This is a genomic window from Pseudoalteromonas sp. SR44-8, from assembly GCF_014163635.1.
In the GTDB taxonomy this organism is placed as follows: domain Bacteria; phylum Pseudomonadota; class Gammaproteobacteria; order Enterobacterales; family Alteromonadaceae; genus Pseudoalteromonas; species Pseudoalteromonas rhizosphaerae.
Genome location: NZ_JACJDS010000015.1, coordinates 1 through 113,147, shown reverse-complemented (window position 1 = coordinate 113,147; position 113,147 = coordinate 1). Strand labels below are relative to the sequence as shown.

86 protein-coding genes and 1 pseudogene are annotated in these 113,147 nt (G+C 40.9%); 44 read left to right on the top strand and 43 right to left on the bottom strand.

From position 1 onward, the window contains the following. Window positions 1–48: 48 nt before the first annotated feature. The gene (locus H5183_RS09620; RefSeq protein ID WP_182731563.1) at window positions 49–1,275 is read right to left on the bottom strand and encodes a type II secretion system F family protein; all 1,227 of its coding nucleotides are present in this window, start codon (window positions 1,273–1,275) and stop codon (window positions 49–51) included. 152 nt (window positions 1,276–1,427) lie between these two features. Here H5183_RS09620 and H5183_RS09615 point away from each other — a divergent pair, with 152 nt between their 5' ends. After that, window positions 1,428–2,036, top strand: coding sequence for a fimbrial assembly protein (locus H5183_RS09615; protein WP_182731562.1), 609 nt, complete (start codon window positions 1,428–1,430; stop codon window positions 2,034–2,036). Here H5183_RS09615 and H5183_RS09610 read toward each other — a convergent pair. From H5183_RS09610 to nadC, 3 genes are all read right to left on the bottom strand, one after another. Beyond that, entirely contained in the window at window positions 2,017–2,484 is a 468-nt protein-coding gene (locus tag H5183_RS09610; protein WP_259397165.1) for a prepilin-type N-terminal cleavage/methylation domain-containing protein, read from the bottom strand. The genes H5183_RS09615 and H5183_RS09610 overlap by 20 nt on opposite strands. Beyond that, window positions 2,471–2,917, bottom strand: a complete 447-nt coding sequence (locus H5183_RS09605) for a prepilin-type N-terminal cleavage/methylation domain-containing protein (RefSeq protein ID WP_182731561.1) — start codon at window positions 2,915–2,917, stop codon at window positions 2,471–2,473. Before H5183_RS09605 ends, H5183_RS09610 begins: the two co-directional genes overlap by 14 nt. Window positions 2,918–3,452: 535 nt before the next feature. Continuing rightward, window positions 3,453–4,298 (bottom strand): carboxylating nicotinate-nucleotide diphosphorylase, encoded by an 846-nt coding sequence (gene nadC / locus H5183_RS09600; protein WP_182731560.1) that lies wholly within the window; start codon window positions 4,296–4,298, stop codon window positions 3,453–3,455. Window positions 4,299–5,730: 1,432 nt separating this feature from the next. Between nadC and ampD the strand changes: the two genes are divergently transcribed. The 6 genes from ampD (at window position 5,731) to lpdA (ending at window position 14,546) form a co-directional block, all read left to right on the top strand. Further along, on the top strand, window positions 5,731–6,276 hold the full coding sequence (gene ampD / locus H5183_RS09595) for a 1,6-anhydro-N-acetylmuramyl-L-alanine amidase AmpD (protein ID WP_145235210.1): 546 nt from the start codon (window positions 5,731–5,733) through the stop codon (window positions 6,274–6,276). A 27-nt stretch (window positions 6,277–6,303) separates the two neighbouring features. Further along, the gene (gene ampE, locus H5183_RS09590) at window positions 6,304–7,155 is read left to right on the top strand and encodes a beta-lactamase regulator AmpE (RefSeq protein ID WP_182731559.1); all 852 of its coding nucleotides are present in this window, start codon (window positions 6,304–6,306) and stop codon (window positions 7,153–7,155) included. A gap of 319 nt (window positions 7,156–7,474) precedes the next feature. Then, complete coding sequence (gene pdhR, locus H5183_RS09585) at window positions 7,475–8,224, top strand: pyruvate dehydrogenase complex transcriptional repressor PdhR (RefSeq protein WP_145235214.1); 750 nt, start codon at window positions 7,475–7,477, stop codon at window positions 8,222–8,224. Window positions 8,225–8,338: 114 nt separating this feature from the next. Further along, window positions 8,339–11,005 (top strand): pyruvate dehydrogenase (acetyl-transferring), homodimeric type, encoded by a 2,667-nt coding sequence (gene aceE, locus H5183_RS09580; protein ID WP_182731558.1) that lies wholly within the window; start codon window positions 8,339–8,341, stop codon window positions 11,003–11,005. 10 nt (window positions 11,006–11,015) lie between these two features. Then, a complete protein-coding gene (gene aceF, locus H5183_RS09575; RefSeq protein ID WP_149981339.1) occupies window positions 11,016–12,923 on the top strand; it encodes a pyruvate dehydrogenase complex dihydrolipoyllysine-residue acetyltransferase in 1,908 nt (635 codons plus the stop codon). Window positions 12,924–13,118: 195 nt separating this feature from the next. Beyond that, a complete protein-coding gene (lpdA, locus tag H5183_RS09570) occupies window positions 13,119–14,546 on the top strand; it encodes a dihydrolipoyl dehydrogenase (RefSeq protein ID WP_182731557.1) in 1,428 nt (475 codons plus the stop codon). A gap of 115 nt (window positions 14,547–14,661) precedes the next feature. Here lpdA and H5183_RS09565 read toward each other — a convergent pair whose 3' ends face one another. Genes H5183_RS09565 through gpmM form a run of 4 tightly spaced genes read right to left on the bottom strand, consistent with a single transcriptional unit; the run spans window position 14,662 to window position 19,466 of the window. Beyond that, window positions 14,662–15,426, bottom strand: a complete 765-nt coding sequence (locus H5183_RS09565; RefSeq protein WP_182731556.1) for a divergent polysaccharide deacetylase family protein — start codon at window positions 15,424–15,426, stop codon at window positions 14,662–14,664. 42 nt (window positions 15,427–15,468) lie between these two features. Then, complete coding sequence (locus H5183_RS09560) at window positions 15,469–16,728, bottom strand: S41 family peptidase (RefSeq protein WP_182731555.1); 1,260 nt, start codon at window positions 16,726–16,728, stop codon at window positions 15,469–15,471. A 35-nt stretch (window positions 16,729–16,763) separates the two neighbouring features. Continuing rightward, a complete protein-coding gene (locus H5183_RS09555) occupies window positions 16,764–17,918 on the bottom strand; it encodes a murein hydrolase activator EnvC (RefSeq protein WP_182731554.1) in 1,155 nt (384 codons plus the stop codon). Window positions 17,919–17,921: 3 nt separating this feature from the next. Further along, window positions 17,922–19,466 (bottom strand): 2,3-bisphosphoglycerate-independent phosphoglycerate mutase, encoded by a 1,545-nt coding sequence (gpmM, locus tag H5183_RS09550; protein ID WP_182731553.1) that lies wholly within the window; start codon window positions 19,464–19,466, stop codon window positions 17,922–17,924. Between the two features lie 200 nt (window positions 19,467–19,666). Here gpmM and H5183_RS09545 point away from each other — a divergent pair, with 200 nt between their 5' ends. Genes H5183_RS09545 through gpsA form a run of 4 tightly spaced genes read left to right on the top strand, consistent with a single transcriptional unit; the run spans window position 19,667 to window position 21,925 of the window. Then, window positions 19,667–20,098, top strand: a complete 432-nt coding sequence (locus H5183_RS09545; protein WP_145235231.1) for a rhodanese-like domain-containing protein — start codon at window positions 19,667–19,669, stop codon at window positions 20,096–20,098. 31 nt (window positions 20,099–20,129) lie between these two features. Further along, a complete protein-coding gene (grxC, locus tag H5183_RS09540; RefSeq protein WP_145235234.1) occupies window positions 20,130–20,387 on the top strand; it encodes a glutaredoxin 3 in 258 nt (85 codons plus the stop codon). A gap of 38 nt (window positions 20,388–20,425) precedes the next feature. After that, complete coding sequence (gene secB / locus H5183_RS09535; protein WP_145235236.1) at window positions 20,426–20,914, top strand: protein-export chaperone SecB; 489 nt, start codon at window positions 20,426–20,428, stop codon at window positions 20,912–20,914. 3 nt (window positions 20,915–20,917) lie between these two features. Beyond that, window positions 20,918–21,925, top strand: a complete 1,008-nt coding sequence (gpsA, locus tag H5183_RS09530; protein WP_182731552.1) for an NAD(P)H-dependent glycerol-3-phosphate dehydrogenase — start codon at window positions 20,918–20,920, stop codon at window positions 21,923–21,925. Between the two features lie 73 nt (window positions 21,926–21,998). On the opposite strand, the gene H5183_RS09525 is transcribed toward gpsA, so the two are convergent. Together H5183_RS09525 and trmL are read right to left on the bottom strand one after the other, a co-directional pair. Then, complete coding sequence (locus tag H5183_RS09525; protein ID WP_182731551.1) at window positions 21,999–25,844, bottom strand: EAL domain-containing protein; 3,846 nt, start codon at window positions 25,842–25,844, stop codon at window positions 21,999–22,001. 162 nt (window positions 25,845–26,006) lie between these two features. After that, on the bottom strand, window positions 26,007–26,471 hold the full coding sequence (gene trmL / locus H5183_RS09520) for a tRNA (uridine(34)/cytosine(34)/5-carboxymethylaminomethyluridine(34)-2'-O)-methyltransferase TrmL (RefSeq protein ID WP_145235242.1): 465 nt from the start codon (window positions 26,469–26,471) through the stop codon (window positions 26,007–26,009). A gap of 108 nt (window positions 26,472–26,579) precedes the next feature. Between trmL and H5183_RS09515 the strand changes: the two genes are divergently transcribed. After that, a complete protein-coding gene (locus H5183_RS09515; RefSeq protein WP_145235244.1) occupies window positions 26,580–27,491 on the top strand; it encodes a cation diffusion facilitator family transporter in 912 nt (303 codons plus the stop codon). On the opposite strand, the gene H5183_RS09510 is transcribed toward H5183_RS09515, so the two are convergent. Genes H5183_RS09510 through H5183_RS09500 form a run of 3 tightly spaced genes read right to left on the bottom strand, consistent with a single transcriptional unit; the run spans window position 27,467 to window position 30,505 of the window. Then, window positions 27,467–28,411, bottom strand: a complete 945-nt coding sequence (locus H5183_RS09510; RefSeq protein WP_182731566.1) for an alpha/beta fold hydrolase — start codon at window positions 28,409–28,411, stop codon at window positions 27,467–27,469. The genes H5183_RS09515 and H5183_RS09510 overlap by 25 nt on opposite strands. Window positions 28,412–28,422: 11 nt before the next feature. Further along, a complete protein-coding gene (locus H5183_RS09505; protein ID WP_182731550.1) occupies window positions 28,423–29,838 on the bottom strand; it encodes an ATP-binding protein in 1,416 nt (471 codons plus the stop codon). Further along, on the bottom strand, window positions 29,816–30,505 hold the full coding sequence (locus tag H5183_RS09500; RefSeq protein WP_145235248.1) for a response regulator transcription factor: 690 nt from the start codon (window positions 30,503–30,505) through the stop codon (window positions 29,816–29,818). Before H5183_RS09500 ends, H5183_RS09505 begins: the two co-directional genes overlap by 23 nt. Before the next feature lie 172 nt (window positions 30,506–30,677). Between H5183_RS09500 and H5183_RS09495 the strand changes: the two genes are divergently transcribed. Next, window positions 30,678–31,202 carry a Spy/CpxP family protein refolding chaperone gene (locus tag H5183_RS09495; protein WP_182731549.1) on the top strand — a complete coding sequence of 175 codons (525 nt, stop codon included), beginning with the start codon at window positions 30,678–30,680 and terminating at the stop codon, window positions 31,200–31,202. Window positions 31,203–31,878: 676 nt separating this feature from the next. Here the strand turns inward: H5183_RS09495 and H5183_RS09490 are convergent. Both H5183_RS09490 and H5183_RS09485 read right to left on the bottom strand, forming a co-directional pair. After that, the gene (locus tag H5183_RS09490; protein WP_182731548.1) at window positions 31,879–33,066 is read right to left on the bottom strand and encodes a VWA domain-containing protein; all 1,188 of its coding nucleotides are present in this window, start codon (window positions 33,064–33,066) and stop codon (window positions 31,879–31,881) included. Between the two features lies 1 nt (window position 33,067). Further along, window positions 33,068–33,916, bottom strand: coding sequence for a MoxR family ATPase (locus tag H5183_RS09485; protein ID WP_182731547.1), 849 nt, complete (start codon window positions 33,914–33,916; stop codon window positions 33,068–33,070). Window positions 33,917–34,106: 190 nt separating this feature from the next. Here H5183_RS09485 and H5183_RS09480 point away from each other — a divergent pair, with 190 nt between their 5' ends. Next, window positions 34,107–35,801, top strand: coding sequence for a serine hydrolase domain-containing protein (locus H5183_RS09480; RefSeq protein WP_182731546.1), 1,695 nt, complete (start codon window positions 34,107–34,109; stop codon window positions 35,799–35,801). A 47-nt stretch (window positions 35,802–35,848) separates the two neighbouring features. Here the strand turns inward: H5183_RS09480 and H5183_RS09475 are convergent, their stop codons facing one another. The 8 genes from H5183_RS09475 to H5183_RS09440 all read right to left on the bottom strand — a co-directional run bounded on the left by H5183_RS09475 (window position 35,849) and on the right by H5183_RS09440 (window position 49,402). Further along, window positions 35,849–37,999 carry a hypothetical protein gene (locus H5183_RS09475; RefSeq protein ID WP_182731545.1) on the bottom strand — a complete coding sequence of 717 codons (2,151 nt, stop codon included), beginning with the start codon at window positions 37,997–37,999 and terminating at the stop codon, window positions 35,849–35,851. Between the two features lie 162 nt (window positions 38,000–38,161). Beyond that, complete coding sequence (locus tag H5183_RS09470; protein ID WP_182731544.1) at window positions 38,162–39,391, bottom strand: MFS transporter; 1,230 nt, start codon at window positions 39,389–39,391, stop codon at window positions 38,162–38,164. A gap of 53 nt (window positions 39,392–39,444) precedes the next feature. After that, a complete protein-coding gene (locus H5183_RS09465; protein ID WP_182731543.1) occupies window positions 39,445–41,082 on the bottom strand; it encodes a sulfotransferase in 1,638 nt (545 codons plus the stop codon). Window positions 41,083–41,193: 111 nt separating this feature from the next. Beyond that, the gene (locus tag H5183_RS09460) at window positions 41,194–43,689 is read right to left on the bottom strand and encodes a TonB-dependent receptor (protein ID WP_182731542.1); all 2,496 of its coding nucleotides are present in this window, start codon (window positions 43,687–43,689) and stop codon (window positions 41,194–41,196) included. A gap of 111 nt (window positions 43,690–43,800) precedes the next feature. After that, window positions 43,801–44,655, bottom strand: coding sequence for a carbon-nitrogen hydrolase family protein (locus H5183_RS09455; RefSeq protein ID WP_182731541.1), 855 nt, complete (start codon window positions 44,653–44,655; stop codon window positions 43,801–43,803). Between the two features lie 103 nt (window positions 44,656–44,758). Beyond that, window positions 44,759–46,597, bottom strand: coding sequence for a PLP-dependent aminotransferase family protein (locus H5183_RS09450; protein WP_182731540.1), 1,839 nt, complete (start codon window positions 46,595–46,597; stop codon window positions 44,759–44,761). A gap of 33 nt (window positions 46,598–46,630) precedes the next feature. Further along, complete coding sequence (gene gabT / locus H5183_RS09445; RefSeq protein ID WP_182731539.1) at window positions 46,631–47,914, bottom strand: 4-aminobutyrate--2-oxoglutarate transaminase; 1,284 nt, start codon at window positions 47,912–47,914, stop codon at window positions 46,631–46,633. A gap of 36 nt (window positions 47,915–47,950) precedes the next feature. After that, window positions 47,951–49,402, bottom strand: coding sequence for an NAD-dependent succinate-semialdehyde dehydrogenase (locus H5183_RS09440; RefSeq protein ID WP_182731538.1), 1,452 nt, complete (start codon window positions 49,400–49,402; stop codon window positions 47,951–47,953). A 122-nt stretch (window positions 49,403–49,524) separates the two neighbouring features. On the opposite strand from H5183_RS09440, the gene H5183_RS09435 reads away from it, so the two are divergent. After that, window positions 49,525–50,442, top strand: a complete 918-nt coding sequence (locus H5183_RS09435) for a LysR family transcriptional regulator (protein WP_182731537.1) — start codon at window positions 49,525–49,527, stop codon at window positions 50,440–50,442. Window positions 50,443–50,468: 26 nt separating this feature from the next. Here H5183_RS09435 and H5183_RS09430 read toward each other — a convergent pair whose 3' ends face one another. Then, window positions 50,469–50,702 carry a DUF1653 domain-containing protein gene (locus tag H5183_RS09430; protein WP_182731536.1) on the bottom strand — a complete coding sequence of 78 codons (234 nt, stop codon included), beginning with the start codon at window positions 50,700–50,702 and terminating at the stop codon, window positions 50,469–50,471. A 60-nt stretch (window positions 50,703–50,762) separates the two neighbouring features. On the opposite strand from H5183_RS09430, the gene H5183_RS09425 reads away from it, so the two are divergent. The 11 genes from H5183_RS09425 to rpoS all read left to right on the top strand — a co-directional run bounded on the left by H5183_RS09425 (window position 50,763) and on the right by rpoS (window position 58,414). Beyond that, on the top strand, window positions 50,763–51,245 hold the full coding sequence (locus tag H5183_RS09425) for a DUF2947 domain-containing protein (RefSeq protein ID WP_182731535.1): 483 nt from the start codon (window positions 50,763–50,765) through the stop codon (window positions 51,243–51,245). A 90-nt stretch (window positions 51,246–51,335) separates the two neighbouring features. Next, window positions 51,336–51,965, top strand: a complete 630-nt coding sequence (locus H5183_RS09420; protein WP_182731534.1) for a hypothetical protein — start codon at window positions 51,336–51,338, stop codon at window positions 51,963–51,965. A gap of 61 nt (window positions 51,966–52,026) precedes the next feature. Continuing rightward, complete coding sequence (gene ftsB / locus H5183_RS09415) at window positions 52,027–52,317, top strand: cell division protein FtsB (RefSeq protein ID WP_145235264.1); 291 nt, start codon at window positions 52,027–52,029, stop codon at window positions 52,315–52,317. Beyond that, window positions 52,307–53,008 carry a 2-C-methyl-D-erythritol 4-phosphate cytidylyltransferase gene (ispD, locus tag H5183_RS09410; RefSeq protein WP_182731533.1) on the top strand — a complete coding sequence of 234 codons (702 nt, stop codon included), beginning with the start codon at window positions 52,307–52,309 and terminating at the stop codon, window positions 53,006–53,008. The genes ftsB and ispD overlap by 11 nt, the downstream gene beginning before the upstream one ends. Then, window positions 53,005–53,487: a 2-C-methyl-D-erythritol 2,4-cyclodiphosphate synthase gene (gene ispF, locus H5183_RS09405; RefSeq protein WP_182731532.1), complete on the top strand. Its 483-nt coding sequence runs from the start codon at window positions 53,005–53,007 to the stop codon at window positions 53,485–53,487. The genes ispD and ispF overlap by 4 nt, the downstream gene beginning before the upstream one ends. Next, a complete protein-coding gene (gene truD / locus H5183_RS09400) occupies window positions 53,484–54,533 on the top strand; it encodes a tRNA pseudouridine(13) synthase TruD (protein ID WP_182731531.1) in 1,050 nt (349 codons plus the stop codon). The genes ispF and truD overlap by 4 nt, the downstream gene beginning before the upstream one ends. Continuing rightward, window positions 54,514–55,278 carry a 5'/3'-nucleotidase SurE gene (gene surE, locus H5183_RS09395; RefSeq protein WP_145235272.1) on the top strand — a complete coding sequence of 255 codons (765 nt, stop codon included), beginning with the start codon at window positions 54,514–54,516 and terminating at the stop codon, window positions 55,276–55,278. The genes truD and surE overlap by 20 nt, the downstream gene beginning before the upstream one ends. After that, on the top strand, window positions 55,268–55,906 hold the full coding sequence (locus H5183_RS09390; RefSeq protein ID WP_145235274.1) for a protein-L-isoaspartate(D-aspartate) O-methyltransferase: 639 nt from the start codon (window positions 55,268–55,270) through the stop codon (window positions 55,904–55,906). The genes surE and H5183_RS09390 overlap by 11 nt, the downstream gene beginning before the upstream one ends. Window positions 55,907–55,915: 9 nt before the next feature. After that, a complete protein-coding gene (locus tag H5183_RS09385) occupies window positions 55,916–56,494 on the top strand; it encodes a YqaA family protein (protein ID WP_145235276.1) in 579 nt (192 codons plus the stop codon). A 40-nt stretch (window positions 56,495–56,534) separates the two neighbouring features. Further along, a complete protein-coding gene (locus H5183_RS09380) occupies window positions 56,535–57,359 on the top strand; it encodes a peptidoglycan DD-metalloendopeptidase family protein (protein WP_182731530.1) in 825 nt (274 codons plus the stop codon). A gap of 59 nt (window positions 57,360–57,418) precedes the next feature. Continuing rightward, entirely contained in the window at window positions 57,419–58,414 is a 996-nt protein-coding gene (gene rpoS / locus H5183_RS09375) for an RNA polymerase sigma factor RpoS (protein WP_145235280.1), read from the top strand. Window positions 58,415–58,514: 100 nt separating this feature from the next. On the opposite strand, the gene mutS is transcribed toward rpoS, so the two are convergent. Then, on the bottom strand, window positions 58,515–61,085 hold the full coding sequence (gene mutS / locus H5183_RS09370) for a DNA mismatch repair protein MutS (protein ID WP_182731529.1): 2,571 nt from the start codon (window positions 61,083–61,085) through the stop codon (window positions 58,515–58,517). Between the two features lie 21 nt (window positions 61,086–61,106). Here mutS and H5183_RS09365 point away from each other — a divergent pair, with 21 nt between their 5' ends. Continuing rightward, window positions 61,107–61,595, top strand: a complete 489-nt coding sequence (locus H5183_RS09365; RefSeq protein WP_145235284.1) for a CinA family protein — start codon at window positions 61,107–61,109, stop codon at window positions 61,593–61,595. A gap of 68 nt (window positions 61,596–61,663) precedes the next feature. After that, window positions 61,664–62,710, top strand: a complete 1,047-nt coding sequence (recA, locus tag H5183_RS09360; RefSeq protein WP_149982137.1) for a recombinase RecA — start codon at window positions 61,664–61,666, stop codon at window positions 62,708–62,710. A 97-nt stretch (window positions 62,711–62,807) separates the two neighbouring features. Here the strand turns inward: recA and H5183_RS09355 are convergent, their stop codons facing one another. Together H5183_RS09355 and H5183_RS09350 are read right to left on the bottom strand one after the other, a co-directional pair. Beyond that, a complete protein-coding gene (locus H5183_RS09355; RefSeq protein WP_145235289.1) occupies window positions 62,808–64,928 on the bottom strand; it encodes a TonB-dependent siderophore receptor in 2,121 nt (706 codons plus the stop codon). 157 nt (window positions 64,929–65,085) lie between these two features. Then, entirely contained in the window at window positions 65,086–66,249 is a 1,164-nt protein-coding gene (locus H5183_RS09350; protein WP_182731528.1) for a DcaP family trimeric outer membrane transporter, read from the bottom strand. A gap of 307 nt (window positions 66,250–66,556) precedes the next feature. Between H5183_RS09350 and acs the strand changes: the two genes are divergently transcribed. Continuing rightward, window positions 66,557–68,497 carry an acetate--CoA ligase gene (gene acs / locus H5183_RS09345; protein WP_182731527.1) on the top strand — a complete coding sequence of 647 codons (1,941 nt, stop codon included), beginning with the start codon at window positions 66,557–66,559 and terminating at the stop codon, window positions 68,495–68,497. Window positions 68,498–68,594: 97 nt separating this feature from the next. Next, window positions 68,595–69,248, top strand: a complete 654-nt coding sequence (locus H5183_RS09340) for a response regulator transcription factor (protein WP_145235295.1) — start codon at window positions 68,595–68,597, stop codon at window positions 69,246–69,248. A 75-nt stretch (window positions 69,249–69,323) separates the two neighbouring features. Here H5183_RS09340 and purU read toward each other — a convergent pair whose 3' ends face one another. Continuing rightward, window positions 69,324–70,154, bottom strand: a complete 831-nt coding sequence (purU, locus tag H5183_RS09335; protein ID WP_145235297.1) for a formyltetrahydrofolate deformylase — start codon at window positions 70,152–70,154, stop codon at window positions 69,324–69,326. Between the two features lie 229 nt (window positions 70,155–70,383). Here purU and H5183_RS09330 point away from each other — a divergent pair, with 229 nt between their 5' ends. From H5183_RS09330 to H5183_RS21625, 3 genes are all read left to right on the top strand, one after another. Further along, complete coding sequence (locus H5183_RS09330; RefSeq protein WP_182731526.1) at window positions 70,384–73,281, top strand: PKD domain-containing protein; 2,898 nt, start codon at window positions 70,384–70,386, stop codon at window positions 73,279–73,281. Between the two features lie 207 nt (window positions 73,282–73,488). After that, entirely contained in the window at window positions 73,489–73,758 is a 270-nt protein-coding gene (locus H5183_RS09325; protein ID WP_182731525.1) for a hypothetical protein, read from the top strand. Window positions 73,759–73,906: 148 nt separating this feature from the next. Continuing rightward, window positions 73,907–75,259, top strand: coding sequence for a PQQ-binding-like beta-propeller repeat protein (locus H5183_RS21625; protein ID WP_220496305.1), 1,353 nt, complete (start codon window positions 73,907–73,909; stop codon window positions 75,257–75,259). 50 nt (window positions 75,260–75,309) lie between these two features. Here the strand turns inward: H5183_RS21625 and H5183_RS09315 are convergent, their stop codons facing one another. The 4 genes from H5183_RS09315 to H5183_RS09300 form a co-directional block, all read right to left on the bottom strand. Further along, window positions 75,310–77,688 (bottom strand): serine/threonine-protein kinase, encoded by a 2,379-nt coding sequence (locus tag H5183_RS09315; protein ID WP_182731524.1) that lies wholly within the window; start codon window positions 77,686–77,688, stop codon window positions 75,310–75,312. A 20-nt stretch (window positions 77,689–77,708) separates the two neighbouring features. Then, the gene (locus H5183_RS09310; RefSeq protein ID WP_182731523.1) at window positions 77,709–78,275 is read right to left on the bottom strand and encodes a sigma-70 family RNA polymerase sigma factor; all 567 of its coding nucleotides are present in this window, start codon (window positions 78,273–78,275) and stop codon (window positions 77,709–77,711) included. A 68-nt stretch (window positions 78,276–78,343) separates the two neighbouring features. Next, window positions 78,344–79,369: an AraC family transcriptional regulator gene (locus H5183_RS21950; RefSeq protein ID WP_182731522.1), complete on the bottom strand. Its 1,026-nt coding sequence runs from the start codon at window positions 79,367–79,369 to the stop codon at window positions 78,344–78,346. Beyond that, a complete protein-coding gene (locus H5183_RS09300) occupies window positions 79,366–80,286 on the bottom strand; it encodes a GGDEF domain-containing protein (RefSeq protein ID WP_182731521.1) in 921 nt (306 codons plus the stop codon). The genes H5183_RS21950 and H5183_RS09300 overlap by 4 nt, the downstream gene beginning before the upstream one ends. A gap of 335 nt (window positions 80,287–80,621) precedes the next feature. Between H5183_RS09300 and H5183_RS09295 the strand changes: the two genes are divergently transcribed. The 4 genes from H5183_RS09295 (at window position 80,622) to H5183_RS09280 (ending at window position 89,090) form a co-directional block, all read left to right on the top strand. Beyond that, complete coding sequence (locus H5183_RS09295) at window positions 80,622–83,393, top strand: TonB-dependent receptor (protein ID WP_182731520.1); 2,772 nt, start codon at window positions 80,622–80,624, stop codon at window positions 83,391–83,393. Between the two features lie 48 nt (window positions 83,394–83,441). Then, complete coding sequence (locus H5183_RS09290) at window positions 83,442–84,764, top strand: metallophosphoesterase (protein WP_182731565.1); 1,323 nt, start codon at window positions 83,442–83,444, stop codon at window positions 84,762–84,764. Between the two features lie 203 nt (window positions 84,765–84,967). After that, window positions 84,968–86,332, top strand: coding sequence for a hypothetical protein (locus H5183_RS09285; protein ID WP_182731519.1), 1,365 nt, complete (start codon window positions 84,968–84,970; stop codon window positions 86,330–86,332). 106 nt (window positions 86,333–86,438) lie between these two features. Then, a complete protein-coding gene (locus H5183_RS09280) occupies window positions 86,439–89,090 on the top strand; it encodes a DUF2339 domain-containing protein (protein ID WP_182731518.1) in 2,652 nt (883 codons plus the stop codon). 97 nt (window positions 89,091–89,187) lie between these two features. Here the strand turns inward: H5183_RS09280 and H5183_RS09275 are convergent, their stop codons facing one another. Beyond that, entirely contained in the window at window positions 89,188–92,628 is a 3,441-nt protein-coding gene (locus H5183_RS09275) for a PAS-domain containing protein (RefSeq protein WP_182731517.1), read from the bottom strand. 389 nt (window positions 92,629–93,017) lie between these two features. Here H5183_RS09275 and H5183_RS09270 point away from each other — a divergent pair, with 389 nt between their 5' ends. From H5183_RS09270 to H5183_RS09250, 5 genes are all read left to right on the top strand, one after another. Beyond that, entirely contained in the window at window positions 93,018–93,281 is a 264-nt protein-coding gene (locus H5183_RS09270) for a DUF4212 domain-containing protein (protein ID WP_004586074.1), read from the top strand. Window positions 93,282–93,291: 10 nt separating this feature from the next. Beyond that, complete coding sequence (locus tag H5183_RS09265; protein WP_145235323.1) at window positions 93,292–95,016, top strand: sodium:solute symporter family protein; 1,725 nt, start codon at window positions 93,292–93,294, stop codon at window positions 95,014–95,016. A gap of 119 nt (window positions 95,017–95,135) precedes the next feature. Next, window positions 95,136–96,974, top strand: a complete 1,839-nt coding sequence (locus H5183_RS09260; RefSeq protein WP_182731516.1) for a DUF294 nucleotidyltransferase-like domain-containing protein — start codon at window positions 95,136–95,138, stop codon at window positions 96,972–96,974. Window positions 96,975–97,009: 35 nt separating this feature from the next. Beyond that, on the top strand, window positions 97,010–97,633 hold the full coding sequence (locus H5183_RS09255; protein ID WP_145235327.1) for a 3'-5' exonuclease: 624 nt from the start codon (window positions 97,010–97,012) through the stop codon (window positions 97,631–97,633). Between the two features lie 202 nt (window positions 97,634–97,835). After that, window positions 97,836–98,096, top strand: a complete 261-nt coding sequence (locus H5183_RS09250; RefSeq protein ID WP_145235329.1) for a hypothetical protein — start codon at window positions 97,836–97,838, stop codon at window positions 98,094–98,096. Window positions 98,097–98,144: 48 nt separating this feature from the next. Here H5183_RS09250 and H5183_RS09245 read toward each other — a convergent pair whose 3' ends face one another. The 9 genes from H5183_RS09245 to H5183_RS09205 all read right to left on the bottom strand — a co-directional run bounded on the left by H5183_RS09245 (window position 98,145) and on the right by H5183_RS09205 (window position 108,184). After that, window positions 98,145–98,636 (bottom strand): PaaI family thioesterase, encoded by a 492-nt coding sequence (locus H5183_RS09245; protein ID WP_182731515.1) that lies wholly within the window; start codon window positions 98,634–98,636, stop codon window positions 98,145–98,147. A 23-nt stretch (window positions 98,637–98,659) separates the two neighbouring features. After that, complete coding sequence (locus H5183_RS09240; protein ID WP_182731514.1) at window positions 98,660–99,907, bottom strand: phenylacetate--CoA ligase family protein; 1,248 nt, start codon at window positions 99,905–99,907, stop codon at window positions 98,660–98,662. Window positions 99,908–99,952: 45 nt separating this feature from the next. Further along, on the bottom strand, window positions 99,953–100,774 hold the full coding sequence (locus tag H5183_RS09235; protein WP_182731513.1) for an ABC transporter ATP-binding protein: 822 nt from the start codon (window positions 100,772–100,774) through the stop codon (window positions 99,953–99,955). Window positions 100,775–100,856: 82 nt separating this feature from the next. Beyond that, window positions 100,857–102,107, bottom strand: a complete 1,251-nt coding sequence (locus H5183_RS09230; RefSeq protein WP_145235338.1) for an ABC transporter substrate-binding protein — start codon at window positions 102,105–102,107, stop codon at window positions 100,857–100,859. Window positions 102,108–102,203: 96 nt separating this feature from the next. After that, window positions 102,204–103,277 carry a branched-chain amino acid ABC transporter permease gene (locus H5183_RS09225; protein WP_149982122.1) on the bottom strand — a complete coding sequence of 358 codons (1,074 nt, stop codon included), beginning with the start codon at window positions 103,275–103,277 and terminating at the stop codon, window positions 102,204–102,206. A gap of 68 nt (window positions 103,278–103,345) precedes the next feature. Further along, window positions 103,346–104,239, bottom strand: coding sequence for a branched-chain amino acid ABC transporter permease (locus H5183_RS09220; protein WP_145235342.1), 894 nt, complete (start codon window positions 104,237–104,239; stop codon window positions 103,346–103,348). Then, a complete protein-coding gene (locus H5183_RS09215; protein ID WP_182731512.1) occupies window positions 104,236–106,197 on the bottom strand; it encodes a long-chain fatty acid--CoA ligase in 1,962 nt (653 codons plus the stop codon). The genes H5183_RS09220 and H5183_RS09215 overlap by 4 nt, the downstream gene beginning before the upstream one ends. Next, window positions 106,197–107,003, bottom strand: a complete 807-nt coding sequence (locus H5183_RS09210) for an ABC transporter ATP-binding protein (protein WP_182717177.1) — start codon at window positions 107,001–107,003, stop codon at window positions 106,197–106,199. The genes H5183_RS09215 and H5183_RS09210 overlap by 1 nt, the downstream gene beginning before the upstream one ends. A gap of 140 nt (window positions 107,004–107,143) precedes the next feature. Then, a complete protein-coding gene (locus tag H5183_RS09205) occupies window positions 107,144–108,184 on the bottom strand; it encodes a DcaP family trimeric outer membrane transporter (protein WP_182731511.1) in 1,041 nt (346 codons plus the stop codon). Window positions 108,185–108,365: 181 nt separating this feature from the next. Between H5183_RS09205 and H5183_RS09200 the strand changes: the two genes are divergently transcribed. Continuing rightward, window positions 108,366–111,905, top strand: a complete 3,540-nt coding sequence (locus tag H5183_RS09200) for a PAS-domain containing protein (protein ID WP_182731510.1) — start codon at window positions 108,366–108,368, stop codon at window positions 111,903–111,905. On the opposite strand, the gene H5183_RS09195 is transcribed toward H5183_RS09200, so the two are convergent. Further along, window positions 111,902–112,564, bottom strand: a complete 663-nt coding sequence (locus H5183_RS09195) for a response regulator transcription factor (RefSeq protein WP_145235355.1) — start codon at window positions 112,562–112,564, stop codon at window positions 111,902–111,904. The genes H5183_RS09200 and H5183_RS09195 overlap by 4 nt on opposite strands. A gap of 342 nt (window positions 112,565–112,906) precedes the next feature. Here H5183_RS09195 and H5183_RS09190 point away from each other — a divergent pair. Then, window positions 112,907–113,147 (top strand): annotated as a pseudogene (locus H5183_RS09190) (transposase family protein); the annotation flags it as partial.

Below are 113,147 nucleotides of genomic sequence, written 5' to 3'. Positions count from 1 at the left end.
CCGCTTACCGCTTACCGCTTACAGCTTACAGCTTACAACTTACAGCTTTTATATAACTGCACCAAGTTGGAAAATAGGTAAGTACATGGCAATAATTAAACCGCCAACCAGTACGCCGAGTACCGCCATAATAAGCGGCTCTAATAAGCTCGATAGGCCATCTACTGCATCATCAACTTCTTGCTCATAAATAGTGGCGACTTTTGCCAGCATACCATCTAAAGAGCCTGACTCTTCACCTATGGCGACCATTTGTATCACCATATCGGGGAATATTTTTGAGTTGCGCATCGCCCAGTTCATTTGATTACCCGAGCTTACTTCAGCTTTAATGTCTAAAATAGCATAACGATAAACCGCATTACCTGAAGCGCCAGCAGCTGAGTCCAGCGCATCAACTAGCGGTACACCTGCCGCAAAGGTGGTCGAAAGTGTACGAGCATAACGTGCCACTGCAGCTTTGTTTAAAATCATACCAATTACCGGCATTTTTAAAATAGCGCGATCGGTGGCATCGCGTAGTTTTTTACTTTTTAGTAGCGCTTCCTTATAAGCGTAACCAAAGCCAAAGAGCGCAATCAATATAATCCACCAGTATTCTTGCATAAACTCAGAGATGGCAATGACCATTAAAGTAAATGCAGGGAGTTCTGCACCAAAGCCGGCAAAAATATCTTGAAATTGTGGTACGACAAAAATAAGCAGGATTGAGGTAACAATTAAGGCCACCACCAATACCGCTATAGGGTAGAACATTGCTTTTTTAATTTTTGATTTCAGCGCTTCGGACTTTTCTTTATAAAGTGCAACGCGATCAAATATTTTATCTAAAGAGCCAGATTGTTCACCAGAGGCGACTAAATCACAATATAAATCATCAAAATAACGAGGGTGTTTACGCAGTGCATTAGATAAAGTACCACCGGCTTTGACTTCATCGCCAATAGTTTCCATCAGTTTGCCAACACTTTTATTAGTGGCACCAGTGCCAATCATTTCTATTGATTGAATAAGGGGAACACCTGCCATTAACATAGTGGCAATTTGCCGCGTCACTAAAGCAATATCTTTTGCTGTAATTTTCTGCATACGTGCGCCAAATAGAGGTTTGGCTTTACGTTTAACTTTTGAGGGGGTGATGCCTTGTTTACGTAATTGGGCTTTGACTAAAGCTATACTCATCCCATTCATTTCACCTTCTAAACGTTTCCCTCGGGCGCTTACACCAACCCATTCGAAGGTATCTTGTCCTTTTTTATCTGTTTCTTTAGCCATTACTTTATTCCGAATTACGTTTAGGAAATAAAAAATTATTATACTCTATAGTAGCCAGCTTTAACTGCTTAAACAATTGATTAGATAAACTTAAGCTGATTAAATAGGCTTAATTCAATTTGTTTATCTTTTAGTTGGAGTGTAATGCGTTAATGAGTGTTATTTACTTAAGAAAACTAAAATGGTCTGGTTTGCATTTTTTACTCGGACTACTTGTATTATCGATTGCTGGTTTTTATATTTATTCTCAGTGGTTTTATGCAGGTAGACATTATTTAACAGACTTAGTTGGACTTGCTGGAATCATTCTATCAATTGATTTAATTCTCGGGCCGGTACTTTGTTTTTGGTTATTATCGCCAGTAAAAACAAGGAAAGAAAATATCACCAACCTGATACTTATCGTATTTTTGCAAGTAATTTCTTTAGGTTATGGTGTAAAGCAAATTGACAGTCAGCGCTTAGCTTATATTGTGAAATGGCAGGCATCATATTTTGCAATTTCAAAAGGCGATGCGAGAGGTGGGTATACGTTCGAGGGTTTTTACTCGTTTAATGAACCAGCTGTTGGCACTAAAAACCGTCCGTTGTACGACAAGTTAATTGGCCAATCGATTCCACCAATCGAAATGAATGAGTTTTTTGAATCAACAGATTTTGCAACTGAGTGTAAAACAATATGTGGGGTAATCACCAAGAATGGCATTGTTAATATTACAAAAAGCAATGGTGTACTTACCTTTAACAAGTCCCTTCGCTAATACATGTACTTGCAGAAGATAACTCCCACTGGAGTTGATTTGCATTTATATTCGCAACCATGATGTAAGTATCACCAGCATTTGATATTGAAGCTTCACTGCTTGCAGTGGAGGTTATTTTATAGTTCCCTGCTGTGTTTAATATCTCAATATTAGCAATGAACTTTGGTGCAAGATAATTTGATTTATTGGTACCTATTTTACTGAATGAGTCACAATTATTGAGTGTTTCTCTAGCATAAAAACAAACTTCAATAGCGCGTTGCAGGGCGTTAGTTGCAAGTACTACTTCCGTAAATTTAGCGCGTTTGTAGTGGTTGTTATAGGCAGGAAGAGCTAATGACACCAAAATCCCCACAATGGCGATGGTAATCATTAGCTCGATCAATGAGAAGCCGAGTGCTTTTCTCATTAACTTTAGCTGTGCTTCGTTATTAGCAAAGCCCATCAGCGATGCATGAGCCAGTTTGTGCCCAAGTTAATGTGCCTAAAGATACAGCTCCACTAACAGCTGGTGTTGGTGTTAAAATATAAGTTGAATCATCTACTGTTGATTCACCCGTTGCAGTCACAACTGCTGTAGTTGCTGTAATTCCAACACTTTTCACTTGTTTTCCTGCAGCTGCGCCATCTACATCTAAACCAATTTTCCCAGCAGTATCACAGTTAGCTAAACTACCTTCACCACGAGTCTGATAACATACATCTACGAGTCCTTTAGCTGAAGATGCAGCAAGTACAACTTCAGAAAAACGTGCTTTTTTAGTGTAAGTTTGGTACTGCGGTAATGCAATAGCTGCAAGAATACCGATGATTGCGATAACAATCATTAATTCAATTAGGGTAAAACCCTTTTGACTTTGTTGTGTCATTTTTTCCATGTTCCTCTCCTAAAGGATAGTGTTTTTGTAAGCTAAATAAATTATGTTAGTAAAGTGTGTAATCACGTTAGCTATTGTAACTGCTTTATCTTACGGTTTTTTTAAAATCGTTAAATTACTAATACCTAACCCAGTGCCTAGCTAAATAATGCTGGATAGGTTTTAGCAACTATTAAAATTACTCTGTTAGATCTACTTTAGCACTAAAACAGCTGATTGAAAGCGGCTTTAACTGCATTTCATCGAATTTTAAAAACTTTCTTCACCCACTACTTGGTATTAATGTTGTTTATTTAACTCACAGCTTTCATCAAAGTAGCCGTGCGGTGTAAAACAATACCTGAAAGTAGTTCTTTAGAATTGGTTGAAAGTTAATTCATTCATCCTAGAGGCTTACATTAGCACTATTTCGTATTATATAAAGCACTAAAATTAACATTTTGTTACAGTGTAAGCCTTTCGGCGTATTTAATGCTTTTTTAATCAGTTTGTCAACGCATTAGGGAAACATAATATTTGTTATTTAGTTTGATTATTACTCAAAGCGCATTGATAAATCGATTGACTGTAAATTTTTTGTAAGTGCCCCGCTGGATATAAAATCGACCCCAGCCTGTGAGTAGGTGCGCAGTGTTTCTAAGGTCATATTACCCGAGACTTCTAATTTAGCGCGCTTATCGGTCAGTACCACCGCTTGTTGAATTTGCGCAACGCTAAAGTTATCCAGCATTATAATATCAGCACCGGCTGTAATGGCTTGATCTAGCTCAATAAGTGATTCTACTTCTACTTCTACTGGTTTAGTTGGGTGATTAAGTTTTGCTTGCGCTACGGCTTTATCAATGCCACCGCAGGCGGCAATGTGGTTTTCTTTAATTAAAAACGCATCAAATAAGCCAATGCGATGATTTGCGCCACCGCCACATTTGACCGCGTACTTTTGTAATGCACGTAGGCCCGGAATTGTTTTACGGGTATCGAGTAGTTGGGTGTTAGTGCCACTGAGTTCTTTTACATAATGCGCTGTGGTGGTTGCTGTACCTGACAAGGTTTGTACAAAATTAAGTGCGGTACGTTCGGCTGTTAAAATAGCGCGGGCAGAACCTATTGCTGTAAATAAGGTATCGTTAGCTTTAACTGTATCACCATCATTTACCAATACATTAACGGCTACACTCGGATCAACTTGTTTGAATACTTCTAAGATAATGTCTTTACCGCAAAACACGCAATCTTCACGGGTGATCACTTTGGCATTAGCATGCTGCGCCGCTGGAATTAATTGCGCGGTGATGTCGCCTTGTTCGGCTGTTTGGTAATTTAAATCTTCATCAAGGGCAAGTTTAACCAATTGGCTTAAAAGGCTGTGTGGGATAGACATTATAAAAGCTCATTATAATTAGGAAATTGCACAAATTTTACATGGTTTGAAAGTGAAAGAGAAGGCTGAAGCTATAAGTTTGATTAGGTTCTAGAGAGTGAGGTTCTAGGTTTTAGGAAGTGACTAGGTGCTAGGGTGTATTCGAAGCTCGTCGCTCGAAGCCCGTGGCATTTGTTCTTCTCATTCACTTCTCTTTGTGCAAAAGTCTTTTAGTGATTTATTCACCACAGAGATCATCGAGCTCACAGAGGAAAACCAATAGGTAATAGTGATTAACTTTACTTTTGTCTTCTCGGTGTGGCAAAGCGCCTCGGTGGTGAAATAGTGTATCTGTGTAAATGTAAAAACAGTCGCGAGGTAAACTCGCTGCTACCAATGCGTAGGTGCGGGTTTACCCCGCGTATATTCACAAACAGGTTATGAGACGCCGTGCATTAGATAAGTAATTTAAAAATAGGTTCTAGGTTTTAGGAAGTGACTAGATACTAGGGCATATTCGAAGCTCCCCGCTCGAAGCCCGTGGCATTTGTTCTTCTCATTCACTTCTCTTTGTGCAAAAGTCTTTTAGTGATTTATTCACCACAGAGAGCACCGAGCTCACAGAAGAAAAACCAATAGGTAATAGTGATTAACTTTACTTTTGTCTTCTCGGTGTAGCAAAGCGCCTCGGTGGGCTCGGTGGTTAAATAGTGTGTCTGTGTAAATGTAAAAACAGTCGCGAGGTAAACTCGTTGCTACCAATACGTAGGCGCGGGTTTACCCCGCGTATATTCACAAACAGGTTATGAGACGCCGCGCATTAGAGAAGTAATTTAAAAATAGGGACTAGGTTTTAGGAAGTGACTAGATGCTAGGGGGTATTCGAAGCTCGTCGCTCGAAGCCCGTGGCATTTGTTCTTCTCATTCACTTCTCTTTGTGCAAAAGTCTTTTAGTGATTTATTCACCACAGAGAGCACCGAGCTCACAGAGGAAAAACCAATAGGTAATAGTGATTAACTTTACTTTTGTCTTCTCGGTGTAGCAAAGCGCCTCGGTGGGCTCGGTGGTTAAATAGTGTGTCTGTGTAAATGTAAAAATAGTCGCGAGGTAAACTCGCTGCTACCAATGCGTAGGTGCGGGTTTACCCCGCGCAATTAAAATTTATTCACAAAGAGGATAAGAGGCGCTGCGCTTTAGAGGAAAATAGGAAAATAGGAACTAGGGAAGTGACTAGCTGCTAGGTGAACTTACAGCCCGCAGCTCGTTACCCGTAGCCCGTGGCTTTCTCTTCTCGGTGGTGAAATTGGTTTGTCTATGGAAATGTAAAAACAGTTGCGAGGTAAACTCGTTGCTACCGGCGCAAAACAATGAAAGTGCTTTGCTGTTATTCTACTTGGAAATCTATTAGCATCTGACTATACATTTATTTACAGGCCATTATGAATATAAACTATGAAAATAAACTCTTTTGGTGTCGTTAGTACCGCTATCCAGCGACCAAGTACGCATTTTGATGAGCGCCCACTAGGTGAGGAAATATCTTTATTAGTGATTCATAATATTTCCTTGCCAGCAGGGCAGTTTGCCACGCCGTTTGTGGATGATTTGTTTATGGGATGTATTGATTGCCAAGCACACCCTAGCTTTGCTGATTTAAAGGGGTTGAGAGTTTCAGCACATTGTTTTATCAAACGCAGCGGTGAAATAGTTCAGTATGTGCCTTTTAGTAAACGTGCTTGGCATGCTGGCCAGTCTGAGTTTTTAGGACGTAGTCAGTGTAATGATTTTAGTATTGGTATTGAGCTTGAAGGTACAGATACAACGGCGTATACCCAAAATCAATATAATGCATTACAATCCTTAACTAAGACATTGATATATAAATACCCAGCTATCACACGCTCGCGTGTTGTTGGCCATTGTCACATTGCACCAGGGCGAAAAACAGACCCTGGAGACAGTTTTGATTGGAATCATTATTTTGCTGCTATATTTTAACTAGCGCCCATTTGGAAAGAGAAAAGTATGATCTTAATTTCTATAATAATAGCTCTGATATTAGAGCGTTTAGGTGCCCGATCTGATTATTGGCAAATAAGCTATTACGCGCAAGGCTATTTAACACGTTCAAAAAAACAGCTTGGCGAGCAAGGTCTATTCAATTCGCCTGCAGGATTTATTATTTGGCTGTGTTTGCCGGTATTACTTGTGGCGGTTATTTTTACCTTATCTGATTTTGTATTATGGCAGTTAGCCATAAATGTGGCTGTGCTGCTGGTTTGCTTTGGCTGTGCTAAACAACGTGCTTTATATAAGTCCTATTTAAATGCGCTAACCCGTGATGATCAGCAAGCGGCAACCTTATATGCACTGCAAATGGGGCAAAAGAAAACGGAAGAGCAAAAAGGCGGCGAAACTTTTGGACAAACGTTGGCTTGGGTAAACTTTCGTTTTTATTGTGCAGTTATTTTTTGGTTTGTAATATTAGGCGTACCTGGCGCGACCTTGTATGCATTAGTACGTACTTTTGCTGATTTAGTGCAGGACGACCATAAAGTTGTGTATGCCAAACGTTTTAAACTTATTCATTCATTATTATTTTGGCTTGATTGGTTACCAGCCAGAATCGCCAGCTTTGGTTATCTAGTAATAGGTAACTTTAATAAAGGCACCAGTTGCTGGCTGCATTATGCACTCGATTTTACAGTGAGTAACCGTAAAGTGGTTACTAATACCGCGCTTGCCGCAGAGCAAATAGAACAGCAACATTTTGGTTGCGCGTATGAAGCAACTTGTATGATGAAGCTTGTAAAACGAAATGTGTTATTTTACTTGGTGTTGATTGCCTTGCTAACGTTGTTTGGCGGGTTAGCGTAAATAAACAGGTGCTAGGTTTTAGGGAAGTTATTGTTAAAACCTAAAACCTAAAGCTTCATCTCCCAATCATCTGGTCAGACCATTGTGTTTTTTTATAAAATTCCTTCCTAAACACAGGCTTTATCTCATACTGTTTGATCTTTGTGCAAAATACGTTAGGGTGTTTTTTAAGGTGCGTCGCAGCGAAATTGACAGCAAACTTGCTTTTTGATAACGTATGGCTCAAATTTGGTATGACCAATTTACCTTTTGGTCTAGTCTCTGGGCACAAACTTGGATTTTTCAGGTTACATTTCCACTACAATGCGGACGTTGATTAATGTCTTTAAAGATTAAAGCAGCAAAACTATCGGATGTTATTTTACAGCAACTTGAGAACATGATTCTTGAGGGCTCATTAGCACCGGGTGAGAAACTGCCGCCAGAGCGTGAATTAGCCAAACAATTTGAAGTGTCTCGCCCTTCATTACGTGAAGCCATTCAAAAGCTAGAGGCAAAAGGCTTAGTAACGCGACGTCAAGGTGGCGGGACGTTTGTAAAAAATCAGCTAGAAGAAGGGCTCACTGATCCGTTATTTGACTTGATCAGTAAACATCCTGAATCACAGTTTGATTTACTAGAGTTTCGTCATGCTCTCGAAGGGATTGCAGCTTATTATGCTGCGCTTCGTGGTACTAGCACTGACTTTGCTAAAGTTAAGCAAAGCTTTGAATGCATTGCATTGGCTCATGATGATTTACTACAAAAAGCCAAAGCAATTAACGCGTTTCACTTTAGTGTTGCAGAAGCCTCGCATAATGTGGTGTTACTGCATTTAGTGCGCGGTATGCGGGCATTGCTTGAGCAAAATGTTTTACAAAATTTAACGGTATTGTTAGAGAAGCCGCATATTAGTTCGCGCTTAGCTGAGCACCGCCGTTTATTGATGGATGCAGTGATTGAAGGGAATCCAGAGCAGGCGCGACTTGCCAGTAATGCTCACTTAGCTTTCATTGAAGAAGCGTTATTGGAAGCAGGTAAAGAGCATTCACGAATTGAGCGTAGTTTAAGACGCACAAAGCAAAATTAAGTAACAAAAAACTAAGTTAAAGATAAATAATTTAAGCAAGTGCTGTATATGGCAACACGATTACCACAGTGCTAATTAAGAACATTCGTATTTTAAACATAAGGAAACCTCCATATGTCTGAAGTCAATAAAATTGACGTAGACGCGCTAGAAACACAAGAGTGGTTACAAGCTCTTGAATCAGTTGTGCGTGAAGAAGGTGTTGAACGTGCTCAGTTTTTACTTGAGCAAGTATTAGAGCAAGCCCGTTTAGACGGTGTTGATATGCCAACAGGTATCAACACAAACTACGTTAATACGATCCCGGTAGATCAAGAACCTGCTTACCCAGGGGACGTAAACCTTGAGCGCCGTATTCGTTCTATTATTCGTTGGAACGCAATCATGATTGTATTGCGTGCTTCGAAAAAAGACCTCGACCTAGGCGGCCATATGGCGTCTTACCAGTCATCAGCGGCGTTTTATGAAGTATGTTTTAACCATTTCTTCAAAGCCCCAAATGATGTAGACGGCGGTGACTTAGTTTATTATCAAGGTCATATTTCTCCGGGTATTTATGCACGTGCATTTGTTGAAGGTCGTTTATCTGCTGCGCAGCTTGATAACTTCCGTCAAGAAGTTGATGGCGAAGGTTTACCATCTTACCCACACCCTAAATTAATGCCTGAATTCTGGCAGTTCCCTACGGTATCTATGGGTCTTGGTCCTATCGCATCTATTTACCAAGCGCGCTTCTTAAAGTACCTAGATGGTCGTGGTTTAAAAGACACTAAAAACCAACGTGTATACGCGTTTTTAGGCGATGGCGAAATGGATGAGCCAGAATCGCGTGGCGCTATTTCTTTTGCTGCCCGTGAAAAACTAGACAACCTTTGTTACTTAATTAACTGTAACTTACAGCGCCTAGATGGCCCAGTAATGGGTAATGGTAAAATCATTCAAGAGCTTGAAGGTCTATTCAAAGGCGCTGGCTGGAATGTGATCAAGCTAGTGTGGGGCAGCGGCTGGGATATCCTACTAGCTAAAGACACCACAGGTAAGTTATTGCAATTGATGAACGAAACAGTCGATGGCGATTACCAAACTTATAAAGCTAAAAATGGCGCGTACGTACGTGAGCATTTCTTTGGTCGTTATCCTGAAACAGCAGCACTTGTTGCTGATATGACAGATGACGAAATCTTCGCGCTTAAGCGTGGTGGTCATGAGCCATCAAAATTATTCGCTGCATTCAAAAAAGCAGAAGAGACCAAAGGTCGCCCAACAGTTATCCTAGCTAAAACTGTAAAAGGTTACGGCATGGGTGAAGCGGCTGAAGGTAAGAATATTGCTCACCAAGTGAAAAAAATGGACATGTCACACGTTGCCCATTTACGTTCACGTTTAGGTCTTGATGATTTAGTATCTGAAGAGCAACTTGCAGAACTTCCTTATTTAACACTTGAAGAAGGTTCGGCTGAGCACAAGTACTTACATGCTCGCCGTGATGCACTTAAAGGTTATACGCCAAAACGTATTCCTAACTTTACTGAAAAGTTAGTACTGCCAGAAGTAGAAGCGTTCAAGCCACTACTTGAAGAGCAAAAGCGTGATATCTCTACCACTATGGGCTTTGTTCGTGCACTTAATATCTTATTGAAAGATAAAGGTATTGGTAAAAACATCGTACCAATTATTGCCGATGAAGCGCGTACCTTTGGTATGGAAGGTTTATTCCGTCAAATCGGTATTTATAACCCGCATGGCCAAAACTATACGCCGCAAGACCGTGATATCGTTTCTTACTACAAAGAAGCAACATCTGGTCAAGTATTGCAAGAAGGTATCAACGAGTTAGGCGCAATGTCATCGTGGGTTGCTGCGGCAACATCATACAGCACTAACGATTTACCAATGATCCCATTCTATATCTACTATTCAATGTTCGGTTTCCAACGTGTTGGCGACATGGCATGGATGGCGGGTGACCAACAAGCACGTGGTTTCTTATTAGGTGCTACTGCTGGTCGTACAACATTAAACGGTGAAGGCCTACAGCACGAAGATGGTCACAGCCATATTCTTGCTAACACAGTACCTAACTGTATTTCTTACGATCCAACATACGCTTACGAAGTAGCGGTTATTGTTCAAGATGGTATTCGTCGTATGTACGGTGAAGATCAAGAAAATATTTACTACTACCTAACGCTTATGAACGAAAACTATGCACAACCTGCTATGCCAGAAGGTGCTGAAGAAGGTATTCGTAAAGGTATCTACAAGCTAGAAAGCTACGCAGGCAAAAAAGCCAACGTACAGCTATTAAGCTCAGGTACTATCATGACTGAAGTGCGTAAAGCAGCCGCGATTTTAAGTGATGATTACGGTATTGCATCTGATGTGTATTCAGTAACGTCGTTTAACGAATTAACTCGTGAAGGGCAAGATGTTGAGCGTTTTAATATGCTTAACCCTGAAAGCGAACAGAAGACTGCCTACATCACCAGTGTATTAAATGACTCAGTGACTGTTGCCGCAACGGATTACATGAAAAACTACGCAGAACAAGCGCGTTCATTCATTCCAAGCAGCAACTACAAAGTATTAGGTACCGATGGTTACGGTCGTTCTGATAGCCGTGAAAACCTTCGTCGTCACTTTGAAGTTAACGCCAGCTACGTAGTAGTTGCGACGTTATCTGAACTTGCTAAACGTGGTGAAGTTGAGAAGTCAGTTGTGGTTGAAGCACTTAAAAAGTTCAACATCGACACTAACAAACTTAATCCACTGTACGCATAAGAGGTTTGCAATGAGTATTGAAATTAAAGTACCAGATATCGGTGGCGATGAAGTCGAAGTAACCGAAATTCTAGTGAGCGTTGGTGACAAAGTTGACGTTGACCAATCATTACTAACTGTCGAGGGTGATAAAGCCTCAATGGAAGTACCTGCGGCACAAGCCGGTACTGTAAAAGAAATCAAAGTAAACGTGGGCGACACGGTTACTACGGGTTCTTTAGTATTCTTGTTTGAAGGTGAAGAGCAAGCATCTAGCGAAGCGCCTGCAGAACCAGCAAAATCTGAAGCTGCAGCACCTGCTGCGTCTTCAGGTTCAACAACTAAAGAAGTCACCGTACCAGATATCGGCGATGATGAAGTTGAAGTAACGGAAATCATGGTTGCTGTTGGCGACACCGTTGAAGAAGAACAATCTATCTTAAACGTTGAAGGCGACAAAGCGGCAATGGAAGTACCAGCGCCGTTTGCAGGTACAGTTAAAGAAATTAAAGTTGCCGCTGGCGATAAAGTAAAAACAGGCTCTTTAGTGTTTGTTTTTGAAGTGGCTGGTAGTGAGCCTGCAGCTGCGAAAGCAGAAACAGCGCCAGCTCAAGAGTCTGCGCCGGCACAAAGTTCAGCGCCAAGCAGTAAAGAAGTAAACGTGCCTGATATCGGCGGTGATGAGGTTGAAGTCACTGAAGTGATGGTTGCAGTAGGCGATAAGGTTACTGAAGATCAGTCAATCTTAAACGTTGAAGGCGACAAAGCGGCAATGGAAGTACCAGCACCGTTTGCCGGTACTGTTAAAGAGATTAAAGTTGCTGCGGGCGATAAAGTATCGACCGGTTCACTTATCTTTGTATTTGAAGTGCAAGGCAGTGCACCTGCAGCTACCGCTGAAAAAGCGGCTTCTGAATCTGCACCAGCAGCGAAAGCAGAATCAGCTCCAGCTGCACAAGCAGCGCCTGCAAAAGCGAGCAATGAAAGTTTTGAAAACAATAGTGCGTATGCTCATGCATCGCCAGTTGTTCGCCGCTTAGCCCGTGAGTTTGGTATTAACCTTGCGAACGTAAAAGGCTCAGGTCGTAAAAATCGCGTTGTGAAAGAAGACGTGCAAGACTATGTGAAGAACTTAGTTAAGCAAGTTGAATCAGGCCAATTAGCGACAGCTTCTGGCAATACTGGTGGTAGTGAACTTGGTTTGATTCCATGGCCAAAAGTTGATTTTGCTAAATTTGGTGAAATCGAAGAGAAAAAACTATCTCGTATTCAAAAGCTATCGGGTAAAAACTTACACCGTAACTGGGTGCAAATCCCGCATGTTACGCAGTTTGATGAAGCTGATATCACAACTCTTGAAGAGTTCCGTAAAGAGCAAAATGCCCTTAGCGAGAAGAAAAAGCTAGGTGTTAAAATCACCCCGCTGGTATTTGTAATGAAAGCAGCAGCGAAAGCACTTGCTGAGTTCCCTACATTTAACTCATCACTATCTAACGACGGTGAAAGCTTAATTCTTAAGAAGTACATCAATATAGGTGTTGCTGTTGATACGCCAAACGGTTTGGTTGTGCCAGTATTTAAAGATGTTGATAAGAAAGGCATCATTGAATTATCGCGTGAATTAATGGAAGTATCTGTTAAAGCGCGTGACGGCAAACTTACCTCGTCTGATATGCAAGGTGGTTGTTTTACAATTTCAAGCCTTGGTGGTATTGGCGGTACAGCCTTTACGCCAATCGTAAATGCCCCAGAAGTTGCTATTTTAGGTGTCTCTAAGTCTGAAATTAAACCTAAGTGGAATGGCAAAGAGTTTGAACCAAAACTAATGGTTCCACTTTCTATGTCTTACGACCATAGGGTGATTGACGGTGCACTAGCGGCACGCTTTACTGTAACTTTAGCAAGTTACATGAGCGATATTCGCCAATTAGTAATGTAAGCAATTGCTGCATGTAGCGAAATAAATAGAATCAAATCCCAGCCAGTTGTTTTTTGCTGGGATTTTTACCATTTGCAATGATACAATCTTTATATATCTTGCATAAATTTTTGATCTGCTCTCCCTTTCTGCCTTGCAGAAACATGGCAGTTAAACTTTAGGGCAGTGTCCCGTTCAAACAATTAAGGTAAAAGCATGAGCAACGAATTAAAAACTCAAGTTGTTGTACTAGGCGGTGGTCCTGGTGGTTATTCTGCGGCTTTCCGTGCTGCTGACTTGGGCTTAGAAGTAACAGTAGTAGAATCTCGCGACACATTAGGCGGTGTATGTCTTAATGTTGGTTGTATTCCTTCTAAAGCACTTTTACACGTAGCTAAAGTAATTGATGATGCAGCAGAAATGTCATCTCATGGTGTAACTTTTGGCGCACCACAAATTGATTTAGATAAAATTCGTTCGTGGAAAGAGTCAGTTGTTAGCCAACTTACTGGTGGCCTAGACGGTATGGCTAAAATGCGTAAAGTTAAAGTGGTTTACGGTTACGGTAAATTCACAGGTAGCAACACGCTTGATGTTGAAGGCGCTGACGGTAAAACAACAATTACTTTTGATAACGCTATCATTGCTGCTGGTTCTAAACCTGTAAACTTACCTTTCATTCCTGAAGATGACCGCGTAATTGATTCAACCGGTGCACTAGAGCTTAAAGACATCCCTGAAAAGCTATTAGTATTAGGTGGTGGTATTATTGGTCTTGAAATGGGTACTGTGTATCGCGCACTAGGTTCTGCAATCGACGTGGTTGAATTTGCTGACCAACTAGTACCAGCTGCTGATAAAGACATCATCAAGATTTACCAAAAATACGTAAGTGATAAATTTAACGTTATGCTATCAACTAAAGTTGTTGGCGTAGAAGCGAAAGATGACGGCTTATACGTTACATTTGAAGGTAAAAACGCACCAGATGAACCAGTACGTTATGACAAAGTATTAGTTGCTGTTGGTCGTACACCAAACGGTAACTTATTAGATGCTGACAAAGCGGGTGTTAATGTTGATGAGCGTGGCTTCATTAATGTTGATAAGCAACTTAAAACTAACGTTGACCACATCTTCGCGATTGGTGACTTAGTTGGCCAACCTATGCTTGCGCACAAAGCGGTTCATGAAGGTCACGTTGCTGCTGAAGTTATCTCTGGTCAAAAACATTACTTTGATCCGAAATGTATTCCTTCAATTGCCTATACTGACCCAGAAATCGCTTGGGTTGGCGTAACTGAGAAAGAAGCAAAAGAGCAAGGCTTAAGCATCGAAACAGCTGTATTCCCATGGGCTGCATCAGGTCGTGCAATTGCATCTTCTCGTACTGAAGGTTCTACTAAACTGATCTTTGATAAAGAAAGTGGCCGTATTATCGGTGGTGCTATGATTGGTATTAACGCAGGTGAAATGCTGGGCGAAATCGGTCTAGGTATCGAAATGGGCGCTGACGGTGAAGATTTAGCATTAACTATTCATGCTCACCCAACATTGAACGAATCAATCGGCCTTGCAGCTGAAATATTTGAAGGTTCAATCACTGATTTACCAAACAAAAAAGCAGTTAAAAAGAAGAAGTAAGTTCTTTTAGTTAATTGTTTAAAAACCCAAGCCTCGGCTTGGGTTTTTTGTTTTTAATGGTCATAAGTTGATTAATATGACCCTTTAAAATTTACGGCTTATTGCTAAGTCCTGTTTACCTCGCTCCCACCCCTTTATGCTCAGCTTGCGCAAGTTGTATATATTTACGCTCGACTAGTTGTGATAGCGGCACGAGTTCAAAACCTTGTTGTTCAAGTTCGGGTAGCATGCGCTGTAAGAATTCAATGGTTTCAGGGTAAGGGTGGGCAATCGCGATGGCGAAGTTATAACGTTCGGCTTTATACTTTAGTTCGTTGAGGCGAAATTGTAACTGTTTCTCATTGGGAATATTATCTAAAAACACATGGCGGCCGACATTTTCAACGCCATATAAGTTGGCAACATTTTGCGCTTGGCTTAAGCCTGTAGTGCGGCTATCTAAAAAGTACAGGTTGCGCTTTTTCAGCACTTCCATAGTCCATTTCATGGGCAGGCTTTCTTGAGTAAGTGCTGAGCCCATATGATTATTTACACCTTTGACCTGCGGTAAGGTTGCAAGCGCATTGCCGAGGGTGATTTGTAATTGTTCTTTACTCATATTGCTGGTGAGTGCGCCGGGGCCAAGTGCTTTGCTGCTGTCGAGTGCTTGCATGGGAATATGCAGCAGTAATTCTTTATTCGACTTACTGGCTAGGCGCGCAAAAACTTGCGAATACGGGGTATGAGGCAAAATCGAGAACGATATTTTACCTGGTAAATTTAGGATTTCGAGGTCGCGTTGATGATTGCCAATATCATCAATCACAATCGCTATTTGCTTATTTGCGGCAAGCGTAGGCAAGCTAAAAAAAAGCCAGAACAACCAAGTTAATTTTTTCACGTTTATAATTTTTATTATCTTTTTTATAGTGAGCTAAAAGCTTTATTTCATAGTTAATAGCTGCTGTGCTTTTAATAACAGTGGATCAGCTGAGTCTTTGCGTGACCATGGCCGATCGTCATTTCCTTGTTCGTTTTTTATTATAACTACTTTATCAATTTGCGAAAGGGTTGATTGATTAATCGCCACATCGGGGGTGACTCCAATCCCCTCAATAGATTGACCCGATGGGGTAAAGTATTTTGCAGTGGTTAATTTTAGTGCTGTATTACCATTGCCTAATGGGATCAAAGATTGCACCGATCCTTTGCCAAATGATTGGCTGCCAATTAGTGTGGCACGGTGATTGTCTTTAAGTGCAGCGGCTAAAATCTCTGCTGCTGAGGCCGAGTTTTCATTAATAAGTACGACGATTGGCGCACCATTTAAAATATCACCTTTTTTGGCGCGAAAGTGCTGGTTTGCATCATAAAAGCGACCTTTGGTGGTGACTATGGTGCCACTTTGTAAAAATAGATCCGATACCGCTACAGCACTTTGTAATGTGCCGCCTGGATTGTCGCGTAAATCGAGCACTAAGCCTGTAAGTGGATTACCGTAATGGCTTTGCAGTGCTGTTATTTGCCGCGCAACATCATGCAAGGTGTGATTGGTAAAGCTATTTATTGCCAAATAACCAATACCAAACTCTGATAATGAACTGGTGACACTCTCTAAGTTAATTTCTGATCTAGTCAGGGTAAAATAAATAGCTTGTGGTGAATTACTTCGTTCAACCGTTAAGGTAACCGTTGCTGTGTCACTAGCTTTAATCATTTGCGCAACTTGATTGATGTCTTTATGTGCGACTGTTTGCTGATTAACGGCAAGTAGCACATCATTTATTTGTACTCCGGCAATGGCTGCGGGAGAGTCTTTAATTGTGTTTACAATAATAATTTTTTGTTGTTGCTGTTTTATTTCAATCCCAAGGCCTGTGTAGCGGCCATTAGTGCTGCTAAATAGCGCTTCTAACTCGTGTTCATTAAGGTACTTAGAGTAAGGGTCTAGCTGTGCGAGCAGGGCTTCAAATTGTTGACTGCTTTCAAAGCTTTGTTGCAAAGCTAAGTCTTCAACATAATAGGCATGGATATTAAAGAGGATTTCGTTTTTTTGTTGGCTTTTTAAATCGCCCACCGAGGTCACTGCAAAGCTATTAAAACTCAGGCACAAAAAAACGCTAACGAGTAATAAATAGCTTATTAGGATGCGATTAAAAGCAGAGTATTGTAACTGCTGTATTTGTAATTGTGTATTTAGCATCAGCTGCTCCCAGTGGGGTGCAGCTGTTTAATCAATTAAATGCGTCTGCACCATGTTACAGGATTTACTGCGCGTCCTTTGTGGCGTATTTCAAAGTATAGACCAGAATTTGCTTGTCCGCCGCTTTGACCAACTAAAGCGATAATATCGCCTTGGCGTACTATATCACCTACGTCTTTTAGTAAGGTTTGAGTATGGCCGTATAAACTCATAAAGCCTTCACCGTGGTCAATAACAATAACCCAGCCGTAGCCTTTTAACCAATCAGCAAACACGACTTGACCGTTGTGGACGCTATGCACATTATTGCCTTCATTAGCGCCAATTAATACGCCTTTCCAGTCAATACCACCGTGCTTATGTTGGCCGAAGCTGTGCTCAATTTTACCTTTTGTTGGCCAGTTTAATTTACCTTTACTGGCTGATAGGCCCAGTAACTCAACCTTTTTAGTTTTTTCTTTTTCAAGTTCTTGCAAGGTAGCTACTAGGGTTTTTTCATTATCTTTTAAGTAATCAATTGAGTTTTTGGTTGAGCTAAGCTTGGTTTTTAATTCACTGATGTTGGCTTTTCGTTGTTGTTGCGCTGCAATGAGTGCTTGATGACGATTGGCTTGCTCTTTATGGAGCACAACTAAGTGTTGTTTGGTTTTTTCAAGTTCAGTTTGTACATCCGCTATTTCAATCAGGAGTGCTTTTAGCTCATCAATTTGCTCAATGCGCGCTTTGTTGAGGTAATTATAATAACTTAATGTGCGTTCAACCTGTGCGGTATTTTCTTGATTCAATAGCATTTTAGAGTAGTCATGTCCGCCAGACATATAGGCACTTTTAATTTGTGCGGCGAGTGCATGTTGCTGCTCTAGGCGTTTTTCCTCAAGTGCTTCAGCTTGCTGCTGTTGCTGTTGTTGTTGTTTTTCAGTATCGCGAATTGATTGCTCGGCAATATTTAGTGCCTTAGCGTTTTTTGCGATCTCGAGTTCGTGCTGTTGCAGGTTCTTTTGCGATTTTTCGATGTCTTTACGCTGGGCGGCAAGTTCAGCTTGGCTTTGCTTTAACGCCGTTTGGATTTCGCTGAGATCTTTTTTAGTACGATCTTCATTAGCGACGGCAGGGGCCGTCACTAATAAAGTGAGTATTAACGCAGTAACAACGAGCGTACTAAAAATTAATGGGTTAATACTTTTATTCATGGTTTATTTCAATGTCATGATTGGTGTGCCAGTCATCTCGCTTGGTTGTTCCATGCCCATTAAGTGCAACATGGTTGGCGCAACATCACTGAGCGCTTTGCCTTCGCTTGGTGTTGCATCACGACCAACATAAATGAAATGAACAGGTTCACTGGTGTGTGCGGTATGCGCTTGGCCAGTTTTAAGGTTAGCCATTTGTTCAGCATTACCGTGATCAGCTGTAATTAATGCTTCACCACCAAATTCTTCAAGGGCAGCAACAACACGACCAATACAATGATCGACTGCTTCACAGGCTTTTACTGCGGCTTCAAATACACCTGAGTGACCGACCATATCGCCATTTGGATAGTTACAAATAATTGCATCGTATTTACCGCTTTTAATCGCTTCGACGAGTTTATCGGTGAGCATTTCTGAATTCATTTCAGGTTGTAAATCGTAGGTCGCAACTTGTGGTGATGGGATCAGCTCGCGGGTTTCACCTTCAAATTCATCTTCACGTCCGCCACTGAAGAAAAACGTCACATGTGCATATTTTTCAGTTTCAGAAATACGTAGCTGTGTTTTATGGTGTTTTTCAAACCATTCACCCAATACATTAGTCAAAGGGACTGTGGCAAAGGCTGCTGGTGCGTCGATGTCTGCTGCGTATTCGGTCAACATAACAAAGCCGCTTAGTGCGGGGGCTTTTTTCTTGGCGAAACCGTCAAAGTCTTTATCAACAAATGCGCGGGTCATTTCACGAGCACGGTCGGCTCTAAAGTTTAAGAAAATAACCGTATCACCGTCATTAATTTGTACTGCGTCTTGGCCTTGTGCTGCTATGGTAGTTGCAGCAACAAACTCATCGTTTTCATCACGTTCGTAAGCCGCAGCTAATGCATCAACACCATTTTCGTAGCTATGTTGTGCGATCCCACTGACCATTAGATCATAAGCTTGCTCTACTCGGTTCCAGCGATTATCGCGGTCCATTGCATAGTAGCGGCCAATGATTGATGCTAAGCGACCACAATTTAATTTGCTAAATAGCGCTTCAATACGTTCAATTGACGTTTTTGCGCTACGTGGTGGAGTGTCTCGGCCATCTAAAAATGCATGAAAGTACACTTCTTTAGCGCCGCGCGCTGCAGCTAATTCAATTGCAGCTACAATATGATCTTCATGACTATGCACACCACCTGGGCTTAATAAGCCCATTAAATGCACTGCTTTAGCAGCATTCACTGCTTTATCAATGTTTTCAACTAGTGTTGGGTTATGCGCAAACTCACCGTCATTTATTGCTTTAGTGATGCGGGTGAAATCTTGATAAACCACACGGCCAGCACCTAAGTTGACATGGCCTACTTCTGAGTTGCCCATTTGCCCATCAGGAAGACCAACATCTAAACCAGAGGCTGAAATTAGGGTGTGCGGGCGAGTTGCCCAAAGTTCGTCTAAAACAGGGGTGTTTGCCGCTAAAATTGCGTTGCTTTGGGTATCTTCACGGTATCCCCAACCATCTAAAATCATGAGTACGAGAGGTTTTTTATGTTGTGTCATTTTTGTTCCTGAAAATTAGCTCCTGCTTAGCCTTAGCATACCGTGTTTTGTGGTTATGATCAGCAATCAAAAGGGCATATTAAAATATTTCACTCTCTGGTAATTTCTAATCAAGCACGTATACTTGCGTGGCTAGGGCATTACCCTTACGTTTAACCCCAGTGCTAAAGGCGCGGGACAATTTTCATAGTGGAAGACGCATGGATCAATATATTGAATTTGTCGGTAATCATCCGATATTAAGTTTAGCTTGGGTTGCTTTAGTAGCACTCATCGTGGGCGGCTGGTTTAAAAGTAAGTTTTCAGCAATTCGTCAAATAAATCCGCAACAATTAACATTATTAATTAACCGTGAAGACGGTGTCGTTGTAGATATACGCGCACAAAAAGAATTTAATAATGGCCGTATTGCAGGCGCTGAGCACCTTAGCTCTGAAAAAGCGAAACAATCTGACTTCTCAAGCCTTGAAAAGTCTAAGAGTAAACCCATTATATTGGTATGTACCACAGGCATGACAGCCTCAGGTATCGCAACTGCTATGCATAAAGCTGGTTTTGAATCAGTTTATGTTTTATCTGGTGGTATGGGTGCATGGCAAAGTGCTGGTCTACCAACGACAACAGGTCGCTAATTAAGTTAGTTAGGCCGATAGAGGAATTGTTATGAGTAATGTTGTTCTTTACACCAAAGCGTATTGCCCTTTTTGTCAGCGTGCTTTAGCGTTGCTAACAAATAAAGGTGTGCAATTTACAAATATCGACATTGGTGTACAGCCTGAATTACGTGATGAAATGATTGCCAAAGCAGGTGGCGCGAGCACAGTACCGCAAATTTTTATTAATGATGAGCATATCGGCGGTTGTGACGACATGATGGCGATTGAAGCCCAAGGCAAACTTGACGCTAAGTTAAACGCTTAAGCATTTATTATAAAAACGATTAAAAGTTAGGAATTATCATGAACGAAGAAAACCAGAACGTAGCAGCACAAGAAGAAACTGGCGCACAATTTACGATCCAACGTATTTACACAAAAGACGTGTCTTTTGAAACGCCTAATTCACCTGCTATTTTCCAAAAAGAATGGACACCAGAAGTTAAGCTTGACCTTGATACACGTTCTAATAAATTAGACGAAGGCGTGTTTGAAGTAGTATTAGCACTGACTGTTACTGCTTCTATCGGTGAAGAAACGGCTTTTTTATGTGAAATTCAACAAGCGGGTATTTTCACTATCGCTGAAGTTGAAGAAGTACAACTTGCACACATGCTTGGCGCATTCTGCCCGAACGTATTGTTCCCGTACGCACGTGAAGCGGTATCTAACTTAGTTAACCGTGGTACATTCCCACAGCTTAACCTTGCACCTGTGAACTTTGATGCGTTATTCGCTCAATACATGCAGCAACGTGCAGCGCAAGCTGAACAGGCAACTGCAGACGCATAACTTATGAGTACAGCCAATTCAGCTGTTACTGTATTAGGGGCGGGGTCTTATGGCACCGCCCTTGCTATTTGTTTAGCCCGAAACGGTCACCAAGTGACACTTTGGGGTCGCAATAGCGATGACGTTGCCACGCTTGCAGCTGAGCGGAAAAATCAACGTTACCTGCCCGATGTCACTTTTCCTGACACTTTACACCTTGAAGCCGACTTACACACCGCAGTAACTGCAAGCCAAGTGATTTTGGTTGTTGTACCAAGTCATGCATTTGGCGATACGCTACAGCAAATTAAGCCTTCATTACTTGAAGGGGCACAAGTTGCATGGGCAACCAAAGGGCTTGAACCAGATACAGGCCGACTTTTGCAAGAAGTTGCCCAGCAAGAATTAGGTGATGATGTGCCACTGGCAGTCGTATCAGGCCCTACATTTGCTAAAGAAATGGCGATGGGTTTACCTACTGCTATTTCAGTGTCGTCAACATCAACAGCCTTTGCAAAACAGTTAGCTGAACTATTGCATTGTGGTCGCTCATTTAGGGTCTATAACAATAATGATTTTATTGGTATTCAGCTCGGTGGCGCGGTTAAAAATGTGATTGCGATTGGCGCTGGTATGTCTGACGGCTTTGGTTTTGGTGCTAATGCGCGGACAGCATTGATCACCCGTGGTTTAGCTGAGTTATGCCGATTAGGCTGCGCGCTTGGTGCTAAGTCAGAAACCTTTATGGGCATGGCTGGGCTGGGAGATTTGATTCTAACGTGCACCGATAATCAGTCTCGTAACCGTCGTTTTGGTTTAGCACTGGGTAAAGGTGAAAGGGTAGAGCAGGCGATAGCATCAATTGGTCAAGTGGTCGAAGGTTATCGCAACACCAAAGAAGTTTATTTACTTGCACAACGTACTGGTATTGAAATGCCGATCACTGAGCAAATCTATCAGGTACTTTATGAAAATAAAGACGTGAAAGAAGCCGCGATGGCTTTATTAGGTCGCGAGCAAAAATCAGAGTAACAGTGCCTTGTAGCTGCCAGCGTTTATGGGATTGTATAAACGCTGGCAGTTAATCTAATAACTAACATGGTACTTAGTCATTCATCAAATTAGATTGTTTTCTCAGGTTGTTTTTTTCGAGATAAGCAGCTACTTTTTCAGCACAAAGCGGGCGACTATAATAATAGCCTTGCATCGTATTACAGCCCATAACATGCAACATATAAGCCTGCTCTTTAGTTTCAACCCCTTCGGCAACAACATCGATATGTAAGTATTTAGCGAGGCGAATAATTGTCGCGGTAATATTACGATCCTGCTCACTATCGACAATATCTTTTATGAAAGAGCGATCAATTTTTAAAGTATCAATTGGAAAACGTTTTAGATAGCCCAATGATGAATGACCAGTACCAAAGTCATCTAGCGCAATGGTAAATCCTAGTGCTTTTAAGCGATTCATTTGCTGTTGGGCAAATTCAGGGTTGTCCATCATGGCACTTTCAGTTATTTCTAACTCAACACAGCGCGCAGGTACGTCGTAGTTTGTTAAACACTCAGTGAGGGTTTCGACTAAACTACTTTGCTGAAAGTGCAGAGCAGAAACATTAATAGCTACTTTGCCAAAACTCACCCCTTCATTACGCCATAACTCTAGTTGCTTAAATAGCTGCTTCATTAGCAATAAAGTGAGAGGAATAATTGCGCCATTTTGTTCTGCAAGAGGGATAAATTCAACAGGACTAATTATACTGCCATCAACTTGTGGCCAACGGACTAAAGCTTCAAAACCATGTACTTGATCTTTATCTGCGTTATATTTTACTTGGTAAAATAATTGAAAATCCTGATGTTCGATAGCCCGAAAAAGTGCACTTTCTTTACTAAGCTCATTAGTATCAATCGTGTGTTTAGATTTATCAAAAAATTGATAATTATTGTGACCCATCTTTTTGGCGTGATTAAGCGCACTGTTGGCGCTGCGCATCAGCGCTTCGCTGTTATAACCATTTTCTGGGTACCCAGCGATGCCACAACAGGCAGAAATAAAGCTCTCTATACCATCAAGCATAAACGGTGTTTGGAATTGTTTAAGAATATTATCGGCCAGTTTTTTGGCGAAAAAGACGGTCTTACCTGAATATAAATATGGCGGTACAAGTACAGCAAATTCATCTCCCCCTAAGCGGGCCAAGGTATAACCAGAATCAAGGTTTCGAGTGAGTCTGCCCGCAACTTCTTTTAATAGTTCATCACCGATTGCGTGACCAAGGGATTCGTTAATTTTATTAAAATTGTCTAAATCTATAAAAATAATCAGTAAATTAGGGAAGTTGTTATTACAGCTGGCAATTGCCTTATTTACAGATTCAATAAAAATAGTGCGATTGGATAGCCCAGTGACAGAATCTCGAGTGGTTAATTTAAGCATCGCACGTTCATTATTCTTACGTGCAGTTACATCTGAAAATAACCCAATATAATGCGCGCTACTAGTACGTAGGTTAGGGGTTTTTACTTTCGTTATCGATAAATCTAAGGCATAGGGTTGCCCGTCTTTACGCACATTCCAAATTTCACCAGACCAATAACCATCAACCTCTAGATCATTATAAATGAGGCTTTCTAATTTTTTATCGCGGCCGTTTACAGTAAAGGCTTTTGGTTTTTTACCCACTACATCAGCAAGAGTAAAGCCACAAATAGTTGTAAATGCTTGGTTTATGTTCGTTATTTGAAACTGTTCATTGGCGATCCAAATGGCATCTTTTGATTGCGTAATTAACGCGTTGACCAAATTATGTTTAGCACCACTTTTTAATCTATAAACAATTAACAGCAGTAAAATAGCGAAAATAGCCGCTAAAATGAGATAATTGATCCAGTGAGGGAAAGTAAAAGCAGTTTGTTTAATCATTAACACTAGCGGTTCGCTGTTTACTTGATTAAGGTTTTTAACTTCAAGATAAATATTCTTTTCACTACTTGCCAGTGACAGCATAGTTTGAGTCGGCGGCAGTGCTAGCCAATCGCCATTGGGATCAAGCCGGTAATTTAGCCGCATAGGTAAGAGGCTATTACTGCTAAACCAAACAGAAATCCCTTTTAGCGGTTGGCTGGTATTTACTGCGTTGGTTGCTAAGTGGTAATAGTCTTGGCTTTTATCTTTGTAGTGCAAAGTCAAATGACTGACTAAAAAAGAGCTGCTTTGAGGTGGTGCTTGTTTTGAATGTACTTCTAATAAAGTATTACCTGTTGGTGCAAACAACATTATTTTATCACGATAGCTAACGCTAAAGAGTGAACTCGGAAGTTGCTTATAACTTATAGAATCATCAATATAAGCGGCAATACTATGAGTGGCATTTTCAACCCATAGGTTAGTGCTGGGTTTGTAGAGTTTTATCGCTTGAGAATCAACTATCCACAAAGCATTTTGTGGTGCTTCGTAAATGGCTGTGGTGTTGAACGTACTTACTTTATCAAAATTTATCTCAAGTGTTATTTGCTGAGAATTTTCAGGTGGTTGCCATTGACTCAGCCATAAGCCGTTACTTGTTGCAAGCCAAAGCCTTGAAGAGTTGCGTTGATAATAAATAGCGTTGATCTGCCCGAGGGCTTCAGTTTCAAGCACAAGGGCGGTGAGCTGTTGTTTAGCAATATAAAATAATTGCTCACCATTACTTGCTAGATATTGCTCGTCATTAAGGGATGTTAAAGCATTAATGTTATTAATTGGTAGTGTTTGGTTTTGTTGCTGCGTCGCAAAATCATATTTTATTAATTGCTTTTTGGTTGCTACCCAAAGTGTTGTTGGGGCGGTTGAATACAGGGCAGTAACTTGATCCTTTATTAATAAATCAAAAGTGAGGTTGCGGGCACTGTATAAATATAAACCAGTGTCGGTTGCAACAGCCCATTTATCTTCGCGCAGATAAGCGATGGTAATAATTTTTTTATGTTGTGTAAAATTATCTAACTGTTCCAACATGTCAAAGTATTGCTGCATACGCGGAGCAGGATTATCGGTGATAGGGGTTGTGATAATTTGCATTGCAGGGAGCTTTAGCCAGCTTTTAGTGGCAGTTTGCAGCCACAGTTGTTGGTTGTTTTGTTTAATTGATAAAAAGCGTGCAGGAGCACTATAAAATAAAGGATTAGTGTTTTTGGTCGTTAAATCATGTTTATAAGCGCGATTTTTATGCAAATAATAAAGCTGATCATCAAAGTAATTTAGTTGTTGAACATGCGCATGCTGGAGTTTTATTTCTTGCATAGAGTGCGTGTTGTTAAACAGGTAATGTTGGTCGTTATTGGTATTGATAAGGATCGCTGCTGAGGTTTGACTTGGACTCAACTGCGCGATAGGTGCGGGGACGATAAGCTGAGCTGTAATTGCATTACTTGCTAAATCAAAGTGACTAACTAAATTACTACCTGAATGTAGCCATAGGCTGTTGTTAAATCCCAATGCGAGTTCGACGATCTGCTCTGAAAAGGCGAATGGAGAATAGATTTTTTCGTCTTTTATAGTGTGGATCTGACCTTGGTACAGAAAGTAAAAGCCGAGCTCGGTGGTTAATATCGGCTGTTTTAGCGGTGTTGCTGTTAGTTGAATTAACTGGTTGTTAATTAAGTTTATTAAACTCAGCCCTTGCTCAGTGTTAATTAATAACCAGGATTTATAAGTAGCTACTTGTAAAATGGCTTGATTCGCAAATGATGAAAAAGGTGGTGCTTGGCCACTAAAAAGATGCACCGAGTCGTAATTAAACAGCCCTTTATTGGTAGCGAGCCAAAACGCATTACTCGGGTCTTGAGTAAAGTCATTAATGGCGGGTAGCGAAAGTTCATTCGCATTTAATTCAGCTACACTCGCGTTTGCATTTACAATAGATAACATGCTAATAAAACAGCATATTTGAAGGAAAAAACGCATTACAATCCATTGAATCAGTTTAAAAAGAACTTATTTAGAATAGTGTAGGAATAGAAATAATGCGAATCCACTCGAAGCAAATTTATTGCTATATGTAGTGCTAAATTATAATGGTGATTATAAAACAAGGCGCCTAACGATATAGGCGCATTTTAATATAATTTACTGCGCGTTAGGAAAGCCTAACTGACGCCATGATTCATAAACAAAAACAGCCACTGCGTTAGATAAGTTCATGCTTCTACTGTTAGCTTGCATAGGAATACGCACACGTTGTTCATTAGGTAGTGATTGAATTAAATCATCTGGTAAGCCACGGGTTTCTGGGCCAAAGACTAAACAATCACCTGCTTCATAACTCGCTTGATGGTGAAATTGACTGCCTTTAGTGGTACATGCATATACTTTTTTAGGTTGGCATTTTTCTAAGTAAGCTGCAAATGACGGATGGCGTTGCACATGGCTAAATTCATGGTAATCAAGGCCAGCTCTTTTCACGCGCTTATCGTCCCACTCAAAGCCCAAAGGCTCGATTAAATGCAAAGCATAGCCCGTATTTGCACACAGGCGAATAATATTCCCTGTGTTAGGTGGAATTTCAGGTTGGTATAAAACGATATCAAGCATAACGAGCCTTATTGGTGATCTACATTTTGACGTTCGAGAGTATACACGAAACAGATAAAAAAAATGATATACTCATTTTAAGTAAACACTTTAAGCATAGGCAAAAACGTGCATCAGCGCAGTTATGAGTTTTGGGTAAAAACAGCAAGTGTGGTCACTATGGTGATGGTGAGTTTAATGATTGCTGCTAAATGTTGGGCATGGCTTGCGTCTGGCTCTGCCTCTATGCTCGGATCACTCACCGATTCTTTGATGGATATTACCGCTTCAGCAATGAGTTTTATGGTGCTCTTTTATGCACTGCGCCCAGCTGATGACGATCATCGTTTTGGTCATGGTAAAGCCGAAGCCTTGGCGGGTTTAGGGCAAGCGGCATTTATTGCAGGCTCTGGCTGTTTATTGGCGTTTCATGGTATAGAGCGATTATTTAATCCTGTGGTACTAAGTCATTCAATGCTCGGGGTATGGGTTAGTCTATTTGCGATTGCTTGCACCTTAGTGGTGGTTTATGTACAAACTCAAGTCATTAAGCACACCGAGTCAATTGCAGTTAAAGCAGACTCTGTGCATTACAAAGGTGATATAATTTTAAATGCAGCAGTACTGCTGGCCATACTGCTTGCGCAAAATGATATGCTGTACGCGGATCCTATTTTTGCCATTGGCGTTGCGGGTTATTTGCTTTATAACAGTTGGGATATTGCTAGGCAAAGCGCTGACCATTTAATGGATAAAGAGCTACCTGAGGACGAAAAAGCCAGTATTATATCAATCGCTAACAGCCATAACGATGTATTTGGCGTACATGACGTACGCACGCGACAAGGTGGTAAAGTTAAGTTTATTCAAATGCATTTAGAGCTTGAAGATCAACTTCCCTTGATCCGTGCTCATTATGTAGCGGATGAAGTAGTGGCGATGATCCAACAAGAATTTAATTGTGAAATGGATATTTTGATCCATCAAGATCCAATGTCATTGAGTAATAGCCGCGCTCAAGTTAATGAATCACAAAACTGATAAAAACGGCTAAGCACAGCTTTGCGAATGGTGTCTTGTTCAAATAGTAACTCGTGCTTAGCATTCGCAAATGTTTGTAAAATAGCATTACTTTGACGGTGAACTAAGGCTAATTGGGCTTGGTTATCAACCACAGTATCATTCTCAGCACTGGCTACAAAAAGTGGAATCGATAGCTGTTGTTTTTCAAGAGTTGCCATAAAGCCAAAAGCTTCATTCAACCAGCCGTAAGTCACCCCGCCTAATTGTAGCGCGCTATCCGTTTGGTAGGTTTGTCTAAATAAATCATAGCGAGTTTCGCTACTGGTAAGGTCATTCTGTGCGAATTCATCAGGCAGGTAATCTGCTTGGCCAAACGCATAGTGTTTATTAAAACCAAACAAACAGGCAGCACGGGCGGCAAGTTTAGCCAGTGGTTTGGGAGTACCTTTAGTGAAAATATCAAACATGGGCGAAGACAAAAATACCCCACTGTAGTTATGTTCAAACCGGGTCAGGAAATCAAAGGCAATCGCGCCGCCCATTGAATGCCCTAGGATGACTTTTTTGCCTTGGTAGAGTTTACTGACAATTAGACGGTCAAACAGTGCTAAATCATCAGCATAATCACTAAATTTATTAACAAAACCTTTATGAGGATTGGCTAAAGCGCGATAAGAACGGCCTTGTCCTTGATGATCAATAATAAACACCGCATAGTTATTTTTATATAACTCCCTGATTAGCTCTTGGTATTTATCTAATCCTTCAATACGTCCAGAGCAAATAACAATAGCGGCTTTGGCATGCTCAGGTATCACATAGCCATAATATAAATCGCCATTATCGGTAGTCAGCTGCGCTTTGTGCAACTGCTGCTGAAAAAACTGCGTTATCTCAGGTTGTTGGGTAAGTAAGTTTTGCTCTGTGCTGTAAAACATAATGGCCATGATTATTTTTGTTTATCCAGAGGTAAGGCGATACGCACACATAACCCGCTTGGTTGTTTATTATGCAGCGTTAAACTGCCAGAATGGGCGACAATTGCATTTTTAGCAATCGCTAAGCCAAGTCCTGTGCCGCCGCTAGTTCTGTCTCGTGCATCAGATTGGCGGAAAAAAGGCTCACATAATTTGCCTAAATTTTGCGGTTCGACGCCCGGGCCATCATCACTGATCTCTATATAAATAGCATCACTTAAACTCAATGTTAGGGTGATTGTTTGCTCTGCATATTTTATTGCGTTGCGTAAAACATTCTCTAGCGCACTGGCAATGAGGCTCTCGTCACAATAAATATCAACATTGAGTTGGCCATTAATAATTAATTGCTTATTAGTCTGTTTAGCTTCAAATTGTGCATCATTCAAAACATGATCAATAATGATCTGTAAGGATTGTTGATGCAGCGATAGCGCCTGACTTTTCGCCTCTAAGCGCGATACTTGCAGCACATCAGCGATCATTTTATCGAGCTGATTTGCTTCTTTTTCAATGCGTAATAAATAGGTTTGGTTTTCTTCTGGGGTCTGCATTTGCGCAAGACCCGTAGCCATTTTAAGGCGAGTTAGGGGGGAACGCAACTCGTGAGATATATCAGCCAATAAGCGCTTTTGTGCAGAAATCAGTTGCTCTAACTGACTTGCCATACTATTAAAGTCGCGGCCAAGTACGCCCAGTTCATCTTGCCTGTTTGGATCAATTTCAGCGCGCGCGGTTAAATCGCCGTCAGAGAGCTTAATTGCAGCTTGCTTTAAGTGATTAATAGGTGCAATTAGGTTACGACTAAATATAAAACTTAAAGTTAATGAAGCCAGTAAAGCAATGATCACTTTTAGCCAAATCGGCATCAGCTTTAACCGTATAAAAAAAGGTGGTTGATGATTCTCATCAATTTCGTATAGGTAAAATTGCCCCTCAGGAAGGTTTATTTTTATCGGTCCGAATGCTTGATAATACTCGGTAAAAATAATTTGTGGCGGCATGTTTTTAGTGAAATTAAGTAAACTTAAATCAATCTCACTTGATGGTACTCTGCTACTGAGCGAGTGATCTGGCTGATCTGAATTTAAATATAGTAACTTTTGTTTTGCAAGCCGCGGATGAGTTAAAATTTCGGCAATCGATTTATTATGTTTGACTACCATACGTTCGATGCCTTTGGCCGTGTATTGCAAGTTTTTCTGCATGGGCCCATGTAAGTTCTCATAACTGACTTGATTGGTCGCAATGTTACTTAAAAACACCAATGCAGTTATGGTGCCTATTACTGTTAGCCAAAACCACACAAAAATTTTGAAAAATAAAAAGTGCTGAGGATGTTTTAGCCAAGAAAACCGAGTTTTATTACTCCCCTTGGATGAAGACATAACCTGTCCCTCGCATGGTTTTTATTCGTTCTGCATTGTTGAACTCGGCAATTTTTTTACGAATATTACTCACATGCATATCAATTGAGCGATCAAAAGAGGCTAGGCGTCTACCGAGCACCTCTTCACTTATTTGCTCTTTACTGACTACTTCACCTGCATGTTTAACCAGTAAGGCAAGTACTTCATATTCAGTACCGGTGAGGCTTAGCGGGTGTTCATCTACATACGCTTCGCGGGCTGCTAAATTTATAACAATATTATTAACGGTTAACTTATTGCTGCTGGTATTTGCTAGGCTAGTAATATGTTCAATACGACGAGTAATCGCTTTAACCCGCGCGAGTAATTCACGATGATTAAATGGTTTAGGAATGTAATCATCAGCGCCTAGTTCAAGACCAAAAATACGGTCAAAGTCTTCACCTTTGGCGGTTAGCATGATCACCGGCGTTAATTTTTTTTGCCTAAGCTGTTTTAATACTTCAAAGCCATCTAGTTTCGGTAACATAACATCGAGTAAAATTAATGCATATTCTTGCTCAAGCGCTTGTTTTAAGCCTTGCTCACCATCATGGGCACATTCTATTTGAAAACCTTGCGCAGTTAAGTACTCCGAGAGTAATTCACATAAACCGGTATCATCATCAATCATTAATAGCTTCATTATTTGCTCACCTTAACCACGCTGGAATAACTTCATTTTACGCCTTAACGCACTTAAAAGTGAACCTTTACACAACCTTTACATTGCTTTGCGTTGCTTTGCACTTGGTTAGTTATAGTGAACATAACAACTGAACAGACACTAAGTTACAAGCAACTCAAAGGTAATGATTATGACTATTTCAAGTAAAGTTTCTAAACTAGTATTAATTTGTGGATTAGCGACAGCAACATTAGGCACTGGCGCCGTAATAGCAAAAGAGGGCATGGATCATAAACCAGGCCATTCTCAACAGCATAAACAAGCGCGCTTTTTACTCTCTGAGCGTGGCGTTAAAAAGCTTGATTTAACTGAGCAACAACAAACTCAGTTAAAAAGCATTTTTGATGCGCAAAAAGCACAATTTAAAGCGCTACGTGGCAACGATAAACAGGCCATGAAGCAAGAGCGTGCTGCCCATAAGGCACAAATGCAAGCATTGTTAGATATGCCAGCCTTTGATGAAGCCGCAGCAAAAGAGTTATTAGCGCAGCGCCAAAGCAAAGGCGAGCAATTTGGCTTAATTAACCTAAAAACGCAGCATCAAGTATGGCAAGTATTAAATGCTGAACAACGTGAAAAGTACCAAGAAATTAAAAAACACATGCGTAAAAAAGGTGACAAAAAACGCAGCCGTGACGAACAAACGGCAGGCTAAGTAATTACCAAAATTACTAAAGCGAAAAAAGAAGCGCGGGAGAGATCCCGCACTTTTGTTTTCATTTCTAACAGCCCATGTAGCAGCGATTTTATATCGCGTTATAGTGCTTTTCGAGGGATGAGTAAGCTTAAAGAGGATTATGTTATTTAAGAAAAAATGCCACGGGCCTCGAGCAATGAGCTCCGAGTAAATCCCAGCACCTAGCCCCTATTTTTACAATTACTTCTCTAAAAGCGCAGCGCCTCATAACCTCTTTGTGAATAAATTTTAATTGCGCGGGGTAAACCCGCGCCTACGAAATATCACCCATCTCGTAGCAGCGATTTTATATCGCGTCATAGTGTTAATTTGATAAGTGTACGTAATTTGCGTACATTTAAGCGCATGCACAAGGCAAGCTAACCTTACTCACTTATGCTATGAATGATGCAAATAAGCCCGCCATTTCATCCGATGAAATAATCAATATTCGCGAAGCGTTTAATATGTCGCGCTGAGTATTTGCAAACTTATTACGTACCTCAGCAAGAATGTTTAAAAAATGGGAATAAGGGCGCATTGCTCCTAATGGGCAAGCAATTACTTTACTAAAACTGGTGCAGCGTTATCCAGAAACATTGAATCATATAGCTGAGTTGTAGAGTTAGTTTTCCTAGCCCCTATAATCTAGCACCTATGTTAGCTCTTTTATCGCATTACTTATGCCATCTAGACTCAGTGGGTACATGCGGTTATTCATTAGCTGCTTGATAAAATCAATTGATTGGTAGTAACGCCAGTGTTCAACCGGTTGTGGGTTGAGCCAGGCGACTTTATCAAAGTGATTGGTAATGCGGGTCAGCCATGCGCTGCCGGGCTCTTCGTTGTAGTGTTCAACAGAGCCGCCGGGGTAGGCGATTTCATACGGGCCCATAGTGGCGTCGCCAACAAAGATCACTTTATAGTCACTGGTGAACTTGTTGATCAGCGTCATGGTGTCGATGACGTTAGAGTGGCGGCGTTGATTATCTTGCCATACGTGTTCGTATAAACAGTTATGAAAGTAGTAAAACTCTAAATGCTTAAACTCGCTATGCGCGGCGCTAAATAATTCTTCACAGGTGTGGATGTAATCATCCATTGAGCCGCCAATATCAAACAGCATCAATACTTTTACCGCGTTGTGGCGCTCTGGTGCCATTTTTACATCCAGCATGCCGCCTTGCTTGGCGGTAGCGCGAATGGTCTCGTTTAAATCGAGGGTGTCACTGGCGCCAGTGCGAGCAAACTTGCGCAGTTTTTTAAGGGCGAGCTTAATAGTGCGTGAGCCAATTTCACGGTCGGAATCTAGGTTACGGTATTCGCGTTTATCCCATACTTTTACTGCTTGGCGATTGCGGTTGCCGTCTTGACCAATGCGCACGCCCTCAGGGTTATAGCCATACGCGCCAAATGGCGATGTACCACCGGTGCCCACCCATTTATTGCCACCAGCGTGGCGTTTTTGTTGTTCTTCTAGGCGCTCTTTGAGGGTTTTCATTAGCTCATCAAGGCCGCCCATGGCTTTAAGCTGGGCTTTTTCTTCATCGGTTAGGTGTTTTTCAAACTCTTTGCGCAGCCAATCTTCAGGTAAGTTGTGCTGCTGTTTTAAGCTTTCGAGTAAGTCCAGATCGGCAATGCCGCTAAAGTAATCAGCAAACGCTTTATCAAACCTGTCAAAGTGGGTTTCGTCTTTAACCATAATGGTACGGGCTAAATAGTAAAAACCGTCAACATCGGCAAATACCGCGCCTTTTTTTAGCGCGTTGATCAAATCAAGCAGCTCGCGCAAACTAACAGGTAAACGGTATTCACGCAGTTTGAAGAAAAACGCAACCAACATCTTAACGGCGACTCATAAAGGCAAGTTTTTCAATTAAGCTGATATCTTGCTCATTTTTAAGTAGTGCGCCAAACATTGGCATTAAACCGCCTTTTTGAGTTTTGTCATGCAGAGTTTTTGCATCGATGTCTTCAGCCATAAGCAGTTTTAACCAATCAAGTAACTCGCTGGTGGAAGGCTTTTTCTTAATGCCGTTGACTTCACGTAGATTAAAAAATACTTCTAGCGCTTGGCGAACTAAATCTTGTTTTACGTGTGGGTGGTGAACATCGATAATTTGCTGCATTTCATCACTAGATGGAAAATCAATGTAATGGAAAAAACAACGGCGTAAAAAGGCATCGGGCAGTTCTTTTTCGTTGTTTGAGGTGATGATCACAATAGGGCGTTGTTTTGCGATTACACGCTCACCGGTTTCATAAACATGAAATTCCATTTTATCGAGTTCTAATAGTAAGTCGTTCGGGAATTCGATGTCGGCTTTGTCTATTTCATCAATTAATAATACCGGGCGTTTGTTATGTTCTTCACCATAGGTAAATGCCTGCCACAACTTGCCTTTAATAATATAGTTACCAATGTCGTTTACCCGGGCATCACCTAATTGGCTGTCGCGTAGGCGTGATACCGCATCGTATTCATATAAGCCTTGCTGCGCTTTAGTGGTCGATTTGATATGCCATTGGATAAGTGTGGTGTCTAAGCTTTTAGCCAACTCCTCAGCCAGCATGGTTTTACCTGTGCCGGGCTCGCCTTTGATCAAAAGTGGCTTTTCCAGCAAAATAGCCGCATTAACCGCTTGTTTTAACGCTGAACTTGCGATGTAGTTATCAGTAGAATTAAATTGCACGTAAATACCTATCTGGTCTGAGCAGTAAACAATGTGGCTATCATGCCATAGATAAATACTTCAGACCAAATGAAATGAAGCAAACTGGCCTTATCAAGTGAGTGTAACTGGTACTACAGCCATAAATGTAAAGGGCTTAAAGTGGAGTGTTTAGCTATTTTAAAATAATCAAAATAATAATGAGATAAAAATGAGCAAGTTAAATTTTTACTTTGCAGGTTTAAGTGTTTTTATAATGGGCTGCTCCAGCACATTAGCACCAATGCGGAATGTATTAAGCCATGATTATTTAATGGCGAATAACAATTCTACATTCACTACTGATGCTTTTTTACCTATTAACGGCAAGGTGAGCAGTAATCAGTTTTCTGGTCGCTTAAGTATCAATGGGGTACCTATATTTAAACAAATTTATGGTGAGAAAAGTAGTTTGCCTGAGGGATATGCTACGTGGCCATTATTTAGCTATGAGTTTATCCAAGATAACGGGCGCTTGATACCGGTTGACCGTAGACATAGCTTTAATGGAAATGGGGCATGGTCTATCACGGCGGGGGTTGGTAAAGTATGGGATGAAAAAGCAGATAACGGCTACAGTCGAGCTGCATTTCCATATACTTTAAAAGAGCGTAATGCTAATTGTGAAGCTAATGGAGTGGCGTCATTTTTATTTAAATCTGATGGTTCAATCTCAAATGTACAGGTGCAAAATATCACCCAAACTTGCCCGTTTTTTGGTTTTGAATTTTATGGCACGTTAGCTGCTAAATACCGGCCTTATAAAATCAGTACTCAAGCCCGTGTAATAGCTAAACGTAATAAAGAAGAAGCGGGCTATATTGCAACTAAGCCCTTAGCGCAATTAGCCGTAGATTATCCAAAGGTTGATTTGGCGAATTACGCCTATGCTATTAAAGATGAAGACCTTATAGGCTTTAGTGTACTTGTTAACAATACCAGTTATGTTGCAGGATGCGATACCCGTTATGGCAAGCATCCTTATTGCCAAGATAGAACCGTAGGTGTTTACTCATTTACCAAGTCAGTTCATGCATTCACAGTTGTGGCTGCGCTTGAACAACGTTTTCCGGGGTTTAAAAAAATGGCTATCCAAACGTTAGTTCCAGAGTGTAGCGATAAACGTTGGCAAGGAGTAACGGTTGAGCACGCTTTAGATATGGCAACGGGAAATTATCAATCAGCAGAGTTCGAAGTGGATGAACATAGTAAAGCAATGGAGCAAGGTTACTTTACTAAAAGTACCCGTGCAGAGCGTGCTGAGTTTATTTGTAATGGCTGGCCTCATAAAGCAAAACCTGGTAGTTATAGTGTTTACCATACCACTGACAGTGAGCTGGTCGGCTATGCTGCTGCGCAGTTTGTTAAGCTCAAGCTAGGTGATAATAAAGAGGCGTTTAATGATATTTTAGTGCCCATTTATAACGCGATAGGATTGAGTGAATATGTAGCCGGTGTGCAACGTAATAGCGATACGATGGATGCGTGGGCAGGGTATGGCTTATCAATGACTTTAAATGACGTAGTACGGTTTAGCCAATACTTACGTGATGAAGCATTAACGGATAACTTGCTTGATAAAACAATGGTGAAAGAGGTCTTAAGTGGCCGTCCACAAGGGCTTTCTGCCAATATTGCTAACTTTAATTATGATAATGGCTTTTGGCGTTATCATAGCGGTAAAGCAACGGCGATGAAAAGCTGCGGCAGTGATGCCCAAGTGCCAGTAATGTCTGGCTTTGGTGGACATACCGCAATTATTTTACCAGAGGTTATAATTACTCAGCTAACTGATGGTGGGGGGCTGGGCTTTTCGCGCACCATTACTGATGTATTTAACAATATTAGTGATAAGTGCCCCAATTAAGGTTCTTAAAAAGCGGCCAGTAGGCCGCTTATTAAGCTATTCTCACTTTAATTACACATACTACGAATTTTATGTAGCTCTAAAGCAGTGTTTACTTGCCCGTAATCGTTACTGTCACTAAAGGCATAATAAATCATATCGTTAGGTAATAAACTCACCACAATACCGCCATAGCCAGACATATAAGGAATGGACAGCGCATTTGTGCAACTAAAAGCTTGTTGTGCGTTCCATATCCAAAAGCCGTTGTCGTAACTATCATATTGACTGCCAGCATTTAAACCATGTGCTTGAGTTTGCAGTGTTTGTGCAAGCATTGTTGGCTCAAGTATTTGTATGCCGTTTATTACACCTTGATCTTTACTTAAAAACTCCGCAATTTTTACCACATCATCATAGTGATAGGTTAAACCATAACCGCTAAGTGGTTGGCCGTTCCATGGGTTGCTGGTTGATTCTGTGGTGCGTGAGGTCGTGCTCATTAAAGGGCTCACACCTAGTGGTTTCCATACATCGGCGTAAAGCATATCCCACAAATCTGTACTTTCTAAAGCGTTGAGTTGCACGCCTAATAAATAGGTGTCAGAAGTGTGATAAACCCATTTAGTGCCCGCCGTGGCTTTTTTAGTATAAGTGCATGCGTGATTTAATTTTTCACTGTTAGTATATTTCAAAAAGAAGTTATTGGCTGTAGTGCTATCGCCTTCATCAACCTCAAAGCCATCAGAGTTATAACGACCTGTGGCCATGTCGAGTAGGTTTTCAAAACTTACTTCAGACCAGCTTGAGGCATAACATTGGTTGACGCTTTGTGTTTTAGTGCCAGGGTATTTTTGTTCCATACGCATTAGCCCTACTGCACCGACAACTGATTTGGCTGTAGAGTAAGAAGGTAAAGCCATCACTTCGCAAAACGGATAATCACCCATGCGCGTTTTACAGCTACTGACATAGTTAATGCCATCAACCACAACGCCAAACACTGTTTGATCGCTTGTTGATTGGTCTGACCCCAACTGCGCCGTGTTGATATTAGCTGTTGGATAGTCGCTGGCAAGTTCGCTTATATCTTTTGTGGGCATACGGCGAGTAACTTCATCAACATAGTTACTTTTAACGGTAGCTGAGTTGGTTATGCTACTTGGCGTATAGCTTGCACCGAGCATACCCCAACTATTAAATTTAAAGTAAGCACAGGTTTCGCCAGTAATTTGATAAGCGACATTAGAAGTACTGCCATCATCTTTAAATAAAAAGCTAAGCACGCCATTATGAGTACAATTTGCCCCCGCTTCTTGTAATGCAAAAGGGAGTGCTACACGTGTAAAGCCATTATCGCTATTTTCGTTCCATACTCTGCCAGGCTCTAAAATATAATGCCAAGAAGGGTGTGTGGTGGCAATTAATCCACGCTCTAGCGGAATAATATGGCTACCCGTTTGCACAAATTCAAATTCAAATTCAGGAAGATGTTCTGGACTAGTATAACTGCTAGCAATATTAGTTCCTTGCTCTTGTAATGTTCCGCGGATCGATTCGTCAAAAAGTGTTAAGGTCCCTGAAAATGTATTGCTTGGGTGGGCTGCATTACTAGGCAAAGCATAAGCACTATTGTTAGTTAAACTAGCGTTATCATTATTCAGAACGGCTGGTGTTAATAGTGTACGGCTGACATTACCATCACCAGTTAATGGCTCAAAACCACCACTGACAGACGCGGGTTCGCCCGTTAGACTTATATTATCAAAGTAGCAGTAATCAGCATTATTATTACCTTGTGTAGCAAGTGAAATCATAACTTGCGCTGTTTGAGTGGGTAAGGTGGCGCTACCCGTGTATAGAGAAACACCATCATCTTGACCATTTTCTAAGGTGGAAAATACCTTCCAGTTGTTGCCATTGTCGGTTGAGTATTTGGCAATACAACGTTCGTTATACTCAAGCAAATAGCCTGCTATATCAACACTTACAGTTAGATTGTCATAACCTTGAGTTAGCACTGTTTGTGTGGCCTGCTTTTGTTTAACTAAACGTAGCGAGTAATTACTTGCGTACTGATTGGTAATGGCTTGTGCACCACTGCCAGATATTATCCAACCATCAAAATTACCATCTTGAAAGTCATCACTAAACAACGTTTGTGCCGAAGCACTTACGCAGAATAAGCTTGCTAATATGAGTATCGATTTGTTCTTCATTTTATTCGCCTCTATCGTATAAGCGCGTTATTTGCGCATAACTATATTTATAGAAGAGTGAGTGAATAGCAGTAGAGCCAAAAGGGAGGTTTCAGTAGAGCCAGATAATCCAGATAAAAATAAAAGCCCGTCATTTATAAGACAGGCTTTGTTCAGAGTTGTTTACTTGTGTCTATCGAGTGTGCGTGCAGGTAAAAATGCTACCGCAGCACAGGCAATTAGGCCAATCACCGCAAAGTCGATAATTTGCTGGTAATTTTCGTCTTGCAATATAAGTGCGGCAACCATAGGACCGGATGCTAAACCCATTTTAGAGGCAAAGCCTCCCATTGCCGCTGCTTGGCCGAGTTTATCAAGCTCGGCACAGATACCGAATAAGTAAGGCAATACAAAAGCCCAAGTAATGCCAATAATAATATTTGTAATTAAGTACACCATGTCGTTGCCACTAAAGTGCAAAAGCCAGCTACATAACGCAGTGACAAGTGTAGCGACTAAAACGGGTACAGTGCGCCCAAAACGGGTGCCGGTAATAATAACGAGTAGGGCACCAAAAAGTGCTACCCAGCTTGCCATGCCTAATGCATTGCTCATAAACTCTATTTTAAGGCCGTCGGTAGTACCAAGCTCAATCATATAAGCAAACAGCCCCATATTAGCGGCTTGAAATAAGAAAATAGCAAAAAGGTTTAAGCCCAACAATAACCGTGGTGGTTTAGTTATTAGTACTGTTTCAGGTGTGGTTTGATTGCCAGTGACAGGTGTTGAGATTGAATAATGAGGCAAAAATGGCAACATAATTAATGAAACAGCAGTAAATGCCATAAGTGCAAAAAATAGCCCAGCAGTACCAAATTCAGGCGTTAGGGCTGGTAGGTACATAATACCTAGACCGCCTAGCCCCCATTGAATTAGTAGTAAGTAACCAAATGTTTTATCAGGTTCAAAGGTGCGTGAAATAATACAAAAGCCAATGCCCACTAGTAACCCGCCCGCAAGGCCATGTATTGCGCGAGTGGCAATCATTACAGTTGGTTCGCTTATATAAATACAAGAAAAATCAATAGCTAGCAAAATAACTAATAATGTATAGGCAAAGCGCTGCCATTGAATGCGTTTAATTAAAAAAACCGCTGCGAGCGCGCCAATGGCAGCCCCATATAAATTAGCTGAGCTGACAAAGCCTGCTTGTTGGCTGGTGAAGCCGCCACCTTCTTTTAAGCCATTAACGACGGCAGGCATGATATTAATATAAAAAATCCCAGCGGTGGTTAAAAACGCTAAAATGATCCGCGCCCAAGCGCTATCTGGATGTACTTTTATAGTGCTAAATAAGCCGCTTAGCTGGTTTAGGTGAGTGCCTTGGTTATTGTTATAAGTTTGTTCTGCCATGGTAACCTCCTGCTCGCAGCTATTGATTAATCGCCAAATAATCTATTTTTTGATTAGTCACAACATATACCTGCTTGCTCTAGTATTTTTTGTATAGGTGATAGCTCATTAGCAAAGTGTTGCCATTTACCTTTTGAACTTTGGTATATTTTTTGTCTTACTTGTGTAGCACTGGCAGTGGTTGAAGGTGCGATATTTTTGTCAAAATCGCAGCATTGTGCTTGCCAGTCGAGAGCACAATACTTGATTAATTTTTTAGCATGTTGCTCAACATCGCTAATCAGATCTTCATAGGCTATTTGATGAATAACTCCCGGCAGTATTTTATGCCAGTGCTGCATTAACTGATGATGGGCCACATAATAATGAGCAAGCTCATCTAATTGGTACGAAAACGGGTAGCCATGAGTAAACAATTGCTTATACATGGCATAGCAGGTGTCCATCGGGTGGCGCGTAACATGAATTATTTTTGCATTGGGTAAAGCTTGGTGAATAAGCCCAATATACAATGAATTGAGCGGTAATTTATCAATAAAGCACTGATGCGTTGTAATCTCAGGGCGAGCTTGATTAATGTAACTTTCACCGAGTGACTTAAAATCTATATGTTGACTGAGCTTTACAAGCTCAGCTTTAGATTGTGGAGGTGTGTGTGTGTGTGTGTGTGTTTTAACTTCACTAATCATTTGCAGTGCAAAGTCGTTAAGCTCTCCGGCATTGACTACTTGGTCATGCTGACTAATAATGCGTTCTACTAATGTTGAGCCTGTACGTGGTAAGCCTAAAATAAAAATAGCTTGGCTATTTTCGCATCGAGGCGCGGTTTCATGCGTTTTAAAAAAATCGCTGTTATAGGTTGTAGCTATTTGTTTTAAGGTTTCAATATCTGTGATTGGGGCGTAGCGCATATTCGCTCTTCTCACGTTTGCACCTTGCTGTAAACTGTTAAAGCTGTTGGTGTAATCAGCTATATCCTCTTGTTCTTTTGCTCGTGCATAATAAAGCTGTGTTTTAGCCAATGGCGATAATTGCTGGTTTTGTAAACGTAAAGTGAGTTCACTAATATGGTTATTATTGGTTTGTTGTTTTTTTAGGCTAGAACGTAAAAAGTAAGCTTCAGTATCGTTTGGATTTAAACTTATTGCTTTATTTAATAGCGTTTCGGCGTGGTTGATATTACCTAAGTACCGCTCTACGGACGCTAAATTAAAATATAGTTGGCTTGCGGCTTTAGGCTGGTTGGCTTCATTTATCTGTTTAATAGCCTGTTGGTAATAAAATTGTGCCTGACTGTAATCTGCAAGTTTAGTAAATAAATTAGCGCAATCAATGATGTTTTTAAATTGACTATATGGCTGTTTTTTTAGTTTTTCGCTCAGTACAGTTGCCGCTTGCTTATCCACATTGAGTAAAATATTAATTTTGTGGATCAGCCATTGTGGCTCGTTAGGTTCAAGGGTGAGCATTTTATCGGCAGTATTAAGTGCATGGGTAAACTCTTTTAGTTGCAACGATAAAAAGCTAGTGGCATACCATCCGTCTGCAGAGCTTGGATATTGTGTATTAACTACATGACAAGCTTGCTTTGCTTGCGCTACATTTTTTTGATTTATATAGCTCCAGGCAATATCTAGCTGCGATTCAATATTGGCAATTGAACTTTGATTTTGTGATTGTTTAAATTGCATGTTGACTAGCAAAGTTATGTATTTTAATTAGAAAGTAGCGTTTTTTTATCATTATTAATACACCTATTTTTTAGTAAGTGAGGTACATCTATTTGATGTACCTCATTTTATTTAGAAGCGATACAAGGCATTTATACCAATAGTACGCGGACGGCTAATATAGTCTTTTGATGAATTGCCTAAAAAGTTTTGTGAGGGCTCTGTGCCCATATACCCCTCAGGTATAGTGCCAGTAACGCCGTCTTCATTAAATAAATTACTCACGTATAAGGTAACGTCCCAGTCTTCATGATTTAAACGGCTGCTTAAATTCCAGATTGAGAAGCCATCAATATCTGCTTGTAGCTTTTCACTTTCACCTAAGTAGTTTAAAGAGTCAGACTGATAGTAAGCGCTTAGTAAAGTGATCCAATACATACCGTTATCTAATGTTTGGGTGTAATCAATTGATGCACTTAAAGTGTTCTCAGGTGTACTTGGTAACTTATCACCGTCCTTAGCTTGTAAGCTCAGCGGGGTTTCAGCGGCAATACTTGAAGGTACATATAAGTCAGCGGTGAGCTCAGCTTGTACGTAGGCATAGCCCAAGCTGTAGTGAACGTCATCACTTAAATAACCTTGAAGTTCTAACTCTAAACCAGATGTTTGCGCTGATTCTCCATTAGCAACGGAGAAAAACCCCCATGTTGTTGCCGTGTTTAGCTGCGGGTCGTCCCAGTCGATTAAAAAGGCTGAGGCGGTATAACTATGGGCACCATCTCCTAGGTATCCTTTAACACCAAACTCATAGTTAGTGGCCATATCTGCTTTATATTGTTGCCACTCGGGGCGCTCGGCTAAATCACCTGAAAGCGGCACTGCATTAGCCCCCCCGCGACGGTAACCTTCAGCGTAGGTGGCGTAAACCATGGCTTCATCGTTTAAGTCGTACGATATATTACCTTTGAACAACACATTATCTTCACTGGTTTCAAAGTAAGGCTCTTCAGTTAGGTTTGGCCAAATAGGCAGAGCTAATACGGTGTCATTAGTAAATTCGTTATCAAAATAGCGCATCCCCACAGTTGCCCTAAGTTTGTCACTAAAGTGATAGGTCAACTCTCCAAATAAGGCTTTATCCTTAAAGCTTTGGTTGCGTACATAATGAAAATCGTTATCTGTATAAGCCATGCCAAAACCTTGCATTGTTGGCCACCAATCAAAGGCACTAAACGCCCACTTTTGATACCCGGGCATATAGCTGTCTTGCGTTGAAAGTGTATCTTGGTCCATATAATACGCACCCACTACCCAGTCAATATTGGCTTTACGTTCATTCGATACGAGGCGTACTTCTTGTACAAAGGCTTCTTCTTTATAGCCGCGATCAGCTACTGCAAGAGGGCGGGGTGTGCCGTAATATAAATCTGAAAACCAGCTGTTTTTTGCATAAAAGCCGGTATTATCACTTAGTGAGTTACCCTCATGAGTATATGATGAGGAGCTTGAAGTCAGGGTTGCAAAGCCTAAATCCCATTCCACCTCAAGTGCAGTTAATGACACATTACGCTCTGATGGTTCAAGGATCACAGCACCGTTTTCATAATCATCATAATTTTGCTCTGTGCCATCTACCCAGTTAGTTCCACGAGTTACTTGACGGCGACCACCTATTTCATCGTCTTGAAACTGATGAGAGAGTAGTAAGCTTAGCTCATCTGTTGCTTGCCAAAAGGCAGATACACGACCATAAGTGATATCAACAGTGTCAGCATCTTCTACACTTCTAAAAGTATTACCACCAGTTGCTACATCACCGTCTATCGCAGGTGGGTTATAACCTGCAGAAGGGACAAAACCGCCATTAGGATCAAAGTTTTCACTTGGAAATGCGCCAACCGGAGGGCGGCTGTTATCTGCAAGGTTATACACATTGGTGTAATCAACAATGCCATCGTTATCTATTTTGCCAAGATTGGCACGTACAGCAAAGTTATCAGTAATTGGTAAGTTAAGCATGACATCTGTGTTTAGGTTAAATCCTTCGGAGCCTTCGGTTTGGCTTAAGTTGGCGGACGCAGTACCATAAAAGAAATCGGTGTCTGGGCGGTTCATACGATACCTAACGGTACCAGCCAAAGAACCAGAGCCATATAAAGTACCTTGCGGTCCGCGCAGTACTTCGACCATTTCAACATCTTTTAAAATAAAATTGGCGTACATGGGAGTGTCATTAATATATGAAGCGACGGTCGGTACCGCTGAAAGCGCCACATCACCATTGGCACCGCCATCTACGTTGACGCCGCGAATAATGATACCGCTGACGGCTCCTGAGTTTCTATAACCACGATCTACAACAGTAATGCCTGCTACGTTGCGCATTAACTCTGAAGAATCAACAATGCCTGCATCCTCTAATTCAGCGCCAGATACTGCAGAAATATTATAGGGTACATCTTGAATGCTTTGTGAGCGACGGTTGGCGGTAACTTCAATACGCTCTAGTTTGCCTTTTTCAGCGTCAACTTGCTCTTGTGATTCTGCGGCCAATGCACTTGCTGACATTAATAAAGCCGCGCTCACAGCACTTGATATCATGGTTTTGTTGAACGTTGTTGTTTTCATATTATTCCCCAGACCTGTTGTTTTATTTTTGTACTGTTTTTAGAGTAGATCATTTTGTTTTTAAGCCTAGTACCAGATTGTTGCTTTATATGGTGCCAGTCATTTTAGATTCTACCGTTTATCGTTTTGGGCAATTTTAAGTTCACCTAATTGCCCAAGCGCACTTTGACTACGCTGTTGTTGGTTTGTAAATGGGTATTCGATGGGGTTGTCGCGAAAGCTTTTTAATGGTTGACCAAGACCATGTAAACCTCGTTCTCGGTTACGCCTAACAACGGCAAAGTCAATTTCGATAGGGAAAACCTCAGCTTGATTACTGGCTTTGTAAATAACACTGCCATCAGGCGCAGCCATAATTGATTGGCCATTACCATATTCACCGGTGCCGTTTACTGTTAGCACATAACATTGGTTCATCGCGGCCGTTGACTGCGCCATAGTTAGCTCAATACTACGATCGATAGTACCAGTTAAAGTAGGGTAAATGAGCACTTCAGCCCCTTTACAGACAAGGCTGCGAGCGACTTCAGGAAACCACAAATCGTAGCAAATAGCGACACCGATACGCCCTTGTGGTACATCAAAAACGACAAAATCACTTCCTGGAGTTACGCCTTGCTCATAAGGGCAAAAAGGGTATATTTTCCGATATCGTTCAATAACACTACCTTGGTTATTAATTACCGAGGTAGTGTTATAAATATGCTCTGCAACCTGCTCGTAATCTGAGCCTGGTATCAACCAAATGTTTAGCTCTTTAGCTAGGTGGCAGTAAAATTTCTCAGCGTCACTAGGTAATGTGTTGGCGTATTTTTTTTCTGGTCCATAGGTGCATAACTCGCTGAGTACTATCATGTCTAACCAAGGGAAGCGTTTTTTGGCTTTAGTTATTTCCGCCCCGATAACGGCTAAGTTATTACCGTTCGGTAATGATAGTTGCATGCCTGCAATAGAAAAGTGGCTCATTTAGTTGCTCTTTAAATGTAACGTTCATGTTACTTTAGCTGCATCTGGCTAGGTGGGTGTAGTGCCAGTTTTTACTCTGTTATGGTGCCAGAGTAAAAACTGGCTATTTTATCTTATCTAAACATTGTAATTGGCGCACTAAGCAGTAGTTAAGATCAAACCATTTCATTTGTTGACCATCCATAATGACATAGAAGCCTTTTACCTCACCATAGCCCCATAAATTCCATTGACGATAGTAAATGTCATTTTCAATCCACCAGCGGCCGCTATCAATCTCACTGTCTTTACCGCCTGTTTTTCCATGCATAGTGCCATCGCTCCTTAACTCTATAATGCACTCTACGCCGTACACCATTTGACACTCAAGTACTGCGCCATTGAGTACCTTGGTTAGTGCGCTGCTGGTCAATAAACTGCCTTTGGCATTCGATAGCTTTTCTTCAAACTCAGCAGTTAGTTGATGAATTAAATCAGCCAGTTTTTTCACACCCATACGAATTTTATCACTGGGTAAGCTAGTAATACCCATTCTAAAACAATTGGCAGGATGTTCAGAGCTTGCAAAGTAACGCTTGATTGGCTCTATTAAAATACCTTGCTCTGCGGCTTTCTCCCGTAAATATTCACCATCTAACTGACTTGGGCCGGTTATCCAATAGGCAGTTCCTCCTTGAATAGGGCCAGTATCAATGCAGTTTGGTAAATATATATTGAGTGCTTCGCGCAGTTCTAACCAACGCTCAAAAAAGACTTTGTGTAGCTGCATCATAAAACTGTCGTAGTAACCTAACGATAAAAAGTAGGCAACAGCACGTTGGTTGCTGATCGGCGGATGGCGCATGACCATTTTGCGAATTTTTTTGAGTTCTTGGATAACTTGGTTATCGGCAACAATAAAGGCAATTTGCACGCCTGACGCTAATACTTTAGACAAGCACGACACATACACCACACGGTTGTCTTTATCTAAACTACGCAGGGCGGGATGAGGTTGCCCTAAAAAGTTACTTTCAAATTCAAAGTCATCTTCAATAATTAAACTATTTTGCTGCTGCGCTTGCTGTAATAATTGGTCACGGCGTGCCATCGACATAGTAATGCTGGTCGGCGTTTGGTGGCTTGGTGTGGTGTAAATAATATCGCAGTCATTAAGCGTATCGTTAATAATTAAGCCTTGGTCATCCAGCGGTTGATAAATTAAATTAGCGCCTTGTTGCAGTAGTAGTTCTCGCATTTCTGGGTAGCCGGGTTCTTCTACGGCCACGTTGACTGAGCTGTCTACAAATAGTTGGGTAATTAAATGCAAGGCTTGTTGTGTGCCTACAGTAATTAATATTTCATCTTGACTGGCTTGAATGCCGCGTCTTGGTAAAATTTTGCTGCGTATTTCATCAAGCAGCATCGGGTCGTCTTGTAAGCCTTGAAGTTCAGACCACTGGTAAATTTCGCCACTGGCATTCGCGCGATTATTGGCTTCTCGCCATTCTTTTACAGGGTATAAAGAGGCGTCAAATTTACCATCTATAAAAGGGTAGGAGTAACGTCGCCAATTATAGGGGCAAGCTGCTTCATAAGTGGTGGCAATAGCACCTTTAAAACGATGTTGATTGTTAGTGGTCGGGGCATTTGCTTGTTGCTTGGCAAGCGTGCGATTATTACTTTTGGCTAAATTTTTCACCCGCCCGGTATTAATGTGCTCGTTAACAAAAATACCGCTGCGTTCTTTAGTTATTATATAGCCTTCATCCATTAACGCCTGATATACCAGTACTATGGTATTACGCGATACTTTAAGTTGCTGAGCAAATTTACGTGATGAGGGCAGTTTGGTATTTGGGGGAAATGAGCCGACTAAAATACCTTCAACCAATTTATTACGGATCTGGCTTTGCAAACTCTCTGCAAGACCATGATCGATATGAATTAAGCTGGTCGCCATGCTTTTCCCCATTATTGTTATACTTGCTTTTTATTAAGCCGTAATAAGTGATTTAAATAAAGCACTAAATTGATCAAGTCCTTCATTCGCGATGTCGTCACTCATTGTGAGTGCAGGTAAAAAGCGAATAACATTACCGTAAAAACCGCAAGCTAATAAAATTAAACCATGCTCAGCAGCACCCGTAATAATGGCTTGGGTAAGAGCTGTATTTGGTTGCTCGCTATCAGCGTTATTAACCAGTTCTATGGCAATCATAGCACCTTGATTTCGTACATCTAAAATAAGCGCAGGGTGTTGGCTTTGCAGTGTTGATAAGCGCTCATTAAATAGCTGCCCGAGTTTATTTGCGCGCTCAATAAGGTTTTCTTCTGTAATCACTTCAAGTACGGCAAGTGCGGCTGCACACGCAACTGGGGAACCACCATAAGTGCCGCCAAGCCCTCCTGGTAGTGGCGCGTCCATTATGTCACTTTTTCCAACCACAGCAGCAATTGGAAAACCACCAGCAATCCCCTTGGCCATGGTCATTAAATCGGGTTCTACATCTGCGTGCTCAAAACTAAACATTTTACCTGTACGACCAAAGCCGGTTTGAATTTCATCGGCAATGAGCACAATACCATGTTCGTCACATAGTTTACGTAGTGCAACTAGTAGCTCTTTTGGTGCCTGATAAAAACCACCTTCACCTTGTACGGGTTCGATAATAATTGCCGCTGTATCGCTAGGGGCAATATCAACTTTGAATAAGTTTTCAAGCGCTTTCAATGAGGCTTTAACAGAGACTTCATGACAGTCATTGGGAAATGGTACATGAAAAATATCACTAGGAAATGGCCCAAATAAATTTTTATACGGGGTAATTTTACCCGTCAGTGCCATGGTTAAATTAGTGCGGCCATGAAACCCGCCATTAAAAGCTATTACACCACGGCGGCCAGTATGTGCGCGCGCTATTTTTACACAGTTTTCAACCGCTTCTGCGCCAGTTGAGACAAATATAGCTTTTTTGGCTGAATCCCCAGGAGCAAGCTCAGTGAGTTTTTCAGCTAAAGTAACAGCCACCTCATAAGGGTTAACCATCACACAGGTATGACTAAACTTATCTACTTGTTGTTTTACCGCAGCGACAACTTTTGGGTGGCTGTGGCCGGTATTACACACCGCGATGCCAGTACCAAAATCAATATAGCGTTTGCCTTCAACGTCCCATACTTCAGCATTGATAGCACGTTCTACATATACGGGATAAACATTGCCTTGGCCGCGGGCGATTACTTGGCTTTTTCTTGCTTGTAAGTCTTGATTATTCATTATAATGTCTCTTTATATAAGTTGTTAAAGCGCGGGTTAAATGCCACCCATACACAGATATTTAATTTCTAGGTAATCATCAAGGCCGTACTTTGAGCCTTCACGTCCGTTACCCGACTGCTTAACACCGCCAAAAGGGGCGGCTGCATTTGAAATAAGTCCTTCGTTAATGCCGATCATGCCATATTCAAGCCCTTCACTTACCCGCCAAATACGGCCTATGTCGCGACTGAAAAAGTAAGCAGCCAAGCCATATTCGGTATCGTTAGCAATTTTTATGGCTTGTTGTTCATCGTTAAAGCTAATAATAGGTGAAACCGGGCCAAAAATTTCATTGTTGGCAATCGGCATATCATTGGTAACATGGCTTAAAATAGTGGGTTGATAAAAGTTATCTCCGGCGCTATCAAACTGGCCGCCATGGACAAGTTTAGCGCCAGCGGCGATTGATTCACTGACTAAGAGAGCCACTTGCTTAGCTGCTTTTTGGGAGATCATTGGGCCAATGGTTACGCCTTCCTTTATGCCATCACCGATGGTGAGTTTAGCGACCGCTTGAGTGTATTTTTCGGTAAATTCAGCCAACACATTCTGCTGCACTAAAATACGGTTAGTGCACACGCAGGTTTGCCCTGCATTACGATATTTAGAAGCAATAGCACCGGTTACAGCAGCATCTATATCGGCATCATCAAATACAATAAAGGGGGCATTTCCGCCAAGCTCCATTGATACTTTTTTAACCGTAGAAGCACATTGGCTGATTAATATTTTGCCCACCGCTGTGGAGCCGGTAAAAGTAAACTTAGCGACATCTGGGTGCTCGCTTAATACTTTGCCCATACCTTTAGCATCATCACCTACCACCACATTAAATACCCCCGCAGGAATACCTGCACGCTCGGCAAGCTCCGCCATCGCAAGCGCTGAAAGGGGGGTTTCAGCAGCAGGGCGGGCGACAAATGTACAGCCCGCTGCCAATGCGGCAGCAGCTTTGCGGGCGATCATGGCGTTGGGGAAGTTCCACGGCGTGATTGAGGCAACCACACCTACGGGTTGCTTTATAACTACAATGCGTTTGTCGCCAGCTGGAGCTGGAATTGTATCGCCATAAACGCGTTTAGCTTCTTCGCTAAACCATTCAATAAAGGCTGCGCCGTAGGCTATCTCACCTTTTGCTTCATTGAGCGGTTTACCTTGCTCAAGGGTTAAAATACGAGCTAAATCATCTTGGTGCAGCATTAGTAAGCCAAACCAATTGCGCATTAATTTAGCGCGTTCATTAGCCGATTTAGCCGACCACATTTTAAACGCGTTTTTAGCGGCTTTAATAGCCATGTTTGTTTCAGTTACACCACAGTTGCTTACCATCGCAATACGCTTACCATTGGCTGGGTTGGTTACTTCAAGCTGAGTTTCACTACTGTGCCAGCTGCCGTTTATATATGAAAACTGTTTGAATAATTGCTGATCGTTTAACTTGTCCATTGTGTTACCTCAAGTTCACTTTTCAACTATTGAAACTGATTTATAAACTTGATTAAATACTAAACATTCAACCTTATGTTTGGTAATATTCAAACATTACTGTGTTGCTTTGATGTAGAGCTATGGCTAAAACTTCGATTATTCCTAAACCGATTGCTGAATATGATTTACGATTACTGCGTATTTTTAGGGTGGTGGTTGAAAATGGTGGCTTTGCCGCAGCTGAAAATGAGCTAGGGATCACGCGTTCAACCATTAGTTTGCACATGAGTAATCTTGAAACACGCATGAAGTTAAAGCTGTGTTTACGTGGTCGCGGTGGATTTTCGCTGACTCAAGAAGGGCAAGCTGTTTATCATGCAGTGCTTGAATTATTTGCATCTCTTGATGATTTTTCTTTGTTAGTGGGCTCCCTTGGGCATGAACTTAGTGGTGAGCTTGTAATTTTATGCGCTGACCAAATTAGCCCAGCGCAGCAGCAAAAACTAGCAGAAGTGATCCGATATATTCATACCCAAGCGCCAAACTTACATTTGGTACTTGATGGTGGCAGTATTCATGATATTGAAAAAGCGCTATTAAAAGATAAAGCGCACTTAGGGATATTTCCTGGGTATCAACAAGTTGAAGGGCTTAGTTATCAATCATTAAGTAGCGATGCCATTTATTTATGTTGTAGCGACAAGCACCCTTTTTTTAATGTGGTAGATAGTAAAATAAGTAGCGAAATGCTTGCTCAAAGCCCCTCGGTACACCCGGGAATTGATATTGATGCAAATGGCCGAGAACAGCTAAAAAAGTTAAATTTAGCTGCTAAGTCTTATCAGTTTGATACCCGTAAAACCATGATTTTATCGGGCTGTTATTTAGGTTACATGCCGCAAAGTTATATTCAGCAAGAGCTAAATGATGGCAAAATGCGCATCATTAAGCCCAGCTCACTTACTTATCAGTTTGATTTGTCTTTGGTGTATAAAAAAAATCCTAAAGAGCAAAAAAAGGTCGAACTTGTTCAAGCGGCATTTATGAATGTTTTTTAGTTAGTCCGAAGTTAGCCCGAACCATATTAGTTACCAATATATGCAAAGCGAGGAATAATTTGGCCTTCTTTCTCAATGGTTTCTAAAAACATACTAAGTGGTCGCGCCCACATGCCAAACTCACCATATAAGGCTTGGTAAATCACCAATTGCTCTTGGCTTTCACTGTGAGTGGCAACATAAAGCACTTTGTATTTAGGGCCTTTGTAGTGTTGGTATATGCCTGATTTGAGGGTATTTGGTTTTATTGCTGTAGTCATGTTTTGATCTCTTGTATAATTTGTCTTTGCACTTTTAATGCTAACTAATTTGCCAATACTATGAACTATATTTCGTTAGATGATTACAAAAAAGCGTGGGTTTTTCGTCATAAAGATGCGCCAGTAACAGAACAAGACCTTGCCTTAATTAAACCTATGAGCCATGAGCGTGCCGCTGTTTTATGGAGCACCATGGTGAGCCGTGAACATGACCATCCTGATTTTTTTGAAAAAACAGACTGGTGTGGTAACGAAGACAATTTCTCGCAAACTATTCACTGGGAAGCTGCATGGGAAGCCGGCTCTGAGCAACTGCCAGCTGAGATCCTTGCGCACTTAGGTTGGCAAGCTAATACCACAGTGTATTTTTGTATCGCCCGCGATAATATTATCGAAACCAGCTTTGATGTGTTTAAACGCAATTGGCAAAATTTTATGTTTTTAGCTGATGGTAGTCTGTTATTAGGTAAGAAACGTGATGAAGTAGTGCAGTTTTTAGAAACTGGCGATGCTAAATTAGGTATAAAGTCACAAGTTAAGTAACCTGAGCTTTGCTTTTGTAAAGAGCAGAGCTTAAAAAGCAGTCAATACTGTGCTATAAAACAAGCAACTAGATGTTTTAGAGTATGATCGTTGGCTGCAAGCGACCCCTTTCAACAAGTCGATATTTGGCAATCAGATACACAACGTGTGCTATATGCACAGTTGTGTAATGCTTTTTATGCGCGGGAAATAGGTCAATTAGTTGTTGAAGTTAATGAACAGCGTTTACGCAAGCGATTAAAAAGTCTTCCTTATTATATAGAACGCGCAGCAACGGCCGTGGTAAATGGTCAAGTTCCTTTTCAGTTAGATCCGCACAATGGCTGTTGGCTTGATAAGCAAAAAGCTCAGCCTCCCAACGCAAAAAATAATGATGATTTTTATCAAACACATAAAAATGTAGGTTTAATTGTTCCGCTTTTACTCAATAGCGCAAATCAAACCCGTGTTGCAATAGACAGCATCGACCAAGTAAGCGACAATAAACTTCATTGTAATGAGCATGGTTGGTTTGACTGCCAAGGTCAGCCGCTTGAAGGGCAGTCGGTGGTGTTATTAAAGCCCACAAAGGCAACAATGGCCGCTGCTTGTTGTGGCCATCAGTGGTCTTTTGATAAACGCACGACACCGCGAACGTTATCACTGAGAGAAATGCTGCTAGCAGGCAATATCAATTGGCGTAATTTAAAACGTCCCCATGTTCGAGTTAAAAAAATATAATACCAGTAGCCTTAATCGCATTATAAATTTGTACTGGTAGAGTAAAATCAAGGAGTGTTTAATGCGACTGTTTCAATTCACGCTGCTGTGCTTAGCGTTATTTGTACAATATCGATTATGGTTTGGCCACAACGGTGTACAAGATTATAGTCGTTTAAAAGCTGCTGTTACTTCACATCACGATACTAATGCTCAATTGATCAAACGTAATAAAGTGCTTAAAGCCGATATTGAAGATTTAAAGCTTGGTCAAGAAGGTGTGGAAGAGCGCGCTCGAAATGAATTAGGGATGATCAAACCCGGCGAAACATTTATTCGTGTTTTACCCGGGCAGCAACAAAATGACAACTAATTATACCCTTGCAGCCATAGTCCCAGCCGCTGGCGTGGGAAGCCGTATGCAACATAGCGCACCGAAGCAATACATTCGCTTGGCTGGTAAAACAATTCTTGAACATACACTTGCTAAACTAGCGCAACTCAAACAATTAACGACTATTGTGGTGGCCGTCAGCGATGATGATCCTTATTTTGCTACACTGGAGTTTATTGATCAGCGCATTGTCCGTGCAAGTGGCGGCAAAGAGCGAGCCGACTCTGTACTTAATGGTTTATTAGCGCTTGCAGATAACCCGCCTGATTGGGTGTTAGTGCATGATGCGGCAAGGCCGCTGGTTACCTTGGCTGATATTGAGCGCTTACTTAGTGAGTGTATTAACGCTGACGAGGGCGGTATATTAGCAAGCAAAGTGAAAGATACCATTAAGCGCGGTGCAACTCATAGCCAACAAACAGTGCCACGGGATGACTTATGGCAGGCGTTGACCCCGCAATTATTTAAGTACCACGATTTAATGCAGGCATTGCAAACTGCGCTTGCTCAGCAGGTTACGATCACTGACGAAGCATCGGCAATAGAATGGGCGAATAAGCCCGTAAAGCTAGTGGCTGGGCGTAGCGATAATATTAAAATAACCACTCCAGAAGATTTAGATTTAGCCAACTTTTTACTCCAAAAACAACATAGTGAGAATGCATCATGATTCGTATAGGCCATGGCTTCGATGTCCATAAATTTGGTGGCGAAGGCCCGTTAACTATTTGTGGTGAAAAGATTGCTTACCCACAAGGCTTTTTAGCGCACTCTGATGGTGATGTTGCGATCCATGCACTATGCGATGCTATTTTAGGCTCATTAGCAATGGGCGATATTGGCAAGCACTTTCCTGATACCGCCAGTGAATATGAGAATATAGATAGCCGTATTTTATTACGCCATGTTGTTGATTTAGCTAAGCAGCAAGGCTATGTACTGGGTAATGCGGATGTAACGATAGTAGCGCAAGCGCCAAAAATGCTGCCGCATATTCAAGCCATGCGTAAAAATTTAGCCGCCGATTTAAATGCTGAACTGGACCAGGTAAATGTCAAAGCAACAACCACTGAAAAGCTCGGTTTTGAAGGGCGAAAAGAAGGTATTTCAAGTCATGCAGTGGTTATCATGAGCAAGCAATCACTATGAGCGAGTTAAATTATTTATACGGTGCACCATTATCTAAAGCAGATTTTAAAACCACTGCTGAAGATTTTATGGTTGATGAGGATTTAGGCATAGAGTTTACTGGCAGTGGTGAACACGTCTGTTTACAGGTCGTTAAAAAAGGCGAAAATACCCAATACGTTGCTAAATTACTTGCCCAAAAAGCGGGAATTTCGCCACGTGATGTCAGCTTCGCTGGTATGAAAGATCGCCACGGAGTATGTAGTCAGTGGTTTAGTGTGCCAGTACCCATTAAAAAAGACATTGATTTTACTGAGCTAAACAGTGAATCACTGTTTATCATTGCTCAGCAACGGCATAATCGTAAGCTGCGGACTGGCTGCCACAAAGGTAATAAATTCAGCATTATTCTGCGTAATGTAACTCAGCCGTTAGACATTCTTTGTCGTATCAACGCGGTACGCGCCGGGGTGCCTAACTATTTTGGCGAACAACGCTTTGGTCACGATGGTCATAATTTAGTGATGGCTAAAAAGATGTTTGCCGGTGAGCGCATTCGTGACAAAAAACTACGTGGTTTAATTATCTCTGCTGCACGTTCTTATGTGTTTAATCAAATAGTGAATTTGCGTGTTGCTGAGCACGGCTTAGCTAAAACCATGCACCGTGAAGTGTTTATGCTCAGTGGTAGCAATGCATTTTTTGAAGATGCCATTAGCGATGAAAATATCGCTCGTCTTGCCTCTGGCGATATTATGATGTCTGCGCCATTGGTCGGCACTAGCGAAAAAGGCCTCACCGAACAAGAAAAAATATGGCTAGAGCCGTATCAAGATTGGTGTGAAGGGCTTGGTAAGTTAGGGCTGAAAAATGAGCGCAGAATGTTGCGTTTGATCCCACAAGATTTAACCGTTGAAACGATTGATGAAACTACCATTAAATTGAGCTTTGGTTTACCCAAAGGCACCTTTGCCACGGCATTGTTACGTGAGCTGGTGGATTACACAGATGCAAGCCCACGAGTACATAAAGAACAGGACGCTGAAAATGAAAATTCTTCTAAGTAACGATGATGGTGTTAATGCAAAAGGTATTGCAGTGTTGTATCAGGCATTGACGCAAATTGCAGACGTAACGTTAGTTGCACCTGATCGCAATTGCAGTGGCGCAAGTAACTCACTGACGCTACTTAATCCACTGCGTGCTACCACGCTAGATAACGGGTTTATTTCGGTCAATGGTACGCCCACTGATTGTGTACATTTGGGCGTGAATGAATTACTTAATGAAAAGCCCGATTTAGTTGTGGCTGGCATTAATCATGGCGCGAATTTAGGTGACGATACTTTGTACTCAGGGACTGTTGCAGCAGCAACCGAAGGACGTCATTTAGGCTTGCCCGCAGTGGCGGTGTCTTTGTGCTCAAAAGAAGGCAATCATTTTGAAACGGCAGCAGCGGTGACTGTCAGCATAATTAAAGAGCTGGCGTCACATCCATTGCCAAAAGATCAAATCATCAATATTAATGTGCCAGATATTCCGTTATCTGAGCTAAAAGGCGTGCAAGTAACGCGTTTAGGTGCGCGTCATAAAGCAGAAACCATGACTAAACAACAAGATCCATGGGGACGAGACATTTATTGGTATGGGGTTTTAGGTGCCGAAAGTGATGCCGGAGAAGGTACAGACTTTTATGCTATCAATAATGGCTATGCATCGGTTACGCCACTAAGTGTTGATATGACAGCGAAAGATAGTTTGGCTGCGGTTGGTGAGTGGCTTAAAACAATGGAGATCAACGGTGCTGGCTAATTATACTCGAAGTGCCCGTGCGCTCGCTGACCTATTACAGCGTGAAGGTGTTGAAGATAAATTGGTACTCAGCGCTATTGCTGATATTCCACGTCATGTATTTGTTGATGATGTACTTAAGCATAAAGCGTATCAAAATACGGCGTTGCCAATAGGTCAAGGACAAACAATTTCACAGCCATATATTGTTGCCCGTATGACCGAGTTACTGCGTTTGGCTGGCGTGCGCGATAAAGTACTTGAGATAGGCACGGGTTCAGGCTATCAAACAGCGGTACTGGCGAAAACCTTTTCAAAAGTATTTTCGGTAGAGCGAATTAAAGCGTTACAATGGCAGGCTAAGCGCCGTTTACATAACCTAGACTTATACAACGTTTCCATGAAACATGGCGATGGTTGGCAAGGCTGGCAGTCACAAGCGCCGTTTGATGGCATCATTGTAACCGCCGCTGCATCGCAAGTCCCGCAGGCATTACTTGATCAACTCAGTGATGGTGGGGTGATGATTGCGCCAATCGGTAATGAAGATCAACAACTGGTTATGGTTGTGCGCGAAGGCGAAAAATTTACTCAACATGTTATTGCGCCAGTTAGATTTGTACCTTTAGTCCCTGGCGACATTGAATAGGAAGTCACTTTGAAATTGTTTACTAAGTTATACGATATGGCATTAGTGTGGGCAAAACATCGCCACGCAGAGCGTTATTTAGCTGGGATGAGTTTTGCTGAATCGGTTATTTTTCCTATTCCACCCGATGTAATGCTTGCGCCGATGTCGCTTGCACAACCGAGCAAAGCATGGCGCTATGCTACTTTTGCTACAGTTGCTTCGGTGCTTGGCGGTATTTTAGGTTATTTGCTCGGGTTTTGGTTGTTTGAACCTGTAGTAGAGCCATTAATAGCGCAAATGGGTTGGCAAGAAAAGTTTAATACCGCTTTAAGCTGGTTTAAAGATTATGGCGTATGGGTGGTGTTTTTAGCCGGTTTTTCGCCAATACCCTATAAAGTATTTACTATTGGTGCTGGGCTTTTGCACATGGCGTTTTTACCTTTTTTATTAGCCTCTGCTGTCGGGCGTGGTGCGCGGTTCTTTTTAGTTTCAGCGCTAATGAAGTGGGGCGGAGTAAAAATGGAGCAAAAATTACGTCAATATGTTGAGGTACTTGGCTGGGGGGTAGTGATTTTAGTGGTGGTTGCATACTTTTTATTACGTTAAGCATCTAAATAACTACTTTTAGCACAAGGAGCAAAACACCATGAATAAACAGTACGTCTTCTATGTTACTTTATTTACAAGTGTTTTGCTCAGTGCCTGCTCATCTCGACATGCCCCTGCTCCGGTCAGTAGTTTAAATACCAGTGTTAAACCTTATACTAGTAAAGTAAATATTAATGGTGACCGCTACACGGTTAAAAAAGGTGATACGTTATATTCGATAGCCTTTAGCGCCCAGCAAGATTTCCGCACGTTGGCAAAAAATAATGGCATACCAGCCCCTTACATAATCCAACCGGGGCAAACAATTTCTTTTAATAATGTACCTGAAAAAATAAAAAGGCATAAAAAATATACGAAACCGAGTAAAAAGTCTACAAGTGACATACAAAAAAATAACAAAAAATTAAAGAAAGAGCTTGATCAGCCAAAACAACGAGAGTATGTTCAAAAACAAGCCAATAGGAAAATTAGTAAAAATAACAGTTTGTCCTCGACCCAAGTTAAGTGGTCGTGGCCAGCTAAAGGAACAGTAACTCAGCGTTTTTCAACCAAGGAAAGCGGTTATAAAGGGTTACAAATTACTAATAAAAAAGGTGTCGCTGTTTTTGCCGCAGCACAAGGGACTGTAGTTTATGCGGGTAATGCACTTAGAGGATACGGTAATTTAATTATTTTGAAACATAATGATGATTATCTTAGTGCCTATGCACATAACTCTAAGTTGCTAGTTAAAGAAAAACAGGATGTGAAAGCTGGGCAAAAAATAGCCGAGATTGGCAGTTCAGACTCTGAAGTGACGGCATTGCGTTTTGAAATCCGTTACCGAGGACAAGCTGTTAATCCTGAGAAGTATTTGCCTTAGCTATCGGTCGGGTATTGATCATAGTGATTAAGATCACTTGTTTGCTTGAGGGTACGCTCATGGGTAACACAGCAAAAATAGAAAAAACGAAAGATGCGATTGATGATAAATTTGATGATATAGCTGTCGCTGATACAGACTCTGAATTATTAGATGACGTCGATAAAGATGATGACAAAGAAGATGAAATATTTGCCAAAGAGGAAATCACTAAGAATTTAGATGCGACTCAGCTGTATTTAGGTGAAATTGGTTTTTCGCCATTATTAAGTGCTGAAGAAGAAGTCTTTTTTGCCCGCAAAGCATTAAAAGGCTGTAGCGCTTCTCGTAAACGAATGATTGAAAGTAATTTACGTTTAGTTGTTAAAATCGCCCGCCGTTATAACAATCGTGGCCTTGCGTTACTTGATTTAATTGAAGAAGGTAATCTTGGTTTGATCCGCGCCGTTGAAAAATTTGATCCTGAACGTGGTTTTAGATTTTCGACCTATGCGACTTGGTGGATCCGTCAAACAATTGAACGCGCCATCATGAATCAAACCCGCACAATTCGCTTACCAATCCATGTAGTGAAAGAACTTAACGTTTATTTACGCACCGCACGTGAACTAACGCAAAAGCTGGATCATGAGCCCACTGCCGAAGAAATTGCAGCGTGTTTAGACCGACCAGTTGAAGACGTAACTAAAATGCTGCGTTTAAACGAGAAAATCACCTCTGTAGATACACCTATTGGTGGTGAAAACGATAAAGCATTGTTAGATATTATTGCCGATGAAAAAGGCTTTGGCCCGGAAGGCGAAGTACAAAATAATGATATCAATAAGCACATTGTAGACTGGTTAGGTGAGCTTAATCCTAAGCAACGTGAAGTGCTTGCACGTCGTTTTGGTTTGTTAGGTTATGAGCCATCAACACTTGAAGATGTGGGTCGTGAAATCGGTTTAACGCGTGAGCGAGTAAGACAAATTCAAGTAGAAGCACTGCGCCGCTTAAAAGATATTTTGCAGCATGAAGGATTAAGCACTGATAGCTTGTTTGATCAGTTTTCATAACATTGATAGAGCAATAGACGCAGCAACACAAACACACACAGAAAATAATTATTAAAAGCTGAGGAGCTAACTCTTCAGCTTTTTTTGTGCTTAAAGCATGCTACAGCAGCGATTTTAGCTTATATAGTAAATCTTGAGCTTGGCGTGGGCTTAAGTTATCTAGGTCAACCTCAGCGAGTTGTGCTTCTACCTGTGATGGTTCAGCTGCAAACAATGATGGCTGTACTGCATTGATATCAGCAGTGACTGGCTGATGATTCTCCAGCATTTTAAGCTTTTGTTTTGCCTGCTTTATAACTGCTTTTGGCACCCCAGCTAAGGCTGCTACTTGCAAGCCAAAACTTTTACTTGCGGCACCATCAAGTACGGTATGCATAAAGGCGATTGTGTCGTTGTGCTCTATCGCATCTAAGTGAACATTCACCAGTCCCGCTTGTTGCTCGGCCAGTTCGGTAAGTTCAAAATAATGGGTTGCGAATAAAGTTTTAGCGGATATTTTTGATGCTAAATGATCCGCTGTTGCATAAGCTAATGATAGACCATCGTAGGTACTCGTCCCTCGGCCAATTTCATCCATTAACACCAGTGACTGCGCGGTAGCATTGTTTAAAATGGTGGCTGTTTCGGTCATTTCGACCATGAAGGTTGAGCGACCTGATGCTAAGTCATCACTGGCGCCAATACGTGTAAATATACGGTCGATATTACCAATCTTAGCGCTGTCTGCTGGCACAAAGCTACCAATGTGTGCCATTAACACAATCAGTGCAGTTTGGCGCATATAGGTTGATTTACCGCCCATATTTGGTCCCGTAATGATCAGCATTTTACGCTGAGCATTAAGCTCTACAGGATTGGCAATGAAAGGGTCTTTCATTACTTGTTCAACAACTGGGTGGCGACCTTGCTTAATACTAATGTCATCGTTATCGCACAGTAGCGGTTTTGCATAGTTCAATGCAATTGCACGCTCGGCAAGGTTATTTAGCACATCTAAATCTGCCAGTGCTGCCGCCATTATTTGTAGCTGTTCAATGTGCGGGGCAATAAATTCAAACAGTTGTTCGTAAAGTTGCTTTTCAAGCGCCAGAGCTTTTGATTGGCTACCTAACACTTTATCTTCATGCTCTTTAAGCTCTGGAATTATATAACGTTCGTTATTTTTAAGCGTTTGGCGACGAATATAATCAGCAGGCACTAAATGTGCGTTGGCACGACTTACTTCAATAAAAAAGCCATGCACACGGTTATAACCGATTTTAAGGGTGCTAATACCGGTGCGTTCACGCTCGCGCTGTTCGAGTTGCTCAAGAATGTCGGTAGCGCCTTGGCTGAGTGAACGCCATTCATCGAGTTCACTGTTGTAACCCGGTGCAATTACGCCACCATCACGAATAAGTACCGGTGGGTTTTCAATCACTGCTTGCTCAAGTAATTGCTGTAAATCAGGTAATTCAGGAGATTGCGCGATGATCTGACTAATGCGAGGATCGCTGGCATCGGTTAATAGCTCGTGCAGTGGAGCTAGGGCTTGTAGTGCGCTACGCAGACGGGTTAAATCGCGCGGACGAGCGGTCCACAATGCTAAACGAGCAATAACACGCTCAATATCACCTATTTGTTTTAACGACTCATGTAGCTCACCACACAGCTGTACATCGATAATGGCACTAATCGCATTAAGGCGAGCGTTAAGCTCAGGTTTAGAACGTATTGGTGTATGAATACGACGCTTTAATAGCCGTGAGCCCATCGCTGTTGCTGTTTTATCAAGTACTTGTGCTAAGGTGTTTTCAAAGCCACCAGAGAGGTTAACGGTCAACTCTAAATTTTTACGAGTGGCAGCATCTAAGATTACTGCATGTTCGTTATGTTCTAATGTGATGGCGCGAATATGGGGTAGAGCAATACGTTGCGTGTCTTTCACATATTGCATAAGGCAACCGGCGGCAACTAATGCAGCAGTTGCTTTATCAACCCCAAAACCGACTAAATCTTTGGTGCCAAACTGCTCGCATAACAAATGTTGTGCAGTGTCTAAGTCAAACTCCCATTCAGGACGACGGCGAATACCTTTGATATGCTCAATCAAATGAAAGTTGGCAAAGTCTTCGCTATAGAGTAACTCTGCTGGTGCTAAGCGTTGTAAAGTTGAACTAAATGCTTCTTCAGTATTTACTTCAACAATATTAAAACGGCCTGAGTTAATATCTAAGTAAGCAATGCCATACACGCCTTTTTTACTTTGCCAAACGCTGGTCAGTAAATTATCTTGGCGCTCTTGTAATAGTGCTTCATCAGAAATGGTGCCAGGGGTAACAATGCGTACAACTTTGCGCTCAACAGGTCCTTTGCTGGTTGCAGGGTCGCCTATTTGCTCACAAATAGCGACGGATTCACCCATTTGTACCAAACGAGCTAAATAGTTCTCTACCGCATGATAAGGGACGCCTGCCATAGGAATAGGATCGCCGCCGGCTTTACCACGGTGAGTTTGTGAAATATCAAGCAGTTGTGCTGCACGTTTTGCATCATCAAAAAATAGCTCGTAAAAATCGCCCATGCGATAAAACAGTAAAATATCACGATGCTCAGATTTTATTTTTAGATACTGCTGCATCATCGGAGTTTGTTGACTTATATTGTGCGGTGCATAAAGATCGAACGACATGTATTTACCCAAAGGCTGAATATGGAATTACATCAAGAGATTAAAACACTTGCTGCGCAGTTAGGCGCTATTTTAACGGATAAACGCTTATGGATCACTAGTGCTGAATCATGTACTGGTGGTGGAGTGAGTTATGCGTTAACAGATACCCCTGGCAGCTCGGCTTATATTGACCGTGCATTTGTAACATACAGTAATCAAGCTAAGCAGGATTTACTAGGGGTTACAGAGCAAACCTTAACTTTATACGGCGCAGTGAGTGAGCAAACTGTTTTGCAAATGGCCGCGGGTGCGTGTAAGGCCGCAGGGGCAGATATTTCGGTTGCAGTATCGGGGATTGCAGGTCCGGGTGGTGGCAGTACAGAAAAACCAGTAGGTTTAGTATGGTTTTGTATTCAAATTGGCGAGAAACAGTATCCGAGCCAACAGATATTCGCAGGCGATAGAGCGCAAGTTAGGTTGCAAGCTATTGTTTACTCATTAAAAACCATTATAGAAAAGATAAATTAGTAAAATTAGCTTGATACTGTGATTTCATACAGTATACTTGTCTGCATTAGCCGGATTTGGAGAGTAAAATGAACGATAACAAACAAAAAGCGTTGGACGCTGCTTTATCTCAAATTGAACGTCAATTTGGTAAAGGCTCAATAATGAAATTGGGTGACAATAAAGCGTTAGATATTGATGCTATATCAACAGGCTCTCTGGGCATTGATATCGCATTAGGCATAGGTGGTTTACCTATGGGGCGTATTGTTGAGATTTATGGCCCTGAATCATCAGGTAAAACAACGCTAACATTACAAGTTATTGCTGAAGCACAAAAAGAAGGTAAAACCTGTGCTTTCGTTGATGCTGAGCATGCACTTGATCCAATTTATGCCCAAAAATTGGGTGTAAATATTGATGAGTTATTAGTTTCACAACCTGATACAGGTGAACAAGCACTTGAAATTTGTGACATGTTAGTACGCTCAAGCGCTGTTGATGTGGTTGTTGTCGATTCGGTTGCGGCATTAACACCGAAAGCTGAAATTGAAGGCGACATGGGTGATTCACACATGGGCCTACAAGCACGTTTAATGTCACAAGCATTACGTAAGCTAACTGGTAATATCAAACGTTCAAACACTTTATGTATTTTCATTAACCAAATCCGCATGAAAATTGGTGTTATGTTTGGTAACCCAGAAACCACTACTGGTGGTAACGCACTTAAATTTTACGCGTCAGTACGTTTAGATATTCGTCGTATCGGTTCTGTTAAAGAGGGCGACGAAGTGGTGGGTAACGAAACCCGCGTTAAAGTGGTGAAAAACAAAGTTGCTCCTCCGTTTAAGCAAGCTGAATTTATCATCATGTATGGTGAAGGCATCTCTAAGCATGGCGAGTTAATTGACTTAGGTGTTAAGCATAAGCTGGTTGAAAAAGCAGGTGCTTGGTATAGCTACAATGGTAGTAAAGTTGGTCAAGGTAAATCAAACTCAATTAAGTTCTTGAAAGAGAACCCTGAGATTTCTAACGAGATTGAAGGTAAATTGCGTGATATGTTGTTATTAAAAGCAACAATTAAGCCTGACGATATTGAAGACACAGTGTTAGCAGATGATGCTGAGCTTTAAAAGTATTTAATAAGCGCGATTTGACCCGCACTTAACATTAAAAAAGCCGCTAAATAATATTTAGCGGCTTTTTTGTATTTGTATTTTTGTTAGCGAGTTATAACTGCCAATTCACTGAGACAGTGAAGTTACGTGGTGCACCATAGTAGCCTTGCTCCCAATACAGGCTGTGGATGTATTTTTCATTGGTTACATTATTAATATTGAACGACAAACCGACATTATCCGTAATATCGTAAGTAGTCATAAGGTTTAAGATACCGAATGCATCTTGTTTGGTAACTGGAGTAACACCCAGTGCTGTAATTGGCTGAATGCGTTTAGTGTCATCTTGCCAGCGGTAATTTAAGCCAAATGTTAGCCCTTCAATCTCAGTCACTTTATGAGTGATGGCAAGTTTATACTGGTTTTTAGGGGTGTAATTCTTAACAAGCTCATCACCATCAATATTGATGGTGCTATAACTAAAACTAGTACTGAGGGTTTCAGTAATTTTACCGCTAAGCTCCACTTCAAAACCATCACTGTTAATACCATCAGCACCATAGTAACGGGTGTCATCAGGTTTTGAGCCTGGAATTGCAACCGCAAGGCCAACTTGCTTAGCATCAAAATAAGCAAGGGTAACAAACAGGTTACTGTCTAATAACTGTGCTTTTACGCCTATTTCACTGCTTTTACCTGTGATTGGATCGAGGTAATCACCATTGATCTCACGCTCAGTTTGCGGCACAAATGTTTCTGTGTAGCTGGCATACGCTGCTAGATCGTCGTTAATATCGTACACAGTGCCAAAATAAGGAATGGTTTTATCCGCTTTTTTATCTTTGGCAACACCATACGACATACCTTTAGATTGCCAGTTAACTTGGCTAACACCGGCTAAAAAGCTGAGTGAGTCGGTAGCACGAATACGCGTAGAAATATAAGCAGAACGTTGTCTGTTAGTAACATCACCACCGGTCAAACCATCCGTAAGCGTTGCCACTGGCGCTGCGCCATCCCAGCCACCAAGCTCTGGCATTGGAGGATAACCATTGCCTGTCGTGTTGTCATAAAGTGACTTATCATAATTATCCATATCAGCCTGGTTCACACCAAATGATAAATCATGCGCCATGCCGAATAAATCGAACTTACCCGCAACGTATAAATCAAAAATGTCGTGCTTGTCTTTATGGTCATACTCACTTGCATAACCCGTTAAGCCAAGGCCGGTTTCACGATCGGGAGTACCAAAAACGTAAAATAGCTCAGAATCTTGCTCATTTACTAAATGCGCGTAATTTGCTTTTAAAAACCAAGTATTAGTAATGTTTTGTTCAACTGAGACGAAAAGTTGCTCAGTAGAGTTATTCCAATATGACCAATCTGACGCTGTACTTGTCGATACATCAAAATTTGTTGCACTACCATCGCTATAATAAAGCGGTAATGCTCCCCAAAGCGGGCTGTCGGCATCTTTTTGTTGATTGACATAGTTTACCGATAAAGTCGTACTGTTGGTAAGCTGGCCTTCATAGGCAAGGTAATAAATGGTTTTGTCTTGTTCGTAGCGATCTAGGTATGAATCTGTTTTTTGTTTTGTAAACGCAACACGTACGGCCTGATTTTCAGTTAACGCCGTTGAGGCGTCGAGTTCCAAGCGTTTGTTACTCCATGAACCAAACGATGCAGAGGCGCTTACTTTTGTTTGATAAGTTGGCTTTTTAAGTACCATGTTAACGGTAGCTGACGGGTTACCTGCACCAGTCATCAAACCATTTGCGCCGCGAACAACTTCTACGCTTTCAAAAATAGAGGTATCAAGTGTACCTTGAATCGAGCCGTTATCTTGCGGGGTACCCATGCCATTTACTTGGAAGTTAGTAATTTCAAAACCACGGGCTTTAAAATATGTGCGATCTGTTTCTATTTGTTCAACAGTTACGCCTGGCGTGCTTTCTAGTACGGCATTAATATCATCGAGAGAGAAGTCGTCCATTAAGGCGCGCGATATAACAGAGATCGACTGCGGTGTTTCTTTAATTGTTAAGCCCAATTTGGTTGCTGACTGCGCATCTTCCGTAATGTAATTTTTATGGTGTTGTCCATACACAGCTATTTTTTCAAGGGATTCATGATTGTTATTTTCTTCGGTTGCGTGAACAACACCACTTATAGCTAGCGAAGTAAAAGCTGCTAATTTAGATAAACGTAAAAACTGCGGGGCAGACATGTGACATCCCATAAATTAAAAAGAAGTACGCAATTTAATCTAAATAGCAACGATTTGTAATTGCATTGTTGTGTTTTATTCGATAAAGAGTTTGATTTTGGAGTAATAAAAAAGCGGCCAAAGCCGCTTAAGGAAGTAATATAATTTTAGTTTTAGCTTAGAACGCGTATTTAACTGAGAACTGCAGGCGATCTAAATCACCATCAACGCCACTTTCTGTTTCGCGTTCTGCATGCTTTAACTCAGCACCAAACGTTAAACGTTTAACTGGTGAGTATAAAATATTAGCGCTATAGCTTTGGCTAGATTCAGTTGGGTCACCGGTAATCGTAAGCAAATCAGTGTTATTGTCTGCTGAGAAGAACGAGTAAAGGAATGTTGAGCGCCATTGGTTATTCCAATTGTGCTGGTAAGCAATAAACCCTGATGTAGAGTCAATTGCATCTAGCTCATCACCATTAAGCACTGCACCATGCGCAACATTTAAGCCAACGTAACGACCTAAGCCTTTACCTTGGGTAAGCATAAATTTAACGTTGTCTTGGCCAACTTTAAACATACCTGATGCACTAATGCCAATTGATGTTTCATTAGCGTCAAGGCCGCCCACTTTATAAGTAAGTTGACGAGCAAGCGCTGCAACCACTAAGTTACCCCAATCAGCAGTATGTGTGTAACGTGCTGTGAAATCCGGTAATGATGCATCATCGGTTACAGCCATACCATTTGAAGTTGTAATTGTACTTTCAGGGTTTTCTAGCGAGAAAGACCATGCGCCAGTTGTGTATTTAACTTGTGCTTGGCGAACAAATACCGTGCCTTCAGCTGGACCTACAAAATCAAGAGTTTCAGGCAGTGCACCAACATTTTGGAAGTTTGACCATGTTTGACCAAACAACCAGCCGTCGTAAGAAATAAATGCGTGGCGAATACGTGGCGCATATGAGTTAGATACGCGTTCATTACCGCCAGCAGCAGATGCTAAAAAGTCTATTTCGATTTTACTACTTATGGTTTTGCCGTTGTCTAGGAGTGTTGATGTGCCAAAATTAAAACGAGACTGACGTGCGTGCATATCAAATACAGCATCAGAGTTGTTGTCGGCACCGACTGTTAATGTACTTGGTACATAAAAGTCACGCCCTACATTTGTTCCTGCAGGCGCGCCAGCTGAATAATCACTCCACATTGCATCGAGTTTTATATAACCACCATAAGTAACATCAGTGCCACCAATCGTTGCGGCTTGTGCTGTAGCTGAGAGCGCGCACAATACGGCAGTGGCAGTAAGTGTTTTTAATACTGTTGATTTTGTTGTCATAGTCAAAGTCCTATTCGGGGCTGCTTGTTGCATCATGATACTTGTGTTGTGATACCACTTTTGATTAAGTATGCTTTTTACTCAATTACCTATTGGTCTATTAGACTAAGGTGGCAAGCTTGCTACCCTAGTTTAAACATATCATTAACATTTTGTATTAATAGCGTAAAATGATGAAATTTTAAAACAATTAGAGCGTTCAGTGAAATAAATCAAAGATAATACAACTAAGGTCTAATACTTTCGCCCGCTATGCTGGGTGATCCTTAAGATAGGCCTTAGGCAAGTAATTAAAATGGAGACGACTATGTCACAAAGTATCTATCCAGTTCCTGCACATATCAAGAATGCAGCCTTAGTTGATAACGATAAATATAATACACTTTACAAGCAATCTATTGATGATCCAGAAGGTTTTTGGGCAGAGCACGGTAAACGTCTCGATTGGTCAACACCTTTTACTAAAGTAAAAAATACCTCTTTTGATAAAGGCCATATCAGTATTAAATGGTATGAAGATGGCGAACTTAATGCTTCGTATAACTGTATTGACCGCCATCTGGCAACTAAAGCAGATAAAACGGCATTGATCTGGGAAGGCGACGATCCATCGCAAAGTGAACATATTTCTTATCAACAGCTGCATGACGAAGTGGCAAAATTTGCCAATGGTTTGAAAAAACTCGGTGTTAAAAAAGGCGATCGTATTGCTATTTACATGCCTATGTCACCGCAAGCTGTTTATGCAATGCAAGCATGTGCGCGTTTAGGTGCAATTCACTCGGTAGTCTTTGGTGGTTTCTCACCATCAGCAATTGCTGATCGTATTAAAGATTCTGGTGCTAAAATTGTTATTACTTCTGATGAAGGGCGTCGTGCAGGCAATACAGTGCCGCTTAAAGCAAATGTTGATGAAGCCGTTGCACAACAGTCGGTCACTACCATCGAACACGTTGTTGTACATCAGTTAACGGGTGGCGAGGTACAATGGCATGAACATGATGTATGGTGGCATGATTTAGTTGCTGATCAAGCCCCAGACTGTGCACCAGAGCCGATGAATGCAGAAGATCCACTCTTTATTCTTTACACTTCAGGTTCAACAGGTCAGCCTAAAGGGGTGGTTCATACGACTGGTGGTTATTTAGTATATGCATCGATGACTCACGAATATGTGTTTGATCTAAAAGAAGATGATATCTTTTGGTGTAGCGCCGATGTGGGCTGGATCACAGGTCACAGTTACATTGCTTACGGCCCATTAGTTAATGGTTGTACGCAAGTCTTATTTGAAGGTGTACCCACTTACCCAACCGCAGGACGTATGGGTGAAGTAGTCGATAAGCATAATGTTACAATTTTATACACAGCGCCAACGGCAATTCGTGCACTGATGGCCAAAGGCGATGAACCAACAGCGACCTCAAACCGCGATAGCCTACGTATTTTGGGCTCGGTGGGGGAGCCAATCAACCCAGAAGCATGGACTTGGTATTACGAAAACATGGGTAAAGGTAACTGCCCAATTGTTGATACTTGGTGGCAAACTGAAACTGGTGGCATCATGATCACACCTTTACCAGGTGCAATTGATATGAAACCAGGTTCTGCAACCCGTCCATTCTTTGGTATTGCGCCAGCATTATTTGATGCTGAAGGTAATGCTCTGGAAGGCGCAGTTGATGGTAACTTAGTTATTCTTGATAGCTGGCCATCACAAGCTCGAACAGTTTATGGCGATCATGAACGTTTTGAACAAACTTACTTCTCTGCTTATCCGGGTGTGTACTTTACTGGAGACGGTTGTCGCCGTGATGAAGATGGTTACTACTGGATCACCGGCCGTGTTGATGATGTATTAAACGTATCAGGACATCGCTTAGGTACTGCCGAGATTGAGAGTGCACTGGTTGCTCACCCTGCGGTTGCCGAAGCTGCTGTAGTAGGTTACCCGCACGATATTAAAGGCCAAGGTATTTATGTTTACCTAACGCCAAACGAGGGTGTAACGGTCAGTGACGAATTAACCAAAGAGGTACGTAATTGGGTTCGTAAAGAGCTTAGCCCAATTGCATCGCCAGATATGATCCAATGGTCACCAGGTTTACCTAAAACCCGCTCAGGTAAGATCATGCGTCGTATTTTACGTAAGATCGCTGCAAATGAGCACGAGCAATTAGGTGATACCTCAACACTTGCAGACCCTGGTGTGGTTGATGAATTAATCGAGAACCGATTAAATCGTTAAATATGCGTTAAAAACTTGATTAGAAGTTGATTCTAAACGTAGTATATCGGCTGTCAGCTATTTGATAGATGGCAGCCGAATTCATTAGGAGTGAACCATGAGTCAGTTTTTAATAGCGGATGACCACCCGTTATTTCGCGAAGCACTAAAAGGGGCATTAACGGCAAAGTTTGATGGTTTAGAGGTTTTTGAATCTGAAAATTTTGAAACTACATTGCAAGTGCTTAGTGAACAAGAAGATTTAGATATCTTACTACTAGACCTACATATGCCCGGCAGTGGCGATTTATATGGCCTAATTCGCATTCGTGAAGATTATCCAAGCTTGCCAATTGCTGTTGTCTCTGGCAGTGAAGATATCAATATTGTTTCAAAAGTTATGAGCTACGGGGCGATGGGATTCATTCCTAAGTCATCATCATCAGATGATATTGCCGGAGCAATTAATCAAATACTCGATGGCGATGTATGGCTACCACCTGAGCTTAAAGACAAAGTAGCGAGCGTTACCAATGAAGATAAAGAAATCGCCGCTCAAGTAGCCTCCCTTACCCCACAGCAATATAAAGTGCTGCAGTACTTGCACGAAGGTTTGTTGAATAAACAGATCGCTTATGAACTACATATTTCAGAAGCAACGATCAAAGCGCACATCACCGCGATATTCCGTAAGCTTGGAGTGTATAACCGCACGCAAGCGGTGTTGATAGCTGCAAAATTACAACTCGAACCTATCGAGCAAACACATTAAGTACAGTATAAAAGTGTCAATAATAATAAAAATAAAGAGGCGTTGCGCCTCTTCATTCTACTCTATTTCTAGAGCCTAGCTAAATACGACGGTTCTATTACCATTAATAAATAGCTTATGTTCTGATGCTAATTGCAGTGCCTTACAAAACACTGTTTTCTCTACATCTTTGCCCATTTTAGCCATCATTTCGGCAGTGTTTGCGTGGTTTACATGGGTGACGTCTTGCATAATAATCGGCCCTTCATCGAGCTCATTATTAACAAAATGCGCTGTTGCACCAATGATCTTAACTCCTCGTTCAAATGCCTGATGATATGGTTTTGCACCGATAAAAGCAGGTAAAAATGAATGATGAATATTGATAATTTTACCATCAAAGCGGCCTACAAATTCAGGGCTTAAAATCCGCATATATTTGGCAAGGCCAATGATATCGGGATTGTAGCTGGCAATTAAGTCACCCACTTGCAGGTCGTGTTCAGCGCGTGATAGACCTTCATGGCTGACCACATGAAACGGCACATCAAAGCCCTTCGCCAATGGCGCTAAGTCAGGATAATTAGCAATCACAGCCAATACTTCAATATTCAGTGCTTGCTCAAATTGCTTTAGCAATACGCCCCCTAAGCAGTGGGCTTCTTTAGTCGCTAGTAACACCACTTTAGTTTTCTCGTCAGTGTGCAGTGCTAATTGCGCGCCATCGGGTAACAAAGCTTGTAATTGATTTAAAAAATCTGGATCTGGTTGGCCCGTTAGTTCAGTGCGCATAAAAAAGCGCTGAGCATCTTTATCTACAAATTCATTATTGCGGGTAATATTTAAATTATGCTGATGACAAAGTCCGGTAATTTTCGCTATTAAGCCCACATCATCGGCACATTGCGTGGTTAGTATCGTGTTCATTTTTCCTCATTCTAATCCCGTGAACAGTGGCTCCATTATTTGTTAATTTGTCACAATAGCAAGGGCTTTATTGAGAAATTCAGTATTACCTAAATTGCTATAAGTGGAAAATAAAAAAATATTTTAATTTTGTGAGAAATTATTATACAGATTTCGTTATGGGTTATTTATTGTTCATTATCTTATTGTCGTCAGGTAGACAAAATATAACAACGAAAGGGATAATTTTATGAATCTAATTAAATCAATGCTTGCGGCATCTATTTCGCTGGCTTTATTGTCTGGCTGTGAATCTGATTTTGTTGATCACCCTGATGAGCCTATAAATACCGCACCAGTTATTAGCGTAAGCGATACAGCAGTAGTTGAAAAACAAGCTATTTCAATCAGTGCCACAGTGCAAGATGAAGGCCCCGTTACTTATCTTTGGAGCCAAAATGCAGGGTTGTCAGTTGCATTAGAGAACACCAATACAGGGACTGTTAGCTTTATTGCGCCAAGTGTTAGCGAAGATAAAAAAATATCTTTAAATTTAACTGTTACAGACAGTGAAGGTTTAACGAGTGAAAAAAATGTTGTAGTTGATATTCAACAGCAGCTGGTTAAATTATCACTGGAAGGCATAGCAACAGATTCCCCCTTAATTGACGCGGCTATAAAAGCCAAAATAGGATCGCAAGAGTTCACGACAACGACAAATAGCGATGGTTATTATAGCTTAGAGTTAGCACTTGACGATGATGCTGATATGAGTCAATTGGTGACAATTGAAGCACAAGGTAAAGAGCAACAACAAGCCGCTTTGTTGCAGTCACGACTAATGAGCTTTGCAAGCTTGAAAACGAAAGCGGGCGATGACGCTGTACTTACTAATGACGAAGACTTTTCGGTAAATATTACTAATCTAACCACAGCAAAGTCGGCGCTTTTGGCGCAAGAAAATTTATTCGTAGACATTAAAAGCGAGCAAGACTTGAAACGCTTGTCGAATGAGATTAGTGCTGATGAGCTCGTTAAGGTTGCTACGGCTATAAAAGTTATTTTGGACAAATCAACGAGCAATGAATTATTTGCTTTACCCGAGGGAGTAAATAATGTTTTAGAGCTGGCTTTAGATAATGAAAAAATGACTCAGTATATTAAAAAAGTGGAGCAAACGCCCGAGTTTAGCCAGGCCCAAGAAGAAATGCTAGCTGATGAGAAGGTGGTTCAGTCTACAAAGACTAATAACATTAAAACTTTTTACTATAATCGTGGCAATTTATCTATTAATCAAGTTATTGAATTAGATAACGACGGCACTGGTCGTTACCTTCTTCAAAATTATGATGGTCGCTTCGACTGGATATATCAAAACGATGTGTATACCTTAAATAATCCTGAAGGTTTTTATGCTTATCAGACTACTGCTGATATTGAAATTGATGGTGAAACAAAGCGGGTTCGCCAAGAGGTTACTACTTATAAAGCAGAGCTAAAGATAATTGCGGCAACTGAAAATAGTTTTTTAGTCAAAGAAACTGAGTATAAAAATGTAGAGTACCCAGATGGTGAGTTAGAAAATTATCAACTCACTAACGAGTCTATCCTTAAAGTATTCACTCAAAATGAGCAAGTTGATTTTACCTTCGCGCAAACTCAAAACCCTATTGCATTGCCTGCACCGTATATTTTCGTTGATCAAGTATCTCTTGGTGCGATTACGTTAATGTTAAATGACGATGGAACAGGTGCTGTTTCAGAGCTTGGAAATACGCCTATTACTTGGCGAATGATAGAAGATAATAACAAACAGTCATTACATATCACACTGAGTGATTACGATAATGAAACAATACTATTTAGGCAATTAACAAGTGATGGTGATATTGCAACGTTTGCTGCATTTAGTGAATTTGACGGAATTAAAAATGCGAGTGTAGGTACTGGCAGCATTATCGACGAATCAGAGACATTCAATATTGCAACAATCCCTGGAATATATAGCTACAACTTTGATGGTAAGAGTTTAGATGAGTTTTGGTTTGAGCTTTGGCCTGATGGCAAAGCTATTTCGATGAGTGTGTACGACAGCAATGAGGATGGGCAATTATCAGTTGCTGAAAGTCGAATTTATGCTGGTAACTGGCATCTTGATGATGACATTCTTACAATAACGCGAAACCTAAATGGACGAGATGATTGTTACTACGTTGAGCAAGATCCTAATTGCTGGTTGTGGAATACTCGGCAATGGAAGCTAATTGAACAGATCGAAGATACTATTTATGTAAATAACATGCATCAATTTACCTATAGCCAAGGTGAGGAACCAAGAGAGAAAACGTTCGATAATCGCAAGTTTAATCGAGCAACTGAGCGGCCTATTTCGTCTCCACTACCTGATGAAATTTTACAACAGATAGGCTATCAGCCCCCTGTTTCTTTGACTGGCCTAATTAGCCCTAATAACTACTTGGGTAAGCGTTTGTATTTTACAGATCATGATTATAAAGTGGAAGGCGAGCTTGGTTATTTTCAATTTGATGACAATAACTCATTTCAATATTATCAAGATAACAACCTATCAACAGGGACTTACCAGATATTTTCTGATAATCAATTAATATTACGCGATGGTTCATCATTAATGTATGGGGCTAATTATAGTTTATTAATTGGCTCGAGTAATGTGGTAATTGCTACTTTTGAAGAGCATATTTGGCCGCATTTTACTAGCGAAAACGATGCCAAAGAATACATGAGTATTGTTGCCGACAATAAACCAGTAAGTAACGTCGAACATTTAATCGGGCGCGATATATATATGGTTGACCGAGATCGAGATGATCAGTGGGTGGTTAGTTATTTGAAGTTTGATGAAGATAAAATCACAATTTATAGTGATGAAAGTTTCACAACCATTAATACAGAGCTTGATTACAGTGTTGATGACACAGGCATGATTAGCTTCCCTGATGATCAAAATACAATGTACTTATCGTTAGTGACTGATGAGTTTAATATTATTATTACTAATGATGTAGGAAATAGCAGTAAAGATTTTAACTATTTCTTATTTGATCAGCAAAAAGCAAAAGATTTTGTTAACAACACAAATGCATTAAGAGAAAGCGCACAGCGTTAACTCCACTTACAATCTTTTAGTTTTAACAAAAAGAAAGCGCGATAATTTTTATCGCGCTTTTATTCGTTTTAGTGGCCTGCAAAATTACCGTCGCAGAGATTTTATATCACGTAAAATGTGTAAATGTTAGGTTATAAGGCCGACGCGGGGTAAACCCTTAAAAGAACGGGGGTAAACCCGCTGTTATGGTGTTGTATGGAGGTGATTGTGGCTCGTTTAATTTTTTGTTGTTTGATGGTTGGTGTTTTATCAGGGTGCGCGATGAGTGACCCATCTGCAGAGATTGATGAAAATCAGTATGTATATCCTTATAAATGTACACATAAAGGAGAGGTTGAATATCATTCAATCACGGCACGTGAGCCTTTAAGTAAAGCGTTTTTAGCTAAAATGCAAAATGCATTGCACGAGGGCTTTGAGCTAGACCCTAATAGTTGCGTGCCTGTAGAGGCAATACCAGACGCTAAGAATAAGTAATTCGTCTCAACGATTTAGTAACGCCATTAAGACAGATAAAAATATTTTAAATTTATGAGAAAAATTTAACTGCTATTCGTGTCTGTCATTGTTGTGATTTCTTCGTAAAATTTATTTAGCTATAAATAATAACTATCTAAGGAATTACATGAAGTTACAGTTTGAATCACCTAAAGTTAAAACATCAATTTTATTCACGTTCAGTCTTCTTCTATCTGCTTGTGGAGGTGGTAGCGATGACTCACAAACTACAAAATCTGATGCAGATAAACAGCCAGATAAAGTAGAAGCGTCGCGCTTAGTGTGGGAAAAATTATTACCAACAACAAGCTTTGCTTATTACTCGTCACCGGCACTTAGTGCTGATGAGCAAACAATTTATATAGGCACAGCTAAGAATGTACGCAATGACCCCGCAGGCAGTGATTTGATGGTAGCTTATAACCGCAATGGCAGTGAAAAGTGGCGTTACACTTTGCCTAATGGTGAAGAAGTGCGTTCAAGCCCTGTTGTACATAATGAAAATATTTATTTCACTGTTGATAAGCGAGTAGGTGAGTTTGAAAAAGCATATCGCGATTTAGTAGCTCTAAATAGTAGCGGCGAGCAAATGTGGCGTCAACGCGTATCTGATTATGGCTTTCAAACAGGTTCTGGTTTAACCAAGGTTGCGGCTTTTGAAGGCCAAGTTATATATACCGGTTTAGATATCCGCGCTTTTAATGCGCAAACGGGTGATAGCTTGTTTGAGCGTTTATGTAACTGTGTAGAGCGACAAGACCGATTTGTAAATGGAGCGGTAAATCACAATGGAGAATTGGTATTTTATGATGAAGGACGCGTACTTAAGCTTGATTTAAATAGTTATGAGTTAGTTGGCGAATTCAAAGATATAGACACCTTTGAAGGTGACTTGGTTTACTCTACTCCAGCTATTGATTCTAACAATAATATTTACTTTGGGTCTGAAGCCGGAGTTTTATACAGCTTTGATGATAATTTGGATCTTCGTTGGCAGTTTGAGTTACCAAACCCGCAGGTGTTCGAGGCGCCATACATTCGCTCATCGGTAGCGATAGATGAGTCGCGTAGTACGATTTATTTTGGTACAAAAAATAATGATGATAGTGAGTTTTACGCACTCGATATCAATGATAAAAGTATAAAATGGCAAGTGGCAATTACCGGTGATGTTTATGTGTCTCCTACCATTGGCGATAATGGTAATGTGTACTTTTCTTCAGAAAGTAATTTACTTTATACATATAAACCAGATGGCACGCTTGCATGGCAATATGATTTAAAAGCAAATGTAACTTGGTCTTCTCCAGCTATCGATAGTCAGGGGGTTTTATACATAGGTACTTTATCTGAAAGTAATGTATCGGCCGCAAGTGCAACAGGTAAGCTTGTGGCTATTCAAACCGACAGCACAGGTTTAATGCCTAATACTTGGTCTAAAATTCACCGGGATAATCAAAATAGTGGCGTGGTTAAGTAATCTCAGGCCAACTTTATGAACAAGAAGCTGCCAAAGCAGCTTCTTGTACTTTAAAGATCTTTAATTCGTTTTTGAACCATTTCAATAAACTGACTATCCTCGCCATATTGTTTGGCAAATATTTTAATCGCTTCCTGTCCATTTTCTTTAGCTTTTTGCTTATTATTGAGAGCGACTTCAACAGGTATGCTATTAACAAGAACAATTCCACGCCTTGGGTGATCCATACCATATTCATTAGTAACTAAGTTGAGTAAATCAGCGAATGCTTGCTTTGCTTTTGAGTATTGCTCAGTGAATCGGTAAACTAATGCTAAACCGTTTAGGGCACCCAATTTTAGGTGGGAATCACTTTGATTAAGCTGAGCATCAATCGCAAGTGCTTGCTCAAAGTTCCTCTTAGCGGCCTTATAATCCTTTGCGTCTAATTGTGCATTGCCTAAGTAGACATAGCTAAAGCCCGTATCTGTATGAGCGGATGGATAGAAATTCTCTAGAGTTTGTGTTACATCTTTCAGTGTTAAAATTGCCTTCTCTGTTTCTTTTAACTCTGCGTAAGTATTCGCTAGATTAGCTAGTTGCTCGGCTATCAAAGGGTGGTTTTTACTATATATTTTAATACTCTTTGCTAAACTAGAATCAAAATATTTTAGTGCTTCTTCGTATTTACCCATGTTGTGAAAGATAATGGCTATTTCATGTTCTGCTAAAGCAATACTCACGTCATCTTCAGGAAAATATTCGGTAATAATACTTAGCGCTTTTTCGCGTAATTCTAGCGATTTAGGGTAGTTAGATAAATGCACTAAATTGATGGCTTGATCAGTTAAAATCAACGACTCTAATTTTTTATCGGGGTTAAAACCCAATGATTTAGTATATAACTCATTCGCTTTTTTATAATTTTCAAGGCCAGCATAAATTCTACCGAGTAATTGATAATACCTTGCTTGCTTTTGATTATCGTGGGTTAAGGGTTCTTGTAAGTGATGCTTAGCTTGCTCGAATTGACTAAGTTGGATTAAATTCTCTGCTATTTCACTGGCTAACCAAAAATCGTTTTCGTTTTCTTCTAGTTTAATATTTAGCGCTTGTTGGTAAGCATTGTTTGCACTTTGGTATTCTCCTAGAGCTGTTAATGAGTCGCCTATTTTTTTATTTAATCTATAAATAATTTCAGGGTTGTTGTTAAACTCAGTGTGTGTTTTTTGTTGTTGTTTTAGGAGTAAGTCTTTGGCCAGTATTGGTTGCCCTTTGTTTACTTCAGGATTGGCTTGCTCAAATGTATTGAACATAAACTCAAGAATCGATTGCGATAGCTGCTGCTCTTTCATAAGTGATGTATTTTGAGCCCATAGAACTGATGTAAAGCTTATTGAAGCTATAATCAGTGCGGATGCTAGCATTACTGGAATAGGGTGACGTTGTGAATATTTTTTTAAGACATAGTGTTTGCTTTGTAAAATACTAATAGGTTTATTATTTAAAACGCATTCTAGCTCAACCTTTAATTGTGATGAGCTTTCATAACGTTCAGTTACATCATTCAGGGCTTTATTAGTAATGCATTTTATTTCGTAGCTAGGTTTTTGAACTAAATTTTTTAATACTTTTCCTAAACTATATACATCACTTTGGGTCGTAAGAGCTTGGCCTGCAAGTTGTTCTGGGCTGGCATATTCTTGACTTAAAGCCTTGATATATTCATTAACAACGAAGTCAGTTTGCTCATTATTTATCGTACGAGCAACACCAAAATCAACGAGTTTTGGCTCACCTTGTTTGTTAACAAGTATATTGGATGGTTTTAAATCTGCATGGATTACACGGTTCTGGTGAGCATAGCTGACGGCATCACACACTTTACAGAATAAAAGTAGTCGCTGTTTAGTATTTAAGTTTTGCTCTTGGCAGTAACTTAAAAAGGTCGTACCTTCTATGTATTCCATTACCATATACATGCCAAACTCACATTCGCCAGCATCCAGTACGCCTGCTATATTTGGATGGTTTAGCTTTGCTAGATATTGCGCTTCACGGGTTAGGTTTTGCGGGCCATGCAATACAGTAATGGTGGGGTAGACGATTTTTATTGCAACTTTTTGCTCAAACTTCCCGTCATTTCGGCGAGCTAAATAAACAACGCCCATACCTCCAGAGCCTATTAATGCCTCTAATGTGAAGTGGCTAATGTGCTTACCTATTAAACTTTCTATTTTTTTATTTTCATTTAAAAGTTCTGTTGAATGGCTTATTGATTGATGAAACTGTGTTTGTTGTAAGTTTTTATTGTGAGCTAAGATAAGTTGTTTGGTTTCGTTGAGCATGTCATTACTTATATTTTTTATACCATCCAGCCCTTCCATTAAGTTGTTTGGGTGCTCTTTAAGTAAGTATTCAAATAGACTAAGTGAGTCGCTAAATTTCATTATTCTTCTTCTTTTATTTGTTAATATTCTATGTGCATTCTTATAAACGCTTTAGCAGCATCTAACTCGCGATAAATAGTAGCAAGTGAGACCTTGAATTGTTTAGCTAGCACTTTAGTATCTAGGCCCAAAAAGTAATGTTGAGAGAATATTTGAGCTTTTTGCGGATGATTTTTTTCTAGATGATTTAGGGCGCTATCTAATGCTAAAAAATCCTCTTGGTGTTTTAGTTGATCGTTTTGTTGCTGGATTTTTTCTGCGTTAGGAGTGCGTTTGAGAGTTTGAAACTTGCGAATTTCATCGCGTAAAATATTACGGATAAATACACTTAAATAAGTATTAAATTGTGTTTGGTGATTAATGCTTTGTTGTGGCGGAATTAACTCAATAAGTGACTGATGTAGTAGCGATCCAGTATGCGGTAAGTGCTGCAATACATAGGTTGAATCGATTTCATTACGGTAACCTTCTAAATGTACATGACAAACTTGTTTCAGGTGGTAGTAAAGCCGAGCTTTAAGTTCATCAGCACTTTGCGGGCAACCATTTTGCCAGCCATTGATTAGATCTTCTAATGATGCCTGCATCGATCTTCCTTATTTCGATATTTCAATTAATAAGGTACATTTGCGGGACTTTAATTACAAGTGTTAACTTAATGTTCGTTAATCAATTCTCTCAGCTGTGAGGGAGTCGTCCCAGTCCAGCGTTTAAATGCGCGGCGAAAGTTAGTTAAGTCGCTAAAGTTAAGTTCGCCTGCTAGGGTTTCGTTACTTTGCGCTAAAGTGGCGATATTAAACACCGCGGTTTGGCGATTGATACAATCTTGCAAGGCGCTAAAACGAGTATGATGTTGTTTTAGTTTTCGCTTAAAAGTGGCGGGGCTCATAGCGAAATGCTGGGCAACTGTTTCGAGGTTTTGTTGTGGTTGAGCACTAATATGATTGCGCACTAATTGCAGCCAAGGCGCAGCGGGTAAAGGGTGCTGCTTTATGGTTGCTAATGATTGCTGCAGCAGGCTCGGACAGCTATCTATTAAGTGTTTGTTATAAAGTTCATCACTAATACTGACCATAAATAATTGTTGTGAAAACTTGCAGTTGGCTTGTAGGTTAGTTTGATATTGCTCTATGTGTGAGGGCTGCGCATAGGGAAACGAAAAACATAAATCACTGTTATTACCTATTCGCCATTTACATGTTGCAGCGATAAAACTGGCAAATAATTCGCAGCAAAATTGTTCTACGGCTGCATTTATTGCCCCGAAGCTGAGGTTGATAATGAAGTAATGTCGGCCTTGGTGGTATTTATGTTCGGCATTAAATAAGTTAAAGCCATGCAAAGGAGTGCGTGTGAGTAGTTTTTGCAGTGTGCGTAAACTTTCTGCTTGAGAAAATGCGCTATATAACGGATTGTGATTAAGTAGTTTTCGCCCTAGTAAAAAACTGAGTTGGTGTTGATTATCAAATTGACGACAGTTTTCTTGTAATCGATAAAATTGCTCAACACTGATCGAAGCCGTTCCAGCTGCAAAATCTTGATAAAATAATCGAGTTCCTTTGAGTAACTTATCAGGGTGTACCCCTCGGTGTTTGGCTAAATCAACTAATTGCGCTGCCCATGACTGTAAACCTTGATAAGGAGAGTCGATATAACTGCTGTTACTAAGGCTTGCACTCACGCAGTATGTCCATGTAAGTTTTTGTTCGTTAGTAATTTTTGATGCAATTGACTGAGTAAACCAGAGGTCGAATCACGGTGCGTTGCGGCTACTAAACTGGTGTGTACTTTTTGTTTGTAGCTCACTGCTTTGTCGCTGCTATTAAACGAAAACGCTTCTAAAGCACTGACTAACGATACGCTTAGCTGCTCTGCGACAGCGAGTTCGGTATTGGGCAACATGACAATAAAGCAATCACTGGCGTAACGGCAGACTAAATCTTGTTCACGTACATTCAAGGTGATCACTTGAGCAAACTCTTGTAACAGCTTATCGCCTTCTGCATCACCAAATTGACGATTAAACCGATCAAACTGAGCAATATCTAACATCAGTAATGAAAATCCATGCAGGCTGTGGTGGAGCAAATTTAGCTCGCGGCTGATCTGGCTTTTCATATAATCGGCGCTAGCTAGTCCGCTGATAGCATCACTGAGTTGATGCTCTCGATAAAAGCGCTCGCGATTACGTAATTGTTGATTAATGGTCATTTGCTCTTGGTGCCAATGATACAAAGCCATGGTCATTAAAATCATCCCAAATGGTGCAGGAATGGATTCAATAGTACTGAGCCATGCTTGTTCATTGCTGTAATATACAAATTCATCAATAAAATCGAGGGTCATCGATAGATTCATAATCGCAAGGCCTGAGAATAATAAGTTAGTTACTCGTCCCTTTGGCCTACTTAATAGAATAAAAAAGATCCACAGCAGGGTCATGGCAGTAATACCGCCTTCGCCACCTACATCAAACCAATCGATCTGGCTATGGCCTTTATAGTGACCGTAGCTAAGTGTCAGGGTTAATACGCTGGTTAACATCACCACTAAGATAAGCAGTAATGAGCGATGTAATTTTAAAAATGATAAATTCATTGTCAGCTCAATAGGTATATTTGATAGGCAGAATAAGCAAACAGCTTAAACACCACTAGGGTCAGATTAGCTCACAGTGATGACATATTTTTTACGTTGGCAACTTTTCAAACGGATTATTGTTGATTTTTGAATTAAAAAACCATAAAAACAGGGGGTCAAATCAGCTCATTTTGCCGTATTTAACTACTTAAAATGCCCTTACAATGGCTAATTATCAAGGACGTAACGGGTACTGACATATTTCTTTCATGATTGCCCCTTAGGGTGTTGCTGCGAGCCAAGCATGGCCAAGTAAACAATCAAAATCATTAGCAGCAACCAAGAGAACAATTATGAACCCTTTTATCAAATCGAGTATTGCATTAGCGTGTTGTGGTATTTTATATGCGACCCCAGCCTTAGCGGATGGTCGTGTGCAAGGTCGCATCACTGACGCCAGCCAAAGTGTGTATTTTGGTGGCGCGAAAGTATCGGTTAAAGAGTTAAACTTAAATACGGTAAGTAACCGCGATGGTTCTTTTTCATTTAATAAGTTGCCAGCGGGTGATTACACCCTAGTGGTTGATTACATTGGTGCACCCTCGGTAGAACAAAAAATTACGGTGGTTGATTCACAAGTTTTTACACAACAAATTATAATTGGTGAGCAACAAGAAGCCATCGACAATATCATTGTTTATGGCCAAAGTGCTGGCCAAGCAGGCGCAATTAACCGCCAAAAAAACGCAACTAATTTAAAATCGGTAGTCAGTGCAGACTCGATTGGCCAGTTCCCTGATCAAAACGCAGCAGAAGCATTACAGCGTTTACCGGGTATTTTTATCGCTCGCGACCAAGGTGAAGGGCGATTTGTTGGTATTCGCGGTATTGATCCAAATTTAAACAACGTTACGGTTAATGGCTTAAATGTGCCGTCGCCTGAGGCCGGTGTTCGCTCTGTGGCGATGGATGTATTGCCAAGTGAACTAATTCAAAGTTTAGAAGTAAGTAAAACTGTTACCCCAGACATGGATGCCAGTGCTATTGGTGGCTCTATCGAAGTAAAAAGCTTAAGTGCCTTTGATAAAGCAGGTGAAAGCTATAGTTTTACTGCACAGGGCTCATATAACGAATTAGAGTCAAAAACTAGCCCGAAGCTTTCAGGTAGTTACACTAGTGTTTATGAGCTTGATGGTGGTCTTGATCTAGGTGTAGCAACAGCTATTTCGTGGTTTAAGCGTGATTTTGGTTCACGTAATATGGAGACCGACGGTGGTTGGAGTGAATTTGATGTTGAAGATGCAGCAACTGGCGACAAGGTCTCATTATTTGGCGCTGAAGAAATTGAGCAACGCCAGTATCAAATTACCCGTGAGCGTTTAGGTGCAGCACTTAATTTAGATTTACACAGCGGCGCCACTGATAAATATTATTTACGCACACTATATAGTGACTTTTCTGATGATGAGTATCGCCAACGTAATGAGTATAAGTTTAGCGATGGCAAACTATTAGATAGCAACGAGAGCGGTGCAAACTTTAGTGGTGCAGAAATGGACCGCGATACCAAAGACCGTTATGAAGAACAAAGTATTCTTTCACTGGTACTTGGTGGTGAAAATCAATTAGATAATTGGTTTGTTGAATATAATGTTGGTTATTCTAAATCAGAAGAAAAAGAGCCAAACCGCTTAGATGTGACCTTTGCTGGTAAAGATATTGATATGGGCTACATTGCGCGCGTTGATACTCCATTATTAAGCCAATCGACTAATGCCCACGATTTAAGCCTGTTTGAGATGGATAAAATTGAAGCGGCCAATAACCTTAGTGAAGACGAAGAGCTTAGCTTTAAACTCGACTTCAGCCGTGATTTTGTGTGGCAAAATAATAATGGTGAATTTAAGTTTGGTTTTAAACATCAAAATCGCGAAAAGCGTAATGATGTAAAGGTTGCTATTTATGATGGCGACTTTTTAGATGCTCTTGGTAGCGACTTTGTCGCGCCTGCACCTGACTTTGATTTGGGAAGTTTTGGACCGGGTCTTGATCGCGGCGCGATTCAAGCCTTTGTGAGAAAAAATAAAGAGGCGTTTGCTTTCAATAGTAATGAGTCACAAGTTGAATCTGATGGTCAAAGTTATGTAAGTAATGAAGATATTACCGCCGCTTATGCGATGGTTAGCATGGATATTGATAAGTTACATGTTGTCGCGGGCGTGCGTTATGAAGGTACTAAGTTTGAAACGCAAGGTAACCAAGTTGACTTAGTAGTCGATAAAGTAAGTGATACAGAAACTGTTACCACAACGCCTTGGCAAGTAAGTAAAGATTATGACTACTTTTTACCAAGCTTAAATTTACGCTATAACATCAGCGATAAACTAGTGACCCGTTTTGCTTACACCAATACTATCGCGCGGCCAACCTTTAGCGATTCGGCCGCTTACCAATTAATTGAAACTGAAACAGTTGAAGATGAAGGCGTAATGGTTACAGAGCGTAAAGCTGAAGTCGGTAATCCAGCTCTCGACCCTTATGAATCAATGAACTTAGACGCATCAATCGAATATTATCCTGGTTCAATTGGGGTGTTATCTGCTGGTGTTTTCTATAAAGACATCGACAACTTTATTATTCAACAAGAAGTACAAGATAACGGTGATTGGGATGGTTTTGACGAAGTAGTGCAAATGGTTAATGGCGGTAAAGCGTCATTAACGGGGATCGAGCTAAACTGGAACAAAACCTTTAAATCAGGATTTGTGCTTGGTGCAAACGGAACCTTTATTGATGCGGATGAAAAATTACCAAATCAAGCAGACACAGTGGCAAATATCATTGTTGGCTTTGAAAATCATGCTATTAGCACTCGTTTAAGCGCATCATATAAGAGTGAGAGTTTCCAGTTTGATGATGCTGATATGGCGGTTTATGAAGATAGCCACATGCAATTGGATTTCAGCAGTAAATATTACTTAAACGATAATATGAACGTGTATTTCAATGCTACCAACCTAACAGATGAGCCAATGTACTTGTACCACGGCGAAAAACGTTACAACTACCAGTACGAATCTTACGGTCGTACATTTGAGCTAGGTTTTACGTTTTCTTCTTTGTAAGGTGAACATATGAGCCTGCTTAACAGTAGGCTCATTGTTGAGGATATTATGATTAATAAAACTATTTTGTATATTGCACTAACCGCATGTTTAGCAACGGTTGGTTGCACAGCTCAAAGTAACAAAAAAAGCAGTACTGACGTCGCAAGTACCAGTAACAAAGCCTCCGACAAGATTGAGTTTTTAGCTTTTGGTGATGGTGGTTATCATGTTGACTATCCAAAAACTAAACACATAACCAACCCTAAAAACAAGCAACAGTTTATAGCCGCAGAGCTTGCTGATTGGTTAGAAGATTATCGCCCTCGCGATGAATTTGACCATGCACCAATATATATTTATCCAGGCACTGAGATTGCTACAGAGCAAGGTGGCGCTCAGGCTGTGGGGATCGCAATGGCAAAATTGTGTGAAACAAAAGCGTGCCAATTTGCTATTCAGCTCGGTGATAACGTATACCCTGATGGTGCCGATGCTAATGATGGTAAAGACGACCAAAAACGTTTACACGACTTAGTGTATGCGCCGCTTGAGCCATTATTTAAAGCTGAGCCTAATTTAGTGGTGTATTCCGCATTAGGTAATCATGATTGGAAAAGCTCGCGCAAAGGCGTAGCGGTACAAACGCAATGGATGGCAGAGCAAGCGAACTTTTACCTAGACGAAAAAGGCTACTATAGCTACAAAATGGGTGAGCCGGGTAACGATGTAGAATTTTTTGTGCTCGATACTAATATGTTACTGGCAGGGCAAAGTTATTATGATGTGCCGCTAAACCCAGATGGCAGTGAAGCAGATGAGCAACAAGCAATACGTGATGGCCGCGCAGATCTTGAAGTACACGACCCCCATGAAGGGCCACAAAATGATGAAGACCTAGCTCAGCTTATATGGCTTAAACAAGGCATTGCAAACTCGACTGCTAAATGGAAACTGGTTTATGGGCATCATATTTTATGGTCAATTGGGGGCACTAAATATAGTGAAGGCCACGTACTGCGTAAATTACTAATGCCAACTCTTTGCAAATATGCAGATGGTTATATTGCCGGCCACGAGCATGACTTAGAGTTACTAACCGATGATTGCTCAAAGTTTGATACCGGTAATAGCGTTGGCAAATTGCCGCTGATCATTTCTGGCGCTGCGTCTAAAATGCGTGGTAAACATACCCCGTTTGCACAGTTTCAAGAACGCCAATATCCTGAATATGATTTGCTTTGGTCAAAAAGCTTTGTATGGGGGTTTAGCCACATCAGTCTGGATAATCAAGCCAATAAGCTTGATGTGAGCTTTTATACCACGCCACGAGATTTAACGGGCAGTATTATTGATGAAGGTAGTTTTAGTTTTTCTAAACGCACTCGATAAACTTATATTTTGCATAAAAGCCAGTGTAACTACGCTGGTTTTTTGTTGTTTTAATGTGTGAAATTGTGCATTTTTTTGCATGTTTGTACATTTATTTACGGTTGCGTAAATATTTGTAAGTGGAGGTAATGCTTTGTAAATCATGGAATTATTGCTTTTGTTAATGGTCAAATTCAAACTATTAACAATAAGGAATTGATTCCATGCGTGGCCCGTTATTTAAAACTGCACTAACAACCTCTTTACTTGCAACCCTAACTGCGTGCTCTGGCGATGACTCAAGCTCGAGTAAAAGTGGTTATATCCAATTATACAATGGCTCTTATAATAGCCCGTACACCCGTTTATTTATCGAAGATGCTGAGCGCTCAGGCACTGATTTTGGTGGCGTTACCACTCGTCATAATTACAGTACTAATAACTATGATGTGAGCTTTAAGTACCTTGATGCAAACGACAGCTATATAACGATCAGTGAAAAAGCAGTTTCGGTAAAAGACGACATGACCCAATTATGGGTGATGAATGGCGATTTTTCAGAGCCAACATTCAGTGAGTTAAGTTTACCAACCGGCAGTGATGAAGGGGCTGTTAATTTAGGCTTCTTTAATATTGCCGGAGAAAATATTAGTTTTGATGTGTATTTAGCAAATGATGATGGCTTATTTGAAACCGCTGAGTTAATTGCATCACCACGGTATTTAAACGAACTGGCACTGCAAAGCTTTGATGAAGGATATTACACACTGTATTTAACGCAAAGCGGCAGTACTGATGTGCTATTTGAGTCTGCTTCGATTTACCTAAATGATGATGCCAGTTATGTTGCGATGATCAGATCAAGTTACGCCACTGAAGAACATGGTATTACGCTAGATCTCGTTACTTCAAGCAATACCGTAACCACGCTCAAACATCAAAATGCCCAAGGGCAATTGCGTTTTATCAATACTATTGATGATTACCCGCAAACTAGCTTTAGTGCAACGCGGGGGAGCGCAAGCAGCACTTCGCAAGTAACCGCTAATGACAGCTACTCAAACTACATTGAGCTTGCTCCAAACAGTTACAGTATTGCTATGTTAGATGAGCAAGGAAATGCAATTGTTGATAACTTTTTACTAACCCTTGAGCGCGAGCAAAGTAATGTTGGTGTTTTTTATAAAGATAAAGATTACGGCCCGCGAATGATGACAGTAAAAGAAACCTTAACGCCAAGTAGCTACAGTCATAAGGTGACAGTCGTTAACTTAATTGATAGTTACGCGGGGCAAAATATTACTGACGTTGATGTGGTATTTACCCTCAATGGTGAAACCGTAGATGATGCTAAAAATATTATTGATGGCATCGATCAGTATGATCAAGAAGATCAGGTTGTCGATAATGAAATTTACACCACTTATGTGCTTTATGAAGATAATGGCCAGCAAATTGTACTCATGCAACAAGGCGATATGGACTTTAGCCAAGAAGGTAACTACATATTAATTCTTGAGCATGATGAAACAACCAGCACTGGCTATAAAATGACGCTAGAGCGAACGGTTACTGATTCGGTAGAGTAATCTTACTTTAATCTCAGCCTCGTAATAGCGAGGCTGAGATTTTTGGGTATATTTTCAATACACTTTACGTTATAAGGGAATATTAAAAGCAGTCAAGGATTGAAAAATGGACGATATTTTAGGGCTCATAGTCATTTTATCGTTAGTTGTAGTCGCAGGCTCTATTGCCGGTCTTATTGCTCTAATGCAAATAAGTACGTTAAAGCAAGATATTGCGATATTAAAAAAACAACTGCGTGGAGTCATGGTAGACAATACCGGGCAGCATCAAGTGCCGCGAGACATTGCTGCTAATATAACTGAGCCGCAAGTAGATCATCCGTTTACGCTAGAACAATCATCCCAAGCTGAGGCAACTTTACATCAGCAACCAGCGGTAAAAAAATACGTAAACACCGCACCGACTATAATAACAACTTCTCGCCCGAAACAAGCTTCTCCCTCAGTTATTGATATTTTCTTTAGTAAATTAAAAACACAGTTCCAAGAAAATTGGATGACCTGGATTGGCGGCGTCGCGCTGGCCTTTGGGGGGATATTTTTAGCAAAATACAGTCTTGATGCCGGCTTATTATCACCAAGCTTACGACTCACCTTAGGGGGCTTATTTGGTGTCGCATTAATTGCCGGTGCCGAGTATTTACATAGAAAAGGTATTGTCTTCGAAGGCTTTAATAATTACGTGCCTGCAGCACTTGCAGGTGGCGGGTTTATTAGCTGCTTTGCATTAACGTTATTAGCTTATTCAAGCTATGCCATGTTAAGCCCAACCGTGGCGTTTGTGATGCTGGCAGTAATTGCACTGGCCGCAAGCTCTATGGCGCTGCGTTTAGGGCCTTTATTGGCCGTGCTTGGCATAGTTGGCGCTTACAGCGTGCCGATTTGGGTTAATACTGGCAGTGGTAATTTAGCTGCTTTACTGATGTACATTGGCTTTATCACTTTTGCTGCGGTATTAGTGGCGCAAAAGGTAAAACGTAATTGGCTGTGGTATTTACTATGGGCTGGGCATATTGGCTGGTATTGGGTGGCACTGAGTGTAATCAATACGCAGCAATATTGGATTGTTGGTGGTTTTGCACTGCTCTCTATTATTGGTTTAATTGCCATAGCTCGATTAGGTTTAACTTTGCGTTTATTAGAATATCGCCCACATAGTTTACAGCGATTATTAAAATTACAGCCGGATCATCCGTTATTGTTAGCGATAGTAATTCCTTTATTGCTGGCGATAATGACAGAGGCGGTGAGCTTACAATGGCAAATAGTGATGGTGTGTTTAATCGTGATGCTGTTATTTTTAGTGCTGCAAAATAGTCGTTGGGATCTTTGGCAAGGTGTGGCGTTAGTGGTTGCGATGTTATTAGTCTTTAGCCAACAACGTTATAGTGTCGATAGCAATGATCATTTGTTTTTATTTAGGGAAATGTATGGCGTAGGGTTATTACTTGCGGTTGGGCTTTGTCTATACGGGCTTTATTTTGGCGCGCGTTACTATAAACGTTTAACGTTTCATTTAGTGGCTGCGTTTAGTGTGTTTACCTTGATTGCAACGCTCTATACCATAACACCCGAGCAAGGCTTAGGCGTTGCGTATCCGCTATGGACTGTATTGTTGCTAGTTACGAGTGGTGTATTAATTAAACGCGCACAAACAGCTCACACTCAATGGCAGCAGTTTAGTTATTGGGTTGGCGCTAATGTTAATATAACTCTTTGTTTAACTATGTTATTAGCCGATAGCGGGTTAACCCTCGCACTGGCTGCTCAAGTGTTGGTTATTAGCTATCTGGTGAAACGCCATGATGTGCCTATGCCGCATTGGCCTATTAAAGTGCTGGTGGCTGTGGTGCTGGCAAGGCTAACCTTTGCACCGTGGACGGCACATTATTTTGATCTAACCATATTTTCAATGCATTGGAGCGCAATTGTGTATCCATCAGCGGTTGGGTTATTTTGGTTTGCCGCAAAACAGTGGCAACAAACAGATATGAAAATTTGGCTCGAAGGGGCTGCATTACATTGCTTAGCATTATTTATCACCACCGAGACCAGCTATCAACTAGTCGGGCATTATCCACAGCTTACTTCTTTAAGCTTTTATGAGCAGGTATTACTCAGTTGTAATTGGTTAGCACTTGGCTGCGTTTATTTGCATCGGTCACACAGCGCAGGGCAACTGGGTAAACTTTATCGCATTGCAGGGCTTGCACTTGCGGGACTCGCTGGCTTGTTGTTGATAAGTACAGCATTATATGAAAATCCACTATTTATACGCCTTTACGTTGGTGAAATGCCATTATTTAATTGGCTGTTATTAACCTGGCTCGTACCAAGTATTCTTACACTGTGGTTGGCTAAATTAGTTAAACCACTTAATGCTAAGTTTAGTCAAATAGTACTGGGTGCATCAGGCTTATTAGCAGTGTTAGCTATCAACACATTGATCCGCCAATATTGGCAAGGCGGGTTCATTTATCTTGATAAAGCGACCAGTGACGCCGAGCTATACAGCTATTCGATCATTTGGTTATTACTTGGCGCGTTGGTGGTCATTACCGGGCATTTAAAACAACAGTTGCTACTACAAAAAGTCGGCTTAGGCATTCTCGGCGCGGTTATCGTGAAGGTATTCTTAATTGATATGGCAAGCCTGACCGGCTTGCTCAAAGCTGTATCATTTATTGGTTTAGGCCTGTCGCTCGTTGGCCTAAGCTGGCTGTTTCAAAAGCTCAGGAGTAAAGCACCAGCGGGGTAATTTAACTCAAGCAGTACACCCAATAAGATTGTTGGGTGTACTTAGTTATGTTGTTTAACGCCAATCTGTTCTAATCTTTTGCCTAGCACCTTTCCCTTCACGTACTATGGTTTAGCAGTGCTTTTAATTTCCCTGGCTTGATTGGTTTAGACAAGTAATGAATATCAGCGGCTTTAGTCGCTTGTTTTAGCTCTACGTCGCGTACTGCGGTGATTAAAATTGCCGGTACGTTGGTTTGCCAAATTTCCCGCAGGGCTTTAATTAATGTAATACCATCGTGTTCATGGCCTAACTGATAATCCATTAATATTACATCCGGTGCGCTGTGTTCATTTGCGTATGCGAGTACGCCTTCAACTTGATCAAACAACTGATAATTAGCTTGCCACTTTTGTAATAAACTGGCCATGGCGTTTAGGTTTTCAGGGTCGTCATCAACGGCAACGATATTCATTGCAGAGCGCTCTTCAAACAAGCTATTGGTAACGTGTTTTTGCTGAACAAATTGGCTTTCGCCATAAGGGACTTCAATACTAAAGCAGCTACCTCTTTGCGGGGTTGAGCGCACATCTAAGCGAATCGACAGTAAATCTACCATACGCTTTACTACGCTAAGGCCAAGGCCAACGCCTTTATTGTCAGAGGCCTCTACGCGGTAGAAGTCGTTAAATATTTTTGCTTGCTCTACCTCGCTAATGCCAGGGCCGGTGTCCCACACTTCAATGCGCAGGTGATGTTTGCGTTTACGACAGGCTACTAATACTTTGCCCGTATTGGTGTATTTAACTGCATTTGATACTAAGTTCTGCACAATTCGCCGTAGATAGGTGATATCACTGTGGACAATATGCTGTCCGCTGCGCACTGTGAGCTTGAGGCCTTTTTCGCTTGTTAAAATGGCGTATTCATTGCGCAGTGGTGCGAGGATATCATCAATACTAAAATGGCGAGGGGTGGGGGTCATCGCACCTTGTTCAAGTTTGGCAATTTCTAATAGGGCTGACATTAAATGCACTGTTGAATCGAGGCTGGCACCGAGCTTTTCGAAGTTATTGATATTATTATCAGCGAGGGATTTTTCATCTATCGCAGCAAGGTATAAACGGGCGGCGTTGAGCGGTTGCAAAATATCGTGACTTGCTAAAGCTAAAAAGCGGGTTTTACTGTCATTGGCTTGCTCTGCTTCTCGTTTTGCTAAAGTGAGTGCTTGCTCTGTTTGTACGCGGCTTTCTATTTGTGCTTCGAGGTCTTTATTGATAGTTCGAATTTCTTGGGTACGCGCTTCAATACGATTTTCCAAATCCATATTCACTTCTTCAAGTGCATTTTGTGTGGCAATGTGAGTGGTAATATCTGAAAAGCTAGTAACAAAGCCGCCATCAGGCAGTGGGTTACCGGTCATTTCGTACACTAGGCCGTTACGACGGTGACGGATAAAGTGATGCGAACTACCATTTTTTAAATGTTGCACGCGCTTTTCTACTTGGCGTTCTATTTCACCAGGGCCACATTCGCCGCGCTCCGCATTGTAACGAATAATTTGCTCAATCGGTTGACCTACTTCTAAAAATCCTTCGGGGTAATTAAACATCTCTGCGTAGCGCTTATTCCACGCAACAAGATTAAGCTCTTTATCAACAACTGAAATACCATGACTGAGATTCTCTAAAGAGGTGAACAACAGGTTTTGGTTAAACTGTAGTGCTTGCGTTGTTTCATCAAAAAAGTTAACCACTTCTTCAAATGCCATTCGCTTGCCCGATGCTACCGTGTGGATCAAAGCTTGCGCTGAAGAGGCGCCTAATACACCAGTCAAGGCGCGTTCGCAGTAAGCTATAAACTCAGGATCGGGGTGAGTGTTATTGTCTCCGAGTTGGTGAGTTAGTGAAAAATGCGTCAATACTTGTTGGCTACGCTGGACTCCTAAAAAGGTTTGTAACAGTACTTTAAAATCGTATACCGTGGCTTTTACGTTTTTGTTTAAACGTCTTGCAAGTACTGCTTGCTCCTTGGGATTAACGAATGCTGCTGCTTGAATTTTATCAATTAACCGCTCATCAGCTCCCAGTGAAAAACTAATATAACAGCCAATATTGGCAAATAAAGCGATCAGTGTGCCGCGGGTAATAAGGGTTTGTTGTAGTTCGGTGTCAAGTGTATTACCTGCATCTAAAATAGGTAACATTAAAAATAATATCCAACAAATCAATCCTGCTAATAAACCAGCATAAACACCGTAGGCATGACCTTTGCGCCAGTATAGGCCGCCCACAATGGCCGGTAATAATTGCGTTACCAAAGAAAATGCCACTAATCCCATGCTGGCAAGTGCTTTGCCGTGACCAAACCATTGCTGATAAAAATACGATAAGATCAAAATACCGGCGATGGTAAAACGCCTTACCAGTAATATTTGTGGCTTATAACTGCTGGTGATCAGGTTGCGTTTGAATTTACGTCGCAGCATCAGCGGTAATACCACATCATTTGAGATCATAGTACTTAGGGTCAAAGTGGCAACCACAATCATCGCAGTCGCCGCAGATATTCCGCCAATAAACACAAACGTGGTAAGCAATGCATTGTCATTCATTAATGGCAGTGCCAGTACAAAACTATCAGGAGAGAAGCTATTGCCGATCTGTGGATGAATAGCTGCGGTGGCTATTGGTAAAATCATTGCTGCAGTCAGCAGTAAATACAGTGGAAATGCCCAACGAGCGGTAAATAGGTGACGTTTGTCTTGGTTATCAACCACAGTAACGTGAAATTGTCTTGGCAAACAGATGATTGCAGCAGCGGCCATCAGTGATTGGCCAATAAAGTTAAAGCTTAAAAAGTTAAAATTATTCCAATGTTGCCATAAAGATTCTTTTATTTGTCCTTCATTAGCACTGGGTAAATTATACAAGGTGTACACCGCCAAAGCCGCTACTGCTACTAATGCCAGTAGTTTTATCATTGATTCAAATGCGACTGCGAGCATTAATCCTGAACGGTATTCGGTTACATCAACTTTACGGGTGCCAAAAAATATTGCGAACATAGCCATGATCAGGGTGGCAGAAAGCGCGACCATTGAACCCGATATTTTATTGTCACTTTGTAGTAGTAAGAAGCTGTTGCTCAGTGCCTTTAACTGTAAGGCGATATAAGGAATAGTTGCTAGTAGGGCAATCATAGTCACCATAATGGCGGTGGTTTGACGCTTGCCATAACGGGCAGAGATAAAATCGGCTATGGTGGTGATATTTTGTTTTTTACTCACTAGTACCAGTTTGCGCAAAAATCCTTGTCCGAAAAAAAACAACAGTGCAGGACCAAGTAGAATAGGTAAATAGCTCCAACTACTGGTAGCTGCAGTACCAACAGAGCCGTAATAAGTCCACGAAGTACAGTAAATACCCAGCGAAAAGGAGTAAACAAAAGGGTGATGGCTAATTCGTTTTGCCAGCGGTGTGGTTTTATCGCCCCAGTTTGCTAGCCAAAACAATATGCCAATGTACGCTAAAGCGACAAAAATTAGTGCAGCAGTCATGTTTTTATTCAATTTTTATTATGTTATTGCACACCATACCAGAAGTTTTCACTATTTTGAGCTGTCAATTTTTGTGAGTATTCTGAAAATAAACATATTTATTTGATATATATAAGAAATTTAATGTTTTATTGATGTATTAGACTAATGTCGCAAGTGTGCAATATAACCTGGATGAATAGTTAAAATCACCGAGTGGAAATACTTAACATTATGATAAAAAACGATTTTTACTTTTTTGTAACAAGCACTTCAGTACAGTTTACGTAAACGTTAACTTGTTGTTACGACTATGGTCTCAATTCAATATTGTTCAGGCATTGCTAAGTTTATAGCCGAGAATAAATCGAACACATCACTTTTTACAGATGTTAAAGAGGAAATAAAAAATGGCTTTTAAAGATGAAGAACAAGCAAAAGCTTATTGGGCGGAAAACATTTCACTGCTGTTTAAATTATTAGCAGTTTGGTTTGTCGTGTCGTTTGGCTTTGGCATATTACTGGTTGATGTACTTAATGAAGTGCGTTTCTTTGGGTTTAAACTTGGCTTCTGGTTCTCCCAGCAAGGCGCGATTTATACCTTTGTGGCTTTGATTTTTGTGTACGTTTTCAAAATGAATACGTTAGATAAAAAATACGGCGTAGACGAATAGGAGCTAAGCAATGGATGTTCAAACACTCACGTTTATAATTGTCGGGTTGAGCTTTGCGCTTTATATCGGCATTGCAATTTGGGCCCGAGCTGGTTCAACAAAAGAGTTTTATGTAGCAGGTGGTGGGGTTCCGCCTCTGGCTAATGGTATGGCAACAGCCGCAGACTGGATGAGTGCAGCGTCATTTATTTCAATGGCGGGTATCATCTCTTTTGCAGGGTATGATGGCGGCGTTTACTTAATGGGGTGGACAGGTGGCTATGTACTACTTGCTATGTGTTTAGCACCTTACTTACGTAAATTCGGCAAGTTTACTGTGCCAGATTTTATCGGCGACCGTTACTATTCACGCACCGCGCGTTTAGTGGCAATCTTATGTGCCATCTTCATTTGTTTTACATACATTGCAGGGCAAATGCGCGGTGTAGGGGTTGTATTCTCACGTTTCTTAGAAGTTGAAATTGAAACTGGCGTTTACATTGGTATGGTTATCGTATTCTTTTATGCGGTACTCGGTGGTATGAAGGGCATTACTTATACCCAAGTTGCACAGTACTGTGTACTGGTATTTGCTTACCTTGTTCCTGCCATCTTTATCTCTATGATGATGACGGGTCACTTCTTCCCACAAACAGGCTTTGGCGCGACATTAATTGGCAGCGATGGTGTATACGTACTTGATAAACTGGACGGTTTAAGTGCTGAACTTGGCTTTGCACAATACACTGAAGGCTCTAAGAGCATGATTGATGTGTTTGCTATTACTGGTGCCTTAATGGTGGGTACTGCCGGTCTTCCTCATGTAATTGTACGCTTTTTCACTGTACCTCGCGTTAAAGATACGCGTATTTCAGCGGCATGGACTTTAGTATTCATTGCGATAGTTTACACAACCGCGCCAGCCGTTGCGGCATTTGCCCGCGTAAACATGATTGATACCATAAATGGTAAAGACGGAAGTGGTACTGAATACGCTGAAGCACCTGTATGGGTAAAAAATTGGGAAAGAACGGGCTTAATCACTTTTAATGATAAAAATGGTGATGGCAAAATGTTCTACACAGCAGGTAAGATCAGTGATCCAAATAGCGCTAACGAAGTTAACGTTGACCGCGACATCATGGTACTTGCTAACCCTGAAATTGCTAACTTACCAGCATGGGTCGTGGCACTTGTGGCCGCCGGTGGTATTGCTGCTGCATTATCAACAACCGCAGGCTTATTATTAGTTATTTCGACTTCGGTATCGCATGATTTGCTTAAGCGGACCTTAAAACCAGACATTAGCGATAAACAAGAGTTACTCGCAGCGAGGTTGGCAGCCATGGTTGCGATTGTTATCTCCGCTTACTTTGGTATTAATCCGCCTGGATTCGTGGCGTCGGTAGTGGCATTTGCATTCGGCTTGGCCGCAGCAAGTTTCTTCCCGGCGATCATTATGGGTATCTTCTCTAAGAAGATGAATAAAGAAGGTGCGGTTCTAGGTATGGTTACAGGTATTACCTTTACTGCAGCATATATCATCTTCTTCAAGTTCATCAGCCCAGAACTAAATAGCCCTGAGCATTGGTTCTTAGGTATTTCACCGGAAGGTATTGGTTTAGTAGGTATGATTATTAATTTCTCAGTTGCAGCAATCGTACTTAAATTTACTGCCGATACACCGCTTGAAATTCAAGAAATGGTTGAAAGCATTCGTAATCCTAAAGGTTCTAGTGAAGCTCACGCTCACTAATAACGCTGATACTCTATTAATTAATATTGATAGATCCAAAAGCCCGACTTAAGTCGGGCTTTTTATTTACCGTTGATAGCAGTACAGTGATTGTACGATTGTTTTTTGCGAGTAGACAAATGAATAATGAGCAACAGGAAGTAGCCCAGTTTGTGCTAGCACAAACTCCTTTTAGTCACCTTAATAGCAGTGCTACGGATTATTTTGTAAAGCACCTAGATGTTATTTATCTGACTCGTGAAAACCAAACACAATGGCTGCAATCAGAATCACCTAAACTGTTTTTAATTCGTTCTGGTTTGTATGACTTAGTGGATGCTAAAGGTGATGTGATCACACGGTTAGCGCAAGGAGAGTATTTTGGTTTTCCTTCGTTATTAACCGGAGAAGCAATTCAAAATCATTTAGCAGTGCAAAAAGAGGGCATTGTTTATATGCTCAACCAAGACGCTTTCGACTACTTGCGCCGTGAATATAAAACGTTTGAGCAGTATTTTGTGCGCGCGCATGCAAATCGGCTGCTTTCTTCACATTATAAAAGCCAAAACGATAGTTGGTCTGAACGTAAAATATCTGAACTGATGTCACGTAAAGCGGTCACATTATCGCCCGATGCAAGTATTCGTCAAGCAGCTAAAAAAATGAAAGAGCACGGCGTGTCTTCGATTATGGTGACAGAATTTGAACGCTTAGTTGGTGTGGTTACAGATCGCGATTTACGTAACCGAGTATTGGCAGATGAAATCGATCCCAAACAAGCGGTTAGCATTATCATGAGTGTCAAACCCAAGTTTATTTTTGAAAATAACCGTGTTTTTTCAGCTCTGCATTTAATGCTCAAACATAACATTCATCATTTACCAGTGTTGGATGAACACCATAAAGCGTTGGGTATGATCACCAGCACAGACTTATTACGTCAGCAAAAGAGCGACCCCGTACAATTGATTGGCCGTATTTATAAAGCTCGCAGTGTCGCCGATTTAAAGCGTTATGCGGCAGAAGTACCAGAATTACTGCGTAGTTTTTCTCATAATATTGATGATATATCTTTAATAGGTAAATTACTCAGTGGCTTAACTGATGCGTTAACCTCACGACTAATATATTTATTCCAAGAAGATAACGGTGCCGCTCCTACTAGCTTTAGTTTTATTTGTTTTGGCTCTCAAGCGCGTGAAGAGCAAACCTTACATTCTGATCAAGATAACGGCTTATTACTACCTGATGACTTAAGCGAGCAACATCAAGATTACTATCGCCGCATGGGGGAGTTTGTTTGCGAACAGTTGGTTGAGTGCGGTATTAAACGCTGCCCAGGTAATATTATGGCAAGCAGCGAATTATGCAGAATGAGTATATCGGATTGGTGTGAGCGCTTTTTTAACTGGATCAAAAGCCCGACACCTGAAGCAATGCTCAACTGTAAAATATTTTTTGATTTACGTTTTATTGAAGGCTCAACGGCACTTTACACTGCATTTTGTGAGCAACTAACCCGAATTTCTCGCAACGAATTATTTTACGCCGCAATGGCAACGGATATTAAATCGAATTCTGTGCCGATAGGGTTATTTAATCAATTCAAGTTAGAAAAAGATGCTAAGCAACATAGATACATTGATTTGAAAAAGCGTGGTGTGGTTATCATCAATGACATTGTGCGCTTGTATGCGTTAAAAGCAGGGATCCGTAGAGCAAACACCCAAGAGCGCTTAGATGCATTGCTGAAACACTCATTGTTAAGTAATCACGATGTATATAATTTGAAAGACTGCTGGCGATTTTTAACTCAATTACGTTTACGTACACAAATAAATGAAGAAGGACTACCGAGTAACTGTATTAATCCAGATAGGTTAAACTCGCTAGAGCGCCATCAATTAAAAGAAGCGTTTTATTTACTCAAGCTCGCACAACAAGCTGCGGCATTTAAGTTTGCTCGTGGAAGTTTATAAATATGTGTTTTGCTATGAATAAGGTGACAAGCTAAGTGGTTAAACGTTGGTTGAGTCGTTATTTAGCACGTAAGCGATTACTTGCTCAAAACGCACTAGTACAGCGCTATATAGTGATTGATTTAGAGTTGACTGGACTGGATCCAAAACTGCATGAAATCGTCTCGATTGCGTGGGTGTTGATAGAAAAGCAATGCATTAAATTGAGCCAAGCTCAGCACGCCATAAATAAAGAAGTGCTGCGCCTTGAGCAAAGTCCTGTTTATCATGGAATTGCCCAGCAAGATGTCGCTAATGGAAAAAGCTTAGCGGCTATTTTAGCTAAGCTAAGCGCTCATTTTTCGGATGCTATTTTGGTGTTTCATAATGCTACTTTAGATTGGGGATTTTTAAAGCAGGCATTTCAAGCACATAATATTGATGTGCAACCTTTATTGATTATTGATACTTTTCAGATTGAAAAAAAGCGCCTGCACCAACAAGGCCATGAAATAGGCTTAGACGATTTAACTCTCAGTGCCTGCAGGGCGCGGTATGAGCTACCTCATTATGGTTGCCATCATGCACTTACCGATGCCATGGCTACCGCAGAATTACTGTTAGCACAATGCCATCAAATTAGCCGTGGCAATGAACTAAAGTTGGCTGAGTTGGTTTAAACCGAACGCTGATTAATTACACTCTACCGTTCTCATTATTATTAATATATATCCTAGCTGAACAACTGTTTTAATTGTTAACTATATCGCGCCGTAAGTATTAATTTTTATTCTTAAAAACAGGCTTTTATCGTAATCTTTTTAGGTACTTTATTTGCTATTGTAGAGCACTAACATTTACTTTCTCGTTTGGTTTTTATCTATGAAAAATAATTTACTGCCATCTTTAGCTGGCGTTTTAGTGAGCTTGTTCGCCGTATGGTGGTTACATGGGTTTTTATTGGTTGACCGCTGTTTAGATAGTGGTGGGGCTATTAATCATAAAACAAACTTATGCGTGGGCGCAAACGAGCAAATAATAGAACTTGCTACACCGTCAGGTATGTTAGTTATTTATGGTGTGGTGATTATGGCTTTGTCGCTATCAGTCAGTGTACTGCTGAAAAAGCTAGGTAAGCGCTAAGTTTTGAATTGAAGAGCGAACACGGCAGTTCGCTCTTAACTTTGAATGCTAACTGATAAAGCTCGCTGGCATTTTCACAGCAATTACGCTGCCTTTAACACAGATCACGTTGTTCGCTGATAGCGTGATGTCGACAATCACTTTGTTGGGTTTTACTTCAATGAAGCTACCTATTAGCAGCAGCTCTACCCCCATTGGAGTCGGCGCTAAAAAGTTAACATTTAAAGCCCCTGTAACAAAACGAAATGCAGGTTGAGTCCCCATCTCTCGCTCTGCATATCGATAAGCTATAGCAGCGGCACTGCCTGTACCATGGCAGTCAATCAGGGACGCAAGCAGCCCACCATAAACAAAGCCAGGGATTGCTGTATGGCAAGGTTGCGGCGTAAAGTGGGCGATAGTTTTATCGATATTGCCTTGATTTTGCTCATCCTGATACCAATAACTTTTTAATTGGTGACCCTGCTCATTGTTTTTGCCACAGCCATAACAATGGCTGAGCTCATCGGGGTAATAATCTTGAAAGGCTATATTGTTCATTAAAACTCCTAGTTCTAATTGGGTTATCCGATGACTCGTTGATCATCAATCACTTTGCCATCATCAGCTAAGCTGCATAGCTCGACCAACTCAACACTGCCATTTAATTTTGTGTATTGTTTTAAGTTATCTAGCAATACGCCGGTGAGTTCCAGTTTAGTTAGCTCTGATTGGTCTTGATCGTATTCACACAATAGCTGCATTTTGTCTTGATGATCTTGTAGCTTGACCACTAAGCGCATTTTCTTTATCCCCTTAACACTGAGCCTAATTCGCTCTATTTGTTGAGGATGAACAAACATACCTTTTATTTTCGTGGTTTGATCGGCTCTACCTAACCAACCTTGAATGCGCATGTTAGTCCGACCACACGCACTTTGCCCTGGCTTGATAGCCGATAAGTCACCGGTTGCAAAACGGATTAACGGATAATCAGTATTGAAACTTGTAATAACCACTTCACCAATCTCACCATCTGCGACTGGAGTGAGGCTGCCTGGGCGCACAATTTCGACAATTAAATCTTCAGCGATAATTAACCCATCGTCAGCAATGGTTTCATAGCCAATTAAGCCTACATCGGCACTTGCGTAAGCCTGTAAGGTGTTGATACCTTGTTGTTTAAATAACTCGCGCAGTTCATGAGATAATGCTTCTCCAGTCACCAGTGCTTTTTTGAGGCTGCTAACGTCACGTTTAGTTGCCTGCGCTTTATCCAGTAATATTTTTAAAAAAGAGGGAGTGCCACAATAACCTTGCGGGTGTAAATCTTCTATTACGTCAAGTTGTTGATCTGTTTGCCCTGGGCCTGCGGGTATAACCACACAGCCACACGCACGCGCCCCTGAATCAAGAATAAAACCGCCAGGAGTCAAATGGTATGACAAACAATTTTGTACTAACTCACCTGCTCTAAACCCCGCAGCATAAAAGGCTTGGCCCATTCGCCACCAATCTTGCTGGCAATTTTCAGGGTCATAAATAGGCCCCGGTGATTGAAAAATTCGATTTATATGGCCACTTTTAGATGCGAGACCGCCAAGCGGAGGCTGTTGCTTTTGTATGTCTAAAAGGTCAGATTTTCTGGTGATCGGCAAAGTCGCTAGTTGTGAGCGAGTAGTGATATTCGTGGCATCAATGTTCGCTAATATAGCCTGATAATAGGGGCTGTTATTTTTTGCATAGGTAATAAAGTCAGCTAAACGGGACAATAAATTTTGTTCTCTGGTTTCAGAGTGTTGATGTTCATTGGCATGATAAAAATGGCTCATAATAGCTCCAGTAACATAGAAAAAGTAGAGAGATAGATAGGTTGATTACAACCAGCGTTTGCGACGTTTATATGACTTAAGATCTTTAAAGCTTTTACGTTCTTCGTTACCTCCACCGAGGTAAAACTCTTTTACATCTTCGTTGTTTAAAAGCTGCTCTTGTGTGCCATCTAATACAACTTTCCCTGATTCAATGATATAACCATAATTAGCCGCTCTCAGTGCATAGTTGGCATTTTGTTCTACCAACAGCATAGTAATACCTTGATCTTGGTTAATCTTTTTTATGATTCCGAACACTTCTTTAACCAATAATGGCGATAACCCCATCGATGGCTCATCGAGGCAAATCATCTTTGGACGTGCCATTAATGCACGGCCAATTGCCAGCATTTGTTGTTCGCCACCTGATAAATATCCAGCTAACCCTTTGCGTTCTTTTAAGCGAGGGAAATAGTGGTACACCATTTCAATGTCTTGATTTATTTGTGCGTCTTTGCGGGTAAAGGCGCCGAGTTTTAAGTTTTCTAGAGAGGTCATATCTTCGATGATACGACGCCCTTCCATAACCTGAAACAATCCACTGCGCACCACATCTTCGGCATTTTTATTGTCTATTCGTTCGCCCATAAAGGTAATGTCGCCTTTAGTGACTTCGCCATTTTCAGTTTTTAATAAGCCAGAAATGGCTTTTAAGGTGGTTGATTTTCCTGCGCCATTTGGCCCAAGTAGGGTGACTATTTCACCCTCTGGCACATCTAAACTAACACCACGTAAAACTTGGATGACTTCATCGTAAACAACTTCAATATTGTTAACGCTTAGAATTGGTGATGCAGGTTGTATTTTCATAGCTGCTTGTGACATAGCTAACTCCGTGAAAAATTAATAATTTATCAGCGGATGAAAATAACGAGATGCTTCATCCGCTGCTATGTTTAACGAGCTATTAAAAACCTAACCACGCATCACGGCGCTCAATGGTTACCAGTGATAACTCTTCAACGACGACATTGCCTTCGTTATAGTTGCCTTTGTAAATGTAAACTTGGTTAGTGCCACGGTGATCTTGTTCACTCCAGTTGCCCGCAAGGCATACGCCTTCAAGTCCTGCTGGTACCCAATCTTTACGGGCATACATGGCTTTTTTAATATTTTCACCGGTTATTCCGCCGTTATCTTTTGCCCATTCCATAGCCTCTTTCATAAAGAATGTTGAGCACACGCCACGAATGTAATGATGAACACGCTCTTCTTGGCCTGAAGGGTCTGATTGTTTTGAAATCTCCCTAACGAGTTTCATGCCAGGTACTTGATCAGTCCAAAACGGCGTCATAGCTGGAAATACATAATCTTTAATGCCTTCGCCCGCAGCTTGGAATATTTTTTTATCGCCCCCCCATATATTCGACATAAACTGAATATCGGTACCAACGGTGTTACATGATTTAACTAAAGACAATACTGAACCACCTAGATTGCCTATATATCCGTAATTTGAGCCTGAGCTTTTTAAGCTTAAACATTGCGCTTTAAAATCACCTGGTTTCATCGAAATAACAACCGCAGGTTGTACATCAAAGCCTAATTCGGTGGCGTACTCTGCACAGGCTTCTTTCGGTGCATTAGGGAAGGGGTGATTTGCACCAATATGAGTAAACTTAGGTTTGCCTTTGCCCCCCTTTTTTTGCCAGTCCTCAGCTGCCCACTGGACTAAACCGCGGCACGCATCTGAATAGGATGCGCCGTAAAAAAAGTTATAAGGAGCTGGTTTCTTTGTATGTGGGTTTTTACCCATAGGATCCGTTAAGTGGCCAGAGTAAGACGCTGAAAATACTGGTAGTTTATCTTTGGCTACAAATGAGATCAGTGCTTCGGTATCAGCGGTGCCCCAGCCTTGCATGGCAACCATGTTTTTACGCGAATGCCACTTTTTATAAGCGGCAATCGCTTGCGGCACTTTGTAAGCGTAATCAATTGTTTCATATTCGAGTTTAGTGCCATTGATGCCACCATTTTCGTTAATGTAAGCTAGGGAATCACGCACGCCGTCAGCGTAATTTTTACCAACAAAAGCTGTCGGGCCACTCATATCAGCTAGATGACCAACAAAGACTGAGTCTTCAGCGAATGTTTGTTGGCTGGTGCACAGCGCGCTTACTATTAATAGAGACGTTAATTTTGCCTTATGATTGTGCATAACTATTTCCTTTTTCTTTTTATGGCTAGATTGCCAATTATTTACGCATTAATGATGCTCATGTGTGTTGTATATGCTTAAGTTAGTGTCTATTGATTAGTACGAGAACGGGTAAAACTTCCAATAGTTTTTAATTTGTGCCCAGCGGTGTGCCATGCCTTGCGGCTCAAAAATAAGGAATAAGATAATCACTAAGCCAATGGCCATTTCTTTGATATAGGCCAGGCCATCAACCACCATAGGAATATTGCCCCAGTCGGTCATCTTCATTAAACCAACGCCGCTTTCGAGCACTTCAGGTAAAAACACCATAAATACCACACCCATTAAGGTGCCTTTAATTGAACCCAAGCCGCCGATGATGATCATGGCTAAAAATTGAATCGACATAAATAAGGTGAAGCCTTCGGCAGAAACATAGCCTAAGTAATGGGCATATAAGGCACCGCCAATACCGGCATAAAAAGACGATATACCAAAAGAGAGTAAGCGATATTTATTGAGCTTGATGCCCATGATCTCAGCTGATAGATAATGGTCACGTACTGCAACAAAGGCGCGACCATCACGACTGCGCATCAGATTACAGCCCCAAATATACATAATAACTAAGGCTGCTAAGGCGATATAAAAGAAGCTTTCATCGCTATTAAAAACAAAGCCAAATATACTAATTGGGTCGGCAGATGAGCCGGCAGAACCACCAGAAAACCAGTCAGCACGGGCAAAGAAGTCTTCTAAAATAAACTGCGCAGCCAGTGTGGCTATAGCTAAGTACAAGCCTTTAATTCTTGAGGCCGGTAAACCAAACATCATGCCTACAGCCATTGTTAAAAAACCAGCCAGTGGAATACACAGCAATACAGGAATACCAAAGGAGATATTGAGCCATGCTGATGCAAAAGCACCAAAGCCAAAAAATGCGCCATGACCTAATGAAATTTGTCCGGTGTAACCGACCAAAATATTGAGCCCTAGTGCGGCTATCCCTAAATATGAAATTTGAATAAATAGGGTTAGGTAATATGCATCGACTAAGTATGGCGCTGCACATAATAGGGCAATTGCGAAAATTGCCACATTTTTGATGGTTGTTGTTTCAAAAATTGTATTATCTTGTTTATAACTGGTGCGGAAATCGCCGCAGGGTCTCATGGTTAAACTGGACATAATAAACTCCTAAAATTTACCTTTATCTGCACTTGTTAGGCGCTATTGATGCACCTAAATCGGCTTGTTTAAATACGTTCAATATCTTTTGTGCCGAACAAACCGTATGGTTTGAACCAAAGGATGACGAGCAACACGTAAAATGGTGCGATGTCATACATATTGCCAACATGCAGATATTGGCTGTCGAAAAACTCAGCGACATTCTCTAATACACCAATGATCAAACCACCGACAATAGCGCCGATGATAGAATCTAAACCGCCAAGAATAACTGCAGGGAAAACTTTGATACCAATTAATGACAGTGAATTTGAAACCCCGTTTACCATGCCAATAACAATTCCAGCTGTGGCTGAAACCGTAGCAGCAATACCCCAGCTCATAGCAAAAACTTGTTTTACCGAAATACCTAAGCTTTGTGCAATCTGTTGATCAAAGGCTGTGGCTCGCATTGCTAAACCGTATTTTGAATGTTTAAAGAATAGATAGAAGGCAACCATAATTATTAAGGCGATTACGGTGCTCATTAAGTAAGCGGCTTCAATGTTCAAGCCAAATATTTGGATGCTATTAGTGGTAAATACTTGCGGGTAACTTTGCGCTGAAACACCAAAAATCCATTTCATCAAGGCTTGAAAAAAGATTGATAAGCCAATGGTGATCATGATCACTGAGATAATAGGTTCACCTATCATCGGGCGTAAAACAATCATTTGCAGCAGCACACCAAAGATTGCCATAAAGGCCATTGTCAGTAAAAAGCCCACTACAAAAGGCAGCTCTAAATAAATCAGTACTGCCCAGCATACCCAGGCACCCACTAATAAAAACTCACCTTGGGCAAAGTTTACAATTTGCGTTGATTTGTACACTAATACAAAGCACATCCCAACGACGCCATAGAGTAAGCCGACAATTAAACCATTGACGATTAGTTGAATTAGCAATTCAAAATTCATGAGACTCTCCGTGTTATGTTGATAGTGTTATCAGCAGCCGTGCAGGCTGTTTCGATCAGCGAAGTGACTTTAAGCTGGGTTTGAATACGGGTTTTAGTACCATCTTGAAATACCACCATGGTATCAATATCAACATTTTCCTTGTTATCATAAATGGATGAAATAATGTCGCCATATTTATCCGCAATAACACTACGGCGAACTTTACGGGTTCGTGTTAATTCGCCATCATCGGCATCAAGTTCTTTGTAAAGTAATAAAAATTTATGGATTTTTTGTGATTCAGGAAGTGACTCATTGACGCGCATTATTTCTTCGCCAATTTTTTCGTACACTTCAGGCAGGGTTGATAAGTTGGTGTAGTTGGTAAACGACAGCCCTTGTTGCTCAGCCCATTTCGCAACAATACTAAAACGAATACAAATGATGGCTGATAGATAAGGCCTTGCTTTACCTAAAATAACGGCTTCGCCAATAAATGAAGAAAACTTAAGTTTGTTTTCTATATATTGAGGAGAATATTGTGCGCCGTCGCTGGTGCAAGCGAGATCTTTGATCCGATCAATCACCACTAAATGGCCAGACGGTTTAAAGTAACCGGCATCACCTGTTTGCATCCAGCCGTCAATCACGTCTTCATCATAGGCTTGTTGATTATTAAGGTAGCCACTAAACATTCCGACTGTTTTAGCAATAACTTCGCCAATACCGGCTTTATCGGGATTAATGACTTTAATTTGTGCATTATCAAACGCGACGCCAACACTGTCGTAGTCAACATCGGCTTCATGATGGATGGTGTAAGCTCCGCACATTTCTGTTTGGCCGTAGAGTTGGCGTAAAGGCACACCAATGGTTTGGAAAAACTTAAAGGTGTCAGGCCCCATCGCAGCTCCGCCGGTGGCAGCCGATTTTAAGAATGAAAAACCGAGTCGATCACGAAGTGCTTTTAGCAGTAGAATTTCAGCTAGCCATGATTTTTTGCCTGTTACTTGGCTTTGCTCAGCCAGCTTCATGGCAAAATTAAATAGCTTTCTTTTAAAAGGTGTTGAATCCATCATACGGGTTTGTACGTCTGCTAAAATGCCTTCCCATACCCGTGGTGCTAATAGTACAAAGCTGGGGCCAATTTCTCGTAGGTCAGCCATGAGTGTTTCTTGTTCTTCAACAAAATTTACAATTTGACGGGCGATCAGTGCTTGGCCAATTGCATAGACTTGCTCCATGATCCAAGGTAAGGGCAATACAGATACATAGTTGTCGCCAGCTTGACGCGGGTCAGCACGTAAATATGAACTACAGTGCTTAATAAAATTGCCACCATTGAGTAGGGCAATTTTGGGTTTTGATGTGGTACCTGAAGTGGTGCAGTAAATAGCAATGTCGTCAGGGGCTGAGGCATCTATCATGGCTTGATAACGATCAGGGTATGCTTGTTCGAGTTCTTGGCCCAGTGTGTATAGGGTATTGATATCTATAAGTCGTGAGTCGTTGTATTTGCGCATACCTCTTGGGTCGCAATAAACAATGAATTTTACTTGCTCTATGCCATCACCTAAATCAAGTAATTTATCGCATTGCTCTTCGTTTTCAGCAATCACAACGGTTGCGCCACTGCTAGCGAGTAAATAGATTACTTCGTCATGCATTGAATCTTGATAAATACCTAATGAATGGCAACGTAAAGCGTGAGCAGCAATTTCGCCCCATATCCATTCTGGGCGGTTATCACCAAGTAAGGCAATGGTATCATCTGTATTCACGCCTTTGTTACTCAACGCGAGCGACAACCACTTTACTTTATTGTTATATTCGGCCCAGCTGAACTCGTTCCAAATACCAAACTCTTTTTCTCGCATCGCCACCATATCAGGCCAATGCGTGGCATTGTGTTGTAGAATTTTGGGGAAGGTATTCAGTTCACCCATCTCAAAATCTTGATTGATTTGGCTAGTCATTAACTTACCTCCTCTAAGGTGGCTGGCTCTGCGTCGTCTTCAAGACCAAGGTAGGCACGTTTAACATAGGGGTCAGCCATGACTTCGTGTGGTAAACCAGAAATTAATTTTTTACCAAAATCCAGCACCATAACTTCATGAGAAATATCCATTACAACTCCCATATCATGTTCAATCATAACGACCGTAATACCGAATTCTTCATTTAAATCGAGGATGTATCTGGCCATGTCTTCTTTTTCTTCCAGATTCATTCCAGCCATTGGTTCGTCAAGTAAAATCAGTTTTGGGTTTAGAGCCATTGCACGAGCTAATTCAACGCGTTTACGAAGCCCGTAAGACAAGGTGCCAGCGATGGATTTTCTGATATGAGAGATCTCAAGGAAGTCGATCACTTCTTCTACTTTTCTACGGTGAGCGAGTTCTTCTTTTTGCGCCCCAGAAGCCCAATATAACGGCCCTGTTAACCAATTGTTTTTTAATAAGTGATGGCGACCAACCATAATATTATCGAGCACTGACATATGGCCAAATAAGGCTAAGTTTTGAAAAGTACGGCCCATACCTAAGTCTGCGCGGTCATTGGGTTTTAAGTGGGTAACATCTTGATCTGCAAAGGTGATTTTTCCACTGTTAGGTTGATAGCGGCCAGAAATGCAATTGAGCATTGATGTTTTACCAGCCCCATTTGGGCCAATAATTGAAAATACAGAGCCTTTAGTCACCGAAAAACTAACATCTGTTAAGGCTTTAACACCACCAAAGGCTAGCGATATTTGCTCTATATTGAGTATCGATGTTGTCATACTCATACTCCTAAATTTAACTGAGAATAAAAATGAATAACGAATGCGTTGAAAAATAAGAGGGGGTGAACCCTCTTTAAAATGTATTAACGGTTGGGGTCGTTATTACACACAACAAACATTAGAAAGTGTTCTGTCAGCTAGAGGATGTATCTCATTGTGGCTTGTAGGTAATTTGAATCTTTATCTAACTCATCAATTGAAAAGTTACCGACTTCAATACCCACTTCGAGTTCTTTAGTTAAGTTTTGAAAGAGGTTTATACCCCATTGCGTACGCTCACGATTGGATACATCTCCATCAACTTTGCCGTACAGCACGCTTGAACGCAGTGAATCATTCCAAAAATGACGATAGGCAACTAATACAGAGGTAATATCTTCAACTTCTTCACCATAGAGATCTTTAACAGCCGCAGCCCCTACATAGCGGCCTAAATCACCTTTATGAATTTGTAGGCGTAAGTCATCTTTTCCTGTTGTTTTAATTCGTGCCGCAACAGATGCGCCAAAGGCGCTTTCAGTGTTACCTGATAAGGTATGTAATTGCCGTGCTAAGCCAGAAATAGAGACATTGCCCCAATCACCTTTGATGTTATAGCGTGCGATTAAATCAGGAATATTATCGTTTGCGGTATCGCCCCCCCAGCTCTCAGGATTTTCAATGGATACTTGGAAGTTGCCCATGTTATAACGTACTTGTCCTTGACGAATAAATACTAGACCTGTTGTTGCGCCAGCAAAATCGGCAGTTTCAGGAATTGCGCTAGTATTCATAAAGGTTGACCAAGTTTGGCCAACAGTGAGATCTTTGTAGTTTATAAAAGCATGTCGGATGCGCGGGTTAGCTGAGTTAGAGACAATTTCATTACCGCCGCCGCCCCAAAAATCCATTTCGATGAAGCCTGTTATCTCGCCGTGTTGGTATTTAGTATTGAAACGGGTTTCGTTAGCAAAGATACGAAACTGGGATGCGTCTTCTTCTAAAGCAATGCCATCACCAATCCAGTAATCACGATAGGCAATGTCACCGTCAACGTATCGTGCATCAATTTTAATGTAGCCACCGAAGGTTAATTTATCGTTTTCAGTTATGTTGATCTCGTAGCCTGCCAGTGCGGATGCACTGGCAGTAAGAAAAGCAGATGTAAGCAGTAATTTTTTATATTGTGTGTTGAACATCGACCAAATTCCTTTGTTATTATGTGTGATTCATACTAGGTGAGTCGAAAAAATCAACAATTGTAAATAAGGGCTAGTACCTTGCGCTTAGTCCTTTAGTCCAATGTTATATGCTGTGTTTTACGGGCAAAGTAAGCATTGAAAATAATAATAAATACAATTTGATACAAAGAAGAGCGCGATGTTTTCTAATTGGTTGTTGGTTAGTGTAAGTATTGGTTACATTAGTTTGTTATTTCTAATTGCCCACCTTGGGGGCAAGTATCGACATAAGCTAGTTGCCAAACAGCATGCTATTATTTATGCCTTATCATTAGGGGTTTACTGTACGTCTTGGGGGTTTCTAGGTACTTCAGCGCAGGCGGCAAATAGCTCTTTTTCTTATATTTCGGTTTATTTAGCCCCTATTTTATTATTTATATTTGCTTGGCCTTTTATTCAGCGGATCATAAAAACCTGCCTCAAACTCAAAAGTACTTCCATTGCTGATTTACTTTCGGCTCGGTTTGGTAAATCACAAAGCTTAGCCTTGTTGGTAACGTTAGTGGCCATGATTGGCACCTTGCCTTATATTGCTTTGCAGCTTAAAGCGATTGTTTACTCTTATAAAATTTTACAGCAAAGCCAAGATTTTCCGATTTGGCAATTAGGTTTAATCGTTAGCCTGATTTTAGCTGGATTCACCATTATCTTTGGCATTCGAACTATCGATGTAACAGAGCGTCATCCCGGCGTCATGATAGCGATTGCCTTTGAATCGTTAGTTAAACTGATCGCTTTTTTACTTGTTGGCTTATTTGTATCATTTGTTATTTATGATTCCCCCGCTGATATTTGGCAAAAGTCACAAGATTACGTGTCCTTATCGCAGCAGTTTGAAAGCTATAACCTAGTAGGTATGGTGGGTTTATTGATCATCGTTATGTCGGCTTTTTTATGTTTACCAAGGCAATTTCAAGTTATGTTTGTTGAGATTAAAGAACAAAAAACCAGTAATTTAGCGCGCTGGTTATTACCTCTTTATATTTTGGTATTCGCTTTTTTTGCAGGTCCCATAGGCCTTGCTGGCACATTAAATTATGGCCAGTCTTTAGACCCTGATGCTTATGTTTTATTTTTGCCCGCCTACAACGGCCAACAGTGGCTGTCGTTATTTGCGTTTTTAGGGGCGGTTTCTGCGGCAAGTTCAATGGTGATTGTATCGACCATTGCATTGAGTACTATGCTCAGTAACGAAATTGTTTTTCCGTTAATTTTTAAATTAGCGCCTCGTAAGCACCATGACTTTTTACACTTTCAATCCCGATTATTATTGATCCGTAAAATCTTAGTCGTTGTAGTTATTGCGCTTAGTTATTGTATGTTATTAGTTTCTCCACCTGATACGCTGGCATCACTTGGTGAGGTTGCGTTTGGCGCGATTGCGCAAATAGGGCCTGCATTGGTTGCTGCTTTTTTTTGGCGAAGAGCGACTCAAAAGGGCGTTTTTTGGGGCATGTTTTGTGGTTTCTCTATTTGGGCACTGTTTAATTTATTACCACAGCTTGGGTTTTATGCACACCCGTTAAGCAATACAAATTGGCCTGCTACAACGGTGGCTACCTTGTTTGGCTTGGCTATTAACCTTATTGTGCTGTTTATTGTTTCACAGCTTACTCGGCAAAATATTCGCGAAGAAATGCAGAGTAAATATTTCTATGAAACCGATAATAAACAAGATTCACATCTGCCTAAACAACCAAAAATAGATCGTCAGGAACTCGAGCTGTTAATTGCTCGCTTTATTGGTCAAGACAAAGCAGCCGAGTGCTTTGCTGAATTTAATCAATCAAATAAAATTAAAAAGCATAAAACCTATAATGAGGCTTTATTACTGCATGCAGAGCAGACATTAGCGAGTGTAATGGGCTCGGCATCAGCCAAATTGGTGATTTCTTTTGCTTTGGCTGGTCGTGATATCGCATTTGATCAAGTTGCTAAAATTGTTGAGGATAACTCTACTCAACAACTTGAATTTAGTCGTTCAGTATTGCAAGGAGCGATTGAAAATACCAGTGAAGGGATCTCTGTGATAGATGCTAATTTGAATTTAGTAGCATGGAATAAGCAGTATCTAGATATTTTTAATTACCCTAAAAATTTAATCTATATTGGTTGCCCAATTAGCCAGTTGATCCGCTTCAACCTTAGCAATCAAAATCGCTATATACATAATATTGAGGGGCAGGTTAATAAACGTCTTGAGTACTTAAAAGCCGGTAGTAAGCATAAATCAGAGCGAAAGTTAGCCAATGGTAAGGTGCTGTTAATTGAAGGGAACCCAATACCTGGTGGAGGATTTGTGATGATTTTCTCAGATATTACGGAGTTTCGCCGAGCAGAAAATTATTTAAAAGAAGAAAATACCGATCTTGAAAGTCGTGTTCTTGCGCGCACGACAGAATTAGAACTAGCAAACTTAGAGCTTGAAAAAGCCAATCGAGAACTCGCTGATGCAAGGTTAAAAGCAGAGCAGGCTCATTTGAAAAAGAGTCAATATTTAAGAGCCTGTAGTCATGATCTTTTGCAACCATTGTCGGCTGCTAGGTTGTTTTCTTCTGCGGTTTGTTTGAGCCCTAGAGTGTCAATACAAGAGCGTGAGCAAATTAAGAAAATTGATAATTCGTTAGAGATAGCAAATAACCTATTACTTGATTTAAATGAAATTGCGCGGATTGAAAGTGGCAATATCATCCCTGTTTTCAATGACATTGCACTGGAGCGGGTATTTAGTATGTTGCATTCGGAGTTTTCTGCCTTGAGTAAAGATTATCAAATTGATTTTCGCTGTCACTCAAGTCAATTATTTATCCGCACAGATCTAACTTTGCTAACGCGGATTGTGCAAAACTTTTTAAGTAATGCATTTCGCTATGCAAATAAAGGTAAAGTATTGCTGGGTTGTCGTCGTAAGGGCAATTACTTAAGTATTCAAGTGATTGATAACGGACCTGGCATCCCCGAAGATAAGCAGCAAGAAGTATTTGAACAATTTACACAATTATCGACGCAATTGATTGGCCCTAAAGGCTTGGGGTTGGGTTTAAATATTGCACAAAGCCTGGCTAATATTCTTGAGCATAAGGTTGGCTTGGTATCAGAGCCTGAGCATGGCTGCTTGTTTAGCGTTGAAGTACCGATTGTAAACCGTGTACAGCAAACAAAGCCGACACTTGCCCCTAAGAATATGACTTTGCAAGGAGTTGGGGTGCTATGTATTGATAACGAAAAAGATGTTATTGCAGGTATGACCGAGCTTTTAACAGCCTGGAAATGTCGTGTATTTACCGCGACAACCGCAGCCGAGGCGTCTGCACTTTATAAAACACATGAAGATGAAATTGATATTCTCTTAGTTGATTATCAACTTAGTGCTGAACCAATGTTCCCCGCTAACCCTTTGCATATTGTAACAGTAGACTACTCTGAGCGACAGGGGCAAAAGCCTCACTCGGAGCATCTTGATGGCTGTAATGGCATTGAATTAATCAAGCGTATTCGAGCAATCAGCCAGTATCCATTACCTGCGATTTTAATTACCGCAACAACTGATGAGTTAGTGCAAGTACAGGCAAAGCAAGCCGATATTGGCTATTTGCGGAAAATCATCAAGCCCGTCGCATTACGGGCGTTGATGAGTGCTTTATTAACTAAACAGCTAGAAAAAAATTATAATAGTTAATGGCGATGAAAAGGTGAAAGTGATGCTTGTGCCAGTTGCTGCTCGTTTAATAAAATCACGGCTTGAGTACGACTTTTTACCCCAAGTTTTAAGTATATTGTGCTGGCATGGCTTTTGATTGTAGATTCAGACAAGCTAAGTTCGTAGGCGATTTGTTTATTTAACAAACCATCGGCAAACATGTGTAATATTTTATGCTGTTGGGGCGTTAATGTTGCTAACTTTTCTGCTTGCTGTTGCTCTGGCGTATTTTTATTGTGATCATCGGTGGGTGTCCATAGTTTGCCTTGTAGCACATCTTCTATTGCTTTTATCATCTCAGGGACGGGAGTTGATTTAGGTATAAAGCCTGCTGCACCCAGGCTCATCGCTTTGCGTATGGTATCAGGCTCTTCAAAACCTGATACTACAATCACCCCTATTTCAGGATACAGCTCACGTATATTACTCAGCGTATTAAAACCCTGTGCACCCGGAATATCAAGATCGAGTAAGATCAGATCAACATCTGTGGTGTTTGCTAATTTGTGCTCTAATTCGGGAATTGTTTCGGCTTCAAGTAGGCAAGCATTATTAAAGCTTGATTCCAGCATAAGTAATAGTGCTTGTCGAAACAGCGGGTGATCATCTGCAATTAAGATTTTTGTGTGTGTTGTCATTTTATTTCTAACCTAATGTTTAGATTAATGATCTTTTAGTTTCATCAATTGTTTTTTGATTGAATAGTGTTCGTTGTCTTGAATAAAGTAACGCTATTATAAAATAATTCAATAATAATAAACCTAAATAGCATAAATTGACTAAAATTCACTCGTGAAAATGAACCTATAAGCGCTGTTTTATTCTATGTTATGAGTAAATATCAGGAAGAAAGGAGAGGGAGTAAACATTTATTTAATCTTGCCTTTTATATTCAGATTAAAGGTCGATTACCAGGGCAAGATCACGAACTTTACCTTGACTTAAAAGTATGATCTTATACTCCTTTTTAAGGAGCCCCCATGCCTGATATTCAACTATTTAAATATTTCGAATCAATTGCCGACCCTCGCCAGCAGGGTAAAGTTGTCCATAAACTTTTTGATATCATATTCTTAGCTGTCAGCGCTGTCAGCGCTGCCAAGGCTGGGAAGATATTGAAGATTTTGGCCATGATAGATTAGATTGGCTCAGGAAGTACGTTCCTCTTGAGCAAGGTATCCCTCGCCATGACACAATCGCTCGTGTGATGAGTCGCATTGA

Coding starts and splice junctions, on each gene's coding strand:
- H5183_RS09620 (WP_182731563.1), bottom strand. CDS start 1,275: ATGGCTAAAGAAACAGATAAAAAAGGACAAGATACCTTCGAATGGGTT.
- H5183_RS09615 (WP_182731562.1), top strand. CDS start 1,428: ATGAGTGTTATTTACTTAAGAAAACTAAAATGGTCTGGTTTGCATTTT.
- H5183_RS09610 (WP_259397165.1), bottom strand. CDS start 2,484: ATGGGCTTTGCTAATAACGAAGCACAGCTAAAGTTAATGAGAAAAGCA.
- H5183_RS09605 (WP_182731561.1), bottom strand. CDS start 2,917: ATGGAAAAAATGACACAACAAAGTCAAAAGGGTTTTACCCTAATTGAA.
- nadC (WP_182731560.1), bottom strand. CDS start 4,298: ATGTCTATCCCACACAGCCTTTTAAGCCAATTGGTTAAACTTGCCCTT.
- ampD (WP_145235210.1), top strand. CDS start 5,731: ATGAAAATAAACTCTTTTGGTGTCGTTAGTACCGCTATCCAGCGACCA.
- ampE (WP_182731559.1), top strand. CDS start 6,304: ATGATCTTAATTTCTATAATAATAGCTCTGATATTAGAGCGTTTAGGT.
- pdhR (WP_145235214.1), top strand. CDS start 7,475: ATGTCTTTAAAGATTAAAGCAGCAAAACTATCGGATGTTATTTTACAG.
- aceE (WP_182731558.1), top strand. CDS start 8,339: ATGTCTGAAGTCAATAAAATTGACGTAGACGCGCTAGAAACACAAGAG.
- aceF (WP_149981339.1), top strand. CDS start 11,016: ATGAGTATTGAAATTAAAGTACCAGATATCGGTGGCGATGAAGTCGAA.
- lpdA (WP_182731557.1), top strand. CDS start 13,119: ATGAGCAACGAATTAAAAACTCAAGTTGTTGTACTAGGCGGTGGTCCT.
- H5183_RS09560 (WP_182731555.1), bottom strand. CDS start 16,728: ATGCTAAATACACAATTACAAATACAGCAGTTACAATACTCTGCTTTT.
- H5183_RS09555 (WP_182731554.1), bottom strand. CDS start 17,918: ATGAATAAAAGTATTAACCCATTAATTTTTAGTACGCTCGTTGTTACT.
- gpmM (WP_182731553.1), bottom strand. CDS start 19,466: ATGACACAACATAAAAAACCTCTCGTACTCATGATTTTAGATGGTTGG.
- H5183_RS09545 (WP_145235231.1), top strand. CDS start 19,667: ATGGATCAATATATTGAATTTGTCGGTAATCATCCGATATTAAGTTTA.
- grxC (WP_145235234.1), top strand. CDS start 20,130: ATGAGTAATGTTGTTCTTTACACCAAAGCGTATTGCCCTTTTTGTCAG.
- secB (WP_145235236.1), top strand. CDS start 20,426: ATGAACGAAGAAAACCAGAACGTAGCAGCACAAGAAGAAACTGGCGCA.
- gpsA (WP_182731552.1), top strand. CDS start 20,918: ATGAGTACAGCCAATTCAGCTGTTACTGTATTAGGGGCGGGGTCTTAT.
- H5183_RS09525 (WP_182731551.1), bottom strand. CDS start 25,844: ATGCGTTTTTTCCTTCAAATATGCTGTTTTATTAGCATGTTATCTATT.
- trmL (WP_145235242.1), bottom strand. CDS start 26,471: ATGCTTGATATCGTTTTATACCAACCTGAAATTCCACCTAACACAGGG.
- H5183_RS09510 (WP_182731566.1), bottom strand. CDS start 28,411: ATGTTTTACAGCACAGAGCAAAACTTACTTACCCAACAACCTGAGATA.
- H5183_RS09505 (WP_182731550.1), bottom strand. CDS start 29,838: ATGTCTTCATCCAAGGGGAGTAATAAAACTCGGTTTTCTTGGCTAAAA.
- H5183_RS09500 (WP_145235248.1), bottom strand. CDS start 30,505: ATGAAGCTATTAATGATTGATGATGATACCGGTTTATGTGAATTACTC.
- H5183_RS09495 (WP_182731549.1), top strand. CDS start 30,678: ATGACTATTTCAAGTAAAGTTTCTAAACTAGTATTAATTTGTGGATTA.
- H5183_RS09490 (WP_182731548.1), bottom strand. CDS start 33,066: ATGTTGGTTGCGTTTTTCTTCAAACTGCGTGAATACCGTTTACCTGTT.
- H5183_RS09480 (WP_182731546.1), top strand. CDS start 34,107: ATGAGCAAGTTAAATTTTTACTTTGCAGGTTTAAGTGTTTTTATAATG.
- H5183_RS09475 (WP_182731545.1), bottom strand. CDS start 37,999: ATGAAGAACAAATCGATACTCATATTAGCAAGCTTATTCTGCGTAAGT.
- H5183_RS09470 (WP_182731544.1), bottom strand. CDS start 39,391: ATGGCAGAACAAACTTATAACAATAACCAAGGCACTCACCTAAACCAG.
- H5183_RS09465 (WP_182731543.1), bottom strand. CDS start 41,082: ATGCAATTTAAACAATCACAAAATCAAAGTTCAATTGCCAATATTGAA.
- H5183_RS09460 (WP_182731542.1), bottom strand. CDS start 43,689: ATGAAAACAACAACGTTCAACAAAACCATGATATCAAGTGCTGTGAGC.
- H5183_RS09455 (WP_182731541.1), bottom strand. CDS start 44,655: ATGAGCCACTTTTCTATTGCAGGCATGCAACTATCATTACCGAACGGT.
- H5183_RS09450 (WP_182731540.1), bottom strand. CDS start 46,597: ATGGCGACCAGCTTAATTCATATCGATCATGGTCTTGCAGAGAGTTTG.
- gabT (WP_182731539.1), bottom strand. CDS start 47,914: ATGAATAATCAAGACTTACAAGCAAGAAAAAGCCAAGTAATCGCCCGC.
- H5183_RS09440 (WP_182731538.1), bottom strand. CDS start 49,402: ATGGACAAGTTAAACGATCAGCAATTATTCAAACAGTTTTCATATATA.
- H5183_RS09435 (WP_182731537.1), top strand. CDS start 49,525: ATGGCTAAAACTTCGATTATTCCTAAACCGATTGCTGAATATGATTTA.
- H5183_RS09430 (WP_182731536.1), bottom strand. CDS start 50,702: ATGACTACAGCAATAAAACCAAATACCCTCAAATCAGGCATATACCAA.
- H5183_RS09425 (WP_182731535.1), top strand. CDS start 50,763: ATGAACTATATTTCGTTAGATGATTACAAAAAAGCGTGGGTTTTTCGT.
- ftsB (WP_145235264.1), top strand. CDS start 52,027: ATGCGACTGTTTCAATTCACGCTGCTGTGCTTAGCGTTATTTGTACAA.
- ispD (WP_182731533.1), top strand. CDS start 52,307: ATGACAACTAATTATACCCTTGCAGCCATAGTCCCAGCCGCTGGCGTG.
- ispF (WP_182731532.1), top strand. CDS start 53,005: ATGATTCGTATAGGCCATGGCTTCGATGTCCATAAATTTGGTGGCGAA.
- truD (WP_182731531.1), top strand. CDS start 53,484: ATGAGCGAGTTAAATTATTTATACGGTGCACCATTATCTAAAGCAGAT.
- surE (WP_145235272.1), top strand. CDS start 54,514: ATGAAAATTCTTCTAAGTAACGATGATGGTGTTAATGCAAAAGGTATT.
- H5183_RS09380 (WP_182731530.1), top strand. CDS start 56,535: ATGAATAAACAGTACGTCTTCTATGTTACTTTATTTACAAGTGTTTTG.
- rpoS (WP_145235280.1), top strand. CDS start 57,419: ATGGGTAACACAGCAAAAATAGAAAAAACGAAAGATGCGATTGATGAT.
- mutS (WP_182731529.1), bottom strand. CDS start 61,085: ATGTCGTTCGATCTTTATGCACCGCACAATATAAGTCAACAAACTCCG.
- H5183_RS09365 (WP_145235284.1), top strand. CDS start 61,107: ATGGAATTACATCAAGAGATTAAAACACTTGCTGCGCAGTTAGGCGCT.
- recA (WP_149982137.1), top strand. CDS start 61,664: ATGAACGATAACAAACAAAAAGCGTTGGACGCTGCTTTATCTCAAATT.
- H5183_RS09355 (WP_145235289.1), bottom strand. CDS start 64,928: ATGTCTGCCCCGCAGTTTTTACGTTTATCTAAATTAGCAGCTTTTACT.
- H5183_RS09350 (WP_182731528.1), bottom strand. CDS start 66,249: ATGACAACAAAATCAACAGTATTAAAAACACTTACTGCCACTGCCGTA.
- acs (WP_182731527.1), top strand. CDS start 66,557: ATGTCACAAAGTATCTATCCAGTTCCTGCACATATCAAGAATGCAGCC.
- H5183_RS09340 (WP_145235295.1), top strand. CDS start 68,595: ATGAGTCAGTTTTTAATAGCGGATGACCACCCGTTATTTCGCGAAGCA.
- purU (WP_145235297.1), bottom strand. CDS start 70,154: ATGAACACGATACTAACCACGCAATGTGCCGATGATGTGGGCTTAATA.
- H5183_RS09330 (WP_182731526.1), top strand. CDS start 70,384: ATGAATCTAATTAAATCAATGCTTGCGGCATCTATTTCGCTGGCTTTA.
- H5183_RS21625 (WP_220496305.1), top strand. CDS start 73,907: ATGAAGTTACAGTTTGAATCACCTAAAGTTAAAACATCAATTTTATTC.
- H5183_RS09315 (WP_182731524.1), bottom strand. CDS start 77,688: ATGAAATTTAGCGACTCACTTAGTCTATTTGAATACTTACTTAAAGAG.
- H5183_RS09310 (WP_182731523.1), bottom strand. CDS start 78,275: ATGCAGGCATCATTAGAAGATCTAATCAATGGCTGGCAAAATGGTTGC.
- H5183_RS09300 (WP_182731521.1), bottom strand. CDS start 80,286: ATGAATTTATCATTTTTAAAATTACATCGCTCATTACTGCTTATCTTA.
- H5183_RS09295 (WP_182731520.1), top strand. CDS start 80,622: ATGAACCCTTTTATCAAATCGAGTATTGCATTAGCGTGTTGTGGTATT.
- H5183_RS09290 (WP_182731565.1), top strand. CDS start 83,442: ATGATTAATAAAACTATTTTGTATATTGCACTAACCGCATGTTTAGCA.
- H5183_RS09285 (WP_182731519.1), top strand. CDS start 84,968: ATGCGTGGCCCGTTATTTAAAACTGCACTAACAACCTCTTTACTTGCA.
- H5183_RS09280 (WP_182731518.1), top strand. CDS start 86,439: ATGGACGATATTTTAGGGCTCATAGTCATTTTATCGTTAGTTGTAGTC.
- H5183_RS09275 (WP_182731517.1), bottom strand. CDS start 92,628: ATGACTGCTGCACTAATTTTTGTCGCTTTAGCGTACATTGGCATATTG.
- H5183_RS09270 (WP_004586074.1), top strand. CDS start 93,018: ATGGCTTTTAAAGATGAAGAACAAGCAAAAGCTTATTGGGCGGAAAAC.
- H5183_RS09265 (WP_145235323.1), top strand. CDS start 93,292: ATGGATGTTCAAACACTCACGTTTATAATTGTCGGGTTGAGCTTTGCG.
- H5183_RS09260 (WP_182731516.1), top strand. CDS start 95,136: ATGAATAATGAGCAACAGGAAGTAGCCCAGTTTGTGCTAGCACAAACT.
- H5183_RS09250 (WP_145235329.1), top strand. CDS start 97,836: ATGAAAAATAATTTACTGCCATCTTTAGCTGGCGTTTTAGTGAGCTTG.
- H5183_RS09245 (WP_182731515.1), bottom strand. CDS start 98,636: ATGAACAATATAGCCTTTCAAGATTATTACCCCGATGAGCTCAGCCAT.
- H5183_RS09240 (WP_182731514.1), bottom strand. CDS start 99,907: ATGAGCCATTTTTATCATGCCAATGAACATCAACACTCTGAAACCAGA.
- H5183_RS09235 (WP_182731513.1), bottom strand. CDS start 100,774: ATGTCACAAGCAGCTATGAAAATACAACCTGCATCACCAATTCTAAGC.
- H5183_RS09230 (WP_145235338.1), bottom strand. CDS start 102,107: ATGCACAATCATAAGGCAAAATTAACGTCTCTATTAATAGTAAGCGCG.
- H5183_RS09225 (WP_149982122.1), bottom strand. CDS start 103,277: ATGTCCAGTTTAACCATGAGACCCTGCGGCGATTTCCGCACCAGTTAT.
- H5183_RS09220 (WP_145235342.1), bottom strand. CDS start 104,239: ATGAATTTTGAATTGCTAATTCAACTAATCGTCAATGGTTTAATTGTC.
- H5183_RS09215 (WP_182731512.1), bottom strand. CDS start 106,197: ATGACTAGCCAAATCAATCAAGATTTTGAGATGGGTGAACTGAATACC.
- H5183_RS09210 (WP_182717177.1), bottom strand. CDS start 107,003: ATGACAACATCGATACTCAATATAGAGCAAATATCGCTAGCCTTTGGT.
- H5183_RS09205 (WP_182731511.1), bottom strand. CDS start 108,184: ATGTTCAACACACAATATAAAAAATTACTGCTTACATCTGCTTTTCTT.
- H5183_RS09200 (WP_182731510.1), top strand. CDS start 108,366: ATGTTTTCTAATTGGTTGTTGGTTAGTGTAAGTATTGGTTACATTAGT.
- H5183_RS09195 (WP_145235355.1), bottom strand. CDS start 112,564: ATGACAACACACACAAAAATCTTAATTGCAGATGATCACCCGCTGTTT.